Here is a 111,224-nt window from a genome sequence, read left to right on the forward strand (position 1 = left end):
CGCGCAGGCCCAGGTCGCCCGTGCCGAGGAGTCGCGGCTCGCCGACGAGGCCGCCGACCGGGCCGCCGACGCGACGGCCGCGCAGGCCGCCGCCGACACGGCGGTCGCGACGGCCACGACGCAGTCCGACCAGCTGTACGCCCAGCTCGCGACGCTCAACGACACCTCGGCCGAGGTCGAGCGGCAGTACCGACAGGGCGAGGCCGAGAAGGCCGCGATCGCGGAGCAGGCGCGGGCGGCGGAGGCGGCGGCAGCGGCGGAGGCGGCGGCGGCAGCGACGGCCGCCCGGACGGCCGCACCGGCCTCGGGCTCGGCGGCGTCCGGGTCACGCCCGGCGCCAGCTCCTGCCCCTGCTCCTGCGCCCGCCCCTGCCCCGGCCCCGGCGCCCGGGGGCTCGACGGCTCCCCCGTCCGGCGCGGTGAACGACCCGGCCGGCGCGAAGGCCTACGCCGCGAGCCAGGTCGGCACCGGTGCCGAGTACTCCTGCCTCGTCCAGCTCTGGAACAAGGAGTCGGGGTGGCGGACCACCGCCACGAACCCCTCCGGAGGCGCGTACGGGATCCCGCAGGCCCTCCCCGGCTCCAAGATGGCCAGCGCCGGCCTCGACTGGCAGACGAACTACCGCACCCAGGTCGACTGGGGCCTCAGCTACATCCACGGCCGGTACGGCACCATGTGCGCGGCCTGGGCGCACTCCGTCGCGAACAACTGGTACTGACCGCACGGCGAGCGGTCACGAAGCGCTGCTCCCCCGACGGGGACGAAGCAGGTCGTGGCCACTCGCCGCCCACGAACGAGGACGGCCCCCCTCCTGCGTGCAGGAGGGGGGCCGTCGTCGAGACGTGCGGTCGACTAGCGACGGAGACCGAGGCGACCGATCAGCGTGCGGTAGCGCTCGATGTCGACCTTGGACAGGTAGCCCAGGAGACGACGGCGCTGGCCGACGAGGAGGAGGAGGCCACGACGCGAGTGGTGGTCGTGCTTGTGCTCCTTGAGGTGCTCGGTCAGGTCGAGGATGCGCTGCGTCATCACGGCGACCTGGACCTCGGGGGATCCGGTGTCGCCGGGGTGCGTCGCGTACTCTTCGATGATCGCAGTCTTGACTTCGGGTGCAAGGGCCATGTCTGGGATCCCCTTCCTCTTCGTTGCGCGGCGCCCGTCACAGGATGTGCAGGCTCTCTTGATCCGCGGCCGTTCTGACGGCAACCTGAGGAGCCTACCAGGCCGGGCTCTGCCGCGGCGACCGGCCGCGGCGACGCGACCGGCGACTCCTCGGCAGGACGAGGCCGACGAAGGCCGCGCCGATCGCGGCGCCGAGGGTGTTCATCACGAGGTCCTGCGGGTCGGCGAAGCGCGTCGCCGACAGCACCGTCGCCTGGTACGACTCGATGGCCACGGTCGCGACGAGGCCGACCACGACGCCGACCCACCACGCCCACTTCGGCAGCAGCAGCGCCGGGAACATGCCCATCGGCACGAACATGGCGACGTTCGCGGCCGCCTCGACCCGGGCGAAGGTGATCCAGTCGGTCTCCTCGTGCCGGGCGGCGAGGTCGAGCACCCGCCAGAGCAGCTCGGAGGTGCCGTCGCCGTAGACGGTGGGTCGGAGGGTCATCCAGGCGACCCCGGCGAGGTACGCGAGGGTGGCGAGGAGGAGGACGGCGCGGCGCATCCCTCCATGGTGGGGCACGGCCGGCCGCGACAGCTGCCGGGCGGCCCAGGTTCATCCCTCGGACGGAGCCCGGGAGGCGCCTCCTAGGCTGGCCGGATGACCACCGCACCCGAGACCGTCGCCGACCTGTGGGCCCGGCTCGCCGAGCGCGCCGCGCCCCTGCCGCCGGAGTGGACGGCCGCGGCGGTCGCCGTCGGGGCCCTGCTCGTGCTCGTCCCGACGACCTGGCGCCTCGTCCGCCACGCGGTCACCGTCGTCCACGAGGGCGGGCACGGCCTGGCCGCGGTGCTCAGCGGGCGACGCCTCTCGGGCATCCGCCTGCACGGCGACACCTCGGGCCTCACGGTGTCGAGCGGGCCGCCGACCGGCCTCGGCATGGTCGTCACGCTGCTGGCCGGCTACCCGGCGCCGGCGCTCGCCGCTCTCGGGGCCTCGTGGCTGCTCGCCACGGGGTTCGCAGCGGGGCTGCTCTGGGCGCTGGTGCTGCTGCTGGCGCTGATGCTCGTGCAGATCCGCAACTGGTTCGGGCTCTGGGTCGTGCTGGTCGGCGCCGCCGTCGTCGGCGGCGTGACGTGGCTCGCCCCCGTGGTGTGGCAGCAGTCGTTCGGCCTGGCGCTCGTCAGCGTGCTCGGCCTCGGGGCCGTCCGCGCCTCGCTCGAGCTGCAGTCCAGCCGCCGCCGCAGCGCCCGGCGCGGCGGGTCGACGCAGTCGGACGCCGACCAGCTCGCCCGCCTGACGCACGTGCCGGGAGTGCTGTGGGTCGGCGTCTTCGTCGCGGTGACGGCGGCCTGCGTCGTGGGCTGCGGCCTGCTGCTCTTCCCCGGCTGGCCCGCGCCGTAGGGCCCCGGCCTAGGCCGGGGCGCTCGAGAGGGCGTGGACGGGCAGGCGGGAGGCGAGGCGGTCGCGCCCGGGCAGGCCGTCGAGCTCGAGCAGCACGGCGATGCCGACGACCTCGTAGCCCGCGCGCTCGAGGAGGGTGACGGTCGCCTCGGCGGTGCCGCCGGTGGCGAGCACGTCGTCGACGACGAGCACCCGCGTGCCGGCGGGCAGCTGGCTCGGGCGCAGCTCGAGGGTCGCCTCGCCGTACTCGAGCGCGTAGCTCTCGCTGAGCACCTCGCCGGGGAGCTTGCCCGCCTTGCGGACGGTGAGCACGCCGACGCCCTGCTCGATCGCGATGCCGCCGGCCAGCGCGAAGCCCCGGGCCTCGATGCCGGCCACGGCCTGGAAGGCGCCGTCGAAGGGCTCGCTCAGCGCGGCCGTGACCGTCGCGAAGGCGTCGGCGTCGGAGAACAGCGGCGTCACGTCGCGGAAGAGGATGCCCGGCACGGGGAAGTCGGGGACGACGGCGATCATGCGGTCGACCAGGGCGGAGGCGTCGGAGGCGGTCATCCGCACAACGCTACCGGGGCGGCGGGGCGGCCCCGTGCGCCGGGTCGCCGAGCGGGCGTGCAGACCGGCCGGTCGGAGGCGCGGTGCAGGCCCGCGGGAGGCGCGGTGCGGGCCCCCGGAGCGCCTCCCGTGACGATCGTGTGAACTGTCGGGCCGATGTCGGGGGCCGGTGCGAGAGTGCAGCCATGACCCGCTTCATCGTGCCGCCCTACCTGCTCGACCACCTCGCCCGGGCCGACTCGCCGCGCCTCTCACGGGCCCCCGAGGCCGCCCGTCAGGGCCTGAGGCAGATGGAGGAGGTGCGGGCGCTCCGCGCGGCCGTGCCGCCGTCCCGACAGGGCGCCGTGGCCGTCGACGGCCCGCTCGAGCGCACGATCTCGGACGCCGGGGGCACCGAGGAGCTGCCCGGCCGCGTGGTGCGCCGCGAGGGCGAGCCGCCGACGGACGACGTCGCCGTCACCGAGGCCCACGACGCCCTCGGGGCCACGCACGCGCTCTTCCTCGAGGCGTACGGCCGGTCGTCGATCGACGGCTCGGGCCTGCCGCTCGACGCGACCGTGCACTACGGGCTCGACTACGACAACGCATTCTGGGACGGCCGGCGGATGGTCTTCGGCGACGGCGACGGCGAGGTGTTCCGCCGCTTCACGGCGTCGGTGAGCGTCGTCGGCCACGAGCTCGCGCACGGGGTGACGCAGTACACGACGGCGCTCGAGTACGAGGGGCAGTCCGGGGCGCTGAACGAGTCGGTCAGCGACGTCTTCGGCGCGCTCGTCGAGCAGCACCTGCTCGGGCAGACGGCCGACGAGGCCAGCTGGCTGATCGGCGAGGGCCTGTTCACCGACGAGGTGCAGGGGCGGGCGCTGCGCTCGATGGCCGCGCCGGGAACGGCCTACGACGACGACGTGCTCGGGAAGGACCCGCAGCCGGCCCACATGGACGACTACGTCGAGACGACGGAGGACGCCGGGGGCGTGCACCTCAACTCGGGGATCCCCAACAAGGCCTTCCACCTCGTGGCCACGGCCCTCGGCGGCCGCGCGTGGGAGCGCGCCGGGCAGGTCTGGTACGACGCGATCACGAGCGGCGACGTGTCGCCGACCTCGACGTTCGCCGAGTTCGCCTCCGTCACGGTCGCCGCCGCGGAGGCGCGGTGGGGCGCCGGGTCGAGCAAGGCCCGCGCGACGACCGAGGGGTGGCGCGGGGTCGGGGTGCTGCCCGCGGCCTGAGGCGGGGCGGCGGGGCGGCGGGGCGGCGGGCACGCTCCCGGCGCCCGGCGGGCGCCCTGCCGTCGTCCTGCCCTCGCCCTGCTGGCCCCGGGGCACCCGGGGTAGCATCGCGGCCATGATCGTCACCGTGCAGCGCACCGGCGGCTTCGCGGGCCTCACGCGGTCGTGGCAGGTCGACGTCGAGGCCGAGCCCGACACCGACTCCTGGCTCGTGCTCATCGACGGCCTCCCCTGGTCGTCGGCGCCGTCGACCGCCGACGGCGCGCAGCCCGACCGCTTCGTCTGGGTGATCGTCGTCGAGGCCCAGCCCGTGCGCGAGGCGACGCTGCCCGAGCAGCAGCTCACCGGGCCGTGGCGCGAGCTCGTCGACCGGGTGCGCACGGTCGGGTCGGCCGTCGCGCCGCACGCCGATGCGGCCTCCGACACCGGCGCCGGCGCCGCCTCCGGCACGGGCGCAGACGCAGGCGCACGATGAGCCCCTCCCGGCGGGCCCTCCTCCCCCTCGTCGCGAGCGCGCTCGTCGTCGTCGGCGGCGGGGTCGGCGTCGCGGTTGCCCAGTCGTCGAACCCCGCCCGCGTCGTCGGGGCCGAGACCGCCCCGCCGTGGCCGGTGCCCGGCGTCGACGACCGGCCCGCGCGGGCTGGGCTCGCCGGCCTCGAGAACGTCTGGGGCCAGGACCTCGCCATGCACGTGCACAGCCACCTGTCGATCACGGTCGACGGCGAGCCGGTGACCGTGCCCGGCGACATCGGGCACGACTCGGGCACGAAGTTCGCGGCGCCGATCCACACGCACGACACGTCGGGCATCGTCCACGTCGAGTCGCCCCGCCGCGAGTCGTTCGTGCTCGGCCAGCTCTTCACGGAGTGGGGCGTGCACCTCGACCAGTCCGGCGTGGGCGACCTCGGGGGCGACGACGGGCGGTCGCTCACCGTGTTCGTCGACGGGAGCCGGTACGGCGGCGACCCCGCGGGCATCCGGCTCAGCAACTTCGAGGACGTGGCGCTGGTGCTCGCGCCGGCGGGCGAGGCCGTCACCGCGCCTCCCGCGTTCACCTGGCCCGCCGACTACAACTGAGCCGGGCCGACGCCGGCGGGGGCGACGGGGACTGGTGCCGGGAGCCGCGACGCGGCACCCTGGGGGCCATGGACCAGAAGGAGACGCTGCAGCGCTACCTCTCACGCCAGCGGGGCGACCTGCTCGGCAAGCTCGAGGGCCTCGGCGAGCACGACGCCCGTCGACCGCTCGTGCCGAGCGGGACGAACCTGCTCGGCCTCGTCAAGCACACGGCCCTCGTGCAGCTCGGCTACCTCGGCGACGTCTTCGGCCGGCCGTCTCCGCTCTCGCCCGCGTGGTCGGACGACGAGGTCGACCCCGACGCCGACCTGTGGGCGACCGCGGACGAGAGCCGCGCCTCGATCGTCGACCTGGCCCGGCACTCCGCCGAGCACGCCGACGCGACGGTGCGCGAGCTCGACCTCGACTCCCCCGGCCTCGTGCCGTGGTGGTCGGCGGGCCGACAGGAGGTCACGCTGCACACGGTGCTCGTGCACCTCTGCGTCGAGACCGCCCGGCACGCGGGGCACGCCGACCTCGCCCGCGAGCTCGTGGACGGCCGCCTCGGCTCCGGGCCGGGCGACCCGAACGTGCCCGACCGCGACGCGGCGGGCTGGCACACCCACCACGACCGGGTCGCCGAGGCCGCCCTCCGGGCGGCGGGGCTCGCGCAGCCCCCGCGCTAGCCGACGACGGTGAGGCGCTGCGTCGGGCGGGTCATCGCGACGTAGAGGCTGGCGGCGCCGCGGGCCGACGAGGCCCGCACGCCCTCGGGGTCGACGATCACGACGGCGTCGAACTCGAGGCCCTTCGACGTCGCGGGGCTGAGCACCGAGATCGGCTTGGTCAGCGACGCCGTGCCGGGGGCGACCTGCCCCGGGAACAGCTCGACGAGCCGGTCGACGAGCGGGCCCACGAGGCCCTGCGGGGCGATGACGGCCAGCGTCCCGGAGTCGTCGACGGCCCGGTCGGCGGCGACCGCCTCGACGCCGGCGGCGACGAGGGCGTCGCGACCCACGACTCCCCCTGCTCCGCCGGCCCCGACGGCGACCTCGCGCACGGGCCACTCGCTCGACCGGACGGAGCGGCTGGGCGTGATGCGCAGCCCCGCCTCGATCGCCAGCCGCTCGGCGTGGTCGACGATCTGGCTCGGCGTCCGGTAGTTGACGGTCAGCTCCTCCAGGCGCCAGGGCGCCGAGGTGCCGGCGACCGACGAGCCCCGACGGCGACCGAGCAGGCTCTGCAGCGCGACGTCCCACGAGGAGGCCGCGGCGGGGCTCGACGCCTGGGCGATGTCGCCCACGACGGTGAACGAGCGCAGCGGGCAGCGCCGCGAGAGCAGGCGCCACTGCATCGGCGAGAGCTCCTGCGCCTCGTCGACGACGACGTGGCCGAAGGCCCAGGTGCGGTCGCCGGCGGCGCGCTCGGCGGTGGTCATCGACGCGGCGCGCTCGGCGAAGCCGCCCGCGATCTGCTCGGCCGAGACCATGCCCTCCACGCCCATGTTCTCGATGGCGCGCTCGGCGTTCTCGATGTCGCGCTTGCGCTGCTGCTTGCGGGCCAGCCTCTCGGGGTCGACGCCGGCCTGGAACTCGCCCAGCAGCTCGGCGGCCTCGTCGAGCAGCGGCACGTCGGAGATCGTGAACTCGGAGCCGCGGGGCCGCTGCAGCAGGGCACGCTGCCGCGGGCTCCAGCGCTGGGTGATCGTCGCGAGCCACTGCGGGCGCGCGTACAGGTCTTCGATCAGCTTCTCGGCCGACAGGGGCAGCCACGCGGTGTTCAGCAGCACCTTGACGTCGTGGGTCTGGCGGATGTCCTCGCGCAGCACGGCCTCGTCGGACTCGTCGACGGTGGTGCCGTGGTCGCGCATCTGCGCCACGAGCTGGCGGGTCAGCGCCGAGAGGGCCGCCTTGTTGAAGGTCACGCGACCGACGTTGTGCTGCTTGCCGCGCTCCTGCGCCTTGCGCATCGCCTCGGCGACCAGGTCGGGCTGCACGACGAGCCGCTCGCCGTTGACGTCGATCGTGGTCGGCTGCGTCGGTCGCACCTGCCGCGACCGCACCGCCCGGCGGATCAGGTCGGCCATCTCGGCCGAGCCCTTGAGCGCCGCGACCTCGGGCGCGTCGTCGGTCTGCGCCTCGACGCCCGGGTAGAGCCCGCCGAGGCTCGAGAGCACGACGCCGGTCTCGCCGAGCGAGGGCAGCACCTGCTCGATGTAGCGGAGGAACGACCGCGACGGGCCGACGACGAGCACGCCCGAGCCGCGCAGGCGGTCGCGGTGCGAGTAGAGCAGGTACGCGGCGCGGTGGAGAGCCACCGCCGTCTTGCCGGTGCCGGGCCCGCCCTGGACGACGAGCACGCCGTCGAGGGGCGAGCGGATGATGACGTCCTGCTCGGCCTGGATGGTCGCGACGATGTCGGTCATGCGGCCGGTGCGCTGCGCGGTCAGCGCCGCCATCAGGGCGCCCTCGCCCTGCAGCTGCACGTCGTCGCGGTCGAGCAGCTCGGGGTCGAAGACCTCGTCCTCCAGGCGCGTGACGCGACGACCGTCGAGGGTCAGGTGACGACGGGCCCGGGCGCCCATCGGCGTCGCCGCCGTCGCCTGGTAGAACGCGCTGGCCCCGGGCACGCGCCAGTCGAGCAGGATCGGGTGGTGCTGCTCGTCGCGGAGGCCGATGCGGCCGATGTAGCGGTAGCGGCCACCCGTGCCGGGCATCGCCACGGCGTCGCCCTGGCCCAGCTCGTCGGGCTGCTCGAGCTCGAGGCGGCCGAAGGCGAGGCGCTCGTCGACGGCGCCGAGCTGCGCGATCGTGTCTTCGTAGAGGCGCGCGTAGGCGTCGCGCTCGCTGCGGCTCTGGTGGTTGCCGCCCACGGACTCGGCCCGGACGCGCTCGAGGCGCACGCGGGCGTCCTCCTTGAGCTCGTCGAGACGGGCGTAGAGCGTGCCCACGTAGGAGCGTTCGCGGTCGAGCTCGGATGATGTCACTGGCGGTCGCACCCCTCGGGAAAGTCGGCGCGTCAGTCTACCGTCCACGCGACTCCCCCCGGCTCCACCCCCGGTGCACCCGGGCCCGCGGGCAGCACGACGAGACCGCACCGGCCCGGTGCGGGTCGGTGCGGTCTCGGGGTTGTGCCGGAGGCGCGGCGGAGGCCTAGAACTCCTCGTGCGTCTCCGGGTCGCCGTCCCACAGCCGGCCGCGCTCGAGGCCGCTGATCGCGACGACCTCGGCCTCGGTGAGCTCGAAGTCGAAGACGTCGAGGTTCTCGCGCTGCCGGCCGGGGTCGGCCGACTTCGGCACCGGCACGGCGCCCAGCTGGACGTGCCAGCGGAGGACGACCTGCGTCGGCGTCTTCCCGTGGGCACGGGCGATGTCGGTGACCACCGTCTCGGTGAGGAGCTCGCTCTGCTTCGCGAGCGGGCTCCAGCTCTCGGTGACGATGCCCATCCGCTCGTGCACCGCGCGGAGCTCGGCCTGCGGGAAGTACGGGTGCAGCTCGACCTGGTTGATGACGGGCACGACGCCCGTCTCGTCGGCGAGGCGCTGCAGGTGGGCCTCGGTGAAGTTCGAGACGCCGACGGAGCGGACGAGGCCGTCCTCCTGCAGCTTCACGAAGGCGCGGAACGCGTCGACGTACTTGTCGACCCGGGGCAGCGGCCAGTGGATCAGGTAGAGGTCGACGACGTCGACGCCGAGCGCCGCCCGGCTCTCCTCGAAGCTGGCCAGGGCCTCCTCGTAGCCGTGGTGGCGACCGGGCAGCTTGGTCGTGACGACGAGCTCGTCACGGGGCACGTCGACGCGGCGGATCGCCTCGCCGACGGCGCCCTCGTTGCCGTAGTTGAGAGCGGTGTCGAGGAGGCGGTAACCCGACTCGATCGCGCCGACGACCTGCGCCGCGCCCTCGTCGCCGTCCATGCCGTAGGTGCCGAGCCCCAGCGCGGGGATCGTGTGCCCGTCGGCCAGGCCGACCGACGGGGCGGGACGCAGGGCCATCAGCTGACGCCGAGGAGGTCGATGACGAAGATCAGGGTCTTGCCCGAGAGCGGGTGGCCGCTGCCGGCGGGGCCGTAGGCCAGCTGCGGCGGGACGACGAGCTGGCGGCGGCCGCCGACCTTCATGCCGGGGATGCCCTCCTGCCAGCCCTGGACGAGCGCGGCGAGGGGGAAGTTCACGGACTCGCCGCGGCTCCAGGAGGAGTCGAACTCCTCGCCGGAGTCGAACTCGACGCCGAGGTAGTGGACGTCGACGGTCGAGCCGCGCTGGGCCTCGGCGCCGTCGCCGACGGTGATGTCGCTGATCTCGAGGTCGGCGGGGGCCGGGCCGGTGGGGGCGTCGATCTCGGGCTTGGTCTGGGGGTCGTGTGTCATGCCTCCCATCCAAGCACCCGACCCCGGCACCACGGTGCGCGCGCGTGGACGATGATGGAGGCTTGTCCACTCCAGACCCCGCCCCCGAGACCGCGCCGTCCGAGGGCGCCCCGAAGGCCGCCGAGGCGCGCCGGCCGCTCTTCGTCGACACGACCCCGCTCCGGGCGAGCCCGGCCTTCGCGCGCCTGTTCGTCGGCAACACGATCAGCGGCATCGGCACGCAGCTCACCCTCGTGGCCGTCGGCCTCGAGGTCTACGAGATCACGCGCTCGACGTTCTCCGTCGCCCTCGTGGGCGTGGTCTCGCTGGTGCCGATGATCCTCGCCGGCCTCTACGGCGGCATGCTCGCGGACGCCTTCGACCGCCGCAAGGTCGCGCTCGTCGCGGCCGTCTTCGCCTGGCTCTCGACCGGGGCGATCGCCCTGCACGCCTGGCTGGGCCTCCGCGAGGTGGTGCTGCTCTACGCGCTGACCTGCGTGAACGCAGTCGCGGGCACCATGATCGCGACCTCCCGGGCCTCGATCATCCCGCGCCTTCTGCCGGCCTCCCTGCTGCCCGCCGCCTCCGCCCTCAGCGGCATCGGCACGGGCCTGATGCTGACGGTGGGCCCGGCTCTCGCGGGCGTCCTCGTCGCCGGCGTGGGCTTCCCGCTGACGTACACGGTCGACGTCGTCCTGTTCAGCACCGCCTTCCTCGGCATCGTCACCCTGCCGCCCATCCGGCCCGAGGGCGAGACGCAGCGGCCGGGGCTCTCGTCGCTGATGGTGGGCCTGCGCTTCCTCCGCCGCTCCCCCAACATCCGCACGACGTTCGTGCTCGACATCGTCGCGATGACCTTCGGCCAGCCGCGCGTGCTCTTCCCCGTCGTCGGGGCCGTGGTGATCGGAGGAGGCGCGGTGACGGTCGGCGTCCTCACCGCCTCGTACGCCGTCGGGGCGCTGCTGAGCAGCGTGTTCAGCGGCCGCCTCGGCCACGTGCGCCTCCAGGGGCGCGCCGTGCAGCGGGCCATCGCGGTCTACGGCGGGTTCGTGCTCGCCTTCGGCCTCGTGCTGCTGCTCGCCCCCGGCCACGGGTCGGGCGGCCTGACCGAGGGCCTGGCCGAGGCCGACCTCCTGCCGCTCGCGGCGGCGGCGCTGGCGCTGGCCGGCGCGGGGGCGGCCGACAACGTCAGCTCGATCTTCCGCTCGACCATCCTGCAGGCCGCGGCGCCCGACTCCATGCGGGGGCGCCTGCAGGGCATCTTCATCGTCGTGGTGACCGGCGGGCCCCGGGTCGGCGACCTCTTCGTCGGGCTCGTCGCCGTGGCCGGCGTCGCCTGGCCGCCGCTGCTCGGCGGCTCACTGATCGTGGTGCTGATGGTCGTCGCGGCCCGGCTCACGCCCTCGTTCGGCCGCTACGACGCCGCGCACCCGACGCCCTAGCACCCGACGCCGTGGCGGCCACCACCGTGACCGCCCCGCCCCTCACCAGTGCGGCGGCGGGACCGGCCGACCCCAGGGGTCGGTCTGCGGCGCCGGGCCCCCGGGCTGCCCGCCCTGCCAGTACGAGCCCTGCCCGTCGCCGACGGGCGGAGCGCCCCAGCCGGCCTGCTTCGGCGGCAGCTCGGGCCGCGGGGCGTGGCCCACGAAGGCGGCGGTCGGCGCCTGGAGCGCCGCCCGGCTGCGGGCGAGGGCCGTCAGCAGCTCGCCCTCGTCGCGCTGGGCCGACGGGTCGCCGCCGCGGCTGCCCTTGACCATCCGCTGACGGGTGAAGGCGAGACGGGTGGCGTCGGAGACGAAGCGCTTCATGGCCGGCCCCACCCCCGCCGCCGCCGCCCAGCGCCGGGCCCGGCGACGACCGGCCGAGGTCGAGAGCATCGCGACCTCGTCGGCGCTGAACCAGCCCACGGCCGCGTACTCCGCGAGACGGGCGTGCGTCACGCGCCGCTCGTTGCGGCGCAGGAAGACCACGAGGCCGATCATCGCCAGGAAGATCGGCACCTGCACGAGCAGGTAGTACACGAAGAAGGAGTCGCCCACCACGACGAGCGCGCCGTTCCAGAGCGCGTGCAGCAGCACCGCGGGCACGAGCCCGAGGAAGTAGAAGCCGATCGCGCCGTAGGGGCCCGTCCTCCGGGCCGCGTAGCCGAGCGCGATGCCCGTGCACGCCGTGTACATGACGTGGGCGAACGGCGACATCAGGGCCCGCACGACGAAGACGAAGACCAGCCCCTGGCTGCCGCTGAACAGGTCGTCGGTCACCTGGACCGCGAAGTACTGGATGTTCTCGACGAAGGCGAAGCCGGCCGCCACGGTCGCCGCGTAGACGATGCCGTCGACCGGCCCGTCGAAGTGACGACGGAAGATCCACAGCACGAGCAGCACGCCGAAGCCCTTGGCGGCCTCCTCGACGATCGGCGCCTGGACGACCGCGCCGAGCACCTCGGAGCCGCTCGAGGCGCCGATGCCGACGAGCGACTGGACGGAGCCGACCACGAGGTCGACGATCAGGGCCGTGCCCACCGACACCGCGCCTCCCCACAGGAAGGCGAAGAGGAGGGCCACACGGGGCTCGGGCTCCCAGCGGTCGACGAGCCAGATGCCGGTCAGCACGATCGCGAGCGGCACGAACGCGAGCACGCTCGCCGCGACGATGACGGCCGGCTGCAGGAAGAGCAGGAAGTAGACGACCACGGCGAGCGCGAAGACGCCGATGACGGTGAAGCCGACCGCGAGCGAGACGGTGCTCGCCACGCGGCGTCGCGGGGGCGCCTGGGTGAAGACGGGCTGCACGGGGTACCAGACCGGGTCGGGGTTCGAGACCACGGGGCGCTGGGGGTCGTGGGGCCAGGGCTGCTGCCCGCGAGGGTCGGTCCAGGTCATGGCACGACCCTACGCACCCGGCACGGGGAGGGCGCGCCGCGACGGTACCCTCGGGGGATGCCGTCGACGAGGTCCCTGCCGGAGAACCCGTCGCTCACCCGCTACGTCGTCATGCGGGTCTGGCACGACTTCCTGCGGCACCGCACGATCGACGCCGCCGCGGCCCTCACGTTCTTCTCGACGCTGTCGATCCTGCCGACCGCCCTGGCGCTCGTCTCCGGCGTCGCGCTCTTCCAGGAGGGCGAGGAGGCGGTGGACGAGATCCTGGGGGTCGCCCGCTACGTGCTCACCCCGTCGGCCGTCGACACCCTCCGGGGCCCGCTGGAGCAGATGCTCAGCCTGTCGAACCCCGGCGTCGCCTTCGGCATCGGGCTGTGGCTGACCCTGTGGTCGCTCTCGTCGTACACGACCGCGTTCGGCCGGGCGATGAACACCGCCTACGACGTCGAGGAGGGGCGCCGGATCTGGAAGTTCCGGGGCCACATGATGATCGTCACGCTCGTGCTGATGGTGTCGTTCGCCGTCATCGCGACCATCCTGCTCGTCACGCCGACGCTCGCCCGCGGCATCGGCGACGCCGTCGGGTTCGGGGAGCCGTTCCTCACCCTCTGGAACGTGCTGAAGTGGCCGGTGCTCGTCGCGCTGGCGGTCTTCGCGGTGGCGATGCTCTACTACTTCACCCCCAACGTGCGCCCTCCCCGCCTCCGCTGGGTGTCGTACGGCGCCATGTTCGCCCTCGGCATCTGGGCGGTCTGCACCGTCGGGTTCGCCCTCTACGTGACGACCTTCTCGAACTACGACCGCTTCTACGGCTGGCTCGGCATGGTCATCGTCGTGCTGCTCTACTCGTACATCAGCAACTTCGTGCTCGTCATCGGCGGCGAGCTCGACAGCGAGGTGCTGCGGCTGCGGCAGCTGCGCCGCGGCCTGCAGGCCGAGGAGGTCATCCCCCTGCCGATGCGCGACACCGCCCGCAACCACATCCTCGCCCGCAACTCGGCGTGGGACGTCAGGGTCGGGCGCGCCATCCGCGAGCGGTCGCTCCGCGAGAACGGCGGCGTGCTCGACGCGGACGAGCTGCGGCACCTGCAGCTGCGCGGCGGGCGCCTGATCGGCGAGGGGACCCTCCGCCGCGCCTTCGGGCACGAGGACGAGCCCGAGGTCGAGACGGACTGAGGCCGGCGCCCCCGCGTCAGCCCGCGGTCTCGTCGCCGGGGTTCCGCGCACCCGACTCGGCGGCGGCGCGCGTGACGGCCTCGACCGGGTCGGCGTCGACGTCGATGACCGGGATGGCGCTCGTGACCGCCTCGAGCCCCGACAGCCGCGCCGGCGAGAGCACCTTGCGGACCTGCTCCTCGCTCATGAGCCCGGCCGCGACGACGAGCGTCGAGATCGAGGCGTTCGTCGTGAGCGCCGTGTGCGCGATCGAGGCCGCCGCCGAGTAGCCGATGTAGGGCGTCAGCGCCGTCACGCTGCCCACGTTGGTGTCGACCTGCTGGCTGAGGCGGGCGCGGTTCGCCTCGATGCCGTCGACGCAGTTGACCCGGAGGGTGCGGCAGGCCGCGGTCATCCACTGGAGGCTCTGCATCACGGAGTGCGCGATGACCGGCTCGAAGGCGTTGAGCTGGAGCTGCCCCGCCTCGGCGGCCATCGTGACGGTGACGTCGGCCCCGGCCACGGAGAAGGCCACCTGGTTGACGACCTCGGGGATGACGGGGTTGACCTTGCCCGGCATGATCGACGACCCGGCCTGGCGCGGCGGCAGCGTGATCTCGCCGATGCCGGCCTGCGGGCCCGACGAGAGGAGGCGGAGGTCGTTGCAGATCTTCGAGAGCTTGATCGCGCTGCGCTTGAGCGCCCCGCTGAGGGTCATGAACACGCCGGTGTCGCTCGTCGCCTCGATGAGGTCGGGCGCCGTGACGAGCTCCATGCCGCTGAGCTCGCCGAGGTGGCGGCGCACGGCCTCGGCGTAGAGCGGGTCGGCGGTGATGCCCGTGCCGATCGCGGTGGCGCCGAGGTTGATCTCGCCGAGCAGCGGCACGACGTCGCGCAGCCGCTGCACGTCCTCGCCGAGGGTGTGCGCGAAGCCGACGAACTCCTGCCCGAGCGTCATCGGCACGGCGTCCTGCAGCTGGGTGCGGCCCACCTTGAGCACGTCGTGGAACTCGGCGCCCTTCGTGGCGAAGGCCGTCGCGAGCAGGTCGAGCTCGTCGAGCAGGCGGCGCAGCGTGAGCACCATGCCGATCTTGACCGAGGTCGGGTACGTGTCGTTCGTGCTCTGGCTGCGGTTGACGTCGTCGATCGGGTGCAGGTGCTCGTACTCGCCCTTGCCGTGGCCGAGGAGCTCGAGGGCGCGGTTCGCGATCACCTCGTTGCTGTTCATGTTCGTGCTCGTGCCCGCGCCTCCCTGGATGACCCCGACCGCGAACTGGTCGTGGAGCGCCCCGCCGCGGATCTCGACGCAGGCCCGCTCGATCGCCTCGGCCTTGCTCGGGTCGAGCACGCCGATCTCGACGTTCGCCCGGGCGGCCGCCTGCTTGACGAGCGCGAGGGCGACGACGAGGTCGGGGTAGACCGAGATCGGCCGCATGCTGATCGGGAAGTTCTCGAGCGCCCGGGCCGTGTGGATGCCCCAGTAGGCGTCGGCGGGGACCTCGCGGCTGCCGAGCGAGTCGCTCTCGACCCGGGTGGCGGCCCGGGCCGCGCGGCGCGTGCGCCCGGCGGCCGCGGCGCCGGTCGCGGGCCCGGCCTCGTGCTCGGGCCCGGGCTGGGGCGCGCCCTGGAGCAGCGGCGGAGCCGCGTCGGGAGCGTCGAGGGGGGTCAGGTCGTCAGTCGTCACGGTCGTCGTGCCTCCGTCGTCGTGCGCCCCGCGGCCTCGTGAGCTGCGGTGGTCGGCCCTGCCGAGCCTAGCGAGACGAGGAGGCGCGGGTCGGGACTCCGGGCGATGATCGACAGCTGTCGGTCACCTGCCGAACTCGTGGGAAGCTTCTCGGGCCGGCGAACGTTGCAGTGCCTGCACCTCGACCCGCTCCACCGCCGCCTCCGGGCCCCTGCCGAGAAGACAGATGACGCTGACCCACGACGACGCCCAGCCGGGCGACCCCACCCCCGCAGCCCCCTCCCGCTCGGCCTCGCAGGTCGACGCGACCGCCGCCTCCCCCGGGCCCTCCGCGGAGCCGGGCGACCGGCGCCGCGCCCGGGAGCGCGCCCGGCTGACGCGAACCCGCGACCCCCGCGTCGTGATCGCCGTGCTCGCCTTCTCGGGCATGGTGGCGGCGCTCATGCAGATGCTCGTCATCCCGATCGTGCCGTCGTTCCCGGAGCTGCTCGACGCCGACCCGGCCGACACCACCTGGATCATCACGGCCACCCTGCTCGCAGGGGCCGTCGTCACGCCGATCGCGGGTCGCCTCGGCGACCTCTACGGCAAGCGCCGCATCGTGCTCGTGCTCGTCGTCGTCATGGTGATCGGCTCCGTCGTCGCCGCCACCACCTCCGAGCTCGTGCCGCTGATCGTCGGCCGTGCCCTGCAGGGCACGGCGCTCGGCATCATCCCGCTCGCCATCAGCATCCTCCGAGACACGCTGCCCGCCGAGCGCCTCGGCGGCGCCGTCGCGCTCGTCAGCGCCACGCTCGGCTTCGGCGGCGCGATCGGCCTGCCGCTCAGCGCGTACATCTCGGTCACCTTCGACTGGCACGTGCTGTTCTGGACGGCCGCCGCGCTCGGCGTCGTGGTCTTCGCCCTCGTGGCGACGCTCGTGCCCGTCAGCACCCTCAAGACCCCCGGGCGGTTCGACCTCCCCGGGGCGATCGGCCTCGCCGTGGGCCTCACGGGCCTGCTGCTCGCCGTCTCTAAGGGCAACGACTGGGGCTGGGCGAGCACCTCCACGCTCGTCTCCGGCCTCGCCGGCCTCGTCGTGCTCGTCGCGTGGGGCGCCTACCAGCTGCGCGTCGCGAGCCCCCTCGTCGACCTCCGCGTCGCCGTCCGGCCCGCGGTGCTGCTCACCAACCTGGCGTCGGTCGCCCTCGGCTTCGCGCTCTTCGGCAGCAACGTCTCGCTGCCGCAGCTGCTCGAGCTGCCCGCGGAGACCGGGGTCGGCCTCGGCCAGACCGTCATGGTCGCCTCGCTCTGCCTCGCCCCCTCCGGCGTCGTGATGATGTTCATGGCCCCGGTCGCCGCCCGGGCCACCGCCCGCTTCGGCGCCCGGCTCTGCCTCGTCGTCGGCGGCGCGATCATCGTCGTCAGCTACGCGGTCGCGGCGCTCGCCTTCCGCGAGGTGTGGCAGATCGTGCTCGTCTCGGTGCTGATCGGCTTCGGCATCGGGCTCGCCTACGCGGCGATGCCGACGCTCATCATGCACGCGGTGCCCGCGACCGAGACCGCCGCGGCGAACGGCCTCAACACCCTCATGCGGTCGCTCGGCACCACGAGCGCCTCGGCCGTCGTCGGCCTGCTGCTCACCGCGAACTCCGTGCCGTTCGGCGACGCGTCCGTGCCGACCGAGGCGGGCTTCCGCCTCACCTTCGTGCTCGGCGGGGCGGTCGCCCTGGTCAGCGTGCTGCTCGCCCTGGCCATCCCGCGGCGCGAGCCGGAGTACGAGCGCGTGGCGCTGCCGACCGGGCCGGTGCGCACGAGCTGACCCGCGCCTCCCTCACCACTGAGAGGGCCCCGACGTCGTCGACGTCGGGGCCCTCTCGCGCTGCCGCCGTCGCGGGAGGCGGAGCGGCGGATCAGCGGGGCGGCGTCAGCCGTGCAGGCCGGGCACGATCAGGTAGATGCCGTAGAGCACGCCGAGGGCGCAGACCACGAAGCAGGCGTACCCGGCCGCGGCGCGGGCCGTGCTGCGGCCCTCGAGCGTCACGAGCCGCAGGCCCAGCGAGTACAGGCTGACGAGCGCGGCCGCCGAGAACAGCGAGACGAGCGCGACGACGACGAACGCTGACCAGTCGATCATCGGTTCTCCTCCTTGTCGGGGCGGGGGCCGCCCGAGAGCGTGCCGCGCGGGGCGACGGTCGGGGCCGCCTCGTCGAGGCGCACGAACGGGGCCTCGACGCCGGAGGCCGGCGTGTCGACGCGGCCCTTCTTCTCGAGCCGGCGGGCCCGGCGGCGCGAGAGCACGCTGGTCGCGGCGACGTCGACCTCCATCGCGGCGCCCTGCTCGTGCGGGCGTCGGCGGGAGAGCAGGAAGATGCCGCCGATCACGACGACGCCCACCACGGCGTCGACGACGAGGCCGGCCGTGCCGAGGCTCGCGATCAGGGCGGCGACGGCCCCGACGGCGGCCGAGGCGGGGAGCGTGATGAACCAGGCGGCGACGATCTTGCCGGCGGTGCTCCACTGGATCTTCGAGCCGCGGCGCCCGAGGCCCGCGCCGATGATCGAGCCGCTGGCGACCTGCGTCGTCGACAGCGCGAAGCCGAGGTGGCTCGAGGCGAGCACCGTGGCCGTCGTCGACGCCTCGGCCGCGAAGCCCTGCGTCGGCTTGACCTCGGTGAGCCCGCCGCCCATGGTCTGGATGATGCGCCAGCCGCCGGTGTAGGTGCCGAGCGCGATCGCGAAGGCGCAGACCACGACGACCCAGAGCGGCGGGCCGGATCCGGCGCCGAGGGCGCCCGAGGCGATCAGCGTCAGGGTGATGACGCCCATCGTCTTCTGGGCGTCGTTGGTGCCGTGGGCGAGGGCGACGAGCGACGAGGTGAAGATCTGGCCGTAGCGGAAGCCCCCGCGCTCGCTCTTGTCGTCGCGGCGGCGCGTGATCGTGTAGGCCAGGCGGGTCGCGGTGTAGCCGACGAGGCCGGCGATCAGCGGCGCGAGGAGCGCCGGCAGCACGACCTTCGAGAGCACGACGGAGAAGTCGACCGAGCTGACGCCGGCCCCGACGACAGCGGCGCCGATGAGCCCGCCGAAGAGCGCGTGCGACGAGCTGGAGGGCAGGCCGCGCAGCCAGGTGATCATGTTCCAGACCACGGCGCCGATGAGGCCCGCGAAGATCATCTCGGGAGAGATCTGCACGCCCCCGTCGCCCTCGCGGATGATGCCGCCCGACACGGTCTTGGCGACCTCGGTGCTGAGGAAGGCGCCGACGAGGTTGAGCACCGCCGCCACCGTGACCGCGACCTTGGGCTTCATCGCCCCGGTCGCGATCGGGGTCGCCATGGCGTTCGCCGTGTCGTGGAAGCCGTTGGTGAAGTCGAAGAACAGGGCCAGGGCGATGACCAGGACGACGATGAGCGTGAGATCCACCGGGGAACTCTCGCAGCATGGTGAACGCCGGTCAACTCGGAGGTGGACGGCGGGGTACAGGCAGGTGGACGACAGGTGTCCGCACGTCGTCCGCAGCGCGGCCCGGGCCGCCCTCCCGCTCAGATGTGCGGCACGAACGCCTGCCAGGCCCGACGGCGCTCGCCCCGGGGGTCGTGCTCGACGCGGTCGCGCACGTCGATGATGAGGGTGCGCCGCCGGAAGGGGTCGTACGGGGGCCAGCCGTCGACCTCGCCCGTCCGGACGAACTCGATCCACCGGGCGCGCATCCGCGCCGCCGTCCGCAGGAAGGCCCGGCGGCCGCCGAGGGCGCTCATCGCCCAGCCGAACGCCGAGCCCATCCGGTCGTGCAGGGCCATCAGCTCCAGGCCGTGGAAGGCGTCGACGCCCGCGACGGCGAGCATGCGCGGGGCGGCGTCGAACCGGTAGAAGTAGACGCGCTGGTGCACGGCGTGCCGCTCGGCGACCTTGACGGTCGGGAACCAGAACGCGAAGTCGCCGCCGAAGTCGAGGGCGGCCCGGCGGTCGGCGGGCAGGCCGGGGTACTGCCTCTTGATCGCCTTCCGGCTCTTCTTCTCGGTGGCGGCGAAGATCGCGCGGATGCGCGGCTTGGTGGTCGCGAGGATGTCGCGACGCCCCGTGAAGACCGAGCCCTCGCGGTCGTTGGTGCCGATGATCAGCGGAACGGGGTGCGCGCGGCCCGCCTTGAAGGCGTCGAGCGGTCGCTCGGGCAGGAAGTCGCCGTCGATGACGGGGCTGAGGCTGATGGTGCCGGGCTGCTCGTCGGGAGTCCGCAGCTGCAGCTCGGCCGAGGCCCGCACGACCGCCGCGACGGGCGCCTCAGCCAGCATCCGCCCGGCGTCCTCGACGGAGGTCGACTCGAGGTCGTCGTCGCTGACCTGGTGGGTCAGCAGCTCGAGGAACTCCCCCGCCCAGCGCCGCGTGACGTCGGGCGGGTAGAGCGCGTTCGTCGGCGAGCTCTGGGCGATCGCGCGGTGGAACAGCCCCCGCGCGGCCGGGACGGTCATCAGGGTGGTCACCGCGTTGCCGCCCGAGCTCTCGCCGGAGAGAGTCACCGCGCCCGGGTCGCCGCCGAAGGAGCGGACCTCGTCGCGGACCCACTCGAGCGCGGCCACCTGGTCGCGGAGGCCGAGGTTCGACTCCAGCGGCCGCTCGGGCGTCGACCAGGCCGTGAAGTCGAGGTAGCCGAAGGCGCCCAGACGGTAGTTGAAGCTCACGTAGACGATGCCGCCCTCGCGGACGAGCGCCTCCCCGTGCCGCGGGTGCTCCCGCGAGGAGCCGACGCTGTAGGCGCCTCCGTGCACGTAGACCAGCACGGGCAGGTCGTCGCCCGGGCGGGAGCCCTCGGGGGCGACGACGTTGATCGTCAGGCAGTCCTCGTCGGTCGGCGTCGTCGCGTCGACGCCGACGAACTGGCCGCGGTCCTGCGGGGCGGCCGGCCCGAAGTGCGCGGCGTCGCGGACGCCCCGCCAGGGCTGCGCGGGCTCGGGCGCCCGGAAGCGCCGCGGGCCGGTGGGAGGCGCGGCGAAGGGCATCCCCCGCCACGCGACGACGCCGCGCTCGTGCACGCCGCGCACCCGGCCGTGCGTCGTGTCGCGCAGCAGGTCGGCGGCCTCGACGGCGGAGGCGGGTCGGGCGGCACGGGTCATCCCCCGACCCTACGACCCGCGGGGGCGGACGCCGGGGCGCTGCCTCCCGGGCGACGCCCGTCGTTCATCCGGCCGCCTCCCGCCGGTCGCCTGCGAGACTGGGTGCAGACCCTGCACCGAGCCGTGTCGAGCTGGTCGGCCGGCGCCGCCGCCGTCTCCGCCGCACGCACCACCCGCACCGCACCGCACCGCACCGCACCGCACCGCACCGACCCACGACCCCGGAGGACCCGCGCCGCATGGAGCTCGCCGAACTGCTGATCATCCTGAGCGGCTCGCTCCTCGTCACGGCGTTCGCGCGCTGGCGGGGCCTGCCCGCGCCCCTGCTCACGGTCGGCGTCGCGCTGCTGGTCTCGTTCGTGCCCGGGGTGCCCGACATCGAGATCGACTCCGAGGTGATCCTCACCGTCGTGCTGCCGCCCCTGCTCTACTCGGCGTCGCTCGACGTGTCGCTGCTGAACTTCCGCGAGAGCCGCGTGCAGATCCAGCGGCTGGGCATCGGCGCCGTCGTCGTCACGGCGTTCGTCGTCGGCGGCGTCGCGTACCTGCTCATCCCCGACATGACCCTGCCGGCCGCCATCCTCGTCGGTGCCGTGGTCGCCCCGCCCGACGCGGTGTCGGCGGCGGCGATCGGCCGCAAGCTCGGCCTGCCGCGCAAGGTGATGACCGTGCTCTCGGGCGAGAGCCTGATCAACGACGCGGCCTCGCTGACGCTGGTGAAGGTGTTCCTCGCGATCGTGGGGGGCGCCTCCCTCACCCTCTGGCAGGACCTCGGCATCTTCGGCCTCGCGATCGGCGTGGGGGTCGCGGTCGGCCTCGTGCTCGGCGTCGTGGCCCACCGGGTGCGGGTGCGGATCGACGACCCGGTCATCGAGAACGTCATCGGGCTGCTGCTGCCGTTCGTCGCGTACATCCTCGCCGAGGAGCTCAGCGGGTCGGGCGTGCTCGCGGTCGTCGCCGCCGGCCTCTACGTCGGCTTCAACTCGCCCCGCACGGGCTACGCGACGCGGCTGCAGGAGCGCCCGTTCTGGGCCGCCGCCGACGTGCTGCTCGAGGGCTTCGTCTTCGCGCTGATCGGGCTGCAGCTGAAGACCGTCGTGCTCGACGTCGCCGAGAGCGACCGCGGGCTCGCGCAGAGCGTCGGGGTGGCGTTCGTCGTGCTCGCCGTCGTGGTGCTCGTGCGGCCGGCGTTCGTCTTCGCGACCTACTACGCGGCCCGCGTGCTGCGGTACCTGCTGCTCGGCCGCCTGCTCCGTGGCCTGCGACGGGTGCCGGCCCTGCGCCGCCTGCGGTACCGCCCCCAGCCTCGCCTCGACCGGCGGCAGCTCACCGTGATCTCGTGGACGGGCATGCGCGGCGTGGTGACGCTCGCGGCGGTCGTGTCGATCCCGGCCGTGACCGACAGCGGCGTGCCCGTGCCCGCCCGCGACACGATGTTCCTCATCGCGTTCGTCGTCACGGTGGGGACGCTGCTGCTGCAGGGGCTGACGCTGCCGGCCGTGATCCGCTGGCTCGGGGTGCAGGACACCACACAGCGTGACCGCGACCTCGCGGCGCAGCTGGCGCTCCTCACGACGAGCACCGACGAGACCCTCGCGTACGTCCAGAGCCGCCGCCCCGCGTGGGAGGAGCTCTACGGGCCCGAGCTCACCGAGCGCGCGGTCCAGGCGACGACCGTGCGGCTCGTGCGCCAGTCGGAGGCGCTGCGGCGCGGAGCCCTCGAGGACGCCGAGGACCGCGAGCCGTCGAGCGCCGAGCGCGACCGACGGCGTGCGGTGCCCCGGGCGATCGGCCAGATCCGGCGCGAGCTGCTCGCGAAGCGCCGCGAGGTCGTGCTGCGCGAGCGCGACGCCGGGAAGCTCGACGAGGAGGTCATGCGGCAGGTGCTGCTCGGCCTCGACGCCGAGGAGCTCGCGATGGACACGAACGCGGTGTCGAGCACGCGCTCGTGAGGCGTAGCGTGGCGGCGTGATCGTCGGCCGCGGGTCGGCGGCGCCGGAGGAGGACGAGGACACGTGACGCGAGGCCGGGCAGACGACGGGGCCACGACCACGGGAGCGGGCGACACCGCCGGGGCCGCAGGGACGCCCAAGCCGCCGGTCGGTGCGTTCCGCCGCTGGTACTCCACCCTCCACCCGTCGCTGCAGCTCATCGGCCTCCAGCTCTGGCTGCCGCTCTTCTTCATCGTCGGCTTCTGCCTCTGCTACATCGCGGCCTTCCACGCCCCGCACCCGCACGACGTGCCGATCGCCGTCGTCGGCTCGTCGTCCGCCGCGTCGACCCTGCAGGCCGACCTCGACGACGCGCAGCCCGGCGTCTTCGACGTGCGCCCCTTCGACGACCTCGACAGGGCGCAGGAGGCGGTGCTCCGCGGGCAGGTGGCGGTCGCCGTCGACCCCGGCGACGCGCAGCTCTACAAGGCGAGCGCCCACCAGTACCAGGTCTCCGCCCTGATCCCCGCGATGCTGACGCCGGTGCTCACCGCCGAGGGCGACGCCCCGGCCGTCGTCGACCTCGCCCCGCTGCCGTCGTACGACGAGTACGGCACGGTCTCGCTCTACCTGATGCTCGCCTGGTGCATCGGCGGCTACATGGTCGCCATGTTCATCGGGCTCATGGGCGCGCCCCTGCGGCACCGCACGCGCGTCACCGTGATCCTCGTCGGGGCCGCCGTCATCTCGCTCGTGACGAACCTGCTCGCGGGGCCCGTGGTGGGCGCCGTGCAGGGCCACTTCGCCGAGCTCGCCCTGCTCGGCTGGGCCTGGATCGTCGCCATCGGGCTCGCGGTCAACGGCATCAGCTACTTCGTCGGCCGGTTCGTCGCGCTGCCCGCGATGATCGTCTTCGTCTTCCTGTCGATGCCCGCCTCGGGCGGCGCGTACCCGGCGTGGTTCATGCCCCAGCCGTTCGCCGCCCTGAACGCCGTCGTCGTGGGCAGCGGCATCACCGAGATGCTCAAGCGCGTGCTCTACGACGTGGGGCCGGGGTACTCGCGCGGCCTCACGATGATGGCCTCGTACGCGGTGGCCGGCGTCGTGCTCATGCTCGTCGGCAAGCGGTGGTGGGAGGCCCGGCGCGTGCGGCGGATCGTGGAGGGGCGGACGACCATGTTCGCGGACGCGCAGACCGCCAACCGCGAGTTCCTCACCGCGGAGCGGGACGAGGTCCTCGCCCGCCACGGGCTCGTCGCGACCGACACGGGCACGATCCGCACCGTGCCCGGCGACGAGCGGGCACAGCTCGACGAGGGCGGCGACATGATGTTCGGCGCCGCGGGCGGCCTCGAGGCCGAGGAGCTGCCGACCCGCCCCGTCCGCGTGGTCGACGAGCGGGACGCCCGCCGGGGCTGAGCGAGGCCCGCTAGAGGTCGACGCCGCCGCGGTGCGCGCCGTCGAGGTGGACGCCCTGCCACGACGCGCCGTCGAGCTGCTCGGCGAGCGTGCGGGCGGCGGTGCGGTCGGCGCTCGCCGAGGCGAGGGCGGTGACCCCGAACCCGACCAGCAGGGCGAGGAGGCCGAGCGTCGAGACGAGCATGCCCGGGCCGCCGACGACGGCCCCGACGACGAACAGGCCAGCCGCGGCGGTCCAGGCGACCACGACGGCCGCGGTGCGGACGGCGGAGAGGAGACGCGAGGGGGCGGTGGCCCGGCGGCGGATCCGGGGGGCGTCGAGGGCCAGGCCGTCGTAGCTGCTCACAGGGGTCCTCCGCAGGGGGTCGTGGGGGCGTTCTGTCACCCGGTGTGACGTCTCCCCTCGACACTACGGAGGGCCGCGGGGGCCGTCTGCCCCCTCTCCCGGTGACACCCGAGAGGGGGAGGGACAGGCCCGTGTCCCCCTTGTGGCCGACGGGTCAGCGGGGGCCGGAGGAGCCTGCGGCGGCCTCCGAGACGACCGTCGCGAGGTCGGCCCCGAAGGTGTACGTCGCCGCGACGTGTCCCCCGGCGAGCACGCCGGGCAGCCAGCGCCGGGCGTCGTCCCACATGGCGTCGAGGGGCAGGGCGTCGACGTCGTGCCACGCGGGGTCGAGCTCGTCGGTCTCGACCGGCTCGCCCCGCCAGCGGCGCGCGACGAAGACGGACGACCGCTGGCTCCAGGCGGGCCGGTGCGGGAAGAGGTAGAGCAGCTCGCCGCGCGCCTCGAGGTCGGCCGGGCGCACCTCGACCCGCGCCTCCTCGGCGATCTCGCGGACGGCCGCCTCGACGGGCGTCTCGGAGCCCTCGAGCTTGCCGCCGAGGCCGACGTGGTAGCCGACGCCGAGCCCGGTCTTCTTGCGGCCGAGCAGCACCTGCCGGCGCCCGTCGAGCTCGCGTAGGAGGTAGGTGACGCACACGTCGTAGGCCATGTCGGCAGGCTAGCGGTCGACCGCGTCGTCAGCGTGCCCGGCGTAGGCTCGATCGCATGCCCGAGACGCCCGACGCCCTCCGCGGCGGCGTGCCCGAGTTCCGCGGGGCGGGTCGCAGCCTCGAGGTGCTGCGCGCCGAGGCCCACGACGAGCTGGCGGCCCTGATCGAGCTCCGCTGCCGGGGCGGCGAGGACCCGTGGGACGTCATCCCGGGCCTGCCCACCGTCGACGAGCAGGTGGTCATCTCGCTGCGGGCCGACGCCCGCGGGGTCGACGGCGTGCCCTACGGGGGCGGCGGGGGCGCCGACGACGAGCTGCGGTTCCTCCGCGGCGTGGCCCTCTGGCACCCCGAGCTCTCCCGCGCCGTCTGGTCGCTGATGGGCCGCATCGACGCCGCCTCGCGCTGAGGCCCCCTGTCGGTGGGCGGCCGTAGCCTGGCCGCATGCTCTGGACCGACGTCGTCACCGTCACGCTGGGCGCCTTCGTGGGCGCCGGCGCCGCCTTCGGCGCCAACCTGCTCGTGCGTTGGCTCGAGTCGCGGCGGGCCGAGGCCTCCGCGCTGAACGAGCTCGTCACCGAGATCCACTTCCGGCGCGTGCTGCACCGCATCGTGCCGACGCGGAGCCCCGACGCCGAGACCGCCGACCCCGACTGGGCGACCGCGCGGCGCTCGATCGGCGGCCTGCGCGGCGTCGTCCGCTCGGCCCGGCGGCGGACCCGCCCGCGGTCGTCGGCGCTGCCCGTGCTCAACGAGATGACCCTCGCCTGCAACACCTTCCTCGACGACAGCGAAGACGCGCCCGACCTCTACCGTCTGCACCTCATGCAGCTGCACGCCCGGCTCAACGCCGGCGTGCGGCGGCTGCGCTCGCAGCGCCGCGCGATCGCCGACCTCGAGCCGGGCCAGGCGCGGCTCGGCCCGACCGTCGCGGGGCTCCGGGCGCCGACCGCGGTGGCCGACGGGCCGGCCGACACCGAGGCGGGGAGGCGCGGGTAGCGTCGGCCGCATGAGCGACGCACCCGAGACCCCCGCCCCCGCCGACGCCACCGCGACCGACCCCGTCGAGGCGGCCGACGAGCAGGCCCAGTTCGACGCCGCCCGCCTCGCCGCCGGCGAGGACGTCGACGGCACGGCCACGCTCTCCACCGCCTCCTCGGCCGCCGCGCCGGAGAAGGCCGGCACGCAGGACGCCCTCGACGACGCGGCCCGCGAGGCGGCCGCGCCCGACCCCGCCGACGTCCACGTCGCCTCCGACGAGTACCCCGAGCGCCCGCGCCTGGGCGGGATCACCGCGAGCGACACGCAGATCTGACTCGCGCCTCCCCGGGGGGGGCCCTCGAGCCTCCTCGGGGCTCCGTGGCCCGTGCCCGCCCGGGTCGCGCCGACGGGGTCGCTGGCTAGGCTGGGCAGATGGCCTCGTCCCCCGCGCCCCGCGCCCCCCGGAAGCCCGTCACCCGCCGCCACCACGGTCACGAGTTCGTCGACGACTACGAGTGGCTGCGCGCCAAGGAGGACCCGGAGGTCATCGCCCACCTCGAGGCCGAGAACGCCCACACCGAGGCCGAGACGGCGCACCTGGCCGCCCTGCGCGAGACGATCTTCGAGGAGATCAAGGGCCGCGTGCAGGAGACCGACCTCGGCGTCCCCGTGCGGGAGGGCGAGTGGTGGTACTACTCGCGCACCGCCGAGGGGGCCCAGTACGGCATCCACTGCCGGGTGCCCGTCGCCGACGCCGACGACTGGACCCCGCCGACGATCAGCCCCGACTCCGCCCCGGCGGGCGAGCAGGTGCTGCTCGACGGCAACGTCGAGGCCGAGGGCCACGACTTCTTCTCGCTCGGCAGCTTCGACGTCTCGGCCGAGGGCGGCCTGCTCGCGTGGGCGATCGACACCACCGGCGACGAGCGCTACGAGCTGCGCGTCCGCGACCTGACGACGGGCGTCGACCTGCCCGACCGGGTCGCCGACACCGCCCCCGGCGCCGTCTTCGACGCCACCGGACGATTCGTCTTCTACCCGACGGTCGACGAGTCGTGGCGCCCCGACACCATCTGGCGCCACGAGGTCGGCGGCGGGGGCGACGACGTCACCGTCTTCACCGAGCCCGACGACCGGTACTGGATCGGCGTGGGCCTCACGCGGAGCCGCCAGTACCTCGTCGTCGACGTGGGGTCGAAGATCACGAGCGAGACCTGGCTGCTCGACTCGGCCGACCCGACCGGGGAGTTCCGTGTGGTGTGGCCGCGACGCGAGGGCGTCGAGTACGACGTCGAGCACGCCGTCGTCGCCGGCAGCGACCGCCTGCTCGTCGTGCACAACGACGGCGCCGAGAACTTCGAGCTCGTCGACGTGCCCGCCGACGACCCGACCTCGGCCACCGACCGCCGTGTCGTCGTCGCCCACCGCGACGACGTGCGGCTCGAGTCCGTCGACGCCTTCGCCGGCCACCTCGTCGTCGAGCACCGCCGCGAGGCGCTGCCCCGGCTCTCCGTGCTGCCGCTCGGCCCCGACGGCTACGGCGACCTCGTCGAGGTCGAGTTCGACGAGCCCCTCTTCGCGGCGGGCGCGGGCGGAAACCCCGAGTTCGCGCAGCCCACCGTGCGCTTCGGCTACGCCTCGTTCGTCACGCCGTCGACGGTCTGGGACCTCGACGTGCGCACGGGCGAGCGCCGGCTGCTGAAGCGCCAGGTCGTGCTCGGCGGGTACGACCCCGCCGACTACGAGCAAGCCCGCGAGTGGGCGACGGCGGCCGACGGCACACGCGTGCCGATCTCGCTCGTCTGGCGGCGCGACGCCGTGACGCCCGGCGAGCCCGCGCCGCTGCACCTCTACGGCTACGGCTCGTACGAGCACAGCATCGACCCGGGCTTCAGCGTGGCGCGCCTCTCGCTGCTCGACCGGGGCGTCGTCTTCGCGGTCGCCCACGTGCGGGGCGGCGGCGAGATGGGCCGCGCCTGGTACGAGCAGGGCAAGACCCTGACCAAGACGAACACCTTCACCGACTTCGTCGACGTCGCCCGCCACCTCGTCGCCGAGGGGCGCACCACGCCCGCGCAGCTCGTCGCCGAGGGCGGCAGCGCCGGGGGCCTGCTCATGGGCGCGGTCGCCAACATCGCGCCCGAGCTGTTCGCCGGCATCGTCGCGGCCGTGCCGTTCGTCGACGCCCTGACGAGCATCCTCGACCCCGATCTGCCGCTGACCGTCATCGAGTGGGACGAGTGGGGCGACCCCCTGCACGACGCCGAGGTCTACGAGTACATGCGCGGCTACTCGCCCTACGAGAACGTGCGGGAGGGCGTGCGCTACCCGCGCATCCTCGCGGTCACGTCGCTCAACGACACCCGCGTGCTCTACGTCGAGCCCGCCAAGTGGGCGGCCCGGCTGCGCGACGTCGGCGCGCCGGTGCTGCTCAAGACCGAGATGTCGGCCGGCCACGGCGGCGTCAGCGGCCGGTACGAGTCGTGGCGCGAGCGGGCCTTCGAGCTCGCCTGGCTGCTCGACGTGCTCGGGCGGGCCTGAGGCGCGGGGCGAGGGGGCCGAGGTCGTGGGCGAGGGCCCGGTGACGGTCGGTCGGTGGGCTGACGCGCCCGCCCCGGCAGCGGGTGCCGTCGACCACGTCGCCCTCTGGCGCGGCATCAACGTCGGCACGGCGAAGCGGGTCGGCATGGCCGACCTGCGGGCCGTCGCGTCGGGGCTCGGCCTCGTCGCGCCGGCCACCGTGCTCGCCAGCGGGAACCTCGTCGTCGGCGTGCCGACCGACCGGGCCGGCGACGTCGCCGCCGAGCTGAGGGCCGCCGTCGCGGCGGCCACCGGGGTCGACGCGGCCGTGCTCGTGCTCACGGGCGACGCCTTCCGCGCCCTCGCCGCGGCGAACCCGCTCCGGCGCGACGACCGCCCACCGGCGAGGGTCTCGGTGGCGGTCGCGGAGGTGCCCGGTGCGCTCGCCGGCACCGCGCCTCCCGCCGTCGACCTCGGCGACGAGGAGATGGTCGTCGCTCCGGACGCCGTCTACCAGTGGCTGCCCGCCGGGGTGACGGGGTCGCCCGTGCCCGCCGCGTGGTGGCGGGGGCTGCCCACGACGGTCACGGCCCGGAACGACGCGACGGTGCAGAAGATCGTCGCCCTGCTCGACGCCCGGGCCGCGTCGCGGGGCTGATCAGGCCCGCCGCCGGACCGTCGCCGGGTCAGTCGCCGAGCCCGAGGGCGAGCTTGGAGCGGTGCGCCGAGGGCCGGGCCCCGGCGGCGTGCAGCCGCGGCGCGACCGCGTCGAGCAGGGCGTCGCCCTCGGGGCCGTCGACGCCTCGGCCGAGCTCGGCCTCCCACTCGCGCCAGGCACGGACCCGCCCGTCGGCCGCGCGCGTCGCGCGCACCACGTCGTCGGCGACCTCGACGAGCTCGCGCCCCTCGTGGTCGAGCAGGTGGTGCGCCGTCCGCCGCGTCTCGAGCAGGAGGACGGGCCGCAGCGCGGGCGCCCCGTCGCCGACACCGTCGCCGCCGCCCCCGGTCCCGAGCAGCGCCGCGACCCGGTCGAGCAGCTCGGCGGGCACCGGCTCGTCGTCCGCGCCCAGCGGGTGGTGCACCTCGCGTCGCCCGCCGCCCGCGACCTCCGGCGGCAGCTTGAGGTGCCAGCCCGCGTCGTGCCCGCCGGTGCGACGTCGGAGCGTCACCCGGGCCCCGAGGAGGCGGTGGTCGGGCGTGTCGTGGTAGGTCGCCGAGAGCGAGGCGGCCGGGTCGAGCTCGACGCGCGCGACCTCGAGGGCGCGACCCGCGCCTCCCCCGGCCCCGGCTCCGGCCCCGACGCCGACGCCGACCAGGTCGGGCACCGCGGCCTCGTCGTCGACGTCGTACTTGCGCTCGATCTCGATCTGCTCCGTGCCGGTCATCACCCCGTTGTAGTCGATCGGCCGGGCCCGCGTCGACGCGGACCGGGCCCGCGTCGACGCCGACCGGGCCGTCACCCCGCCGGTCGGCGTACTGTCGGGGCCATGAGCGATGTCGCCCCGAGTCTGGCTGGTTGGATGGCGCGACAGCGCTGGTACGCGACGAAGGGGCGCACGCCTGCGATCCGGGTGATCGGGTCGTTCGAGGCCGACCTCGACGGCGTGCTCGCCATCACGCTCCTCGTCATCGACGAGGCCCCCGACGTGCCCGTGCTCTACCAGGTGCCCGTCGTGGCCCGCCGCAGCCCCCTGCCGGGCGGCGACGCGGCCTTCATCGGCTCGGCCGACGACCTCTACCTCTACGACGCCCCCCACGACCCGGCGTACGCGCGGCACCTCTTCGAGCTGCTGTCGTCGACGAGCCACGTCGACGGGTCGGACGTCGCGGTCGACGGCACGCTGCACGTCGCCGCCGGCACCGTGACCCGCTCGCGCGTGCTCTCGGGCGAGCAGTCGAACACGTCGATCATCTACGACGTCACGGGCGGCCCCGTCGAGCACGCCATCGCCAAGGTGTTCCGCGTGCTGCACCACGGCGACAACCCCGACGTGACGACGCAGGCGGCGCTCACCGAGGGCGGCAGCACCCGCGTGCCCACGACCTTCGGCTCGCTGCACGCCACGTGGCCCGACCCGGGCCGCGACGGCGGCGTCGCGAGCGGCCACCTCGCCTTCTCGCAGGAGTTCCTGGCCGGCTCGGAGGACGCCTGGCGCGTGGCCCTCGACGCGGCCTCCGCCGGCCGGGGCTTCACGACCGAGGCCCACGACCTCGGCGTCGCCGTCGCCGAGGTGCACGCCACGCTCGCGCGCCAGCTCGGCACCGTCGAGGCCGACCAGGACGCCGTCGACGGGGCCCTCGTCAGCATGCGGCGCCGCATCACGACGGCCGCCCGCGAGGTGCCCGAGATCGCCCCGCACGCCGACGCCATCCTGCGGGTCTACGACGCGGCCGGTGCGCTCACCTGGCCGCGACTCCAGCGGATCCACGGCGACCTCCACCTCGGCCAGGCGCTCCAGTCGCCGACGCGGGGCTGGACGCTGCTCGACTTCGAGGGCGAGCCCCTTCGGCCGATGCCCGAGCGCTCGCGCCCCGACCTGGCCCTGCGCGACGTCGCCGGCATGCTGCGGTCGTTCGACTACGTCGCGGGGTCGCTCGCGCAGCAGACGCCGCCGGTCGACGTCGGCACCTGGGCGCACGACGCCCGCGCCGCGTTCGTCGACGGCTACGTGGCGTCGTCGGGCGTCGACGTGCGGGCCCAGCGGGCCCTGCTCGACGCGTTCGAGATCGACAAGGCCGTCTACGAGGCGATCTACGAGAGCCGCAACCGGCCCGACTGGATCGGCATCCCCATCGCCGCGGTCGAGCGCCTCGTGGCGCGCTCCGCCCCCGCCGCCGGCCAGTAGGCCACCGGAGGCCGCGCTAGCCGCCCGAGTGGCCACGACCTGCTGCTCCCGTCACCGGGAGGAGCAGGTCGTGACCACTCGGCGCGCCCCGCCGGAGGCCCGGGTCAGGGGCGCGGGACGTTGCGGAGGTTCGAGCGGGCCATCGCCACGACCTCGCCCGCGCCTCCGTTCACGACGATCTTCGACATCGCCAGCGAGAAGCCCTTCACCTGGGAGCCCGTGATCGCCGGCGGCAGCGAGAGCGCCTGCGGGTCGGTGGCGATGTCGATCAGCGCCGGGCCGTCGTGCTCGAAGACCGCCTCGAAGCCGTCGCGGAGGTCGCCCGGCTGGTCGACGTGCACGGCGTGGATGCCGATCGACCGGGCCACGGCCGCGTAGTCGACGTAGGGCACGTCGACGCCGAAGTCGGGGTAGCCGTCGACGAGCATCTCGAGCTTGACGAGGCCGAGCGTCGAGTTGTTGAACACGACGATCTTCACCGGCAGTTCGTACATCTTCGCCGTGATCAGCTCGCCCATGAGCATCGAGAGGCCGCCGTCGCCCGACATCGACACGACCTGGCGGCCCGGGTGGGCGAACTGCGCGCCGAGCGCGTGCGGCAGGGCGTTCGCCATCGAGCCGTGCAGGTACGAGCCGAAGACGCGGCGCCCGGCCGTCGGGGTGACGTAGCGCGCCGCCCAGACGTTCGACATGCCCGTGTCGGCGGTGAAGATCGCGTCGTCGGCCGCGACCTCGTCGAGGATGGAGGCCGCGTACTCGGGGTGGATCGGCACGAGGGCGTCGGCCTTCTTCGTGTACGCCCCGACGACGCCGTTCATCAGCTTGTCGTGCTTCTTGAGCGTCTTGTCGAGGAACCTGCGGCTCTTCTTGTCGCGCACGAGCGGGGCGAGCGCCCGCAGGGTCGGGAGCACGGCCCCGTGCACGGGCACGTGGACCGTCGCGCGCCGCCCGATCACGGCGGCCTCGACGTCGACCTGGGCGATGCGCACCTGGTCGCCGTCGGGGAGGAACTGGGGGTACGGGAAGTCCGTGCCGAGCAGCACCAGGAGGTCGGCGTCGTGGATGCCCGCGTGCGCCGCCCCGTAGCCGAGCAGGCCGGTCATGCCGACGTCGTAGGGGTTGTCGTGCTGGATGACGTCCTTGCCGCGCAGGCTGTGCCCGATCGGCGCCCCCACCCGCCCGGCGAGCTCGATGATCTCGTCGTGCGCGCCGCGGCCGCCCTCCCCCACGAAGAACGCCACGGTGCCGGCCTCGTTGATCGCGTCGGCGAGGGCCTGCACGTCCTCCTGCGCGGGCACCAGCTCGGGCGCCCGGGTCGTGAGGTGCGGGGGCGTCGCGCCCTCGGCGTCGAGCTCGGCGACGTCGCCCGGCAGCGTGACGACGCTGACGCCGTGCCCGGCGAGCGTGTGGCGGATCGCCGCGGCGACCACCGACGGCGACTGCACCGAGGTCGAGATCATCTCGCTGTAGCCCGAGCACTCGACGAACAGCCGGTCGGGGTGCGTCTCCTGGAAGTAGTCCGAGCCGATCATGGCGCTCGGGATGTGGCTGGCGATCGCGAGCACCTTGGCACGGCTGCGGTGCGCGTCGTAGAGGCCGTTGATGAGGTGCAGGTTGCCGGGGCCGCACGAACCCGCGCAGACGGCGAGCTCGCCGCTCATCTGGGCGTCGCCCGACGCCATGAACGCCGCGGCCTCCTCGTTGCGGACGTGGATCCAGTCGATCCCGCCCGCCTCCGAGCCGCCCGTGCGGCGCACCGCGTCGACGATCGGGTTGAGGCTGTCGCCCACGATGCCGTAGATGCGGCGGACGCCCGCCTGGACGAGCTGCGCGATGATCTGGTCGGCGACCGTGTCTGCCATGGGGTGTCTCCTTCGTCGAGGTCGTGGGGCGATCGACGGCGGGCCCGCGGGGGCGCTCGTCGCGACCTGCTCCCAGCCAACTCCCCCGCGCCTCCCCGGCTCCTGGGCTTAGCCTTGGACGATGACCGACACCGCCACCTCCTACGTGCCCGACGCGGGCACCATCACCATGTTCAGCACCTCGTGGTGCGGCTACTGCGCGCGCCTCAAGCAGCAGCTCGGCAAGCAGGGCATCGGCTTCACCGAGGTCAACATCGAGGAGGTGCCGGGCACCGCCGAGATCGTCGAGAGCGTCAACGGCGGCAACCAGACCGTGCCGACCGTCATCTTCCCCGACGGCTCCACCGCCACGAACCCCTCGCTCGCCGACGTGCAGGCCAAGCTCGGCCTCTAGCGGGCCGACCGCGTCGCGCCCGAGAGGGCAGGCGCCGAGACGACACGACGCCCCGTGCCTCCCGAGGGAGGCGCGGGGCGTCGTCGCGTGCGGGTCGCGTCAGCCCTGCGGCGCGGCCGCGAAGAACTCGATCTGGTTGCCGTCCGGGTCCTTGACCATCAGCGTGGTGCCGAACTCCGGGTCCTCGAGGTGGGAGTCGATGCCGACCGAGCGGGCGTGCTCCTGCCAGGCGACGACGCCGTCGCGGTCGGCGACGGCGAGGCCGATGTGGTCGAGACCGGGCACGGTCGGGTCGAACGGGACGGCCTTGCCCTCGGTGTAGGCGGTGACCCCGAGGATCTGCCCGCCGCCGACGGAGAACAGCCGGCGGTCGAGGCCGTCGAGCTCGATGCGGCCGACCGGCGGGGCGCCGAGCAGCGACTCGTAGAACGCGAGGCTGCGGTCGAGGTCGGACACGGTGATGGCGACGTGGGCGTAGCCCTGGACTTCCGGCACGGGGTGCTCCTTCATTCGGGGTGGTCACCCCACCGAACGCGCCGCCGCTGGGAGCCGCACGGGCACCGGGCCCGGAGAGGGCCCGCGGCGCGCCGGGCGGACGGCCCGGCGCGCTGCGCGGCTAGCCGCCGAGCGCCTCGGTGAGCAGCGCGACGAGGGCGCTGTGCTGGATGTCGGCCGAGTCCACGACCTCGCTGTCGTCGCCGTCGAGGGCCCGGGCGGCGAGGCCGGCCTTGCTGTCGATGAGCTCGGCGATCTTCGTGTCGATCGTCTGGGCCGCGATGACGCGCCACGCGGTGACGGGCTCCTCCTGGCCGATGCGGTGCACGCGGTCGATCGCCTGGGTCTGCTCGGCGTCCGTCCACGACAGCTCGGCGAGCACGACGTTGGAGGCGACCTGCAGGTTGAGGCCGACGCCCGCCGCGGTGAGCGAGCAGACGACGATCTCGACCTCGGGGTCGTCGACGAACGCGTCGATCTGGCGCTGGCGCACGGCGGGCGTCTGGTCGCCGCGGATCGAGGCGTACTTGATGCCGCGCTTCGCGAACGTCTGCTCGGCGGTGTCCATCACGTCGATGTGCTTCGCGAAGAAGACGACCTTGCCGACGTTGCGGGCCAGCTGCGCGGTGTAGTCGGCCGCGAGGCCGGCCTTCGCCTGGCCGATGCGGCGCACCATGCTGAAGACGTTCTCGCCGCTGCTCGAGCTGCTGGCGTCCTCCAGCTCCCACTTCGCCACCTGGCGCACGAGGTCGTGGTCGATGCCCTCGACCCGGACGCCGGAGGCGCGGGCCGCGAGGGCGGAGCGGTAGCGGCTGACGAGACGGCGGGCCAGCTCGCGCTCGGCCTCCCGGATCGACCGGCCGGCCTCGTCGTCGAGCTCGACCGGCAGGTCGGCGACGCGACGGGCGGGGATGTCGGCGGCGACGTCGACCTTGCGGCGACGGACGATGCCGAGGTCGATGACGATCTCGCGGGCGGACGGGAAGAAGCCCGGGTCTGCGGGGGTGAGCCCCGCCTCCTCCAGCTGCTCCATGAGCTCGGCGGCCGGCTTCTTGTCGCCGATCCAGCCGAGGAACTGCCAGATCGCCCGGAAGTCCTCGGTGTCGTTGATCAGCGGCGTGCCCGTGAGGGCCATCAGCAGGGGGTGCGCGGTGCGGGCGCGGATGCGCTCGGAGAGCTGCAGCACGTGTCGCGACCGCTGCGACTCCTTGTTCTTGATGAAGTGGGCCTCGTCGACGATCATGCCCTTGAAGCCGAGGTCGCCGAGCCAGCCGACGTGCCGGTCGAGCACCTCGTAGTTGACGATCACGACGTCGGCGAACGCGTCGAGGGTGTCGCCGTCGCCGTGGATGACCGTGGCGGTGCGCGTCGGGGTCCAGAGCTGGACCTCGCGGGCCCAGTTGGTCTTGACCACGTTCGGCACGACGACGAGCAGGGGGTAGGCCCCGGCGGCCTGCGCGGCGAGGAGCGACTGGGCGGTCTTGCCGAGGCCCGGCTCGTCGGCGAGCAGGTAGGTGCGGTGGCCCTGGCGGGCGGACTCGACGAGCTGCGCCTGGTGGTGCATGAGCGTCGCGCCGGCGGGGGCGTCGACCGTGCTGGGCTCGGGCAGGGGCATGCACGCCGAGCCGCCGCCGGCGCCGTACTCGAACGCCTTGAACAGGGGCCCGAAGAGCTCCCAGTTGGCGAGGCGCACGGGGTGCACCTCGCGCGAGACCTCGGCGAGCGAGAAGTCGGGCGGCAGGAACGGGTTCGCCAGCTGGCGCGAGACGACCGACTGCGGCACGACCTGGCGCTCGGAGACGGGGGCGACGGGCGCGGCCTCGCGCACGACGACCTGCTCCTCCGGGGCGAGCTCCATGCCCGCGGAGAGCTGCATGTCGCGCTTCAGCGCCTTGGCGCTCTCGGAGACGACGGCGTCCTCGCCGAGGAGGGCGATCAGCGACGTGTCGCGAGCAGCCGTCTTCGCGAGGATCTGCGCGACGCCGTCGAGGCGCTTCATCTGCTCGGCGCGCTCGCCGTCGGTGATGGCCTTGTCGACCTTCACCCGGGCGCGCTCCTCGCGCATGAGCAGGGCGATGACCTGGAACTTCGTGCGGCTGGAGGGCTTGACCTGCCCCCGCTGGGCCGCGGCCTCGACCTCGCGCACGGCGCGGGCGAGGACGGGGATCAGCCCGTCGTTGTCGACCTCGCGGCGACGGTGCGGACGCTGGGCGGTGCGGGTGCCGCCGGATCGGTTCTGGCCTGGTCGAGCCAAGGCTCCTCCTCGTGGTCGACGGTCACGTCGACGGTGCTGTGTCGTCGATGCGACGACGGGTGCTGCACCGGCCGACCCGCGGTGTGCGGGGGCCGGGACCGCGCACCGCGGCGATCGGGGCTGATCGCGGTCGATCTGGTGCGGCACGGGCGTACGACTGGGACGTGCGGGAGCGGACGGCCCGGAGGCCAGGCCCTCGCCCGGGGCACCGTCGCGCGAGGCGGGCCTCGAGGGCCGGCACGACGCTCAGATCTGCGCCTGTCGATCGGTCGGGGCACCGTGTCGGAGCCGACACGGACGGTGCTGCGCGCCACTTTACGCGGTCGACGGGGCCGGGCGCCACCTGCGCCGGGGCGTGTCCGCCGCTCAGACGGCGGCGACGGGGCGCGGCCACAGGGTGCCGGAGGCGGCGCCCAGCAGCTGCACGGCCTTGCGGCGGCCGCTGTCGGTGCCGAGCGTCGCCTGCCCGCCCGCGTGCGCTAGCAGCTGCGACGCGACGGCGGGGGCGAGGCGGTCGGCGATCGCGGGCGCCTCGCCGACCCAGGTGCGGCTCACCTCGTCGGCCAGGCGCTCGCAGGCGCGTGCCTCGGCCTCGTCGCCGTTGCCGCGGTGCCACTGGCCGGTGACGACGAGGTGGGCGACGAGCGCGCCCGCGTCGCGCGCCGGGTGCCCCTGCCCGGCGGTGTCGATGTCGAGCAGGCCCGTGACGCGCCACGGCTCGGCCGGGTGCACGAAGAGCTGCTCGAGGTGCAGGTCGCCGTGGATCACGCGCCGCGGGTCGCCGGCCCAGGAGGCGCGGCGCCGGTCGATCTCGTCGTAGAGGCCGTCGATCTCGGCGGCGCGCTCGGGGAGGGCGCTGCGGAGCGTCGCGCGGTGCCACGCGCCGTGGTCGAGGGCGTCCGACTGCGCGCTCGACGTCACGTCGACCCGGGCGGTGCGGACGCCGAGCTCGACCACCTGCGCGACGAACCGCGGGTCGTCGGCCAGCTCGAGGACCTTCTGCCCGGCCGGCACGCCCGGCACGCGCTCGAGCACGAGGAGGCCGTCGGCCCGGGAGGCGAGCACCCGTGGCACCGGCAGACCCTGCGCCCGGAAGGCGGCGTGCAGCGCGACGATCGGCGCGACCCGGTCGGGCCGGATCACCTTGAGGAAGAGAGTGGTCTCGGCGCTGTCGAGGCGGATGACGGCGCGCTTGCCGGGCCGGTACGCGGCGACGGCGAGCGTCGGCGCGGTGACCGCGATGCCCAGGGCGGCGAGCGACTCCTCGACGCGGTCGGGGTAGGTCACCCCGGCGAGCGCCGGCAGCAGCGGATCGGCCGGGTAGGCCCACACGGCGAGGGGCTGGCCCGTGCCGGGGTCGGTGGTCAGCACGCTCGAGGCGTCGGCACCCGTGACGTCGGTGTCGATGAAGGTCAGGACGGTCGCGGTGACGCCCGCCGCGTCGACGGTGTCGACCTCGTAGCCGTAGAGGAACCCGTGGCCCGACGGCTCGACCGAGTGGGGGCGGAAGGCCACGACGGTGACCCCGGAGCCCTCGAAGGCCGCGGGGAGCACCTCAGCGGAGTTCGGCCACACGCGTCCATCAAAGCGCGTCGGAGGCGCGGTGGGCGCCAGGCGGGCCCGTCACGTCGCCACGGTGACCTGATCGTGATGTGCCGGGGCCTGGCTACGCTGGCCGCATGGAGATCGTCTCGCGGGTGCGCCAGACGAAGCGCACTCCCCTGCTGCAGGTGGTGAAGACCAGCGTCGCCGTCGTCGTGGCCTGGTTCGCCTCGATCGCCCTGGTGCAGCAGCCCCTGCCGATCTTCGCGGCCATCGCGGCCCTGCTCGTCGTGCTGCCGAGCGTCAACCAGTCGTTCGTGCGCGGGCTGGAGCGCAGCGTCGGCGTGATCGCGGGCGTCGTGATCGCGTACGGCGCGGGCCAGCTGCTCGGTGACGGCAGCGGCGTGGTGCTCGGCATCGTCGTGGTGAGCCTGCTCGTCTCCTGGGCGCTCCGCCTGACCCCGAGCTCGGCGAACCAGGTGCCCATCTCGGCCATGCTCGTGCTCGCCATCGGGGCGCAGACCCCCGACTACGCGCTCGACCGCATCGTCGAGACGATCATCGGCGCCGTCGTGGCGCTCTCCGTCAACGCGCTCATCGTGCCGCCGGTGCTGCTCGCGCCGGCACACCTGGCCGTGGGCCGCCTGGCGCGCGGCCTCGCCGGCGTGCTCGACGACCTCGCGGGCGTGCTCGAGGCGCCGACGGCACCCGACCGCGTGACGGCGGTGCTCACCCGGGCCCGCGACCTGCGCGACCTGCAGGCGCGAGCGGTCGCGGCCGTCGCCGCCGGCGAGGAGAGCCTCATGCTCAACCCGCGGGCCAGCCGGCAGCGCACGGTGCTGCAGGCCGACGCCGCCCTGCTCGTGCGGCTCACCGTGCTCGTCAACCGCGTCGTCGGAATGACCCGGTCGGTGCGCGACAACTACGAGCCCGAGCTGGCCGACGACCCGGTGGTCGAGGAGATCTCGGTCGAGCTGCGACGCGCCGCCCACGACGTGCGGCTGCTCGCCCGCGACGTCGAGGGCGCTCGGGGGGCGCCGGCGGCGGGCACCGCCCCCGTGCCCGGGGCCGCCGACGAGTCGCCCGCCCTCACCGCCCCGGTGCAGGTGCTGCGCCCCGACCCCGTGCACTGGGTGCTCGTGGGCTCCTTGCTCGAGGACATCCGCCGGGTGCGCGAGGAGATCATCGGTGCCTGACGCCGGCAGCGGGCCCTCCCTGTACGCGCCCTTCGGGCTCGACGACGACCCCGGGGCGCTCGGGCTCGCCCGGCTGGTCGCCCCCACCCCCGACGGCGCGGTGCTCGTGCACCACCGGCGAGCAGATCCCGCCGACCCGGCCGACCCGGCCGCCCCCGTGACGATCCTGCTGCACGGCGCGGCGGGCTCGTGGACGACCTGGACCCCGTACCTCCGCGCCGCCGCCGAGGCCGGCCGCCCGGTCGCGGCCCCCGTGCTCGTCGACCTGCCGGGGTGGGGCGGGTCGCCCGCGCCGACGCCCGCCCTCGACGTCGACGCCGCCGCCCGGGTCGTCCTCGCGGTCGCGGACGCCCTCGGGCACCCGCGGTTCGAGCTCGTCGGGCACTCCCTCGGCGCCCTCGTCGCCCTGCACGTCGCGGCGACGAGCCCGGGGAGGGTCACGCGGCTGGGGCTGGTCTCGCCGACGACCTTCTCGGCGCTCGAGGCCGCCGCCCGCCCGTGGAGCGGGGTGCGGCGGCTGCCGGCCCTGGTGCTGCTGCGGGGCGTGTTCGCGGTGCTGCCCCGCGCCTCCTCGGTGCTCCTCCGGGCCGCGGCCCGCGTCGGGCTGCTCACGGCGCTGGCGTCGCCGGTGTTCCGGCACGCCCGGCGGGTGCCGCGGTCGGTGCGGGAGGCGTTCGTCGCGGAGGTGCGGCCGGTCGCCTTCGTCGTCGCCACGCGGTCGGCCCCGGGGTACGACACGTCCGCCTGGTCGGCCTACCGCGGGCCGGCCTCCGCCGCGGCGGGCGCCGACGACGCCTTCGCGGAGCTCGACGACCTCGTGCGCCTGCGGGCGGTGCTGCCGCAGTGCCGCACCACGCTGCTGCCCGAGTGCGGTCACTTCGCGCACGTCGAGTGGCCCGCCGCGACGGTCGACGCGCTCGCCTGACCGCGGGGCGGCCCGGACGACGCCCAGCCCTGGGCCGCGGTCAGCCCGCGTCGTGAGTCACAGCGTCGGGCCCGTGCTCGACCGCGGCGACCACCATGTCGATGCACTCGGGGTTCCCGAGCGGCCGGAAGTGGCCGTCGACGGGGAACGTCACGTTCGTCGCCCCGGGCAGGACGCTGCCCTCGGTCACGTGCGCGTCGAAGCCGGACGCCATCGAGGTGATGCGCGAGTTGGCCTCGAGCTGGTCGGCCAGCCGCAGCAGGTCGGCGTCGCGGGGCGAGAACGCCTTGAGCGTCCGGTTCGGCAGGTACAGCGACCAGCGCGTGCCCGAGAACGGGCTGTTGACCGTGACCATGCGCGCGAGGCGGCCGTCGCGGTCGGTCGAGACCATCATCGTCTTCCCGATCAGGCCGCCCTTGCTGTGAGCGAGCACGACCACGTCGCGCAGGTCGTGCGCGTCGACGATGCGCTGGGCGACGGTCGCGGTGGCGGCGACGGGGCGCCGGTTGTGGCCCATGCCCGGCACGACGACGATCGGGTGCCCGAGCTCGTGGAGGCGCTCGGCGATCGGGCGGAGGAAGCGCCAGGTCTCGTAGACGCCCGGCAGGAGCAGCACGGGGGCGCGGTCGCCGCGGCGCCAGTCGGCCGGGACGCGTCGGGCGGACCGGGGCACGAGGTGCACGCGGACGACGTAGGGGTAGTCGAAGAGCAGCGTGCGGACGAAGCGCCGGAGGCCGACCCGACGGTGCCCCTCGCCGCGGGTGGGAGTGGAGCTCATGGGGTCGACGGTAGGCGCAGGGAGTCGCCCCCGCCCGGCGTGCCGCCCCCTACGCCACGCGGGAGGACAGGCCCTGGTCGCCCGCCGCCCCGGAGGCGCCGACCAGCGGCCAGCCCTCGGGCCAGGCGACGCACTCCACCGCCTCGATCGAGACGCGGAGCGCGTGCTCCCACTTCGTGCAGATGCCCGCCCACGGCGGCGGGAAGGCGAGCGCGTCGTGCAGGAGCGACAGCGCGGCCTCGCCCCAGCCGGCCCGCGCCGCCGCGTTGGCCGCGTCGGGCAGGGCGCCGACGACGTAGCGGACGACGAGCACGCGGTGCTCCCACGTCATCTCGTCGATCGCGTCGAACGCGCCCCAGGCGCTGTCGATCTCGCGTCGCAGGCGAGTGATCTCGTCGGAGTCGAACCCCGATGTGCCGCTGATCATGCTGAGCCCCCCTCAGAGCAGATCGTCCGCCCCTCGGGGCGGCCGAGCGACGTCGCGGTCGCTCCCCGGAACATACCACCCAGACGGTACCCACCGGTATCCAGACGCGCCTCCACGCACGCCCGGTCTGTCCCCCGCTGCCTGGACCCGGGCCGAGGGCGACGGTCTACCGTGCACGACGCACCCACCGGTGCGACGACTCCGCACTGACCCACGACGAACGGGAGAACCATGTTCCAGGGATCCGACACTCTCCGCGAGAACCTCCAGAAGGTCCTCGTCGACCTCATCGAGCTGCACATCCAGGGCAAGCAGGCCCACTGGAACCTCCTCGGCTCGAACTTCCGCGACCTGCACCTCCAGCTCGACGAGATCGTCGACGCGGCCCGCGAGTTCTCCGACGAGGTCGCCGAGCGCATGCGCGCCGTCTACCTCATCCCGGACGGCCGCTCGAACGTCGTCTCCGGCGGCACGAGCCTCCCGCAGTTCCCCGAGGGGCCGGTCGAGACGACCGCCGTCGTCGACCTGATCGTCGACCGCATGTACGCCGCGACCGACACCATCCGCACCGTGCACGACGACATCGACGACGAGGACCCGACGACGGCCGACGTGCTGCACGGCATCCTCGAGCGCCTCGAGCAGCTGGCCTGGATGACCGGCGCCGAGAACCGCCACCCGCAGCGCGACGCCGCGGACGCCGGCACCCGTCAGCGCGACGAGGAGGCGGCCGAGGAGGGCCTCGACCGCGTCGGCGCCATCGCCAACTAGCACCGCCACCGCCCGTGGCACCACGGGCGCACACCGACTGGGCACCGCCCCGGAGATCCCCTACGCGACCTCCGGTGCGGTGCCCTCGCCACGACCAGGAGACGACCTTGACCGACACCACCACCCCCGACGGCGACGTCACCGCAGCCGCTCCCGTCACCGAGGCCTTCGACCACGTCGTCGTCGGCGGGGGCATGACCGCCGACGCCGCCGCGACGGCGATCCACGAGGCCGACCCCGAGGCGACCGTCCTCGTGGTCAGCGACGACGTCGACGAGCCCTACACCCGCCCCGCGTTGTCGAAGAAGCTCTGGATCGACCCCGACTACACCGAGGCCGACAACGACCTGGGCACCCGCGAGGCCTCGGGGGCCGAGATCCGCCTCCGTACCTCGGTGACCGCCGTCGACCGCGAGCGCCGCACCGTGACGACCAGCGACGGGCGGACGGTGTCGTGGGGGCGCCTCCTCCTGGCCACGGGCGGCTCACCGACGCGTCTGGACCTGCCCGAGGACGACCGCGTGGTCCACTTCCGCACGGCCGCCGACTACCGCCGCCTGCGGGCGCTCTCCGGCGACGGTCGCCGGGTCGTCGTCGTCGGCGGCAGCTACATCGGCACCGAGCTCGCCGCGGCGCTCGTGCAGAACGACACGCGCGTGACCCTCGTCACGCCGGACGACGTGCTCGGCGGCTCGGTGTTCCCCGCCGCCGTCGCCGCGCGCTTCCAGGCCGCCTTCGAGGAGGCGGGCGTCACCCTGGTGACCGGGCGTCGCGTCGAGGGCGGCACGGCCTCCGAGGCCGGGCTCGTGGTCAGGCTCGACGACGGCTCGACGCTCGACGCGGACGCCGTCGCGGTGGGCCTCGGCATCACGCCGTCCACGGAGCTGGCCGAGGCCGCGGGCCTGGAGGTCGAGGACGGCGTCGTCGTCGACGCCTCGCTGCGCACCTCCGACCCGGACGTCTTCGCCGCCGGTGACGTCGCCTCCTACCCCGACCGCATCCTGGGCCGCCGCCGCGTCGAGCACGTCGACAACGCCAAGGAGCAGGGCGCGCTCGTCGGCCGCGTCATGGCGGGCTCGGCCGAGGAGTACGACCACACGCCGTACTACTACTCGAAGGTCCTCGACATCTCGTACGAGGCCGTCGGCACGCTCGACGCGTCGCTCGAGACCGTCGTCGACGACGAGGGCGACGGGTCGACCGTCGTGTACTACCTCACGGACGGCGCGGTGGCCGGCGTGCTGCTCTGGAACGTCGAGGACGCCCGCGACGCCGCCCGGGCCGTGCTCGCCGAGGGCACGGCCGTCGACCGGGACGGGCTCGTGGGCCGGATCTGACCCGGATCGGCCTCAGCCGCGCGGGCCGAAGAGGAACGGCGCCCGCCCGGCCCGGTCGAGGTCGAGAGCGAACACCCCGCCGCTCACGGGGTGCTCGGCGAGCTGCGCCTCGTCGAGCCCCTCGCGGGCGGAGAGCACGAAGAGGGTCCGCAGGTCGGCGCCCCCGAAGCCGATGCCCGTGAGCAGCGGGACGGGGAACTCGACGCGCTCGAGCACCTCCCCGTCGCGGTCGAGGTGTACGACGACGCTCTCGCCGTGCACGGCGCCCCAGAACTCGCCCCGCTCGTCGCGGGCGAGCCCGTCGTGCGAGCCGCCCGTCGAGAACGGCTCCAGCTCGCCGAGGGCGCCGTCGGCGCCCCACGAGGCCCGGTAGATGGTCTCGCGGTCGGTGTCGGTGAGGAAGATCTCGGAGCCGTCGTCGTTCCACTCGAAGCCGTTGGTGGTCGTGAAGTCGTCGCGCAGCATCGTGACGCCGCCGTCGGGGCCGACGCGCCAGAGGCCCGCGACGGGCTCGCCGTCCGGGTCCATGGCGCCGACCACGAAGGCGCCGAACGGGTCGCACTTGCCCTCGTTGAGCCGCATGCCCTCCTTGGCGAGCTCGATCGTCGCGAGCACCTGGAGGGAGCCGCCGTCGTCGTCGGTGAGGACGACCTGGTCCTCGAGGGCCGCGACGAGCCCACCGCCGCGTCGTCGCTGGAAGCTCGGGAGGGGCGGGTCGACCGGCAGGGAGCGGTCTCGCAGGCCGTCGGCGGAGGTACGGTGCAGCAGCCCGGGGGTGATGTCGGTCCAGACGAGCTCCTGCGCGTCGACGTCCCACACGGGGCTCTCGCCGAGCGTCGCCCGGGCGTCGAGGAAGAGTCGGGGGCGAGGCGTGGCGCTGTCGGTCATCACTCCCGTGTACGCGCCCGACCTGGTCACCCGCTCCTCCCCAGGGGTACGCGAGGGCCCCCAGCACACAGCCTCCTGCGAGCGCCGAGCGCGAGGAGGCACGGGAGAGCACCGTAGGAGGGGTGACCGACACCCTCGAGAGCGTCCACGAGACGACCGACTCCTTCCGCGACGAGCCCGACGCCTGGCAGGCGCCCGACCCCCGGGAGGACGGCTACGTCGCCCTGCGCTCCTACGGCGCGATCGGCGACGGCCGCACCGTCGCCCTCGTCGCCGGCGACGGGCAGATCGACTGGCTGCCGATGCCGTCCCTCTTCACCGACCCCGTCTTCAGCGGCATCGTCGACTCCCGCACCGGCGGGCGGGTCGAGCTGCGCCCGGTCGATGACGACTTCACCGTGCAGCGGGCCTACGTGCCCGGCACCAACGTGCTGCGCACGCGCTTCCGCACCTCCACGGGCATCGTCGAGGTGACCGACGCCCTCATCACCGGCGTGGCCGGCCGGCTGCCCTGGAGCGAGCTGGCCCGCCGGGTCGACGGCCTGCGGGGCCGCGTCGAGATGCGCTGGGCCGTCGTGCCGGGCAACTCGTTCGGCACGCACCCGATCCGCCGCGTCGACACCCCGCACGGGCCGGTGCTGCGCGCCGCCGACATCAACCTCGCCCTGGTCGGCTTCGAGCACGGCCGCACCGACCCGACCGAGCCCGGCCACGGCGAGGAGGCCGACGGCCCGCTCGAGTTCCGCGGGTCGTTCACCACGTCGCCCGGCTCGCGCTCGCTGCTCTGCCTCTGCGGCGTCGACGACGAGCCCCTGCACCTGCCCGACCCGCGAGTGGTGGACCAGGGCATCGACCGCACGATCGAGAACTGGGAGACCTGGTCGACCGAGTTCAGCTGGGACGGCCCCTGGGCCAAGGCGGTGCACCGCAGCGCGCTCGCGCTCAAGCTGCTGATCTTCAGCCCCACCGGCGCGATCGCCGCCGCGGCGACGACGGCCCTGCCCGAGAACTTCACCGGCGACAAGAACTGGGACTACCGCTTCGCGTGGGTGCGCGACCTCGCCTACACGGTCAACGCGCTGCTGCGGTTCGGCCTCCGCGAGGAGACCCACGGCGCGGTGTCGTGGATGCTCAAGGCGCTCAAGGCCAACGGGCGCGAGATGCACATCTTCCTGCGCCTCGACGGCTCGGTGCCCGACGGCACCCACGGGACGGGCTCCGAGGGCTGGCGCGGCATCGGCCCGGTGTACAAGGGCAACCCCGCCGGCGAGCAGCTGCAGCTGGGCGTCTTCGCCGACATCCTCGCCGTGATGAGCCAGTACGCGGAGGGCGGCAACATCCTCGACGAGTCGACCGCCGACCTGCTGGCCGGCTTCGCCGACGACGCGTGCCGTCGCTGGCAGGAGAAGGACAGCGGCATGTGGGAGCTGCCGGAGGAGCAGCACTACGTGAGCAGCAAGATGGGCTGCTGGCAGGCCATCACCTCCGCCCTCGAGCTCGCGGAGCAGGGGCAGATGCACCCCGACCCCGACGACCTGGAGCACTGGAAGGCGAACCGCGACCTCATCGTCGAGTGGATCGACGAGCACGGCTGGTCGGAGGAGCGCGGCGCGTACCTGATGTACCCGGGCAGCGACGCGATCGACGCCTCGGTGCTGCTGCACGCGCCCAGCGGCTTCGACCGCGGCGAGCGCATGTCGCGCACCATCGACGCCCTGCGCGACGAGCTCGGCGCCGGCCCGCTGCTCTTCCGCTACAGCGACGTCGCGGAGGAGGAGGGCACGTTCGTGGCCTGCGCCTTCTGGCTCGCGGGCGCCCTCGCCTGCGTCGGCCGCGTCGACGAGGCCGTCGAGCTCATGGACCAGCTCGTCGAGCAGTCGAACGACCTGGGGCTCTTCACCGAGATGATCAGCGCCGACGACGGGCAGTTCCTCGGCAACATGCCGCAGGGCCTGAGCCACCTCGCCCTGGTCAACGCCGCCATCACCATCGACGAGATGCGCCGTGCGCGCGGCGAGGACGTCGACGACGCCTCCGACGACCGGGCCGACGAGGCCAGCCGCGAGCAGTAGCGGCACCGACACCGGCAGCACCGCCACCAGCAGCACCGACCCACCGCCAGGAGGAGAACCGATGAGCGACCACAGCGCGTCCCCCGCCGCCCCCGCGAGCCCCGCCACGCCCGACGAGCTCGAGCTCGTCGACGCGTGGTGGCGGGCGGCCAACTACCTCACGGTGGGCCAGATCTACCTCCGGGAGAACGCGCTGCTGACGCGCCCGATCGCGCGCGACGACATCAAGCCACGCCTGCTCGGGCACTGGGGCACCTCCCCCGCGCTGAGCCTCGTCTACGCACACCTCAACCGGGTCATCCGCCGCGACGACCGCGACCTGCTCTACGTCTGCGGCCCCGGCCACGGCGGGCCCGCGATGGTCGCGAACACCTGGCTCGAGGGCACCTACAGCGAGCTCTTCCCGGACGTCAGCCTCGACGCGACGGGCATGGAGCGGCTCTTCCGGCAGTTCAGCTCCCCCGGCGGCATCCCCTCCCACGCCGCGCCGGAGACGCCGGGCTCGATCAACGAGGGCGGCGAGCTCGGCTACTCGCTGAGCCACGCCTACGGCGCCGTGCTCGACGACCCCGACCTCGTCGCCGTGTGCGTCATCGGCGACGGCGAGGCCGAGACGGGCCCGCTGGCGACCAGCTGGCACGCGAACAAGCTCCTCGACGCCGTCCACGACGGCGCCGTGCTGCCGATCCTCAACCTCAACGGCTACAAGATCGCCAACCCGACGATCCTCGCGCGCATCCCCGAGGGCGAGCTGCTCGAGCTGTTCCACGGCTACGGCTACCAGCCCATCGTCGTCTCGGGCGGCTTCGACGGCGAGGACCCGATGGTGGTGCACCGCCAGATGGCGGCGGCGCTCGACGAGTCCTTCCGGCGCATCGACGAGATCCAGCGGGAGGCGCGCTCCGGCGACGGCGTCGAGCGCCCGCGCTGGCCCATGATCGTCCTGCGCAGCCCCAAGGGCTGGACGGGCCCGAGGGAGGTCGACGGGAAGAAGGTCGAGGGCACCTGGCGTGCCCACCAGGTGCCGCTGAGCGGGGTCCGCGAGAACGACGAGCACCGGGAGCAGCTCGACGCCTGGATGCGCTCGTACGGCGCGGAGGGGCTCTTCGACGAGTCGGGGGCGCCGGCCGCGTTCCTCGACGCGCTGCGCCCCCGGGGCGAGAAGCGGATGAGCGCGATCCCGGTCTCGAACGGCGGCCTCGTGCGCCGTGACCTGTCGCTCACCGACTACCGCGCGCACGCCGTGGAGACGAGCGACGACCGCCGCACCACCGCCGAGGCGACCCGCGTGCTCGGCCGCTGGCTGGCCGACGTCGTCCGTGACAACCCCGAGACCTTCCGGCTCTTCGGGCCCGACGAGACGGTGTCGAACCGCCTCGACCCGGTGTTCGACGTCACCGACCGGGTCTGGGCCGCCGACATCGAGGCGGACGACGAGCACGTCGCGCGGAGCGGCCGTGTGATGGAGGTGCTCAGCGAGCACCTCCTGCACGGCCTGATGGAGGGCTACCTGCTCACGGGGCGCCACGGCCTGCTCAACACCTACGAGGCGTTCGTGCACATCGTCGACTCGATGTTCAACCAGCACGCCAAGTGGCTCGAGAGCGCCGCCGAGATCGAGTGGCGCGCCCCGATCTCGGGCTTCACCTACCTGCTCTCGTCGCACGTCTGGCGACAGGACCACAACGGCTTCTCGCACCAGGACCCGGGCTTCCTCGACGTGGTCGTCAACAAGCAGGCGCACCTCGTGCGGATCTACCTCGCGCCCGACGCGAACACGCTGCTGGCCGTGGCCGACCACGCCCTCCGCACCACCGACGTCGTGAACGTCATCGTGGCGGGCAAGCAGGAGGCGCCCGCGTGGCTCTCCCTGGAGGAGGCGGAGGCGCACGTCGCCGCCGGGGCCGGCATCTGGGAGTGGGCGGGCACGGAGGGCACGCCGGTCGAGGGGGTCGACCCCGACGTCGTGCTCGCGTGCGCCGGCGACGTGCCCACGCTGGAGACCGTCGCCGCCGCCGACATCCTGAAGAAGCGACTCCCCCAGCTCGTCACGCGGGTCGTGAACGTCGTGGACCTCATGCGCCTGCAGGACGTGCGGGAGCACTCGCACGGGCTCACGAGCGACGACTTCGACGCCTTGTTCACGACGTCGGCGCCGGTCGTCTTCGACTTCCACGGCTACCCGTCGCTCGTGCACCAGCTGACCTACCGGCGCACGAACCACGACTCGCTGCACGTGCGCGGGTTCCAGGAGAAGGGCACGACCACGACGCCCTTCGACATGGCGATGCTCAACGACATCGACAGGTTCCGGCTCGTGCTCGACGTGCTGCACCGCGTGCCGGGCCTCGCCGACGAGCACCCCGAGCTCGTCGCCGAGTTCGAGGCGAAGCGCGAGGAGGCGCGGGCGTACGCCTACGAGCACGGCGAGGACCTGCCCGAGGTCGTCGAGTGGGAGTTCGGCCGCTAGCGGCCCGGGGCGCCCGGGTCGCGGGCGCCCCTGACCCAGGCTCTGCTCAGAGCTGACGCACCAGTGCCGGGATCCGTTCGCGGAACGGGAAGAAGCCGCGGGCGGCGTGGGGCCAGGCGGTGCCGTCCCACCGGCGGCGGACCGTCACGAGGGCGATGCCCTCGGCGTCGAGCACGGGGCGCAGCGCCTCCAGTCGCTCAGCGACGGGCCCGACCGGGGCGAACGGCACGACGACCGTGTCGAGGCCCTCGGCCCGCGCCCAGCTCAGCACCGTCGCGGGCGCCGCGTCGGCGAGGACCCGGGCCCGGCGCCCGCTCGCGTCCGGCGTGCGCGCCGCGGCGTCGGCCACGGCCCCGGCCGTGAAGGCGGCGACGACGGGTGAGACCCCCGAGGGGGACCGCGCACCGGCGTCGGCGCTCACGGCCGTGGCCAGGAGCGTGTGGACGAGGTCGGGCCGCTCGGCGAGCAGGCTGCCGGCCTCGAGGTCCTCCTCGTGCAGCAGCAGTCCGACCCGGTCGCCGACCCGCCCCACGACGTCGTCCAAGTCGATGGGGGTCCGGGCTGGCAGCGCCTCCTCGTCGAGGGCGCGGGCCGTCGTGGCCAGGCCGGCCGGCGAGAAGCGGCCGTCGGTGAACCGCGAGATGTTCGAGGCCGTCGCGAGGTAGGTCTTGCCCCGCGTCTGCAGCCCGGCGACCCAGCGCCACGAGAGCGTGTTCGAGGCGGCGTCGCCGTCGAGCAGGTGCCGGTGGAAGAAGTCGGCGCCGAGCTGCCAGGGCAGGCCGAGCGTGAACACCCAGATGCTGGCGAACCACATGCGCGTGTGGTTGTGGAGGTAGCCGGTGTCGACCAGCTCGCGCACCCAGGCGTCCATCGCCTCGATGCCCGACCGCCCCTCGACGGCGTCGTGGTGGCCCGGGGGGAGGTCGCCCGCCGTGAGCTCGGCGACGTCGTGACGGTACCGCCGCCAGACCTCGGGGTTCTGCTCCAGCCACCCCTTCCAGTACGTGCGCCAGAACACCTCCTGGACGAACTTCTCGGCGGCCCCGAGGCTGGTGTGGGCCAGGACGGCCTCGACGACCTCCTGCTCGGTCACGAGGCGGTGGCGCAGGTACGGCGACAGCCCGGAGACGTTGCTCCGGGAGGGCCCGTCGTCGTGGTTGCGGTCTCGGGCGTAGGCGGCGCCGGCGCGGGGGACGAAGTCCTCCAGCGCGTCGAGGCCGGCGGCTCTGGTGGGGGTGGGCACCGGCCCATCATGCGCCCCACGGGGTGGGCGACGCCGGGGCGGCGGGACAGCGCGGTCGACGCGGCGTACGGTCACGGGCATGCCGAAGGACGAGACGCCCCCGCAGCTGAAGAACCCCGAGATGTACGAGGCCCTGCGTGAGGAGGGCGCCTCGAAGGAGAAGTCGGCGCGCATCTCCAACGCCGCTGCTCAGAAGGGCAACAGCGAGGAGGAGGTCGCGGCGAAGGGCGGGCGGTCGGGGTCGTACGACGACTGGACCGTCGACGACCTCCGCGGCCGCGCGAAGGAACTGGGGCTCAGCGGGTACAGCGACCGGAAGAAGGACGAGCTGATCGAGATGCTGCGCGACCACTGAGGTCGGGGCGACGGCCCCGACGGGTCAGCTGGCCTCCTTCGTCGCCGCGGTCTTCTTCGCGGGATCCTTCTTCGCCGGAGCCTTCTTCGCTGGCTCCTTCTTCGCCGGCTCCTTCTTCGCGGGCGCCTTCTTCGCGGGCGCCTTCTTCGCGGCCGCCTTCTCGGCCGGGGCCTTCCCGCTCGCCGACCCCGCGCCTCCGGTGCGCTTCTTCGCGGGGGCGCGTGACGACCCGGCCGACCGGCTGCGCTCGACCGACTGGCGCAGCGCCTCCATGAGGTCGATGACCTCGCCGTCCGACCCGCCGTCGCCCTCGTCGTCGTCGTCCTCGCTGCGGCCGAAGGTCGCGTCGGTGTCGAGCGACTCGCCCTCCTCGAGCTTGGCGTCGATGAGCTTGCGCAGCTCCTCCTGGTAGTCGTCCTCGAACTGCGACGGGTCGAAGTCGTCGCCGAGCGACTCCACCAACGAGCCCGACATGTCGAGCTCCTTCGAGCTGATCCGCACCGTCTGGTCGAGCACCGGGAAGCGCGCCTCGCGCACCTCGTCGTCCCAGAGCAGCGTCTGCAGCATCAGCACGTCGCCGCGCACCCGCAGGGCGGCGAGGCGGGTCTTCTGGCGCAGCGAGAAGTGCACGATCGCGGTGCGCTCGGTCTCCTCCAGCGTGCGCCGCAGCAGCACGTACGCCTTGGGCGACGACGAGTCCGGCTCGAGGAAGTAGCTGCGGTCGAACATGATCGGGTCGAGCTGGTCGCTCGGCACGAACTCGAGCACGTCGATCTCGCGCGAGCGCTCCTCGGGCAGCGACTTCAGGTCGTCCTCCGTCAGCACGACCGTGCGGTCGCCGTCGTCGAAGGCCTTGTCGATGTGCTCGTAGTCGACGACCTTGCCGCAGATCTCGCAGCGTCGCTGGTAGCGGATCCGCCCGCCGTCGGCGTCGTGCACCTGGTGCAGCGAGACGTCGTGGTCCTCCGTGGCGCTGTAGAGCTTCACGGGCACGTTGACGAGCCCGAACGTGATCGCGCCCTTCCAGATCGATCGCATGGGGTCATCATGCCTCCGAACGCACCCCGAACGACCGGGTTCGGGGTACAACGGCCGAGCACGGGGAGGCGCGCGGGAGCACGGTGGACCGCATGAGCCAGTACGACAAGAAGGACCCCGTCGACCTCTACCCCGTCCCGCCCTTCCCCGAGCAGGAGCAGTCGCTGCCGGGCGAGGCGCGGCGGATGGACCCGAAGCCCGACCACGGCGAGACCAGCTACGTCGGCAAGGAGCGCCTCACCGGCTACCGCGGCGTCGTCACCGGCGCCGACTCGGGCATCGGCCGCGCCGCCGCCATCGCGCTCAGCCGCGAGGGCGCCGACCTCGTGCTCAGCTACCTGCCCGACGAGCAGGCCGACGCCGAGGAGGTGCGCGACCTGCTCGAGGGCGAGGGCCGGAAGGCCGTGCTCTTCCCCGGCGACATCAGCGACGAGCAGTACTGCCACGACCTCGTGTCGAAGGCCGTCGAGGAGCTCGGCGGCCTCGACACGCTCGTGATGGTGGCCGGCCACCAGGAGAGCCACGAAGACATCCTCGAGATGACGACCGAGGGCATCGACCAGACGATCAAGACCAACGTCTACTCGCTCTTCTGGCTGACGCAGGCGGCGCTGCCGCACCTCGAGCCCGGCTCGGCGATCGTCACCACCGGGTCGATCCAGGGCACGCAGCCCTCCCCCGACAAGCTCGACTACGCCCTGACCAAGGGCGCCATCGGCGTGTTCACGGCGGGCCTCGCCCAGCAGCTCGCGCCGAAGGGCATCCGCGTCAACCAGGTCTCGCCCGGCCCGATCTGGACCCCGCTGCAGCCCGCCTCGCAGGACGGCGAGACCGTCTCCGAGTTCGGCATGCAGGCCCCGTACGGCCGCCCCGGCCAGCCCGCCGAGCTCGGTGCGGCGTACGTGCACCTCGTCAGCCCCGAGTCGAGCTACACGAGCGGCGCCACGATCACGATCGCGGGCGGCACCCCGGCCGTCTGACCGGCACCGCGCCTCCTGCCGGCCCGCCGTCCGCCCGTCGGACGGCGGGCCGCTCCGTGCCCGACGCGGCGCGGAACGGGTAGAACGAGACCACCAGCCACGGACGACACGAGGAGGCGCGCCATGGGCCCGAAGGGACGCGGCGAGCGCGTGCAGGTCGGCGGCCACACGCTGCAGCTCACCAACCTCGACAAGGTCCTGTACCCGGCCACGGGCACGACCAAGGGAGACGTGCTCGGCTACTACGCCGCCGTCGCCGAGTGGATGCTGCCGCACGTCGAGGGCCGCCCGGCCACCCGCAAGCGCTGGGTGAACGGCGTCGACGGCCAGGTGTTCTTCGAGAAGAACCTGCCCGACTCGGCGCCGGAGTGGGTGGCGCGCCACGAGATCCAGCACAGCGACCACGCCAACACGTACCCGCTCGTCAACGACCTCGCGACGCTGACCTGGCTCGGCCAGGTCGCCGCGCTCGAGGTGCACGTGCCGCAGTGGCGCTTCGGCCCGCGCGGCGCGCAGCGGAACCCCGACCGGCTCGTGCTCGACCTCGACCCGGGCGAGGGCGTCGGCCTCGCCGAGTGCGTCGAGGTCGCGCAGCTGCTGCGGCCGCTCCTCGAGGGCATGGGCCTCGAGCTCGTGCCGGTCACGAGCGGCAGCAAGGGCGTCCACCTCTACGCGCGGCTCGACGGCGGGCAGACGAGCGCCCAGGTCAGCGACGTCGCCCACGAGCTCGCCCGGGCCGTCGAGGCCGACCACCCCGACCTCGTGATCAGCACGATGGGCAAGGCCGACCGCCGCGGCAAGGTGCTGCTCGACTGGTCGCAGAACAACGGGAACAAGACCACCGTCGCGCCGTACTCGCTGCGCGGGCGCGAGCGGCCGACGGTCGCGACGCCGCGCACCTGGCGCGAGCTGGCGTCGAGGCAGCTGGGGCAGCTGGAGTACCCCGAGGTGCTGGCGCGCCTGCGGCGACGCGGCGACCCGTTGGCCGACGTGTCGAGCGGCACGCCCGTGCCGCCGGGTGAGCTCGGCGACGACATGCGCAACACCGAGTCGCCGGAGCACGATCCGTCGGGCGACGGCGAGACCCGCCAGCGCCGCGACAGGCTCGCGACGTACCGCTCCATGCGCGACCCCGCCAAGACGCGCGAGCCCGTGCCCGCCGAGGCGCCGCCGACGAGCGACGGCCGCAGCTTCGTCATCCAGGAGCACCACGCGAGCCGCCTGCACTGGGACTTCCGCCTCGAGCACGACGGCGTGCTGGTCAGCTGGGCGCTGCCGAAGGGCGAGCCCGACGACCCCGGCCAGAACCACCTCGCCGTCCAGACCGAGGACCACCCGCTCGAGTACGGCACCTTCGAGGGCACGATCGCGAAGGGCGAGTACGGCGCGGGCGAGGTCACCATCTGGGACTCCGGCACGTACGAGCTCGAGAAGTGGCGGGAGGGCGAGGAGGTCATCGCGGTGCTGCACGGCGAGCAGCGCGGCAGCCGGCGGGTCGCCCTCATCCACACCGGGCACGGCGGCGGGTCGTCGGAGAAGAACTGGCTGATCCACCGCATGGCCGACGACGCGGGACGCGCGGGCGCCGACGGGCACGGCGGTCACGGCGGCCACGGCGGCCACGGCTCGACGGGGGCCGCCGCAGGGAAGAAGAAGAAGGGCCGGACGGTGATCGGCTCGGGGGCCGGCAGCGGGGCCGCCCGCTCGACCCGCGACTCCTCGGGGTCGTCGCCGTCGTCGAGCGGCCGCGGCGACGCGGGCGACCTCGAGCCCGTCTCCCCCATGCTCGCCGTCGCCGGCACCGCGGCCGACGTCGACGACGACTGGGCCTACGAGATGAAGTGGGACGGCATCCGCGCGGTCGCCGTCGTCCAGGGCGACCGCGTCACCCTGACCAGCCGCAACGGCCACGACCTGACGCCCGCCTACCCCGAGCTGCAGGCGCTCGCAGGCCTCGTCGACAGCGAGGGAGGCGCGGTGCTCGACGGCGAGGTCGTGGCCGTCGACGAGACCGGTCGCCCCGACTTCGGCCTGCTGCAGACGCGGATGGGCCTGACGAAGCCCCGCGAGGTGGAGGCCGCGGCGAAGGGCGCGCCCGTGCGGTACCTGCTCTTCGACGTGCTGCACGCCGAGGGCAGGTCGCTCGTGCGACGCACGTACGACGAGCGCCGCGAGGTGCTCGAGCGCGTGGTGCGGCCGGAGGGCGCGGTCGACGTGCCGGTCGTCTTCGACGGCGACCTGGAGGCGGCGATGCGGACGTCGCAGCGCCTCCGGCTGGAGGGGGTCGTGGCGAAGCGCCGCGACGCGGCCTACAGCCCCGGCCGGCGCTCGCGGGCCTGGATCAAGATGAAGCACCACGCGACCCAGGAGGTGGTGATCGCCGGGTGGCGGCCCGGCAACGGTCGCCGCGCCTCCGGGGTGGGCTCGCTGCTGATGGGCGTGCCGGGCGACGACGGGCTGACGTACGTCGGGCGCGTCGGCACCGGGTTCCGCGACCGCGACCTCGACGAGCTGCTCACCGAGTTCCGCCGCGTCGAGAGGAAGACCAGCCCGCTCGTCGACGTGCCGGCGGCCGACGCCCGCGACGCGCACTGGATCACGCCGTCGCGCGTCGGCGAGGTGTCGTTCGCGGAGTGGACCTCGACCGGGCGGCTGCGGCAGCCGTCGTGGCGCGGCTGGCGACCCGACAAGTCGCCGGGCGACGTGGTGCGCGAGAGCTGAGCCGCGCCTCCCCGCCGCATGGAGGAGACTCGGGGCATGACAGACGCCCGCGGCCAGCGCATCGTGCTCGTGGTCGCGGTGCTCGCGTCGTTCGTGGCGTTCCTCGACGGATCGATCGTGACGGTCGCCCTGCCGGCCATCGCCGGCGAACTCGGCGGCGACCTCACGCTGCAGCAGTGGGTCGTCGACGCGTACCTGCTGACGCTCGGCTCGCTGATGCTCGTGGCCGGCTCGCTCAGCGACACCTTCGGGCGCGTCCGGGTGCTGCGCGCCGGGCTCGTCGCCTTCGCCGCCACGAGCGCGCTCGCGGCCCTCGCCCCCGACCCCGGCCTGCTCATCACGGCCCGCGCGCTGCAGGGCGTGGCCGCGGCCCTCCTCGTGCCGAGCAGCCTGGCCCTCATCACCTCGACCTACAGCGGCCCCGAGCAGGGCCGCGCCATCGGCCGCTGGACCGCCTGGACCGGGGTCGCCTTCCTCGTCGGCCCGCTCACCGGCGGCGCCCTCGTCGACACGATCGGCTGGCGCTGGGTCTTCGGGGTGGTGGTGCTGCCGGTGGCGGTGACGCTGGTGCTCATGACGCGCCTCCCCGGCGACGCCCACCGCGGCACGCCCGACGCCCCCGCCCGCGTCGACGTGGTGGGCGCCGTGCTCGCCGCGGTGGGCCTCGCCGGGCCCGTGTTCGCGCTGATCGAGGGGCAGCGCGTCGGCTTCGGCACCTGGTTCGTCCTCGTGCCGCTCGTCGTCGGCCTCGTGGCCCTCGTGGCGTTCGTGACCTGGGAGCGGCGCACGCCGCACCCGATGATGCCGCTCGACCTCTTCCGCACCCGCGAGTTCACCGTCGGCAATCTGGCGACGGTGGGCCTCTACGCGGCGCTCAACCTCGGCACGCTGACCATCCCGCTCGTCGTGCAGGAGCTCGCTGGCCTGTCGGCCACCGTCGCCGGGCTCGTCACGCTGCCGACGACGATCGTGTCGCTGCTCTTCTCCACCCTGTTCGGCACGCTCGCCGCGACGCACGGCCCCCGTCTGTTCATGACGGTCGGGCCGCTGATCACGGCGAGCGGGTTCGTCTGGATGCTGCTCGTCCGCGACCCGATCGACGTCTGGTGGCAGGTCGTGCCCGGCGTCGTGCTCTTCGGGTTCGGCCTCGCGGTGACGGTGGCGCCGCTGACCTCGGCCGTGCTGTCGCAGGTCTCGCCGGCCCGGTCGGGCATCGCCTCGGCGGTCAACAACGCGATCTCGCGCGTCGCCGGGCTCGTCGCCGTCGCGTTCCTCGGCGTGATCGCCGGAGGCGCGCTGACCGTCGACGGGTTCCACCGCGTCGTCGTCGTGGTCGCGGTGCTGCTCGTGGGGAGCGCCGCCGTGTCGTTCGTCGGTCTGCGGGGGTCGGGCCGCGCCTCCTCGTGACCACTCGCGGCGGCGCGCTAGCGTCGTCGGGTGCTCACCACCGACCGTCTCCTGCTGCGCCGCTGGCGCGACGCCGACCGTGCCCCGTTCGCGGCGATGAACGCCGACCCCGTCGTGATGGAGTTCTTCCCCTCGACGCGCACGCCCGCCGAGTCCGACGCGCTGGTGGACCGCATCGAGGCAGGCTTCGAGCGCGACGGCTTCGGCCTCTGGGCGGTGGAACAGCGGGCTGACGGCGAGTTCGTCGGCTTCGTCGGCCTGTCGCGTCCGTCGTTCGAGGTCGTCGCCGGGGGCCGGGCCCTCGTCGACCCCGTCGAGATCGGCTGGCGCCTCCGTCGCGACTCGTGGGGCCGGGGGCTCGCGACCGAGGCCGCGCGCGAGGTGCTGCGGCACGCGCTCGACCCTGCCGGTGCCGACCTGCCCGGCGTCGTGAGCTTCACGGCGGCGCTCAACCTGCGCTCCCGGGCGCTGATGGAGCGGATCGGCCTGCGGCGCGACCCGGCCGACGACTTCGCGCACCCGGCCCTGCCGCCGGGCCACCGCCTCCGGCCCCACGTCCTCTACCGGGCGGATCGCGCCTCGTCGGCCTAGCCCCCCGTCGCCCGGGTCAGGGTCGAGTGGTCACGAACTGCGCCTCGACCGGGGTCGGAGCGACAGTTCGTGACCACTCGGCGGGGACGGGGAGGACGCGAGGGCGGGGCTGATCGCCAGGCGGCGGGGCGATGGTCGAACCGCAGCCGCGCGACACGGCGCCCGCTCACCGGCCGGCGACGCCGCCTGACCCGGCACGCGGTCACCGCCCGCCGGCTCGCCCCGGCCGCACCCCGACCCGCACCGGCGCCCCCGGCGCGCTCGCGAGCCGCAGCGCGTCGTCGAGCTGCTCGAGCGGCACGACGTGCTCGACGAGCTCGGCGAACGGGTAGCGGTGCCGCTGCTCGGAGACGAACGCGACCGCGGCGACGAGGCTCGCGGGCGCGTAGTCGTGCACCCCGGTGAGGGTGAGCAGCCCCCGCTCCACCCTCTCGGGCAGCACCGGCACGGCCGCTCCCGGCGCGACCGGCCCGGCGAGCACGACCACCCCGCCCACGCCGACCGTGTCGACGAGCAGCGCCACGGCGGCGGAGCTGCCCGAGGTCTCGAGGGCGACGGTGCGGTGGCGGCCCGAGCGGTCCACCTGCGCGAGCGCCCGGGCGAGGCTCAGCGGGCCCCGCGACTCCCCCGGGTCCGCGACCGCGGCCGCTCCGAAGCGGCACGCGAGCAGCCGCCGGCACTCCGAGGCCTCGACGACCACGACCCGGGCCCCCGCCTGCGTCGCCATCGCCGTCGCCGCGAGCCCGCGCGCCCCGGCCCCCGAGACGACGACCACCTGCCCGCGGAGCGCCTCCGCGACCGCGCCCCCGGCCGCCAGGGCCAGCAGCGAGGAGGCGCGGTGCACGGCCTCCGCGGCGGTCGCGACCGCGCACGACGCGGGGGCGAGCACCTCGTCGGGCACCGCGTCGTCGTCGACGACGACGACCGCGGCCCCCCGGCGCACGTGGACGTGGCTGGCGAACCCGCCGCCGAGCTCCCACGAGCGACGGACGGCCGCGTGCCCGTGCCGTTCGAGGCTCGCGCAGGCCTGCGGCAGCCCGCGGTGGCACTCCACGCACCGGCCGCACGCCACGACCACCGACCAGACGACGCGCATGCCCGGCAGCAGCCGGCGCCCGTCGACCGACCGCGCGTGCGCGTCGGCGTCGACGACGCGCCCCACCTGCTCGTGGCCGAGCACGCACGGGGTCGCGCCCGGCCGACGCCCGGCGACGGTGTGCACGTCGGAGTCGCAGATCGTGGCGAGGTCGACCCGCACGAGCGCGTCGCCGCGCTGCAGCCGCACCCCGGGCACGGCGACGGCCTGCAGCGGGCGGCCCGGGCCCTGCCAGGTCATCGCGACCGCCGCCTCCGGCAGCACCAGGTCACGCCCCGGCGGCAGCGTCACGGGCCCCGTCGCGGTGCCGCCCGCGCCCCGCGCCCCCGCGCGGGTCGTCGCCCTGTTCGTCATGCCGTGCCGCCCCCGTCGCGCGCCGCGGCTCCGGTGCCCGCGTCGTGCCCCCGACGCTACGGAGCGCCGGTGATCGGCCGGCGTCCGGCAGGTGAACGAGAGGAGGCGCGGTGCCGGTCAGCGGGTCGGCGAGAGCCCCAGCAGCCGGATGACGTCGTCGGCCTCCTGCTCGGGCGTCTGCGTCGCGTCGACGACGATGTGGCGCTCGTCGGCCTGCGGCGGCTCGAGGGTCGCGAGCTGCGAGTCGAGCAGCGAAGCCGGCATGAAGTGGCCGGGGCGCGCCGCCATCCGGCCGCCGATGAGGTCGTTGCTGCCGCGGAGGTAGACGAAGACGACGTCGAGCTCGCGCAGCACGTCGCGGTAGCTGCGCTTGAGCGCCGAGCAGGTGATGACGCCGGGCACGCCCTGCATCGCGTGCTCGATGATCCACGACGAGACGGTGTCGAGCCACGGCGCCCGGTCGTCGTCGTCGAGCGGCACGCCGGCCGCCATCTTCGCCACGTTCTCGTCGGGGTGGAGGTCGTCGCCCTCGGCGTGGTCCCAGCCGAGGCGCTCGGCGACCAGCGCCGCCACGGTCGACTTGCCCGAGCCCGAGACGCCCATCACGACGAGCACGGGGGCGCCCGACCAGCGGCGCGCGGTCTCGGGCACCTGCGCCGCGCCTCCGGTCGGCACGTCGCGGGAGGCGTCACGCAGCAGGGGGCCGGAGGCGGGAGTCGGGGAGGGAGAGGTCATGGTGTCGCGTCCTTCCGAGGACGCTTCTCTGCGACCTCGTCGTCTGGGGAGGGCCCGCGCGCACCGCCCGGCGGGGCGGCGTCGGTCGGCCGGTCGTGGAGGCCGGGGCTGCCGGTCTGCCATCCTGGGAGGACGCGCGGATCTGAATAATCAGATTAATCAGACCCCAGGAGTGTGCCACACGGCGACTTCCCCCGGCAAGACGCCCGCGAGGGCTCAGGAAGACCACGATGACGACCGGACTCCCCTCCGCCTCCCGCGACCGCGGGCTCCACGCCCGCGTCGTCGACGCACTCGGCCAGGACATCGTCGACGGGCGCCTCGCCCCCGGCGCCATCCTCAACGTCGAGGCGATGAGCGAGCGGTTCTCGGTGTCACGGTCGGTTCTGCGCGAGGTGCTCCGCGTGCTCCAGTCGCTCGGGATGGTGGAGCCCCGGCAGCGCACCGGGACCCAGGTGCTGCCCCGCGCCTCCTGGGACCTGATGAGCCCGCAGGTGATCCTCTGGCGCGGCCGCGGCCCCGAGTACTTCACCCAGATGCGCGAGCTGCTCGAGCTGCGGCTCGGGCTCGAGCCGATGGCCGCCCGCCTCGGCGCGCTGACGCCAGACCCGCTGCAGGCCGCCGTCGTGCTGGAGGCCGCCCGCACGATGGTCGATGCCGACGCCGCGGGCGACGGGCCCCGCTACCTCGAGGCCGACGTCGCCTTCCACACCGCGCTGCTGCGCGGCTCGGGCAACCAGGTGATCGGGCACTTCGCCACCCAGGTCGAGGCCCTGCTGCGCACCCGCGTCGAGGAGGCCCGCGCGACGATCACCGACTGGACGCCCGCCGCCGCCGCCGCGCACCTCGCCCTCGCGGAGGCGCTCGCGGCCGGCGACGCCGACGTGGCGTTCCGCGCCGCGTGGGAACTGATCTCGGGCACGGTCGACGAGTTCGTCCGTGAGTCGGACGAGGAACTGCACTGACCGCAAGCGTTCACGCGCCGTTCATCGCGGGCGGCCCGGCTCCGGCCTAGCGTCGGCCGGGCAGGGGGCGCGGCGCCGCCGTCGCGACGCACCGGCCGCCCCTCGGAGGGACGACGACGATGGACGTGCTCGTCACGGTCATGCTGGTGATCGTCGTGGCGCTCGTGTTCGACTTCACGAACGGGTTCCACGACACCGCGAACGCCATGGCGACCTCGGTCGCCACCGGGGCGCTGCGACCCAAGGTCGCGGTGCTCATCTCCGCCGTGCTCAACCTCGTCGGGGCGTTCCTCTCGACCGAGGTCGCGAGCACGGTCTCGAACGGGCTCATCCGCGAGGGCGAGGGCGGGGTGCAGGTCACGCCCGTCATGATCTTCGCCGGGCTGGTCGGCGCCGTGCTCTGGAACCTCGCCACCTGGTACCTCGGCCTGCCCTCGAGCTCGTCGCACGCGCTGTTCGGCGGCCTGATCGGCGCGGCGGTGATCGGTGCCGGCATCGGCTCGGTCGACTTCGCGGTCGTGCTGTCGAAGGTCGTGCTGCCCGCGATCATCTCGCCGGTCGTCGCGGGGGTGGTCGCGCTCGTCGCGACCTACGTCGCCTACCGCATCACCCGTCAGGCGACCCTCCGCGGGTCGACCGCCGCCTTCCGTCACGGCCAGACCGTGAGCGCCTCGCTGGTGTCGCTCGCGCACGGCACGAACGACGCCCAGAAGACGATGGGCGTGATCACGCTCACCCTCATCGCGGCGGGCTACCAGGGCGCGGGCACCGGCCCGCAGCTCTGGGTGATCGTCGCCTGCGGGCTCGCGATCGCGCTCGGCACCTACCTCGGCGGCTGGCGGATCATGCGGACGGTCGGCAAGCGCATCACCGACGTCAAGGCGCCGCAGGGCTTCGCCGCCGAGACCAGCTCGGCGGCCACCATCCTGATCTCGTCGCACCTCGGCTTCGCCCTGTCGACGACGCAGGTGACCTCGGGCTCGATCGTCGGGGCCGGCCTCGGCGCGAAGCTCGCGACCGTGCACTGGGGCGTCGTCGGCAAGATCGCCTCGGCGTGGGTCTTCACGCTGCCCGCCGCCGCGCTGGTCGGCGGGGTCTCCGCCTGGCTGGCCAGCACGAGCACGGCGGGCCTCGTCGTCGTCGCCCTGCTCGCCCTCGGCGGGGGCCTGGCCTTCGCCTTCCTCGCGCGGCGGCACCCCGTCACGCACGAGACCGTCAACGACGGCGACGAGGCTCCCGCGGCTGCCCAGCCGGCCGGCGCCTCCCGCCAGCAGGGAGAGTGACCGTGTTCCTCGGAGTGGACTGGGGCGCCTTCGTGGTCGTCTTCCTCGTCGCCCTCGCGGCGACGGCCGTGATCGTCACGTCGTTCGCGCTGGGCATCCGCGCGTTCGCGGCCGGGGCGGAGGAGCCGGCGGGTGCCGGTGCCGGTGCCGGTGCTGGTGCCGGTGCTGGTGCCGGCTCCGACGGGGCGACGGCGGCCGTGGCCGCGGGCCCGGGCCCGGTCAGCCGCCCGGCCGGGGCCACCGCCGCGGGGCTCGCCTGCTTCGCCGTGGGCGTGGCCGCGGTGCTCTACGGGCTGTGGATGATCGTGCCGCAGTTCCACTGACGACGTCGAGGCGCCCCGTCCTGGGTCCTGCCGCACGGTGGGGGCCCAGGGCGGGGCATCTCGGTGCCCGGGCGGCGCCGAGGAGTCGCGGGTCGGGTCGACGACGAGTCGTCACGTCGCGTTCACGCGCGCGTCGCATCGGCGGCGCACCATCGACGCATGATCGCCATGAGCGCCCTCGTCCGGCCCACCGCCGGCATCCGCCCCGTCCGCCAGCTCGAGCAGAGCCTGCGACGGGACTACGAGAGCGTCCCGGTCACGCCCCACCGCTTCCTGGTGCGGTTCGCGGACGGGCCCGTGCTGATCACCGACGAGCTCGGCTCGCTGCGCGTCGACGTGGTCGTCTCGGACGAGCGAGCGGCACGGCACTTCGAGGACTCCTTCCGCACCGAGATCGCGGTGCGGCTCGAGGAGGGCTCGCTCGACGTGAGCTGGTCGCGCCCCGCGACCGTGCCCCAGCCGCTCCGCTGACGGCCGCCGCCGCTGCGCGCGACGATGCGCTCGACCCGTGCGATGATCTGGGCGACATGACAGCGACAGGCACACCGGCACCGGCACCGGGATCGGCACCGGCGCACCGCGACTCGACGACCGACGCGGCTCCGCAGGAGGTGACCCGCGCCTCCCTGGTGGCCGTGTGGGCGGGGCGGGTGCTGGTGCCGCTCACGGCGGCTCTGGTGGTCGCCACCCGGCTGACCCGCCCGTGGTGGGAGCGACAGGGCCTGGACGAGACCGGGTACCCCGCGCACTGGCTGCCGAACGTCACGTTCGCCCTCCTCCTCGCGGTGGGGATCCTGGCCCCGTGGCTCTGCGGCCTGGTGGCGTCGCCCTGGGCTTCTCGGCGGGACGGAGCGGAGATGGTCGTCACGTCGGTGACGGGTCGCCGCCGCTTCAGCGTCGCGTCGTGCCGCGTCGTCGACTTCCGCATCCTCAGCACCCCGTCGACCTCGCACGGCGCCGTCGTCGTGGGGCCGCGCGGGGGGGTCGTCGTCCTGCTGGCCGGGCTCCCCCACGGAGGCAGGCGACGCATCACCGCACTGCTCGGCGATCAGCCGCGCGACGGCCTCGGCCGCGCCGTCCGCGAGCACCTGCTCGGCCTGGCCCTGCTCCTCCTCACCGTCGCGGTGGTGTTCGGGGTCCTCGGCCTCGGCTCCTGGGCCGCCGGCGGCGTCCTCTGAGGCGCGGTCACCGCCGCTGCCCCGCGACCGGCGTCGCGCTCTGCGAAGATCGCGTCATGGACCCCTCCGCGCCGGGCGCGCACGCCCGCGCGTCGAGCGGTCCGGGGCCCCTGCGGGAGCGCGTGCACCGCGACGCGAGCGACCTCGACGCCCGGGCGGAGCTGGCCGGCCTGCACAGGGCCGCCGGGCACGCCGACCAGGCGGGCCGGTGGGCGCTGCTCGTCCCGGGCATGACGACCGCAGCAGAGAAGCAGGCGTTCATCGACTGGATCGTGCGGAGCGGCGAGGCGGACCGCGACCGGCTGCTGCGGTTGCTCTTCGTCCCGAGGACGTTCTCGGCCGCCGAGGTCGACCCCGCGGGCGTGCTCCCCGGGTTCGTGGACCAGCTGCGCCGCGACGCGTCCACGTACGCCCGGGCGTCGTCGACGAGCATCCGGGGGTGGATCGCCGACACGGTCGTCGGCGTCGCGGCCGTCGTCGTGCTCGGGGCCGTCGTCGGAGGCGCCGCCTCGGCCACGCACGCCGTCGCGCTGGCCACGGGGTCGCCCGTGCTGGAGTGGGGCATCTGGCCCGACGGCTGGGCCGAGCTGTGGATCGCCACGGGCGTGCTCACCCTGGGCGTGGCGGCGATCGTCGCCCTGTGGTCCGCGGCGGCCCTGGCCGCCCGGCTGCCCGAGGTGATCGCGGACCGGCGCCGGCGAGCGCGCCGCTCGCCTCGCCGCGACGGCAGCCGCAGCGCCGGCGGCCGCGGCTAGGGTCGGCAGGGTGACCGAGCACACGCAGGACGGTGCGATCATCGTCCGCCTCTTCCCTGGCCACGCCGGCACCGTGATCTGGTCCGGCGGGCCCGTGCCGTACGACGAGGCTGGCCTGTCGCCGCTGCTGGAGGCCGACCTCCGAGCCTGGGAGGCGTTCCACCGCGCCCGGCTCGACCCTGACCTGGCCCCCCACGCCCCGGACGACGAGGACGAGTTCGCCACCACCGGCGCGGCCGTGGCCGCTCGACTGGCGGACGAGCTCGGGAGCCGGTTCGAGGTGCACCACATCCACCGCGGCCGCGAGGTGCTCAGGTCGACCGAGCCGCCGACGAACCCAGGCGCTGCGCGCGCACTGCGCACGCGCGCCCGACGCCAGGCGTCGGAGGCACGGGCGGTCGTCGAGGAGCTGGGCGGCGGCGCGTGGTTCGCGTACTCGCCGGCCTCGGGCAACCGCTTCTACCCCGGGCGCGGGGCGGTGGACGCGGCAGACGTCGGCCCTGACGACGTCGAGGTGCGCGACGCCGACCTGCGCGACCTCGACCGCGGCGGCCACGACGACGACGTCGCCGGCGGGTGACACCGTGACCCACCCCCGCTAGAGGAACCCACCCGCCCACTCCGTCTCGAGGTCCGGGTAGACGCGCAGCGCCGCGGCCGGCACGACCTCCCAGGTGCGACGGTCCTCCTCCGAGAACCGCATCTCGGCCATGGCGGGGTACTCGCCGGCCAGGCCTCGGGGCCACTGGTCGAACGGGTGGTCGTGGTCGCGCTGAGCCGTCCCCGACGCGCACAGGGCGTCGCGCTGCTCCGACGACAGGGGCCGGAGGACGCCCGCGCCCTCGAGCCACTCGACGACGAGCCCGAGGCTCTCCTCGGCCCGGGCCTGGTCGGCGCCCGTGACCGCCCGCCAGCGGAGCTCGGCCTGGAGGGCCGTCTCCGCCGCGCCCACCGACGCCAGCCACGGCATGGTGAGGGCCGGGGCGAACGGGTCCCGGCCGTTGACGGTCGCGGCCGTGAGCGGGGCGTCGGTGATCTCGACCAGCAGCCGGGCCTCGGCCGCCGAGAACCACTCGGCGACGTCGTCGGCGAGCGCCGGGTACGCGATGGTCGCCCTCCCCGCGGCCACGCTCGCCCGCTGCCGGGGGATCGTGCGGTCGCGGAGCGCGAGCGACGGCCGGTCGAGCCCCAGGTCGGCGGCGAGCTGCTCGACGCGCCCCTTCAGGTCGTCCCGGATCGTCAGGACGGCGAGCAGGTCGGCCCCGATCGGGTCGGGCACGTCCCAGTCGAGCACCGGGGTGCCGCGGGGCACGGGGAACGAGCCGGGGCAGCCGATCCGCACGACGAGGTCGGCCGCCCGCACCGGTGCCGCCATCACCTTCGCCGGCACCTGCTCCGTCTCGACGGGGGCCTTGTCCATCCCCATCACGACCACCACGTCCCCCTGCACGAGCGGGCTCACGCGCCCCTCCTGCGGCGAGACGCCCCGGGCCTCGACCAGGAACACCGCCCCGTCGAGCGCCCGCAGGTACGCGGCCGCCATGACGCTCCGCCCGATGCCCCGAGGGCTCACGACCATCACACGCGGGATGCGGTCGCCGTCGAGGAGGGCCGCGAAGGAGGCGCGTTGCGCGGCGCTGAGGCGAGGTCGCCCCGGTGCGGCGGCGCCCCGGGCCGCGGCGGCGGCGCGCCGACGGACGGCCCCGATGAAGCGGATCTCACGGGCGTACAGCACCCCGAACGCGACGGAGAACCCGAGGCACAGGAGGGCGCCGACGTACCCGAGGACGACGCGGAACCAGAGCGCCCCCGCGACCGGCCAGCCCGCCGCGAGCTGCGCCCGCTGCTCGACGTCGGGGAAGAGCCAGGCGTCGGTGCTGATCACGGCCACGACGACGGCCATGACGGGGAAGACGGGGAGGCACCACAGCATCGCGCGCTGCGCCTCGGTCACGACGGCTGCCCTGGTGACGTCACGACGACCTGCCCTCCCCCTGCGGCAGGACCCGCGCCTCCCCCCGGACGATCCTGGCGGAGGCGCCCGCCCCGGTCGATCCCGCGTCAGGGGGCCATCCACCGGCGCCACCGGGACGACGCGCTCCGACGAGACCACCGGAGCGGAGGGTCAGCCCCAGATGCGGTCGACGATCGCGCCGAGCAGGTCGTCCGTCGGGTAGTTCGACTGGCGCACCGTGACGACGACGCCGTCGCGCACGAGGACGGTCTCGGCGAAGTCCGTGTCGTACTGCTGGTCCTTCGTCGTGTACTGGCACACGGTGCCGCCGAGGCGCTCCGAGCAGTCGTAGACGACGTCCGCGCCCCGCCGTTCGGTGTCGACCGTGGGGTCGGCGAGCCAGTCCAGGTAGGAGGCGGCGGCCGCGTCGTCCACCGTGGCCACGTCGACGAACAGGCCGGTGACGTCCGCCCGCGGGTCGCGCCAGCCGCAGGTCAGCTGCGTGGCGGCCACGACCGTCTCGTAGGGGTCGGCGCCCGCGGGTGCCGGGCTCGGCTGGAGCTGACCCGTCGGGCCCGTGAAGAAGTCAGGGTCGTTGAGCGGCGTCTCGCCCATCGTCGCGGCGTAGGTGGCCGGGTCGACGATGTCGGTGCAGTCCGTCGGGATCGACGCGACGGCGGGCTCCGCGGGCGTGGCCGACGGCGTGGGGGCAGGGGTCGCCGAGGCCGTGCTCGCCACGTCGGTCGCGGTCGGCGTCTCGTCCGGCGAGCCGTCCGCCCCCGTGCCGCACCCGGTCAGGGCGAGCGTGAGCGCCACGAGGGCGCCCGTCGTCGTGGCGGTCCAGGTCGCGCGTGCGTGCCTCATGGTGTCCCCCTCCGGACCGACCGCGCCGGGCGTGCCCCGTCCGTGGTCGTGCGTCGACCTTACCGAGGCTCGGTCACCGCGTCCTCGTCGGCAGCGACGTCCACCTGCACGGCGAACTGCGTCCGGTGCAGCTCCTCGTAGCGGCCGGCGGCGGCCAGCAGCTCCTCGTGCGTGCCGCGCTCGACGATCGAGCCGTCCTCGACCACCAGGATGAGGTCGGCGCTGCGGATCGTGGAGAGGCGGTGGGCGATGACCATCGCCGTCCGCCCCTCGAGCGCCTCGCTGAGCGCGGCCTGCACCGCCGCCTCCGACGTGCTGTCCAGCGCCGCCGTCGCCTCGTCGAGGATGACGACCTGCGGCCGGGCGAGCAGCAGCCTCGCGATGGTCATGCGCTGGCGCTCGCCGCCGGAGAGCCGGTAACCCCGCTCCCCCACCATCGTGTCGAGCTGGTCGGGCAGCGAGCGGACGAGCGGCTCGAGCCGCGCCCGACGGACGGCGTCCCACACCTCGTCCTCGGTCGCCTCCGGCCTCGCGAGCCGCAGGTTCGACAGGATCGTCTCGTGGAACAGGTGGCCGTCCTGGGTCACCATCCCCAGGGTGTGCCTCAGGGAGGCGAAGGTCACGTCGCGGACGTCGGCCCCGGCCAGGCGCACGGCACCGCCGTCGACGTCGTAGAGGCGCGAGAGCAGCTGGGCGATCGTCGACTTGCCCGCCCCGGAGGTGCCGACGAGCGCGACGGTCTGGCCCGGCTCGATGCGGAACGACACCCCGTGCAGCACCTCGTCGCCGCCCCTCGTGTCGAGCGTGGAGACCTCCTCGAGGGAGGCGAGCGACACCTTGTCGGCGGACGGGTACGCGAAGCGGACGTCGTCGAACTCGACGCTCACCGGGCCCTCGGGCACGGTGGCGGCGTCGGCCTTCTCCCGGATGAGCGGTTCGAGGTCGAGCACCTCGAAGACGCGCTCGAAGCTGACCACCGCGCTCATGATCTCCACCCGCGCGTTCGCGAGGCCGGTCAGCGGCACGTAGAGGCGGGTGAGGAGCAGCGCCAGGGTGACGACCTCGCCGGTGTCGAGTTGGCCGGCGAGCGCGAGGGCGCCGCCGAGCCCGTACACGAGCGCGAGGGCCAGGGCGGAGACGAGCGTCAGGGCGGTGACGAAGACGAACTGCAGCAGCGCGGTCCGCACCCCGATGTCGCGGACGCGGGCGGCGCGGACACGGAACTCCGCCGACTCCTCGTCCGGGCGGCCGAACAGCTTGACGAGGGTGGCGCCGGGCGCGGAGAAGCGCTCGGTCATCTGCGTGCTCATCGCGGAGTTGTGGTCGGCGGCCTCGCGTCGGAGCGCGGCGAGGCGACTGCCCATGCGTCGCGCGGGGACCAGGAAGATCGGCAGCATGACCACCGCGAGGACGGTCACGAGCCACGACGTGCTCAGCATCACGATCAGGGTCAGGACGAGTGCCACGACGTTCGTGACGACGCCGGACAGCGTGCCGCTGAAGGCCTGCTGGGCGCCGATCACGTCGTTGTTGAGACGGCTGACGAGGGCGCCCGTCCGGGTGCGGGTGAAGAACGCGATCGGCATCTTCTGCACGTGGTCGAAGACGGCGGTGCGGAGGTCGAGGATCACGCCCTCCCCGATCCGGGCCGAGTACCACCGCGTGACGAGCGAGACGCCGGCGTCGGCGACCGCCACGACCCCGATGAGGACGGCGAGCCGCACGATCGTGGAGACGTCGCCCCGCGCGACGATGACGTCGACCACGCGGCCGGCCAGCACCGGCGTCGCGACCGCGAGGAAGGCCCCGACCACCGAGAGGCTGATGAAGAGCACCAGCTTCGACCGGTAGGGCACCGCGAACGTCATGATGCGCCGGACGGACGCCCGCGAGATGCCGTGCGCGCCGTCGCGAGCGGACGAGATCTTGTAGAGCGAGCTCCAGGCCGCGCCTTCCATGCTCATGGCTGTTCCTTCCGTCGGTACCAGGCTCAACCTAGACGTCGGGCGACGCTCGACTCGCAGCCGACCGAGCCAGGAGGAGTCGCGGCCTGACCGAGGCGGGGTTGCACCTGCCGCAGCGTCATGTGGTCTGCTCGGAGCACGTCCCGTCCCGCCCGCCCCGAGAGGTCCGCCGTGCACTCCCTCCCGACTCCGCCCCGTCAGGTCATGATCGGCGACGCCGCAGCGTTCGTCGGCACCACTCCCCGGGCCATCCGCCACTGGCACGAGGTCGGCCTCCTCCCGGAGCGCGAGCGGGGCAGCGACGGCCGACGCCGGTACGGCTACGCCGAGATCATCCGGCTGCTCTGGATCCGACGGATGGCCGACGCCGGGATCGCCCTCGACGACGTCCGCGACGCGTTCACCGACGCCGCACCGGGCGGGGTCGAGGGCGAGGTCGCGAGCGTCCTCGCCCGGCTGGAGGACAGCCTGGCGGCGCAGGAGGCCGAGCTGCGGCGGAAGCGGGCCGCGGTGCAGCGCATGCGCGCCCGCGGCGACCGCCTGGGGCTGCTCGACGACATCGTCTCCGACCGCCTCCAGGCCGCACCCGAGGGCTCGCTGCGCCAGGACGACCTCGACACGCTGCTCGTCACCGAGCGCATCTTCGGTCCGCTCGGAGCGGTCGCGCAGGCTGGCCGGTTCCTCACGCTGGCCCTCCACCCCGAGCTGCGCGCCGAGTCCGACCGCGTCGACGCCGCGGAGGAGTCCCTCGACGACACGGTCGCCGTCGACGACCCGCGGGTGGCCCGCGTGGCGGCCGAGCGGCACGCCTTCGAGACCACGCTCATGCGGGTCATCGAGGAGTCCGGTCAGCTGGAGGAGGACGACGCCATCTTCGACGCCTGGGAGGAACTGCACCCACAGGGGGACGCGGACGTGGCGCCCGACCGGGTCGGGAGCTCGCAGGGCAGGAGCGCGGCGGAGATAATCCGGAGCCTGCCCTCCGACTTCTCTCCGGCCCGCCTGCGCTGCAGCGAGCTGGCGGTGCAGCTGGGGGCGTCGGCGGCGGCCTCGGCGCCCTGAGCCAGGCATGCGTCGGGGTCTGCTGAGGCCAGACCGGCCGTGACGACCCGTCAGGGGGACCACGCCAGGGCCTCCCTCACACGGCGGGTCCGGTGTTCCGTGGACGACAGGACCCCGACGAGCGGCCCTCGCACGACACGACGGACAGGAGCACCACCATGGCCGACCAGCCGACGCAGATCGGGGGCGGGCGCCGCACGTTCGGGGACTTCGCCCCGAAGCTCGCCGCCCTCACCGACGACGTCCTCTTCGAGGACGTCTGGAACCGCCCCGAGCTCTCCGCCCGAGACCGGAGCCTCGTCACCGTCGCCGTCCTCGCCGCCGGCGGGCACACGGGGCAGCTCGACTTCCACCTGGGCCGCGCCGTCGAGAACGGCCTCACCCGGGAGGAGCTGATCGAGGCGATCACCCACGTGACCCTCTACGCCGGCTGGCCGAACGGCATGGCAGCGATGGGCGTCGCGAAGGAGCACTTCACCGACGAACAGGAGTCAGCATGAACATCGAACCCGCCGCCCCCACGACCAAGAACCCCCCCGAGCAGTTCGCCGGCGACGTCTGGCTCGACCCGATCGCGATGCCGCACGAGGACGGCCAGCACATGGTCGTCGCCACCGTGAGGTTCGCACCCGGCGCCCGCACCGCCTGGCACTCGCACGAGAAGGGCCAGTACCTCCGCGTCACCGCCGGCGTCGGCCGCTTCGGCACCCGCGACGGGCAGGTCGTCGACGTCCACCCCGGGCAGACGATCTACACCCCGCCCGGCCAGGAGCACTTCCACGCCGCCGCCCCCGGGGTGTTCATGGAGCACCTCGCGATGCTCGAGAACGGCGACGACCCCTCCGCCACCACCACGTGGCTCGAGCACGTCACCGACGCCCAGTTCACCGGTCAGCGCGGCGAGGGCGGCTCGAACTAGCCTCGCGGCCACGCGTCGGATCGCACCCCGGGGCGGTCGCGCAGGACCTCCCGGTCGTCGAGGAGCAGAGCGCGCCAGCTACGGTGGCGATCAGCACGAGAGGACGACCATGAGCTGGACCATCACGCGGACACGCTTCGACCACCCGGACGCCGACGGCCTCCGCCGAGCCCAGCGGGTCGAGCTCGACGCCCGCTACGGCAGCGACGACCACGAGCCCGGCACGCCGCCGTCGGCGACCGACGTCCCGGTGTTCCTCGTCGCGCGGGCGGACGACGGTCGACCGATCGCGTGCGGAGGGCTGCGGCCCTTGGCCGACACGGTGGTGGGACCGGCCACCGTCGAGGTGAAACGGATGTACGTCGTGCCCGACGCGCGGGGGTCGGGGGTGGCGTCCGGGCTCCTGAGGGCCCTCGAGGACGCCGCGCGCGAGCTGGGCACGCGACAGGTCGCCCTCGAGACGGGCACGCTCCAGCCGGACGCGATCCGCTTCTACGAGCGAGAGGGCTACACGCGCATCCCCCTGTTCGGCCCCTACGTCGGGTCACCCGAGTCCGTCTGCTTCGCGCGGGCCCTCTGAGCCTCCCCGCCGACCGACTCGCACCCAGGTCAGGCCGGGGTCGACCTCAGCAGTCGGGTCACCGCGATCATCGCTCCGCCCACCACGGCGGGGATGCCGCCGCCGGGGTGCACCGACGCGCCGACCCGCCACAGCCAGGGCCGCCACGGGTCGTTGTACGACGGGCGGTGGAACGGGCCGCTCAGCCACGGCGGACGCGCGGCTCCGTACAGGGCGCCGTGCGGCTCGCCGCCCGTGCCGTAGTACTGCGGATCGAGCACCAGCTGCTCGTCGAGGAGGTCGGTGAGGGGCCCGTCGAGCCCCATCGCCGCTGAGACCCGGTCGACCTCGCGTCGCACGAAGGGGTGCTCCGCGGTGTAGCGACCGCCGTCGGCGGGCGCGGTGAGCAGGATGCCGACGGTGCTGCGCTGGTTGGGGTAGACCTCACCGGCGCGGTACTGGTTGACGAACACCATGGTGTCGGCGGGCTCGTCGCCCGCTTCGAGGCTGCGGTGGAGCGCCGCGGGCTTCGTCGGCAGCACCACGCCGTGCGTCGGGAAGTCCGCCGGCAGCTCCTCCCGCAGCACGCCGTACACGGCGACGGCGGAGCAGGAGAGGGCACGGGGGCGCAGACGGGGCAGCGTCGGCAGGCGGGACGGGCCGGTCAGCGTCGCGAGCCGGTCGGCGTCCAGGGCACTGACGACGAGGTCGGCGGCGTGGTGCCCGAGCTCGGTGGTGACGGATCCGCGCTCGATGCGGGTGACGGCCTCGCCGGTGCGCACCTCGACCCCGGCCGCCTCCGCCAGCCGACCCAGCGCGAGCACGACCTCGTACACGCCGCCGCGCGGCACCCAGGCCCCGGTCTCGGCCATGATCGCCGGCATGCTGGCGTACAGGGCGGGGGTGCGCGAGGGCGAGACGCCCGCGTTGAGGGTGTGGATCGCGATGATCTCGCGCAGACCGTCCGGCAGCCACGGCAGGCCGTCGAGGTAGGCGCGGGTGGTGAGGCGCGAGCCGTAGACAGCCAGCAGCCGGCGCAGGGCCGGCAGGGCAGCGCGGTCGAGCGGGTCGGAGAGCAGCAGCTCGGTCACGTCGTCGGCGAGGGGCGCGTGCAGGTCGGAGAAGCGTCGCCAGGCGGGGTACCAGGGGTGCCCGGGCGCGACCGGCAGCGAGGTCTCCTCGCCGTCGTGGTAGTAGCGCCCCACCTCGGGCATGCGCACGAGGTCGAGGTGGCCGTCGTCACGGGCGCGGTCGGGAGCACGCCCGCCGTCGCCGAGCCGCCGCAGCAGCTCGTCCCACACGGCGGGGAAGGTCACCAGCGACGGACCGGTGTCGATGCGGTCCTCCCCCAGCTGGATGCGACGGCTCTTGCCGCCGAGCTCGGCCGAGGCCTCGAGCAGGGTGACGCGGTGCCCCGCGTGGGCGAGCAGCGCGGCGGCGGTGAGCCCGCCGATCCCGCCGCCGACGACGACCACGCGGCTCACGGCCGGCCCACCAGCACGATGGAGACCAGCAGCAGCACCCCGGCGAACGACCCCGCGATGTACGGGAACGCGACCGACAGTCGGTACAGGCGGTGGCCGGTCTCCGGCGACGGGTCGCGCAGCAGGCGCCCGACGAGGACGCCGGCGATCAGGAGGTTCAGGGCAGCCACCGGCACGCTCACCACGGCGAAGAGCGCCGTGGAGACGACCCACCAGGCCCCGCTCCACAGCGCCGTCCCGCGGGCGCCCAGCCGCACGGCGGTCGTGGTGATGCCGGCGTCGCGGTCCTCCACGATGTCCTGGACAGCGTCGAAGGCGTGCTTGGCCACGCTCCAGGCCATCAGGCCGAGGGCGGCGGGCCAGACCGGCGTCACCGAGAGGGCCGCGGGCACGATGACGAGCGGCAGCGCGTAGGCCGCGTTGCTCAGCGAGTCGACGAAGGGCCGCGCCTTGAAGCGCAGCGGCGGTGCGGAGTAGAAGACGAAGACGCCGACGTAGAGCAGGATCGCGGCGATCGCGAGCGGCGGCAACGTGACGGCGAACCAGACGAGGAAGGGCACGTTGGTGACCGCGACGGCCCAGGCGATGAGCCGGACCTCGGACTGCTCGATCCTCGCGCCCTCGATCGAGCCCTTGCGGGGGTTGGCCGCGTCGGTGTCCTGGTCGTAGATGTCGTTGACGCCGTAGATGAGCAGGTTGAACGGCAGGGTGAGCCACAGGATGACCGGCAGCGCCCGCAGGTCGAAGAGCGCACCGGTGAGCCACACGGCGACGAGACCCGACCCGATGGTGTTGATCCACAGCACCGAACGTGAGATCAGCACGAGGCGGCGCACGGTCGCAGCCCTCTCCGACGGCGCGACGCGCGACATCCGCTCAGCACCGTCAGTCACGAGACCGACCGTACGCCGCCCGCCGCGCCGCGGGCCCACGGCTCGCGGGCCCAGACTGGGCGGATGCGCATCATGCTGCTCACCGCCGGCACCCGGGGCGACGTCGAGCCCTTCGTCGCGCTGGCCCGACACGCCACGAGTCGCGGCCACGACGTCCGGCTGGCCCTGCCCGACGACGCGGGCGCGCCCGAGGGAGTGGGCACCGTGCCCCTCGGCCTGGACGCGCGGCGCGTGCTCTCCCCCGCCGGTCGTGCCCCGTGGGCCCTCGCGCGTCACGCCCTCGCCGAGGTGCGGCCCGCGATGCGGCGCATGCTCGCGGCCGCGGTGCGCGAGACGGTCGCGTTCGACCCCGACGTGGTGGTGCACCACCCGCTCGTCCTGACCGCGCCGATGGTGGCGGACGCGCTGGGCGTGCCGCGTGTGCTCGTGGAGTTCGCGCCGGTGGCCACCCCCAGCGCGCGTTTCCCCGCCGCCGGCGGACCCACCGCCACCCGCGACCTCGGCGCCCACAACCGGTCCACCTACGCCGTGCCGCGCGCCGCCGCCCGCCTCTTCGACGGCGACGTGGCGCGCGCCGCCGCCGAGCTGCCGGGCGGGCGGCGCCCGTCCTGGCGCTCCCCGTCGCGCGCGACGCTGATGGCCGTGAGCCCGGTGCTGCTCCCGCGGCCGGACGACTGGCCGGAGCAGGTGCACCAGACGGGGGCCTGGCACGAGGAGGCGCCGGCCGCGTCGTGCGGACCGGTCGTCACCGACTTCCTGGCCGCCGGGCCCGTCGTCGTCGCCTCGTTCGGCTCCATGGCGACGGGCGACGCCTCGGCCCGCGGCGCGGCGGTCGTCGCGGCCGCCCGTTCCCACGGCCTCCGGGTGCTGCTCGTCACCGGGTGGGGCGGGCTCGCGCTGCCGCCGGAGCACCGCGGCCCCGACGTGCTGGCGGTGCCGTCGGTGCCCTTCGACGCCGTGCTGCCGCACGCCGTGCTGGCAGTGCACCACGGCGGGGCCGGCACCTCCCACGCCGTCGCGCGGGCCGGCGTGCCCGCCGTGGTCGTGCCGGTCACGGCCGACCAGCCGTTCTGGGCAGCCCAGCTGCACCGACAGGGGGTGGCGGCCGCGGCCGTTCCGCTGCGCCGCCTGACGGCCGGTGCCCTCGCGCCCGCGATGAGCGACGCCCTGACCCGTCGCGGGCGGGCCGCCGAGGTGGGCCGCCTCATGCGTCGAGAGCACGGCGTGCAGCGGGCGCTCGACGTGCTCGAGTCCCTCTGACGCGAAGATCATCCGCCAGGAGGAATCGCCGTCCCCTCGTCGCTGGGAGAGTTCAGGCGGACTCCCGGGTCCGCTGCCGAGAGGAGGCGTCGTCGTGACGACACTGAGACGAACGCCGGCCCCACGGTCGTGGGCACTGACGCTCAGCGGGCTGAGCGTCTCCGGCCCGCTCGTGGTGGCCGCAGGCAACGCCCCGGCCTTGATCGGCGCACCGCTGCTGCCCTGGGTGAGCATCCTCCTGGATCTCTGGGCCGTCGCGTCGGTCGCTCTCGGCGTCGCCGCGATCGTCGTCGCGCGCGACGACCTGGCGTCGCCCCGCGACCTCCGGCCGCGCTCCGCCGCTGTCGGCCTCACGCTCGGCGTCCTCGGACTCGTGCTCAGCGGGTGCCTGTTCGTCCTCTGGCTGCTGACTCCCCTGCCCTTCTGACACAGCGCCTCCCTGGACAGCGTCGCGGGACGCTCTCGCTGCGACCTCTGCGACCATGACGGTGTGAAGACCGCTGCTCCGATGACCGTCCGCGTCGCGTCACTGTGGGTGGTGGTCGTCGGGCTGACGAGCCTCTCCGGGTGCTCGACGAGCGACACCGACACGCAGCGGACGACTCAGGGCATGGTGGCGACCGCGGAGGTGCTGGACCGCTTCGACGGCTACCTCAGCGTCGGGCTCAGGGTCGAGAACACGAGCGACGAGCCGCTGCTGTTCGAGGCAGATGACGACCTGGTCATCGGTGGTGCCGGCGGGCCGGACTGGTCGCTCCCCTTCGGCCCGCGTCCCGAGAACGGCATGGTGGACGGCTACGCGCTCGAGGCGGACTGGCCGTCGGAGCTCTCTCCTGGTGCTGTCGCGACGACAGCGTTCCTCATGGACGCGAACAGCGACGAGGCCGTCCTCACGGTCACCTCGATCAACGGCGGCTCGGTCACCTTCTCGACGAGGTGAGGCCCGTGGCGTCGATCAACGGATCCGCCGACGTGCGGTCATGCGCGGAGGCTCAGAGAACTCGCCCGCACTCGCTCGGCCGAGCACGGCTGGCCGTGACGGCGGGCCCCGCGGCGGCGATCGCTGCCACCATCGCGAGCAGACTCGTCAGGTACAGCGGGCGAGCCCACGGTGAGTGGTCGTAGCCGCTGATGCCGAAGCCGTCGGCGAGCTGCATGCCCGGCGCGAAGGAGACGAGAAGCAGCGACGGCGCTCCCCCGACCAGGACGAGCGCCTGTGCCAGGACGACCTGACCGAGGGTGAGGCGCGAGCGGCGGATCGTCGACACCGCCACGACGACCGCGGCGCCCACGCCGAGCACGGCCCAGGCGATCACCGGTGCGGGTGAGAACGACTGGCCCACGCGGTCGAGCTCGCTGTGGATCTCCGGCAGCGACAGGCGCGGGACCGCGGCCAGCGGGTTCCAGACGAGGACCTGGAGGGCACCCACCACGGCGTACGCCACGACGAGACCTGTTCCGACCGAGGCGGCGAGGGCAGGAGGATCCGGACGGCTCATGCCGTCACCGTAGGAGAGGCCCGCCCGCGGGTCGTCCGCCCCGAGGAGGATCTCCAGCCGACCAGGACCCCCCTGCCGGTCACACATCGTGGTGCAGGACGCTGGTGAGCCGTGCCACGCTGCTCCCGTGGACGTGATCGATGACGTGGAGCGTGGCGAGTGGCTCGCCGGACGAGTGCACGGCCGGACGAGCGTGGGCTCCGTCGCGGGGCACGGTGCCGACGCCTACGTCCGGATCCTGCACCCGCGGGAGAGCGGGCACGTCGACGACCGTCGGGCGTGGGGCGTGCCGCCGTCCGACGACTGGACGACTCGGCGCTGGTCCGACGTCGCAGCCGCCTCCGGGCGGATCATGCACTCCCTCGTGCAGTGGGGCCGCCTCCTCGACGATCAGAACCCGCACGCACCGGGGACGTCGCTCGGTTCCCTGGACCCCGTCGTCCTCGCGGCGCTCGTCCCCTTCCTCGCCAGTGCGACGAGCACGCCGGACGACGTCGTCGCCGGCTTCTGGACCGGGCACGGAGGGATCGAGCTCACCAGCCGGAGACAGCTGGACTTGCCGGGCCGAGAGTACGTCCTGGCCAGCACGGCCCTCGACGAGCTCGCCGACCCCGACTGGGGGTTCTCCCTCGGACTCGGGTGGTTCTCCCACGTCAGGTCTCCGTCCCTCCAGCTGCTGTGGCCCGACGACCACGCCTGGGTCCTGGCGACCGAGATCGACTGGGACTCGACGATCGTCGGCGGCACTCGGGCCCTCGTCGACAGCATCGTTCTCGACGGCCGCTTCGAGGCGTTCGACGTCGGCCCCGACGACGACCTCTCCTGGGACGGGGACACCCTCAACGGCCCGGGCGGAGAGTCGACCGCGTGACGGCGTTCTGGCTGCTGCTCGGCACGGCCGAACTGGGCTCAGCCGTCGGCGTCGGTCGATCAGCGAGCGCGACCAGCTCGACGACCCACCAGGACGAGGACGAGAGCGCCGAGGCCCAGGACGACGGTGCCCGCTGTGGCGATCCTGCCGACCAGCTGGGTGACGAGCACCGACTCGTACTGCTCCTTCGTCGTGACGATCTCCGTGCCCTCCGGCACGGACCAGAAGAAGACCGGGGCGAGCGCACCGGCACTGACCGTGCTGACCACGCAGACGACGAGGGCCACGACGGCCAGGCCGCAGAGGACGAACGTCCATCGGTCCATGAGCGATCGATCGGTCATGGGGTAACGGTAGCGGTGCCGGCGGGCCTCGCCCGTCGTCAGCGCGTCTCGACCGAGCGATCCCTGAAGCTCGGCGCCCAGAGCCTTCGACGTGGCTACGAGATTAGGGACATCCAGGACCGGAGCAACGAGCCCCCATCGTGCAGCTCCTGGGTCACTACGGTGAGTCAGTGCTCTCAACTCTCCTGGTGCAGGTGCCGTGGCTCCCCGTCGCCGTCCTGCTCCTCGCAGTCCTGACCGGCCCGTTCATCGCGGCCGCGATCGTGCCGCGGCCGCGACTGCTCCGGACACTCTTCATCGCATCCCTCGTGGTCCTCGCCGGCCTGACCCTCTACCCGGAGGGCGGGGCCGACCGAGACGTGACCTGCACCGTCGGGCTTCCCTACTTCGGGCTCCGAGCCGTCGAGACGGTGGCGAACGTGCTGCTGTTCATCCCCCCGGTCCTGCTCGCGGGCCTGCTCGTCCGGCGCCCCGTCCTGGCCGTCATGGGCGGCACTGCCACGTCAGCACTCATCGAGCTCGTCCAGGCGATCGTCCCGGCCCTCGGACGCGCCTGCGACACCGGCGACTGGATCACGAACACCATCGGCGCTGTCCTCGGCGGACTCATCGCCCTCGCTGCGCTGAGCCTCGGCCGTCGAGCCACAGCAGCACCGTAGGCCGATCGGCTAGCGGGCTGAGCTCGAGGCGACGGCCCGCCGGAAGTAGGCGTCGGTCGTGGCCCTGACCTCATCGGGGTGCTTCACGGCGGGATCCGTCTCGAAGTGGATGGCACGCTGCAGCTCCACCTCGACGAACCGCGCGAGCTGCGGCGGCGGAGCCTGCGTGCCCATCTCCCGCGTTCGAGCCTTCGTGGCGATCAGCGTGTCAGCCGCGAGACGGACGTCGTTCGACACCTCGGCCTCGGCGAGCAACGTCGGCAGGTCCATCGGGGGAACGGTCTCGTTCGGGTGGACGTGCAGCCACCGCAACGCAGTCGTCGTCCGGAGGACGTAGAAGAAGCGCTTGAGGGTGGGCTTGCCCGCCTGCTGTTTGTGAGCGACGTGGAGGTAGTGCCGCCCGACGGCCGCCCGCTCGACGACCTCGTCGGCGAGGGCGAGGAGCTCGTCCCGGAAGGACTCGTCGCCCGTGTAGACGATGGGCGAGCGCAGCCACTCGATCACGACGGCGTTGCCCTTGACGAGGAGGCGAACGGCTTTGGCGAGGTCCCACCCGTTCACGTCGAGGACGCTGTCGAGGGGAGTCTCGATGACGTCTCGCCACGGCCACAGCGACAGGTAGGCCTCCGGCGCACGAACGTAGATGAACCGGCAGTCGTAGTCGCTGTCCGGCGACGGGAAACCCCACGCTCGACTGCCGCTCTCGATCGCCCAGGGCACGCGGACGTCGTAGTCAGCCGCGACGCCCGCCAGACGCCTGTCGATCTGTGTCACGACCGACGGATCGAGGTCCTCCGGGACTGCGCGCATGTCCAGACCCTACCCAGCCACTTGGACATGCCCCAGGCGAGACACCCGGTCAGCCCCGTCGATCCCTCAGCGGGAAGGCTGTTCGGTTCTTCCCCCGCAGCGAATCAGTGCAATTCGATCCAGCTGAACGATGCGTTGCTCCACCACGGCACCGCGGCGGGCACCTCGCCCCTGTCCCATCCCAGGACATGCGCCTGCACGGGCAGGGACGCGAACGCTCCACCCGCAAGAGCGACCACCACCAGAGCGACCCGCCCGAGAACGGAAAGGCGCCGCAACCTCGAGGCGGGACCCCGAGCCCCAGCCACGACAGCGGCGGAGAGTCCCACCCCGAGCACCACGAGGGCCCAGCCGAGGACCACCGGCGCGTGCGTCTCGATGATGACGGTGACCGAATCGTCGGCGCTGACGAACGGGACGCCTCCCCCGTCAGTGAAGGAACTCGCCGGCGCCTCCTCCCTCGAGGACGGCCACAACGCGACCAGCGCGAGCAACGGCAAGACCGTGAGCCAGATCTGCGCCAGTGCCGTCTTCGGCGACCGTCGGCTACGCACTTCTTCCATGACCTGTGTCTAGTGTTCCGCCCTGGCTTGCACGACCACCTCTGGAGTGAGATCGTCCGGCGCACCGGTGACAGATCCCGTGATGGACGGCCTCGACGGAACCGGTGCCTCCTCGCCTCATCGGTACGGCATCCCTGGCATGGCAAGGTGACGACCATGCACATCACCGACGATGTGGAACGCGCGGCCTGGCTGGGGCGACGGATGTACCGGCAGGGCGGCTGGGCACGGGTCGGCTCGATCGCCGGGTACGACTTCGAGGCCTACGCGCGCATCCTGCATCCCCGCCCCACCGGCAGCGGCGCCTGGGAACACCGACGCTGGGCCGATGTCGCGGCCACAGCCGAGAAGGTCATGCACCCCCTCGTGCAGTGGGAGCGACTCCTCGACCATGACGAGCCACATGGAGGAACGAGCGATGTCGGGCACCTCGACCCCCAGGTGCTCGCTGCCCTCGCACCACTGCTCGGCGACGCGACCACGACACCCGACGACGCTCTCGCGGCGTACTGGGTCGGCGGCAGCGGCCAGGACCTCATCGGCCGCTCCGCGACGATCGATCGATACGACTACGTGCTCGCCCGGACCAGGATCATGGAACTCGCCGAGCCAGGCTGGGGCGTCGACATCGGCTTCCGGACGGACGAGTCACCCCAGCTGCTCTGGCCCGAGGACCACGCCTGGGTGCTCGCCACCGAGATCGACTGGGACTCCACGATCGTCGCCGGCTCACAGGCGTTCGTCCACGCGATCCTCACCGACGGCCGCTTCGAGGCCTTCCCCGTCGACGAGGACTCCGACCTCTCCTGGGACGGCGACACGATCAATCGATCCACGACCTGACAGCTTGGAGAGCGATCCCCTCCCGGGACGTGATCACTCTGCTGCGTCGAGCTCGGCGCACCTGCCCGCGTGTCGGGCCGCCAGGACGTAGCCGCCGAGAGGCACCGGCCCCTCGGGCTTGGTCCCGTCCCGAGGAAGGACACCGGCTGAGCGACGGGCCGCGGCCACCGCACGGTCTCGGTCGACACGCAACGCACGGCCCTCGGGCGAACGGACCGGCATCAGTTCTGTGAGGCGGTACACGGCACGTTCATGCTCGACCTCGAGTCCGGACCGTGCCGCGGCGACCCGAGCCGTCGCACCCCCGGTCACCGCGAAGCGGCGCCGGTCTGCCCTCACCCACACGGCGAGCGCCACACCAGCGAGCACGAGGAGCAGCAGCGACCACGCCCCGAGCCACGGCGCGACACGCTCGTTGACGGCCGTCGACTCGTCGAACACCGCGAGGACCGCTGCTGGCGTCGAGGACACGGCGGCCATGCCGAGGAGGTGAGGCGGCCGAGCCCCACCCGCGCACACGACCCCGACGACAGCGGCGAGCAACGCCACCGCGGCCCACACGACAGCGACGACGTCGAGCCGATCCGGCACGGCAGCCGTGATGTTGGACATCGGGACACCCCGCGGAATGCCCTTGCCACCGGCCATGTTCTGAAACACCAGGAACGAGGCGAGGAAGGAAAGCACCCCAGGAAGCCCCCGGACGCTCATGCGGCGCCTAGGACGCACCTCGCTGGCTCTCGTCACGTCCCCCGATCTGCGTCGCTGATCTACGAGCCGCGACGCTGAGGTCTCGTACTCAGCGAGCACTCCCCCGACGCGACGGAGGAGCTCAGGGTGCTTCTCGAGAACGAGCCGCTCTGCATCCGCGGAGGCGGTGAGCACGCCGGCCGTCCTCGATCTCCGAGGCGGCGGCGACTCCATGGGCACGGTCATGCGCCCATCATCCGGCACCGACGCCGACCCTCACGACGTCGCCGCCGGTCCTTCGCCCAGCCTCGCGGCAGAGGATCGCCTATCGGGCCGGGGACCTGCGGAACCACACGGTCGGGACCTGCCGCTCACCGTCCACGACCTCGCGAAGCGCCTCAGCCACCAGAGACGGCCACTTGGTTTCCTGGTCCGCCGATACCGCCAGGGTCTGGCCTGCGATCATCATCACCCTCACCCCTCCATCCTGCTCTCGGCTCCGGCCCCGTCCGATCTCGGTTGAAGAGACGCCCCTCAGGGTGTGGCCTTCAATCAGAACTCCGCGGAGAAACCGCCGTCGGCACGCAGGAGCTGCCCGCTGATCCAACGTCCTTCGTCCGACAGCAGGAACGCGGTGATGCCGGCGATGTCGCGGGGTGTCCCTGGCCGTCCCAATGGGTGGCACGCCGTCATCGCGTCCCGTGCTTCGTCATCCATCCATCCCGTGTCGATCGGTCCTGGGTTCACGACGTTCGCGGAGATGCCCTTCGGGCCGAGCTCGCGGGCGGCAGAGATGACGATGCGGTCGAGAGCGCCCTTGGAGGCGCCGTAGGCCAGGTTGCCGGTGGTGTGGTCGCTCGTGAACGCGACGACAGCTCCACCGCCGGCGTCGACGTGACGGGCGAACGCGGCGATCAGGAGCAGCGATGCGCGGGCGTTGACCGCGACGTGCTGGTCGAAGGCCTCCGCGGTGGTGTCCAGCACGCCGGACTCGACGCCGTGCGCATGGCTGAGAACGAGTCCGCCGATCGTTCCGCGCTCGCTCGTAACTTGCTCTATGAGAGCGATCGGGGCGGTCGGGCTCGAGAGGTCGCAGGGGTAATCACCCGTGTCGAGGTCGCTGGTGACGACCTCCCACCCATCGGCTTCGAGCCGAGGGACGATGCCCGCAGCGATGCTGTTCGAACGCGCGGCTCCGGTGACGAGAGCAAGAGGCATGCCCCGACCCTAGGGCAGCGGTCGATTCGTTGAGCAAAAGCCAGTCTGGGTAGGACCCTCGACTCGCGTAGGCGTGTCCGACAGATGATCGGTCACCGATCAACGGTGGAGGCCAGCCACCCTCCCGCAGCTACGGGGCGCCAGCTGTCCCGATGGGTCAGTCCGAAACTGATCTCGGTGAACGATCCCCTAGTGGGCAGGCTGCGGAAGCGGGTTAGCATCGCCCCTTGCCCGCAGATGGGCAGGGAACAGCCGACACCGTTATCGCCTCAACAGACCACCGTCTGAGTAAGGCTGAGGGGCGCATAAGCTCAACGCATGTCGGGGACCGATCCAATTCTTCTTGCTCTCGTTGCAGGGGCTGTGATCGGTCTCCTCCTCGGCGTGGTGGGGCTTGTGAAGACCGTCCGTCACCATGGATGGGGCAAGCAGACGTGGGCACCTCCCGCGAAGCCTTGGCTCGGCGCAAGTGCAGTCGTGCTCATCATGACCTTGGGCTGCGGCGTCCTCTGGGCTGCGTCGAGCTAGCTCATCGAGGTTGCTCTGTCACCCACGGTGCGAGTACCGACTGTGGCGTCCAGTTGTCGATCGTCTATCGGGCAGGAAGCGGGCGTGCAAGTCGGCTGCCGCCGTCAGAGACCCCGTGTCATCGTGAGCTCATCCCCGGAGCTGGCTGCGACGGCGAATCCGTTCCTCTCGTAGGTGCGCCGGGCGGGCTCGTTCTGGGCCATGACCGACAGCTTGAGGCCCGGTGCCCCCGCGGCTGCTGCCCACGTTGCGACGGCGTCGATGAGCAAGGTCGCCACTCCTCTTCCTCGTGCGGCGGGGTCCACCCACATGGAGATGAGTTCTGCGCCAGCACCGGGCCGTGCTGACGGCGTTCCGGTCACCATGCCGATCGGACTGCCCATTCCTCCATCAAGGGCTACGAGGTCGATCGCCCCTGGGATAGAGAGGCGCTCGCGCCATCGGCTCTCATCAGCATCGATCCAGTCGGCCAACCGAGAGCCGAAAGCATCCGGGGCCTCAGTCAGCGCCGCGAGCCTCAAGGAGCGCCAGACTCTCCAGTCGTCGGACGACAGGGGGATCAGCGTGACTGTCATTCGTTCACGGTAGCGATCGGGCACGATCGTCTAGCGGGCATGTATCAGTAAGCGTCGCCCACGCCCGGTGATTTCTCCGCGCCCTCGATGACAGCGAGCAGCAGTGCGTTGAGCTGCGCGCTCCGTGACGCGTCCAGCCCGAACATGCTGAGGTCGTTCGTCGCCAAGGCCACCTGCTGCACCGCGCCCAGCACGGCCTGGCCGGCCGGCGTGATCGCGGCTGGGTTCCTCCGGCCGCGGGCGCGAACGCCCACCCGGCGGACGAGACCGCGACGCTCCATCCCGTCGAGCACATCCGACATGCTCTGCGGGCGAACGAAGACGGCCCGAGCGATCTCCGCCGACGTGAGCTCAGCACCGTCCGCCAGGCACGACAGCACACCGAACTGCACGAGGCTGACGTCGTGCTCCGCCATCCCCGCCGTGATCTGGGATCCGATGATGCGCGCGACCTTCACCGCGTTCCAGCCCAGCACGGGCTCGAGCCCGCGACCTCCATCGTCACTCATATGTGCCTCCTCGTCGCCCACCTAGATAAACAGGATCCTGTTTTAAGGCTATGGTGCAGGAACCTGCTTCTCATGGCCTCCTTGCAGTTTGCACCACCCATCCGCGCGACACCGAACCGACATGACAGGACAGGCACCATGACGACACCCGCACTCCCCGACGACCGAGGCCGCTGGGGCGCCGATGACGAACTCGGCACGCTGAACCTGATCGACGACGCCGCGAGGGCCCGCGCCGCTGAAGAGGTGCGGGTCGGCCGGAGCGTGTCGCTCGCGCACCCGGTCGAACCCGCCTCGATGCTCGGCGGACCGTTCGCTCCCCCGGCACCGCCGTCGCCCCCCGTGCAGCAGGCGCTGCTCTACACGGGCACGCCGCCCATGGGGATGTCCGAAGTCCTCGTCGTGACGCCGCATCACCCGGCGCTGACGCACATCGATGCTTTCGCCCACATGCCGATCGACGGCACCGTGTACCCGGGTCGCCCCCTCGAGGAGACCGTCACGGCCGGAGGCGTCGTGCACGGTTCCACGACCGCCTTCGCCGCGGGGATCACGACGCGGGGAGTCCTGCTCGACCTGGCACCGGGGGGGCGGCTGCCATCTGCGCACCCCGTCACCGCGGCAGATCTCGACGCGGCCGAGGCGAGGGCCGGGGTCGAGGTGCTGCCCGGTGACGCCGTGGTGGTCCGGAGCGGCTGGGGCTTCAGCTGGGACGCCGAGACCCAGGCGCCGGGCATGACCGTCGACGCAGTGACGTGGATGCACCACCGTGGCGTCTCGCTCTACGCCGGCGACGTCAGCGACTCGTTCCCGCCGAGCGACCCGGACATGCCCATGCCGATGCACATGGTCGGACTGGCCCGCCTGGGCATGCACCTGGTCGACAGCGTCGCCACCGACGACCTCGCCGCGACCTGCGCCGAGCTCGGCCGACACGCTTTCCTGCTCAGCATCGCCCCGCCACGCCTCCACGGCCTCACCGGCGTGCCCGTGAACCCCCAAGCCATCTTCTAGACCGACACCACGGCCGTGCGGATCGCAATGATCGATCCCCTATCGGACGCCGCGTCGCTGGTGGACATGGAGTTCTCCTACGTGGGGTGATCGTTGCTCAGCGCCCGAGCAGCATGTTGTTGCGGGACCGGATCTGTTCGTCGGTAGCGGGGAAGTAGCTGCTGACGCCGAAGTGTTCGGCGTTGTGCTGGATCTCCTCGACTGTCGGTTGGAGTGCGCGTTCGTACTCGACGAACGCCTGCTTGACGTCGCCGTAAGCGGCTCGGAAGGCGTCGTAGAGGGCGGTGGCGCCGATGATGGCGAGCGATCCGCCCATGCCCGCGGCAGGTGATGCGCAGTAGCCGGCGTCACCGACGAGCGCGATGCGTCCGGACGTCCACGCCGGCATCTTGATCTGACTGAGCTTGTCGAAGTAGAAGGTGTCGACGTTGACCGCCTCGTCGACGTGGTCCGAGAACGGTGCGCCAGCCTGCAGCAGGTGCTCGCGGAGGATGCGCTTCTGCTGGTCGACGTCGTGGTGGTCGTACGGGATTTCCTGCTCGGATCGGAAGCCGAGCACGAGGTCGGTCGTGGTGTCGTAGGAGTTCACCAGCATCGTTACGCCGGGCGCGTTAGTGATCTGGGTCGTCTGCTGGTCGATGATGAGGTGGTCGAGGGTGGCGACGGAGAAGTACGTCTGCAGGAAGTGGGTGTGGAGTGCTTCCTGACCGAAGCGCAGTCGCCGCACCGTGGAGTGGTTGCCGTCGCACCCGAACACCATCGAGAAGTCCCGCTCTGTGCCATCGCGGAAGACCACGTGAACACTGTCCTCGTCGGGCTCGGTCAACGACTCGATGGAGTTGCCCCACAGCATCTCGACCTCCCCCTCCGTCGCGGCGGCGAGGATGTCCAGCAGATCGTCTCGGTGGATCTCGTAGCCGTCGCCGACCGAGTCGTCCGTGGGCGGTTCTGGGTCCATCCGCGCGATGAGCTCTCCCTCCGGCGTCGTGAACTCGGTCACGCGGGGAGCAAGCGCCTTCGCTTGGATCTCCTCAAGCACGCCCATCCGTTCGACGATCGCGATGGTGTCCTCGCGGATGTCGACGGGGGTGCCGCCGCGCTTCAGTCCGGATCCGATCTCGACGATCGTGACCTCGTAGCCGAGCCGACGCATCCACAGTGCTGTCGCGAGACCCGCGAAGCTCGCTCCCGAGATCAACACCTGTTCCTGCGTGCGCGTGTTCATCGATCATCCTCGTTTCCCGGCTCCCACCGAACTTATAGTGACCCAAACATCCTGGTGAGGCCGACCGTAGCAGAAACTTTGGGTCACTTTATTTTTCGTGGCAGACTCGTGGGATGGAGCAAGCAAGCGCGGGTGCCAGATCAGGGCTCCGAGAACGTAAGAAGCGAGAGACCCGCGAGCGTCTGGGCGATGTGGCGGCTCGGCTCTTCGCGCAGCACGGGTACGACGAGGTGTCCATCGCGGACATCGCGGACGCCGCGGGCGTATCGGAGCCGACGGTCTACAACTACTTCCCGACCAAGCCCGACCTCGTCTTCGACCGAGCAGACGAAGTGCTCGAGAAGATCAGGGGTGCGATCTCCCGGCGAGACCCCCAGCAGTCACCAGCCGATGCGATGCGCTCCCTCGTCCTCGAGGACATCGATCGGTACGTCGATGACGACGAGGGATTAGCCAAGGGCGAGTTCCCCGCGCAGTGTCGGCTCAGTGCGCTACTCCGACGCCGGGCCCTGGTGTTCTACGACGACGTCACGACCGCGGTGGCAGCGGAACTTGCCGGCACGGGACCGAACGCGATGTCCGAGCGGGCATACGCGGCCGCACTTGTCTCGGTGGTGCAGCAGACCACCGCGAGCATCGGCGACGCGGTCTTGTCGGATGCTCATCGGGGAGACACTCGCGAGCGTCTAGACGGCGCAGCCACGGCGACCCTTGACCACTTGTCGACCTGGTGGCACAGGGAGTACGCCACCTGAACGCATCTCGATAGACCATCCCCTCACGGGTCAGCCGGGTCAGGGGAACAACGCATGAGCGCCACGCTGTTCGCGCGCAGGTTGGCCGAGTTATTCTCACGCGTGCGAACACGTCGACGGTTATCCCTTTTGGCTCTTCTCTTGGCTACCTGCGCAGCCGTGGCTGGGTGCACCTCATCGTCGGGAATCGAACAGCAGTGGGGTGACGACAAGGGATACATCTCAGCCGACCAGGTCGTGACCGAAATTGCCCCTGAAGACCGCGGCAACCCAATCGAATTCGACTCCGAACTCAGCGACGGCACGAAGATCACGGCGGCTGACTATCAAGGCAAGGTCGCCGTTCTCGCCGAATGGAAGCGGCGGATCTTCAAGCGGTGAGCGAGGACGTCGCCGATGATGCCGCGTTCCTTGGGGTCAACGTCAGGGACCAGCCCACCACCGCGGACGCATTCACCCAACGATTCGACGTCACCTACCCCACCGCCACCGACGTGAACACTGGAAGCGTCCAGCTCGCCTTCGCTGGCAAGACGGCCCCCAACGCGACCCCTGCGACATTCGTCCTCGACGCCAAGGGACGCGTGAGCGCTCGAGTCCTCGGGTCCGTCGATCCTTCAATCCTCCGAGCACTCGTCACGACCGCGGCCGCAACACCCGAGTGAACTAGGTGGCACCGGCCGACTCTGCCTTGCCGAGTGATAGGCCGAAAGGAAACCCCATAGCCGATCCCCTGACGGGACGGGCTGGACAAGGTTGAGGTGGGAAGTCAGCTCGGCTCGGTGTCTCTCAGGGCGGCTTGCAGAGCGTGGATCGTGCTGCCAAGGGCACCAGCAGCCAGGAGCCCCGGACCAAGAGGGCCCGACGAGTCCTCTCCGAGAAGCGGCAGGGTTCGAAGCGCGGCCCGTACTGAGCGGCTCATATGCTGCACCTGCCACAGGACCTCGGTCTCGCCTCGCTTCGGCGTCGCCAGCTCGGCCGCTTTCACCGCATAGGCGGCCGCGCCGAGAGCATGAGCGCCCATGTGCGCTACGCCAGCAGCCTGGCCCGCGGACCATGCAGCAGCCTTCCCCGCCGGGGAAGTCGCTGACTGCGCGGCCCGACCCGCGACGAAACGGCGCCGGATCTCTCCCGCCGCATCCAGCTCACCTCGCGAAAACGCTCGCGCTCGAGCAATCCCGTCCCGTGGTCGGTCGTCATCTGGAGCCTCAGCCTCGAAGAGAGGCAGGACCCTCTCAGCGCAGTCAGCAGCCCACGCTGCGACGAGACGGCGATCATCTTCGGACAGCGACTGCGGCGAGAGCATGCCAGCACTCTCGCAGACGGTTCGGTCGACGATCCCCTATCGGGACAGCGATCGCCGCTCTGCAGTTGACTGCCCTAATGACGACCTTCATGGCGATGGGCATTCCAGTGAAGCCGTTCGGTGATCCGGGTCTTGTGGGCTGGACCGTCTTTGGCGCATGGGTCCTACTCATCATTGCTTTCTGGGTTCGTCACGTCCGCAACTCCAACCGGGACAAGTAACAGCACCACGTCGACAACTGCCCGGTTCTTGATGCCGCTAGCGTGCGTCTGTGCGGACCGACCTGATCGATCTCGGGCTCTCCCTGGCTCAGTGGTTCGCTGATCCTCGTCGCGCGTGGCGCCGCCGTCCCTGATCCATGGAGCTGCGCCAGGCGAACGGTCGTCAATCCGGCGCGATCACCGCCCCGAGAGAGCATGGGACGCTCATGTGATGACTGCTGGACTTGGTTCTGTCACGGCGACTGTGATCGTGTTCCTGGTCATGGCGGTGCGCCGCAACCGGCACGCGCGACAGCTCATCGAGCAGGGAGACCTAGACCCTGCTGGGGCTCGAGAATCGCGTCTCCAGATCCGCGTCTTCTCGGCTGTGCTGGTAATCGCACTTGCCTCGACGCTTGCGTCTATTTTCATCGACTGACTGGACACGCGGGCCCTGTCCCCGTCGGGGATCATCCACCGGAAAACCGGCTGTGTTCGAAGGGGGCGGCTCGTTCGCTGCGCGCTTACTTTTCGAGACGGGCTTGCCGGATTCCAAGAACAAGATGAAGCCACTAATGACCACGAGTGCAGCTCCGAGACCCCATGTAGGTATGCCAAGTGCTGCAGACCAGGTGCCCCCCTCAGTACTCCCGCTGCCCGGCGCCAAAATGAGGATCAGGCCGAAAGCTAGACCGACAGAGCCGTGTGCAATCCCATGCTTCGCACTCTTGAAGTGCCTTCCCTTTTCCGCCATCAGACGCGTTCCGTTTCGCGAGTCGTAGCGGTATGACAAACCCGGACGGCCGCCTGTGGATGCGAGAGATGAACGAGTCAGTCAGTGTTTACCAACAGTTGCAGCAACCCATCGTCTGATGGGCATCGGGGCATCGGGGCTGCGGTGGCGCGAATGACATGCTTATGGGATGAGCCGGATACGTCGCACGAGCGTCTGCTTCTCGGCTCTGTGCATGATCGTGCTCGTCGCTGGCCTCGTCTACGCGGCTCTCGCATCTCCTCCGGCTCATGACACCGGGTGGCTTTTCCTCGGAACAGGAATCGTCCTTCTAGTCGTTGCCTCCGTTCTCTGGGCCCTCGACCTCGTCGTGAACCGAGTGCACCGACGCCGGTAACCGGTTCGCTTGCGTGGGCCAGTGAACGACCGGCCATCGGGCACCACCGGCTCGCGACTAGGAAAGAGAGGGCGGCATGTCAGTCGCTGCTGAAATGAACGCGAACCGTGGCTCGTCAGGTCCGGTCCTCTTCGCGATCCCCGGACCGACTGACCTCTGGGGCTGGCGACCAGGTGTCGGTCTGGTCAAGATCCGCAGCCCCTTCCGGGCGCCCAGAGAGGTCTTTGAGTTTGACTTGTCGGTCGATGGGAGCATGCTCTACTACTCCTGCGTGCTGGCACTGCGAGGCTCACCCCGGGCACGGTTCTCCCTCGATCTCCTCTCGGGGCACGAAGAGGAACTGGAGCTGCTACCCGCCTCGGTGAAACACTTTTACGGCCGTCGAGGTCAGGAGTTCCGTCTCGAGTACATCGACTGGGTCGAATCTCGAGCAACCAAGTCGGTGTTGCTCATTCATCAAGGCGAGCGCGACCTCACGCACCCTTTGCCGGAGAGCGAGTGGGTACGAGTGCCCTTCGACGACCTTCCCGGCAGCATTCGCCAACAGCGGCCAGTGCAGCTCTCCCCCGACGGGCAACGGACCGCAATCAGCTTCGACCACGGCATGGGCGAAGCCGGCAGCCTGGTCGTCGTGGACCTGTCCAAGGGGCACATGATCCGGAACGACGGATTCGTGTCATCTGGATCCAACGCGTGGAGCCCGGACAGTCGATGCCTCATCGGTGAACCACGCAACCCCCGGGCGAGGAGCGAGAGCCGCCTGGTCCTCTATGACGTGGACGCAGGCCAGGTGACACCACTTCCGCTCGACCCGTCCTTGGCCGGGGCCACGGTTCGGGGTTGGTCCGATTCTCGGCACGTACTGCTCTCGTCGAGAAAGCAGCGAGTCATCACCGTGCACGCTGCTGACATCAAGTCAGGTGTCGCGCGCGAGCAAGTCAGCTTTCGACTTCCCCTTCCCGCGGGCGGTGCACATCCATGGCTCTGGGCGCCGCAGGCCGTGGCGGAACATCCCAGTGGTCTCCAGCTTCGCTGAGCGGAAGTCAGCCTCGCGCCTTAGAGGTGCACGAACACCTCATCAGAGGCAATTACGCAGAGACCGAGAGCCAGGATGACATGGTGACTGGCGAACGAGCGGTGGCAGGTGGCCCACGCGCCTCGAGGAGCCGAGCTGGCCGGCCCAGCAGTCGCATTCCGTGGATGATCTGGGGTGCGGGCCGGGCTTGGGCTTGGGGCTCACACGGTGGCCTGCTCGAGTTGACCGACATCGGCGACAGGACGATCGTTCGCTTGTCGTCTTCCTCGCTCGATCCGAGCGGCACGCGCCTCCGGTTCGAGCGTCGAGTCCGTGGCCTAGCGCCTCAAGCCGACGAGCACGTCGAACAAGACCTCCTGACGGGGCGACAGACGATCGAGGCGCCAAGGTCTCGTCCGCGAGCCTATGGACCGAACGGCGTAGTCCTCGACGTCACGATGACGGCAAGCGGACCGGATCACTCGACGCACTGGAAGTACGTCCTCACCCAGGAGTGCTCGGTCATCGAGCTTCCCGTCGACGACCGGTTCGGCCACAACCAGACGGGGCCTGCTGCGCAGTTCACCTCGGACGGACGGCACCTCGCTCTTAGCCATCAGACGCCTGATCGGCAGATCAGCGGGGTAACCACCGTCGACTTGTTAGACGACCAAGTGGAGCGGTTCGACGGCGTCGAACTGGTCGGCTCCGGGTGCTGGAGCCCGGACGGCTCACGGCTTCTCGTGGCTTCAAGTCCAGGCGGCTACCCCGAGGTGCTCGACACGCGACTCGGTTCTCTCACGCGCCTCGACACCGTCATCGAGAACCCCCGCGACACCCCCTGGTTGACACTCGTCGGGTGGATCGACGACGCCAGTCTCCTTGCCTACCGCGACGTGGGAGCACGCATGCACTTCATTGCCGTGGATGTGGCATCGGGGAGGCGTCGAGACCTCTTCAGCGTCGCACGGCCGGCACCGAAGAGCGAGATCAGTGGCGTGATCATGGCGCAATACGTCGCCCAAAGCTCTCCAGCGTCCTGCGCCTTGCCGCCGGATCGCAACTAGCGCGCCGGTGCACCGGATTGCAGCGGCCAAACCGTCACCCCTGCACCAAAACCCAACCCCGACCGATGGCCGATCCCCTATCGGGCAGCGGTATCCGATCTGACGAGCTTGGACGCCTCGCTGAGAAGGCCTTCGTCATACAGCACCCGATGACCGTCACTGAGTACGCGGCGGGTGCCGGCATCGAGGGGAAGGTCAGCCCAGGACACCGGAGCGATACCCAGCTCGACGAACAGCCCCGAGCAGAGCCGATAACGACGCTCCCGGACAGGACCCCATCGCCTCGACCTCACGAGCTCTGCCCCAGGCAGCAGGCGCACGAACCAGGGGGACGCAGCCAGAGCGTCAGGGTCAGCCGCCAGGAGAACCAGATCAACGTCGCTAGCCATCCGTTCCGCTCCTCGGGCATACGAGCCCACCAAAGCGACCGCCTGGATCTCCGACGAGACGTTCGCCTCCCGAGAGACCGCGTCGACCACCCGGGCCGCCTCCCGCCGGCGTCCCTTCAACCTCGTCGTCATGGGTGCATTGTCACCCCACCACCCAATCTCCTCGGCAAAGGACGTACCGACGTGCGATCCCCTCTCGGGACACGCGCCTGACACACTCGAGGTTGGAAGTCGTCTCGCAATTTCTGGCATTGGAGCGAACCATCGACGCTCACGACCTGCCCGCGTCACCCGACTGGTCCTTTACCTTCGGAAGCGAGGGCACTGCTCCTGCTGTCAATGTCGCTGCCGACGACGCCTTGGCACGACTGGCATCCGCAACAGAGGATCTACGCCGCAGGAAGAATCCTGCGGCGAGCTTCCCGCCGAGCTGGGTCGCCCTCATCCGCGAGGCGGCAAACGCGGGAGCCTCGGAAGGAGCCATCGCGATCGCGAGCGGACAAAGCCTGGCGTCTGTTCGGAACATCCTCTCTTAGCTTCTGGGTGAGGAACCCCCTGGGCCCGCCAGACGATCCCCTACCGGGCATGGAGAAACGATCGTTTGTGACTAGCGCCGATGAACACCACGAGCGGGCCCTGGCCGGATCAGAACCGCTCCCCGACTAAAGATGGCCTCGGTCGGGGAGCAGTCCTTGTTGTCGTACAGTGAACGGGTCAGGCCCGGAGGTCCTTGAGCCACTGCTCGACAGTGCGCGGGCTGAGCTCAAGCCGCTGCTGTGCGCTCGTGGCAGGGTCGATGAGCTCGGAGGGCAGGGTGGCCCGCCACCGGTACGAGGCCACGACAGGGTCCGCTCCGGCCGATCCGAAGAGGGGCTCGATGACGCGGCCGAAGTCGTCGACGTCCTGCGCCTCGAACCGCACGCTCGTGCCCCAGGCCGCGGCGAAGCCAGCCGCGAGGTCGGAGCCCACGAGGCCCGGCAGCGCGCCGACCCCGACGACACCGGTCACGGAGCCGTCCTGCAGCAGTCGCGCGACGACGTCGGCCACGTCGAGGTGCGAGCTCCACGACACGGCATAGTCGTCACGGATCGGGTAGCGGAGGACGCCCTCCTGCTCTACGCCCGCGGCGACCGGCGGCAGCAGCAGGTTCTCGAGGAAGAGGCGCGGGGCCGCGACGGCGACGGAGACCCCGGTCGCCCGCAGACCGGCAATGAGGACGCCGACGGGACTCTCAGCCGCACCGTCGCCCTCCGTCGGGTACCCGCTGGTCGAGACGACCACCCGGGCCGGCCGTGCCTGCTCGACGGCTGCGACGACCGTCCGGGCATGCGCGAGCTGCTGGGCGGCGTCGCCGACCGGAAGGTGCACGAAGACGCCGTCGACGCCCTCGTAGGCCGCCGCGAGGGACGCGACCGACATCAGGTCGACGGCGACGGGCGCGCCGCCTCCCTCATAGGCGGACGGGTCGCGGACCGCCGCGGTGACGGCGGCGCCGGAAGCGAGAAGGGACGCGACGACGGGGGAGCCCTGGGCGCCAGTAGCGCCGTGGATGAGATAGGTCATGAAGATATCAATGCATCTGGTGCACCAGTTACGTCAACTGCACCAATGACGTATCGTCCATGTTCATGGCTTTCTGTGGGGAGATCTGGCCCGAGTGCGGCATCGCGAAGTTCCTGACACTGCTCGACGGCCCCTGGGCAACGCTCATCGTGCGAGAGCTCCTCGAGGGCCCGGCTCGTTTCACCGAGCTGAAGGAGGCACTGAACGGCATCAGCGCGCACACCCTCACCAACCGCCTCCGGAAGTTCGAGACGTCGGGCCTCGTCACCAGGACGGCGTACCCCGAGATCCCGCCGCGCGTCGTCTACGAGCTCACACCGACGGGGCAAGGGCTCCGGCCCGTGCTCGAGTCGATGAATGCCTGGGCGCTGTCCGTCCCGCCGACACCCGACGCAGAGGTCGAGGTGGTTCCTCGATAGAGGATCGGCTATCGGGGACGGTGTGTCTACCTGCTCGTCACCTCCTCCGTCGCGGCACGGGAGAGTAGATAGGCGCGGTCAAGGCGCGGGCTAAGGACGACGAGGAACAGGAACATCGACAGCAGCCACCCGGCGACCCAGTAAGCCGGGATCGAGAAGATCGCGACGTTCGGCACGACGTCGGTGGCGACTGCAACGACCACGGCGATCGTGACGAGCACGCCCACCCCCTAGAACAGGGCTCGGAAGCCTTCCTCGACACGGCCCCGCCGTTCCTGCTGGCGAGTCGTCCGTTCGTCGAGGGCGATGACTGAGCGGCCGTAGTCTTCCTCGGAAACGGCGACGAAGAGCTCGCGAACCGGGACACCGAACGCCGTCGCCACTCGCGGGAGAGTGTCGAGGCTCCTGTCGTTGCCTGCCTCGAGTCTCTGGACGGTGCGGACGGTGACGCCGCTCTCGTCTGCGAAGCGTTCCTGGGTCCAACCCATCTGGGTCCGGAGATCGCTGAACCGTGTCTCGTTCATGAACCTCACACTAGGAACGACCGGCGCCGAGGTCCACGACACCGACCCGACACCTCCACGACAGAGCTCCCGCCTCGCGCACGATGGGCCCCGAGCACGCTGCAGCTCACCTCCGGTCGGCGGCGCAGGGACATGCAACGATCCTCAGGCCTACGGCAATCGGTTCGGCCGCCCCTCAGTAGGTGATGTCGGGGAGCAGCAGGCCACCGGTCACGGCGGCGTACCCGAGCCCCGTGAACGCGAGGACCAGGAGCGCCTGACCGGCGACGGCGACGACCTTCCTGAGGCGTGGAGGCGCTCCGCCCCCGGCTGCCGGCTCTGCAGGTGCGCGCCTCACCCTCCCGACGAGGATCGCCGTCGCCGGCAGCGCCCCCGCCACGGCGACGGCAGTCAGGACCTGCGCCGTCCGCAGCACGACCGCGGACGGTGGTCCGGCGTCACTCAGCAGGGCGGACGCGACCGTGGCCCAGAGCACGCCGGCGACCACGAGTGCCAGCAGGGCGACGGCGACCCCGACTCGACCGATCGACTCTGCACGCGACTGGGCGGACCCCGTCACGCGCCTCCCGGACCACACCCTGCGTCCCGCCGCGACGACGGCGCCGACGAGAGCCAGCACCAGCACGGCCAGCGACGCGACGAGGACGAGGGGCAGGACCTGCCGCGTCGCCGGCATCGGCTGCAGGGTGAACGCGGGGTTGAGCCCTACAGCGTGAACGGAACCGTCGACCTGGTCGACGGCGACCCTCCTATCGCCGTCGACCTCCTGCCAGACCCACGGCTCGACCTCCACCAGCTCGACGGGCGCCCCCGACGTGTCCGTGAGGGCCGAGATCAGGACGGAGTCGTCAGGACCACGGGAGACGTCCACCGCCGACAGGGCGTAGAAGAGCCGGACGAAGGTCGACTCCGCACGCCTCGACACCTGGTAGCTGCCCACCAGGGCGTCCGCGTGCTCCCCGGCGGTCTCCGTGGCGGTCACGGCCGCCCCCTCCGCGGCGTCGGACGGGAACCACCGGTCGGCGAAGCCGTCCACCAGGGCTTCGCGCACGGCCGTCGTGGCGTCGCCCCGAGCGCCCGTGCTGTTGAGGGAGACGTAGATGCCTGCGTCGTCGTCGGGCCAGAGGTCCATCTGGGCGTGGAAGGCTGTGAGGTCGCCGCCGTGGCCGAGGACGCGGTGTCCGTTGCGGTCGTCCTCGAAGAGGCCAAGCGTCATGCGAGGCCCGGCAGCGAGCCCGCCAAGGTCGTCACCATCGAGGGCAGGTGCGTGCATCTGCTCGAGGGCCTCCGGCCCGAGCATGCCGTCGGTGTGCCCGAGCTGGGCGAGCATGAACGCGCTCATGTCCGATGCCGTGGCTGAGACCGCGCCGGCAGGCGCCGGAGAGACGATCTCGAAGGGCACCGCCGCTGCCCCAGCAGCGTCCCAGCCCCCGGAGACCACGGCGGCGTCGCCGGAGGACAGGGGCTGGTCGAGCGTCGCGGACACCATGCCTGCGGGGTCGAAGACCCGCTCCTGGACGAGATCAGCCCACGGGCGTCCGGTGGCCCGCTCGGCGACGTACGCCGCGACTCCGTTCGACCAGTTCGAGTACGCGGGGGTCGTGCCGGGCTCGTAGATCTGCTCGGGCGGATCAACGGCCACGGCGTCCCTCAGCGTCGTCGGCCCCTCTCCCGGGCCTGCGATGACGCCAGCCAGCTCGTCCTCGAAGCCCGCGGTGTGGCTCAGCAGGTGACGGAGGGTCACCGGGCGGTCGAACGCGCGGGGCAGCGTGACGTCGAGGCGGTCCTGGACGGGCTCGTCGAGATCGAGGACGCCCTCCTCGACGAGCGACATGACGACGGTCGCGGTGACGACCTTCGAGATCGACCCGATCCGGAAAAGTGTGCTGTCGGGGTCGACGGGACGTCGGTCCGCCCGCTCGTCACCGAGGTCCGACCAGCCCCAGCTCCGTTCGGTGACGACCTCGCCGTCCGCGACGATCGAGACGGTCGCGCCGACGATGCCCTCCCTCTCCAAGGCGGCCGGGATGAATCCGTCGAGCCATGCATCCGCCTCGGCGGTCGTCAGCTCGGAGGCGCCTCCCCCGAGGCCCGGGACGACGGAGGCGCGAGGCGCGGTGGCACAGGATGCCACGAGCAGGCAGGCGACCAGCGTCGACACGACGCCCGCCACGATCTGGGGGCGAGCAGGCGTCACGGGCGTCCTCCTGGGGCGCGAGCGAGGGCGGACCGAGCGTCACACCTCGATGACCATATCGGTCCACGATGAAGTCTCAGACGCATCAAGGTCACCCATTAGACGCCTCGCACGACGCGCATAGTGAGCAACGCGCTCATGCGTCACGTGGTCGTGGCGAAGCGCTTCCGGTAGCTCGACGGTGTGCTGCCGAAAGCTTCAGCGAAGTTCTGCCGCAGCGTCACCGCGTTGCCGAAGCCGCAGTGCGCGGCGACCTGCTCGACCGGGAGTTCCGTGCTCTCGAGGAGGAGCCGGGCCTCGTCGAGCCGGCGACTCCTGACCCAGGCGGCAGGTGTGGATCCGGTCGCCGCACGGAAGGCACGGACGAAGGTCCGTCGGCTGAGATGAGCAGCTGCCGCGAGCCGGTCCACGCTCAGGTCTTCGGCCAAGTGCTCCAGCGCCCATGCTGTCGCCACCCCGACCGGGTCGTCCCCTTCGTTCTGGGGTACCGGGCGTTCGATGAACTGGGCCTGACCTCCCTCTCTGTGCGGGGCGACGACGAGGCTCCGGGCGACCTTGTTGGCCGCCTCCGCGCCCAGGTGGGTCCTGACGACGTGTAGGCACGCGTCGATACCCGATGCGGTGCCCGCCGACGTGATGACGTCGCCGTGGTCGAGATAGAGCACGTCGGCCTCGACGTCCACTGCGGGGTGCTTCCGAGCGAGGTCGTCGACGGCGTGCCAGTGGGTGATGGCGCTCCGCCCGTCGAGGAGACCGAGGTCGGCGACGGCGATGGCTCCGAGGCAGAGCCCGGCGATCGTCGCGCCCCCGCCGTGAGCGGCCAGGAGTGCCTTCCGGAGCGCCGGCCCGGGCTCCCGCCCGTCGGGGATCCAAGAGGGAACGACAACGAGATCAACGTCCTCGACGGCCGTCAGCCCTTGGGCCCCGCCGATGACGTACCCCTCGGCGGTGCGGACGGATCCCGCACGGTCAGCGAAGAGCATCGTTTGCCAGTCGGCCAGCCCCTGGCGGGTGACTTCGTCGAACACCATCTGCGGGACCGCGAGATGGAACATCGTCACACCGTCGAACGCATAGATCGCGATCTTCACGTCGCCTCCTCGTGTTGGCCCGTACTCATCGTAAAGCGGCCTACGTGCCAATGGTGCTTTCTCTGCGCTCGGCCCAGACTCGTGATGTCCATCTCGGCTCAACCGTCAGGAGCACACCATGACCACGCCCGCTCGCGCCCTCGTCCTCGTCGACATCCAGCAGGAGTACTTCACCGGCCCACTGGAGATCCAGTACCCCGCCCCGACGGATTCGCTCCCGCGGATCATCGCCGCCATCGATGCCGCCGAAGCGAACGGCATTCCCGTCGTCGTCGTCCAGCACACAGCAGGCGACGACGCCCCGGTGTTCAACCCCACCCTTCCCGGGTTCGCACTGCACCCCGAGATCGAGCAGCGCCGCACCCCTGCCTGGAAGGCCATCACGAAGCAGTACGGCTCCGTCTTCGCCGGGACCGACCTCGTCGACTGGCTTCAGGAGAACGGCGTCGACACTGTCACCCTCGTCGGCTACATGACCAACAACTGCATCATCGCCTCCGCTGCCCAGGCAGAGACCATCGGCATCGCCGCGGAGGTCCTCTCTGACGCGACCGGAGCCATCAGCATCAGCAACGACGCCGGCCACGTCGACGCGGAGACCGTCCACACGACCCTCATGGCCTTGATGAACTCGAATTTCGCCGCCGTCGAGTCGACGGATGCCTGGATCACCGCACTGGCCGAGGGAGAAACGCTCCCGAAGGACAACCTGCCCTCCTCCGCGATGTCCGGCGCCAAGCGCTTCGCGCGATAACCCGATAGGCGCTGCTCGACCTGGCCGCGTGCCCCGACCGGGCTAAGCAGTGTTCGACCGAATGCGTGTTCCGAACGACGGCCTAGCTTGACAGACTCGTCCGCGAACCGATCCCCTACCGGGCATTCAGGTGCCTGCTGGTGCACGCACAATCAACGTTGTTCTTCCGGCTAGCTTTGCCAGATGCAAAGGGACGAGATCCGCCGCCGGCTTATGGCGGCGATCGGTGTCGGGACACTCGTTCGGGTAGCACGCGATGCAGAGCCAGCTGCCCTGTATACCGGCTTCGTTCTCGCCGTCGGCCGGAAGTGGGTGCTGCTGGCTCGAACAGCAGATGGTGGTCACGCTGAGGGCCACATTGCCTTCAGGCTGCGCGACATCAAAGCAGTGCGCTGGGACACATCATTCGAGTCCCGGGCGGCCAAGATGCTCCCGTCTTGGCCGCGGCTGGCCCCCGTCCCCCTCGAGACACTGGACCTCGATAGAACCCGCGGCATGCTCCAAACTCTTGTGGCGCCGAGCCAACTCGTCGCCATCCAGTTCCGGAATCTGGCCGCAGGATTGTCGGTCGGCGTGATGGAACGCCTTACGCCCCATCACCTTGTGCTGAGAGAGATCGCACCCGATGCATCATGGGACGAAGATTTGACTCACTCTCGAATGGGACGGCTATCAGTCGTCGAGACCGGCAGCCGCTACCTCCAAAGCCTTGAGATGGTGGCTGATTCTCCGTCGCGGGCCTGACCAAGCTGAAAACTAGATCCAGGAACCGGGTCCACTTCGCCCGCTGGCGGATGGACTATCGGGACAGAGGCGGTTCGAACTCGTCGAAAGAGTCTGCAGGACGCCAATCAGGTCGACTGGACGACTCGAACAGGTAGCACGTCGCCGCAGCCACAAGGCCACCGACGATGGCCGCACCTACGGCGTAGGTGACCTCGCCAGGCGTCGTCATGAGGGTCGATGCCACGTGTGCGGGCACCCACGCCAAGGCGCCCGACACAACGCTGCTCCCCGCGCCGACCGTCAGCACACGTTGCGGACGAGTTGCGCGCCGCAGCAGCCGACGGGTCGGAAGCGCGATGGCAGCGGTGAGTGCACCGATTATGAGGCCGAAAATCAAACCGCGACACCCAAGGTCCACGAGGATGATGATCCACAGAAAGCCCGCCATCGATCCTGAACCGAAGTCGATTCTCCCGTAGGAGAGCACGAGGTAGCCAAGATCAATTCCGACATAGAGCAGAACGCCCAACACTCCACCGGCGACGATGCCTCGCAGCATGAAGAAGCCTGCCGCCGACCGAGATCCACGATTACGACCAACGTCCGAACTGTTCCTCACGCTTCCTCCGTTCCTATGTCTCGTCAGTATGACTAGGCCTGCGCCCCGCGCTGAAGGGCGCGGTACACGGTCGAACGGGCAACGCCGAACAGCTCCGCGATCTCGCTCGTCGTGTGTTCGCCGGTGCGATGCAGCTGCACGAGGTGCTTCTCCTGCGAGGGGGTGAGCTTCGGCTTGCGACCGCGGAGCTTGCCGGCAGCCTTGGCGATCGCCATCCCTTCGCGGGTCCGGGCACGGATGAGATCGGCCTCGAATTCAGCCACCATGCCGAGGACGTTGAACAGGAGCCGGCCGACGGGATCGGTGGGGTCGTAGACCGCTCCCCCGAGATTCAGGGCCACGCCCTTCTTCGTCAGCTCATCCGCGATGTCCGTCGCGTCACGCAGCGACCGGGCGAGACGGTCGAGTTTCGTGACGACGAGGACGTCGCCGGCGCGGCACGCAGCCAGCGCTTCACGGAGCCCCGGCCGTGCTCGAGTCGTGCCCGAAAGACCATGGTCAACATGCACATGTTGATCGTCAACACCCAGCGCTGCAAGACCATCACGCTGTGCTGCAAGATCTTGACCAGAGGTCGAGACGCGGGCGTATCCGATGAGCATTCGACGACTGTAGCGTTCAAACCCCCGTCACCGGGCATATTTGCGGGACAGGCATACGCGAATCCGCAGGCCAGGCGCCACTTGGCCTTCGACGACCGAAACGGGTTCGCGTAGGTGTCCCGATGAACGACCGCTCACCGCACACCCCGGCACGCCCCGCCAGCCTGCGATCATGACGACGTGCCCCACTCCGTCCCCGCCGCCACCACGGCGTCGACGTCTGGCTGATGCGCCTCGACGACACGGCGGCGGGGCTCGCCCGGGCGCACGGGCTGACGCTGCCCGCCGGCTCGTCCGCGGCCGCGTGGCTCGACGCAGACGAGCGGGCCCGGGCGGCCCGGCTGCTCGACGCGACCGACCGGCACCGCTGGCTGCTCTCGCACGTCGCCACGCGCCTCCTCGTGGGCCTCGCGCTAGACCGCCACCCGGCAGACGTGACCTGGCGCCGCGAGCCCTGCCGGCGCTGCGGCGGGCCGCACGGGCGCCCCGTCGTCGTCGACGGCGACGACCTGCACGTCAGCCTCAGCCGCTCCGGCGACACCGCCCTGCTGGCGCTGCGCCGCGGCCTCCCCGTCGGCGTCGACGTCGAACAGGTCACGACCGGCCCCGCGGCCACCCCGCACGACGACCTGCACCGCTGGGTCCGGGCGGAGGCGGTGCTCAAGTCCACCGGGGAGGGCCTGACCCGAGACCCCGCCGCGGTCGACGTGGGCGACCCGGCACGGGCGCGGTGGTCCGGCGAGGTCGAGGGGCTCGACCTCGACCTCGCCGCAGCCGCCGGCACGGCCCCCGGCACCGGGGCCGACCCGCGCCTCCTCGCGGCCCTCGCCGGCCCCGCCCTGCACGGTTCGTCGCTCGGCGTTCACCTGCCGGTCACCGCGTCGACCTAGGTTCCGACCGACCCTGCGAGACCCTCGACGCCGAGGCCTCCCCCGCGCGCCCGCCGCGCGCCCGACCCGCGGAGACCCCATGCCCGACGCCGGCACGCCCCTCGACCCCTTCCTCCGCTCCGGCCGCGCCGCCGCCCCGCGCACCCTCGTCGACGTGCTCGAGGCGACCACCGCCGCCCACCCCGAGGCCTCCGCCCTCGAGGACGAGCGGGGCGCCCTCAGCTACCGCGAGCTGTCGGCCCAGGTCGCCGTCGCCGCGAGCGCCCTCGCCGCCGCCGGCGTCGGCCGCGGCGACCGGGTCGGCGTGCGCATGCCCTCGGGCGACCGGCGGCTCTACGTCGCCATCCTCGCCGTGCTGACCGCGGGCGCCGCCTACGTGCCGGTCGACGCCGACGACCCGGAGGAGCGCGCCGACCTCGTCTTCGGCGAGGCGCAGGTCGCGGGCGTCGTCGGCGCCGGCGGGGTGTTCCGCACCGCGGGGCAGGACGAGACCCAGGGCGTGCCGCTCTTCGGCGCCCGGGCCCCGCACGCCAGCACCGCCGACCGCCGCGGCCCCGGCGCCCCGGCCCGGCCGCCGCGCCCCGAGCCCGCCGACGACGCCTGGGTCATCTTCACCTCGGGGTCGACCGGCACCCCGAAGGGAGTCGCGGCGAGCCACCGCGCGGCCGCCGCGTTCGCCGACGCGGAGGCCGCGCTCTTCCTCGCCGACGACCCGCTGGGCCCGCTCGGGCCGGGCGACCGCGTGCTCGCGGGCCTCTCGGTCGCCTTCGACGCCTCCTGCGAGGAGATGTGGTTGGCCTGGCGGAGTGGTGCCTGCCTCGTGCCCGCCCCGCGAAGCCTCGTGCGCACCGGCGCCGACCTCGGCCCCTGGCTCGTCACCCACGGCATCACCGTCGTCTCGACCGTGCCGACGCTCGCCGCCCTCTGGCCGGCCGAGGCGCTCGAGTCGGTGCGCCTGCTCGTCTTCGGCGGCGAGGCCTTCCCGCCCGAGCTCGTCGACCGCGTCTGCGGCGACGGCCGCGAGGTCTGGAACACCTACGGCCCGACCGAGTCGACGGTCGTCGCGACCGGGGCCCTCGTCGTGCCCGGCGAGACCGTCCGCATCGGACTGCCCCTGCTCGGCTGGGACGTCGCCGTCGTCGACCCCACGGGCGACCCGGTCGCCGAGGGCGAGGTCGGCGAGCTCATCATCGGCGGCGTCGGCCTCGCCCGGTACCTCGACCCCGCCAAGGACGCCGAGAAGTACGCCCCGCACCCGCAGCTCGGCTGGTCACGGGCCTACCGCAGCGGCGACCTCGTCGTGCTCGACCGGGAGGGGCTCGTCTTCCGTGGCCGGGCCGACGACCAGGTCAAGGTCGGCGGGCGACGCATCGAGCTCGGCGAGATCGAGTCGGCGCTCCAGGCGCTGCCCGGCGTCGCGGGGGCGGCGGCCGCCGTCCGCGAGACGTCGGCCGGCAACCGGGTCATCGTCGGCTACCTCGCCCTGCACGGCGGTGGCGCGGGCACAGCCGCCGCACCCGCCCCGACGCTCGACCGCGCCGCGGCCCTCGCCCGCCTCCGCGAGGCTCTGCCCGCCGCCCTCGTCCCCCTCCTCACCGTCGTCGACGGCGACCTCCCCACCAAGACCTCCGGCAAGATCGACCGCGACGCCCTCCCCTGGCCCCTCGCCGACCAGGCCCCCGACGACGGCTCGGCGGGCACGGGCACGGGCAGCGGCACGGGCACCCTCGGGCCCGACGAGGCCGAGCTGGCGGCCGACTGGCAGGCCGTCCTGGGCCTCCCGGTCGGCGACGCCTCCGCCGAGTTCTTCGATCTCGGCGGCGGCTCGCTCGCCGCGGCCCAGCTGGTGGCGCGCATCCGCGAGCGCGACCCCGAGTACACCGTCGCCGACGTCTACTCGCACCCGCGCCTCGGCGCGATGGCCGACGACCTCGCCCAGCGACGGGCCGGAGTCGCCGCAGACCCGGCAAGTCCCTCCCGCACCGAGCACCACCGGTCGCTGCCCGTCCCCGCCCGCACCCAGTGGCTGCAGACGCTGCTCGGCCTGCCGCTGCACCTCCTCGCCGGCCTCCGCTGGCTGACGATCGCGCTCACCGCCTCCACCGTCCTGCGAGCAGCGGGCGGCTTCGACGTGCTGCCGCGGGTCGAAGCCTGGCTGCTCGTCGTGGGGATCGTCGTGTTCGTGACGCCGCCGGGGCGGATGGCGATCTCGGTGGCCGCGGCGCGACTCCTGCTGTCCGGGGTCGCCGCGGGCGACCACCCGCGCGGCGGCGGCGTCCACCTGCGGCTGTGGCTCGCCGAGCAGGTGCAGCTGCAGACGGCGGCGACGGGCCTCGCCGGGGCCCCGTGGATCAGCTACTACGCCCGCGCCCTCGGCGCGCGCATCGCCCCCGACGTCGACCTGCACACGCTGCCGCCCGTGACGGGCATGCTGCGCGTCGGCCGCGGCGCGTCGATCGAGCCCGAGGTCGACCTGTCGGGCTGGTGGGTCGACGGCGACGTGCTGCGCCTCGGCGCCGTCCGGATCGGGGCGGGCAGCACCGTCGGCATGCGCAGCACCCTGTTGCCCGGCACCCGCATCGGCAAGCACGCCACGGTCGCTCCGGGCTCCGCCGTCTTCGGCCGGGTGCCGGCGGGCCAGGCCTGGTCGGGCTCCCCCGCCGCCCGGGTCGGCAAGGCGCGCACCTGGTGGCCGGCCGAGCGGCCCGACCGTGCCCGACGGTGGCTGTGGGCCTACGGCGTCTCGTCGCTGCTGATCAGCCTGCTGCCGGTCGCTTCGCTCTCCGCCGGCGGCGCCCTCGTCGCCGCGGGCGTGCGGGGCTCGGCCACGCTCGGCGACGCCTGGTGGCGGGCCGTCGCCGGGGCGGTGCCCGGCACCCTGCTGGCCGGCGTCGTCGCGGCGCTCGTCGTCGTCGGGGCCGTCCGGCTGCTCGCCCTCGGCGTCCGCGAGGGCACCTGGGCCGTGCGCAGCCGCGTCGGCTGGCAGATCTGGAGCACCGAGCGCCTGCTCGACCTCGCCCGCACCTACCTCTTCCCGCTGTACTCGAGCCTCGCGACCCCGGTCTGGCTGCGCCTCCTCGGGGCCCGCGTCGGCCGTGACGTCGAGGCCTCGACCGTGCTGCTGCTGCCGTGCATGACGACGATCCGCGACGGGGCCTTCCTCGCCGACGACACCCTCGTCGCCTCGTACGAGCTCGGCGGCGGCTGGCTGCGAGTCGCCCGGGCCGAGATCGGCCGCCGGGCCTTCCTCGGCAACTCGGGCATGGCCGGCCCCGGTCACAAGGTCCCGAAGGACGGCCTCGTCGCGGTGCTCTCGGCGGCCCCGCGCTCGTCGAAGGCCGGCTCGTCGTGGCTCGGCTCGCCGCCCGTCCGGCTGCGACGCACGGTCGCGGTCGCCGACGAGTCGCGCACCTTCCGCCCGCCGGCCCGGCTCCGCGCCGCCCGCGTCGCCTGGGAGCTCAGCCGGGTCGTGCCCGTCGTCGTCACCGTGCTGATCGGCCTCGGCCTCGTCTTCGGCCTGTGGGCGGTGACCGACGCGCTCGGCCTGCTCGCCGCCTCCCTGCTCAGCGCCGTCCTGCTGCTCGCCGCGGGGGCCGTCGCCGCGGCCGTCAGCACCGCCGCGAAGTGGCTGCTGATCGGACGGGTGCGCGCCTCCGAGCAGCCGCTCTGGTCGTCGTTCGTCTGGCGCAGCGAGACCGCCGACGTGTTCGTCGAGATGTGCGCCGCGCCGTGGTTCGCCCGCGCCGCGAGCGGCACGCCCGCCCTGGTCTGGTGGCTGCGCAGCCTCGGCGCCCGGATCGGCCGCGGCGTCTGGACCGAGAGCTACTGGCTGCCCGAGGCCGACCTCGTCACGCTCGGCGACGGCAGCACCGTCAACCGGGGCTGCGTCGTCCAGACGCACCTGTTCCATGATCGAATCGTGTCCATGGACTCCGTCACGCTCCGCGCCGGGGCGACCCTCGGGCCGCACGGCGTCGTGCTGCCCGCCGCCGTGCTCGGCGAGCACGCGACCGTCGGCCCCGCCTCGCTCGTGATGCGCGGCGAGGGCGTGCCCGCCGGCAGCCGCTGGAGCGGCAACCCGATCGGCCCGTGGCGCGAGGTCACGTTCGCCGACTACCACGCCGTCGCCTCGTGACCTCGTACGCCCCCGGCAGCGGTGACGAGACCTGGTCGGCCGAGTCGTACGACCTCGAGCTGGCCTACCGCGTGGCCACCAACCGGCTCGACGGCACGGCGACCGTGACCGCGGTGGCCGCCACGCGCCTCCGGAGCCTGCAGCTCGACCTCGTCGGCCTCCGCGTCGAGAAGGTCAGGGTCGACGGGGCCCGCGCCCGCTCGCGCCACACGGCCGGCAAGCTCACGGTCACCCTGCCCGAGCCGGTGGAGGCGGGGGCCCGGCTGGTCGTGCGGGTCGACTACTCGGGCACGCCGGCGCCCCGGCAGAGCCCCTGGGGCGAGCTCGGCTGGGAGGAGCTCGACGACGGCGTCATCGTGGCCGCGCAGCCGACGGGCGCGCCGACCTGGTTCCCGTGCAACGACCGCCCGGCCGACAAGGCGAGCTACCGCATCAGCGTCTCGGCCGAGCACGGCTACACGGTCGTCTGCAACGGCGAGCTGACCGACCGCCGCACCACCGCCGGCAAGGTCACCTGGACGTACGTGCAGCCCGAGCCGACCTCGACCTACCTCGCGACCGTGCAGATCGGCCGCTACGAGACCGTCCCCGTCGCCCTCGGCACCGAGGCCGCCCCGGTCGCCGGCCTGATCGTCGCCCCGCCTGAGCTGCACGACCGCGCCGCGCACGACTTCGCGCCCCTCGACCGCATGGTCTCCTGTTTCGTCGACGCCTTCGGCCCCTACCCCTTCCCCGGGTACACCGTCGTCGTCACGGCCGACGAGCTGGAGATCCCGTTGGAGGCGCAGGGGGCCGCGGTCTTCGGCGCCAACCACGTCGACGGGAGGTCGGGCACCGAGCGGCTCATCGCGCACGAGCTCGCGCACCAGTGGTTCGGCAACAGCGTCGGCCTCGCCGACTGGCGCGACATCTGGCTCAACGAGGGCTTCGCCTGCTACGCCGAGTGGCTCTGGTCGGAGCACGACGGCGGCACCACCGCGCACGCGCACGCCCAGCGCACGCGGCTGCGGCTCGCCCTGCCGCCGCACGACATCGTCGTGGGCGACCCGGGGCCCGACGCGATGTTCGACGACCGCGTCTACAAGCGCGGCGCCCTGACGCTGCACGCGCTGCGGCTGACGATCGGCGACGAGGCCTTCTTCACCGTGCTGCGCGAGTGGACGGCCCGCCACCGCCACGGCGTCGTCAGCACCGACGACTTCGTCGAGCTCTGCGACGAGGTCACCGACACGACAGACGACTCGCTGGCGCTGTTGTTCGCGGCCTGGCTCGACGAGACGGCGCTGCCGACGCTGCCGCGGCGGGGCGCCGGGGGCTGACCGCCGCGGGGCTCGGCCTCCCGGGGCTCGGCCTCCCGAAGCTCGGCCTCCCGGGCCGGCCCTAGGGGGGCTCGGGCTCCGGGCGGGGCAGTGCCCGCAGGAGGCACGGGTCGGCTCAGCCCGCGGCGCCCCCGTCGTCGAGCGGGTCGCCCTCGGCCGCGGCGATCAGCCTCGTCATCGTGCGGTGCAGCACGACCAGCTCGTCGCGGGTCACGCCGAGCCGACGCATCATGCGGCCGGGGATCGCCTCGGCCTCGGCCCGGAGCGCCTGCCCCGGCCCGGTCAGCTCGATGGCCAGCGTGCGCTCGTCGTCGACGTGACGGCGCCTCGTGAGCAGGCCCTGCGCCTCCAGCCGCTTCACCAGCGGGGAGAGGGTGCCGGGGTCGAGCCGGAGGAGGCGCGCGAGGTCGCGGATCGACAGCGGGCGGTCGTCCGCGCCGGCCTGGCCTGGGGGGCCCTCACCGCGCCTCCCTCGGTGCTCCCAGAGGGCGAGCATGACGAGGTACTGCGGGTGCGTGAGGCCGAGGGGCTCGAGCACGGGGCGGTAGGCGGCGACGACGCTGCGGGACGCGACCGAGAGGGCGAAGCAGATCTGGCTCTCGAGGGCGAGCGGGTCGACGGCGGCGTTGTCGAGGGTGAGGGTGCCGAGGGCGCTGGTGCCGGGGGCGCTCACGAGCCCGCGCCGGCCCGGGCGGCTCGGGGGGTGCCGGGGCAGTGCACCATCGTGCGGGGGCCGGTGCGGTCGACGACGTGCTCGTCCATGGGCGCGCCGCAGAGCGGGCAGGCCCCGCCGTGCGCCGGCGCCACCGGGGGCGCCTCGTTCTTGAGGCCGAGCTGCGCGCCGCCGATGTAGGGGCGCAGCCGGGCGTTCATCGCCTCGACGAGGTCGCCGAAGCGGCTGCCGTGGGCGTGGGGGTCGTCGTCGCGGGGCGTTCGGGGTGCTCGGGCCATGACGACGAGTGTACAGATCGTTGGGGCGCCAACGGAATCCCCGGACTGGGCAGGGGGCAGCCGTCACGGGCCCTCGAGCTCGACGTCGACCAGCGTCACGAGGTAGCCGCAGAACCACGCGGCACGCCCCCGGTCGTCCCAGTCGGCGGTGCCCAGCACCGAGGTGACGTTCCACGCCGCGGGTGCCGACGCCCGCCCCCCGGGGCGCTGCAGCACGACGGCGACGGGCGCCGACGCCCGTCCGATCGCCGCGACGGTGCCCGTGACCGTGCTGACCCGGTGCGTGGCGCCGTAGTGCTCGACGAGCAGATCCGGGTCGGCAGGGGCGTGCAGCCCGGCCAGCCGGTCGGCGCCGGGGGCGGGCACCGTGACGGGCCAGCTCACCACGTCGGCGACCCGGAAGACGTCGTGCCCCTGCACCAGCTGCCACGCGTCGACCCACACCGTCACGCTCGTCGCCACCCCGCGCCTCCTCGCCGTCGCTCCGCAGGCCTCACCAGGTCGACCCGCCTCGTCGCCTCCACCGTGGTCGCCCACGGCGGCGCGCGGTGCCCCCTTGACAGCCCCCCGGAGCACGTGGTGCGGAGGGGTACGGCACGGCGTCCCGGCAGGTGCGGGGCGTACGACGGAGGCATGACCAGCGACCAGTACACGTTCGACGACCCCCGCCACCGCTACCCCGTGATCAGCCCCGAGGTGCAGCAGCAGCCGGAGCCCGGCCTGCAGTCGGCCATGACCCCGGTGCCCGACCTCGGCGAGGCGACCTACCGCGGCACCGGCCGCCTCACGGGGCGGAAGGCTCTCATCACCGGAGCCGACTCCGGCATCGGCGCCGCGGTCGCGATCGCCTTCGCGCGGGAGGGCGCCGACGTGACCCTGTCGTACCTGCCCGAGGAGGAGGAGGACGCCCGCCACGTCGTGGAGCAGGTGGAGGCGGCGGGCCGGAAGGCCGTGGCCGTCCCCGGAGACCTGACCAGCGCCTCCTTCTGCCGGGAGCTCGTGGCGCGCGCCGTCGAGGGCATGGGCGGGCTCGACGCGATCGTCAACGTGGCGGGCAAGCAGGTCTGGCAGCCGACGATCGAGGAGATCAGCGACGAGCAGTTCGAGGAGACCTTCCGCACGAACGTCTTCGCGCCGTTCTTCATCGTCAAGGCCGCCCTGCCGCACCTCGCGCCCGGCTCGACCATCGTCAACACGGCGTCGCTCGAAGCGTACGTGCCCGCGCCCGACCGCCTCGACTACGCGACCACGAAGGGCGCGATCAACAACTTCTCGAAGGGGCTCGCGCAGCAGCTCATCACGCGCGGCATCCGCGTCAACGTCGTGGCGCCCGGGCCCACCTGGTCGGCCCTGCAGGTCACGCGCGGCGTCGACCCCGAGACGCTGCCCGAGTTCGGCTCGAGCGAGTCGCCGATGGGGCGGGCGGCGCAGCCGGCCGAGCAGGCTCCGGCGTACGTGTTCCTCACCAGCGCCGAATCGAGCTTCGTCGCGGGCGAGACGCTGAACGTCAACGGCGGGATGGTCACGCCGTAGGGGCTGCCGACGCAGACGACGGCGCCCGGCCCCTGGCGGGGTCGGGCGCCGTCGTGTCTGATGCGGGGCCGGTGCCGATGCCGGTCTGGTTACGCGACCTTGCGGCCGGTCGCGAGCACCTGGTGCGCACGGGCGGCGAGCTCGCCGCGCACGAGCACCTCGTAGCGCCCCGCCTCCATCGTCTTCACGGAGGAGAAATCGCGGCGGCCGCGCGTCGCCGCGTGGCCGATGGCGCCCCACAGGGCACCCCAGAGGGCTCCGGCGCCGACGGCCACGAGCAGGACGCCGATCAGGGCCACGTTGCTCGCGAAGAGGCCGAAGAGGAGGCCGAACCACGCGCCGCCGCCGGCGCCGCGCACGGCTGCCTTGCCGGTGGTGAGGCGGCCGGCGACGTTCTCGACGGTGCGGATGTCGTGGCCGACGATGGAGACGCTCTCGACGGGGAAGCCCTCGTCGCTGAGCAGGTCGACGGCAGCCTGCGCGTCTTCGTACTTCGTGAACGTGGCGAGGGTCTGCGGGTGCCCGCCTCCGGCGAAGGCGCCGATGCCGGGGAGGCCCGGCGTCGCCTGGGGCGAGCTGCCGGCCGGGGCCTGGTGGCCCGGCTGCGGGGGCACGACGCCCTGGTGGGCGGCGGCGGGAGCGGGGGCGCCCTGGGGGGCCTGGCCCTGGCCCGCGTCGGGGGCGGCGCCGCCCGCGGGGGTCGGGGCGTACTCGCCGTAGGCGGGGCGCGGTCGCGACTCGGGGGCGGGACCGCCGGAGGCGCGGGTCGCGTCGTCGTCGGGGGTCGGGCTCGGGACGGGCTGCTGGTCGGTCATGCCTGATGTCTACCCCGTCACGTCCCCGCATGGAGCCGATGCACAGCCCTCCCCCAGCAGCCCCCCGGCCCGCGCACGGGCACGCGCGCCCCGCGTCGCGCCGACGGCGAGCAGCGCCGCGCCGCTCACGTCCACGCCACGCCGATATGACCCGTTCTGGGCCCATACCCCCGCACGGGCCGCAGAACGCGTCACCTCGAGGAGCCCCGCGCTCGAGCAGCCTGCACGGGGCTGGCGAACCCGCGCCCGCCCGACGTCGCACGCAGGGCCCCGTCAGGCTCCTGGGGTGGAGAGAGGACGGCGCGCAGCGCCGGGCCGTTCATGGCCACACCACGACGAGGCGACTCGTCCTGGGCCCCCACCTCAGCCCATCCCCCACAACGCGACACCTCGATGAGCGCGGCGCGTGGCCGCGACGACCGCACCGCCACGAGGTGACGCGCGTTGGGACCTCGCGCCCGCCCGGGGCCCAGAACGCGTCGCCTCGAGGGGACCGCGCCCGGCCTCTGCGGCGGGGCACACGCACGCACCAACGAGAAGAGGCCCTCCCAGTGGGAGAGCCTCTTCGTTCGGGTGGATCTGAGGGGACTCGAACCCCTGACCCCCTGCATGCCATGCAGGTGCGCTACCAGCTGCGCCACAGACCCATGTTCTGTTGTCGTTCCGTTGCCCCTTCCGAAGCAACTCGTCAACCTTACTACAGATTTCGAGGCCTCGAGTACACCTCCCCCCGACGGCCTCCCGGACGCACGAAGACCCGGCCGCAGCCGGGTCTCCGTCACGTCGAACACCCCGGAGGGCGAGCCGGGCTAGGCCTCGGCGGGAGCCTCAGCCGGCTCAGCGGCCGCGGCCTCGGTCACGACGTCGAGCGGGATGGTCGGGCAGTCGCTCCACAGCCGCTCGAGCGAGTAGTACTGGCGGTCTTCGTCGTGGAAGACGTGGACGACGAGGTCGCCGAAGTCGAGCAGGACCCAGCGGCCCTCGGCCCGGCCCTCGCGGCGCAGCGTCTTGACGCCGTGCTCGAGCAGCTTGTCTTCGATCTCGCCGGCGATGGCGACGACGTTGCGCTCGCTGCGCCCGGAGGCGAGGAGGAACACGTCGGTGAGGGGCAGCGGCTCGGTGACGTCGAGCGCGACGAGGTCGTCGGCCTGCTTGTCGTCTGCGGCGCGGGCGGCGATCTGCAGGAGCTCGATGGCGCGAGGGGTGGCTGTCAAGGGATCCTCTGGGTAGGGACGGATGTGGTGGAGGCGGCCGTCAGCGACGGCCGGGGTGTTCAGGAGGCGGTGGTCG

114 protein-coding genes and 1 tRNA gene (1 of these 115 only partly in view) are annotated in these 111,224 nt (G+C 72.9%); 61 read left to right on the forward strand and 54 right to left on the reverse strand.

Annotation, left to right across the window (positions count from 1 at the left end):
- Positions 1-718, forward strand: partial view of an aggregation-promoting factor C-terminal-like domain-containing protein gene (locus tag FHR77_RS15595; RefSeq protein WP_208380746.1) — the 3' portion only. 566 nt of this gene lie to the left of the window's left edge; 718 of the gene's 1,284 nt are visible here — the last part of the coding sequence; the start codon falls outside the window, past its left edge; its stop codon occupies positions 716-718.
- Positions 719-852: 134 nt separating this feature from the next.
- On the opposite strand, the gene rpsO is transcribed toward FHR77_RS15595, so the two are convergent.
- Together rpsO and FHR77_RS07595 are read right to left on the reverse strand one after the other, a co-directional pair.
- Positions 853-1,122 (reverse strand): 30S ribosomal protein S15, encoded by a 270-nt coding sequence (gene rpsO / locus FHR77_RS07590; protein ID WP_056056254.1) that lies wholly within the window; start codon positions 1,120-1,122, stop codon positions 853-855.
- 94 nt (positions 1,123-1,216) lie between these two features.
- Positions 1,217-1,672, reverse strand: a complete 456-nt coding sequence (locus tag FHR77_RS07595) for a VanZ family protein (protein ID WP_167259556.1) — start codon at positions 1,670-1,672, stop codon at positions 1,217-1,219.
- Between the two features lie 96 nt (positions 1,673-1,768).
- Here FHR77_RS07595 and FHR77_RS07600 point away from each other — a divergent pair, with 96 nt between their 5' ends.
- Positions 1,769-2,512 carry a M50 family metallopeptidase gene (locus tag FHR77_RS07600; RefSeq protein WP_167259557.1) on the forward strand — a complete coding sequence of 248 codons (744 nt, stop codon included), beginning with the start codon at positions 1,769-1,771 and terminating at the stop codon, positions 2,510-2,512.
- Between the two features lie 9 nt (positions 2,513-2,521).
- On the opposite strand, the gene FHR77_RS07605 is transcribed toward FHR77_RS07600, so the two are convergent.
- Positions 2,522-3,061, reverse strand: a complete 540-nt coding sequence (locus tag FHR77_RS07605; protein WP_056056260.1) for an adenine phosphoribosyltransferase — start codon at positions 3,059-3,061, stop codon at positions 2,522-2,524.
- 185 nt (positions 3,062-3,246) lie between these two features.
- Here FHR77_RS07605 and FHR77_RS07610 point away from each other — a divergent pair, with 185 nt between their 5' ends.
- The 4 genes from FHR77_RS07610 to FHR77_RS07625 all read left to right on the forward strand — a co-directional run bounded on the left by FHR77_RS07610 (position 3,247) and on the right by FHR77_RS07625 (position 6,032).
- A complete protein-coding gene (locus FHR77_RS07610; protein ID WP_167259558.1) occupies positions 3,247-4,290 on the forward strand; it encodes a M4 family metallopeptidase in 1,044 nt (347 codons plus the stop codon).
- 115 nt (positions 4,291-4,405) lie between these two features.
- Positions 4,406-4,765, forward strand: coding sequence for a protealysin inhibitor emfourin (locus FHR77_RS07615; RefSeq protein WP_167259559.1), 360 nt, complete (start codon positions 4,406-4,408; stop codon positions 4,763-4,765).
- Positions 4,762-5,367, forward strand: a complete 606-nt coding sequence (locus tag FHR77_RS07620) for a hypothetical protein (RefSeq protein ID WP_167259560.1) — start codon at positions 4,762-4,764, stop codon at positions 5,365-5,367. The genes FHR77_RS07615 and FHR77_RS07620 overlap by 4 nt, the downstream gene beginning before the upstream one ends.
- Positions 5,368-5,435: 68 nt before the next feature.
- Positions 5,436-6,032 carry a DinB family protein gene (locus FHR77_RS07625; RefSeq protein WP_167259561.1) on the forward strand — a complete coding sequence of 199 codons (597 nt, stop codon included), beginning with the start codon at positions 5,436-5,438 and terminating at the stop codon, positions 6,030-6,032.
- Here FHR77_RS07625 and FHR77_RS07630 read toward each other — a convergent pair.
- From FHR77_RS07630 to FHR77_RS07640, 3 genes are all read right to left on the reverse strand, one after another.
- Positions 6,029-8,332 (reverse strand): UvrD-helicase domain-containing protein, encoded by a 2,304-nt coding sequence (locus tag FHR77_RS07630; protein WP_167259562.1) that lies wholly within the window; start codon positions 8,330-8,332, stop codon positions 6,029-6,031. The genes FHR77_RS07625 and FHR77_RS07630 overlap by 4 nt on opposite strands.
- A 166-nt stretch (positions 8,333-8,498) precedes the next feature.
- Positions 8,499-9,338 carry an aldo/keto reductase gene (locus FHR77_RS07635; protein WP_424955709.1) on the reverse strand — a complete coding sequence of 280 codons (840 nt, stop codon included), beginning with the start codon at positions 9,336-9,338 and terminating at the stop codon, positions 8,499-8,501.
- Positions 9,338-9,712, reverse strand: a complete 375-nt coding sequence (locus FHR77_RS07640; RefSeq protein WP_056056273.1) for an FKBP-type peptidyl-prolyl cis-trans isomerase — start codon at positions 9,710-9,712, stop codon at positions 9,338-9,340. Before FHR77_RS07640 ends, FHR77_RS07635 begins: the two co-directional genes overlap by 1 nt.
- Positions 9,713-9,774: 62 nt before the next feature.
- On the opposite strand from FHR77_RS07640, the gene FHR77_RS07645 reads away from it, so the two are divergent.
- Entirely contained in the window at positions 9,775-11,133 is a 1,359-nt protein-coding gene (locus FHR77_RS07645; RefSeq protein ID WP_167259563.1) for an MFS transporter, read from the forward strand.
- Between the two features lie 42 nt (positions 11,134-11,175).
- On the opposite strand, the gene FHR77_RS07650 is transcribed toward FHR77_RS07645, so the two are convergent.
- Entirely contained in the window at positions 11,176-12,573 is a 1,398-nt protein-coding gene (locus FHR77_RS07650) for a PrsW family intramembrane metalloprotease (RefSeq protein ID WP_167259564.1), read from the reverse strand.
- A 57-nt stretch (positions 12,574-12,630) separates the two neighbouring features.
- Here FHR77_RS07650 and FHR77_RS07655 point away from each other — a divergent pair, with 57 nt between their 5' ends.
- On the forward strand, positions 12,631-13,749 hold the full coding sequence (locus FHR77_RS07655; protein WP_082514497.1) for a YihY/virulence factor BrkB family protein: 1,119 nt from the start codon (positions 12,631-12,633) through the stop codon (positions 13,747-13,749).
- Between the two features lie 16 nt (positions 13,750-13,765).
- On the opposite strand, the gene FHR77_RS07660 is transcribed toward FHR77_RS07655, so the two are convergent.
- Entirely contained in the window at positions 13,766-15,412 is a 1,647-nt protein-coding gene (locus FHR77_RS07660; RefSeq protein WP_341777279.1) for an aspartate ammonia-lyase, read from the reverse strand.
- A gap of 226 nt (positions 15,413-15,638) precedes the next feature.
- On the opposite strand from FHR77_RS07660, the gene FHR77_RS07665 reads away from it, so the two are divergent.
- The gene (locus tag FHR77_RS07665; protein WP_167259565.1) at positions 15,639-17,213 is read left to right on the forward strand and encodes an MFS transporter; all 1,575 of its coding nucleotides are present in this window, start codon (positions 15,639-15,641) and stop codon (positions 17,211-17,213) included.
- 105 nt (positions 17,214-17,318) lie between these two features.
- On the opposite strand, the gene FHR77_RS07670 is transcribed toward FHR77_RS07665, so the two are convergent.
- The 3 genes from FHR77_RS07670 to FHR77_RS07680 form a co-directional block, all read right to left on the reverse strand.
- Positions 17,319-17,528: a hypothetical protein gene (locus FHR77_RS07670; RefSeq protein ID WP_056056277.1), complete on the reverse strand. Its 210-nt coding sequence runs from the start codon at positions 17,526-17,528 to the stop codon at positions 17,319-17,321.
- Positions 17,525-18,817, reverse strand: coding sequence for an inorganic phosphate transporter (locus FHR77_RS07675; RefSeq protein WP_167259566.1), 1,293 nt, complete (start codon positions 18,815-18,817; stop codon positions 17,525-17,527). Before FHR77_RS07675 ends, FHR77_RS07670 begins: the two co-directional genes overlap by 4 nt.
- Before the next feature lie 119 nt (positions 18,818-18,936).
- Positions 18,937-20,505 carry a carboxylesterase/lipase family protein gene (locus FHR77_RS07680; RefSeq protein WP_167259567.1) on the reverse strand — a complete coding sequence of 523 codons (1,569 nt, stop codon included), beginning with the start codon at positions 20,503-20,505 and terminating at the stop codon, positions 18,937-18,939.
- A 239-nt stretch (positions 20,506-20,744) separates the two neighbouring features.
- Between FHR77_RS07680 and FHR77_RS07685 the strand changes: the two genes are divergently transcribed.
- Together FHR77_RS07685 and FHR77_RS07690 are read left to right on the forward strand one after the other, a co-directional pair.
- Entirely contained in the window at positions 20,745-22,457 is a 1,713-nt protein-coding gene (locus FHR77_RS07685; RefSeq protein WP_167259568.1) for a cation:proton antiporter, read from the forward strand.
- 63 nt (positions 22,458-22,520) lie between these two features.
- Positions 22,521-23,855 (forward strand): ABC transporter permease, encoded by a 1,335-nt coding sequence (locus FHR77_RS07690; RefSeq protein ID WP_167259569.1) that lies wholly within the window; start codon positions 22,521-22,523, stop codon positions 23,853-23,855.
- 10 nt (positions 23,856-23,865) lie between these two features.
- Here FHR77_RS07690 and FHR77_RS07695 read toward each other — a convergent pair whose 3' ends face one another.
- Positions 23,866-24,201, reverse strand: a complete 336-nt coding sequence (locus FHR77_RS07695; RefSeq protein ID WP_167259570.1) for a hypothetical protein — start codon at positions 24,199-24,201, stop codon at positions 23,866-23,868.
- Between the two features lie 154 nt (positions 24,202-24,355).
- Complete coding sequence (locus tag FHR77_RS07700; protein WP_167259571.1) at positions 24,356-24,847, reverse strand: 8-oxo-dGTP diphosphatase; 492 nt, start codon at positions 24,845-24,847, stop codon at positions 24,356-24,358.
- 56 nt (positions 24,848-24,903) lie between these two features.
- On the opposite strand from FHR77_RS07700, the gene FHR77_RS07705 reads away from it, so the two are divergent.
- From FHR77_RS07705 to FHR77_RS07725, 5 genes are all read left to right on the forward strand, one after another.
- Positions 24,904-25,254, forward strand: coding sequence for a hypothetical protein (locus tag FHR77_RS07705; RefSeq protein WP_056056289.1), 351 nt, complete (start codon positions 24,904-24,906; stop codon positions 25,252-25,254).
- Between the two features lie 35 nt (positions 25,255-25,289).
- Positions 25,290-25,844 (forward strand): hypothetical protein, encoded by a 555-nt coding sequence (locus FHR77_RS07710; RefSeq protein WP_167259572.1) that lies wholly within the window; start codon positions 25,290-25,292, stop codon positions 25,842-25,844.
- 10 nt (positions 25,845-25,854) lie between these two features.
- Positions 25,855-26,160, forward strand: a complete 306-nt coding sequence (locus FHR77_RS07715; RefSeq protein ID WP_056056292.1) for a hypothetical protein — start codon at positions 25,855-25,857, stop codon at positions 26,158-26,160.
- 98 nt (positions 26,161-26,258) lie between these two features.
- Positions 26,259-28,367: a S9 family peptidase gene (locus tag FHR77_RS07720; protein ID WP_167259573.1), complete on the forward strand. Its 2,109-nt coding sequence runs from the start codon at positions 26,259-26,261 to the stop codon at positions 28,365-28,367.
- A gap of 25 nt (positions 28,368-28,392) precedes the next feature.
- Positions 28,393-29,004, forward strand: a complete 612-nt coding sequence (locus FHR77_RS07725) for a DUF1697 domain-containing protein (RefSeq protein ID WP_167259574.1) — start codon at positions 28,393-28,395, stop codon at positions 29,002-29,004.
- Between the two features lie 28 nt (positions 29,005-29,032).
- Here FHR77_RS07725 and FHR77_RS07730 read toward each other — a convergent pair whose 3' ends face one another.
- Positions 29,033-29,731, reverse strand: a complete 699-nt coding sequence (locus FHR77_RS07730) for a CYTH domain-containing protein (protein WP_167259575.1) — start codon at positions 29,729-29,731, stop codon at positions 29,033-29,035.
- A gap of 102 nt (positions 29,732-29,833) precedes the next feature.
- On the opposite strand from FHR77_RS07730, the gene FHR77_RS07735 reads away from it, so the two are divergent.
- Entirely contained in the window at positions 29,834-31,192 is a 1,359-nt protein-coding gene (locus FHR77_RS07735) for a maltokinase N-terminal cap-like domain-containing protein (RefSeq protein ID WP_167259576.1), read from the forward strand.
- A gap of 104 nt (positions 31,193-31,296) precedes the next feature.
- Here the strand turns inward: FHR77_RS07735 and FHR77_RS07740 are convergent, their stop codons facing one another.
- A complete protein-coding gene (locus tag FHR77_RS07740; RefSeq protein WP_167259577.1) occupies positions 31,297-33,054 on the reverse strand; it encodes a pyruvate dehydrogenase in 1,758 nt (585 codons plus the stop codon).
- A gap of 121 nt (positions 33,055-33,175) precedes the next feature.
- Between FHR77_RS07740 and FHR77_RS07745 the strand changes: the two genes are divergently transcribed.
- On the forward strand, positions 33,176-33,448 hold the full coding sequence (locus tag FHR77_RS07745; RefSeq protein ID WP_056056304.1) for a mycoredoxin: 273 nt from the start codon (positions 33,176-33,178) through the stop codon (positions 33,446-33,448).
- Between the two features lie 99 nt (positions 33,449-33,547).
- On the opposite strand, the gene FHR77_RS07750 is transcribed toward FHR77_RS07745, so the two are convergent.
- The 3 genes from FHR77_RS07750 to FHR77_RS07760 all read right to left on the reverse strand — a co-directional run bounded on the left by FHR77_RS07750 (position 33,548) and on the right by FHR77_RS07760 (position 37,772).
- Entirely contained in the window at positions 33,548-33,943 is a 396-nt protein-coding gene (locus FHR77_RS07750; RefSeq protein ID WP_056056306.1) for a VOC family protein, read from the reverse strand.
- Between the two features lie 121 nt (positions 33,944-34,064).
- Positions 34,065-36,197: a DEAD/DEAH box helicase gene (locus FHR77_RS07755; protein ID WP_167259578.1), complete on the reverse strand. Its 2,133-nt coding sequence runs from the start codon at positions 36,195-36,197 to the stop codon at positions 34,065-34,067.
- A gap of 366 nt (positions 36,198-36,563) precedes the next feature.
- Positions 36,564-37,772 carry a phosphotransferase gene (locus FHR77_RS07760; RefSeq protein WP_167259579.1) on the reverse strand — a complete coding sequence of 403 codons (1,209 nt, stop codon included), beginning with the start codon at positions 37,770-37,772 and terminating at the stop codon, positions 36,564-36,566.
- 104 nt (positions 37,773-37,876) lie between these two features.
- Here FHR77_RS07760 and FHR77_RS07765 point away from each other — a divergent pair, with 104 nt between their 5' ends.
- Positions 37,877-38,935, forward strand: a complete 1,059-nt coding sequence (locus tag FHR77_RS07765; protein ID WP_167259580.1) for an FUSC family protein — start codon at positions 37,877-37,879, stop codon at positions 38,933-38,935.
- Positions 38,928-39,860, forward strand: a complete 933-nt coding sequence (locus FHR77_RS07770; protein ID WP_167259581.1) for an alpha/beta fold hydrolase — start codon at positions 38,928-38,930, stop codon at positions 39,858-39,860. The genes FHR77_RS07765 and FHR77_RS07770 overlap by 8 nt, the downstream gene beginning before the upstream one ends.
- Positions 39,861-39,900: 40 nt before the next feature.
- Here FHR77_RS07770 and FHR77_RS07775 read toward each other — a convergent pair whose 3' ends face one another.
- Entirely contained in the window at positions 39,901-40,638 is a 738-nt protein-coding gene (locus FHR77_RS07775; protein ID WP_167259582.1) for an esterase/lipase family protein, read from the reverse strand.
- A 49-nt stretch (positions 40,639-40,687) separates the two neighbouring features.
- Positions 40,688-41,065 (reverse strand): hypothetical protein, encoded by a 378-nt coding sequence (locus FHR77_RS07780; protein ID WP_167259583.1) that lies wholly within the window; start codon positions 41,063-41,065, stop codon positions 40,688-40,690.
- Positions 41,066-41,296: 231 nt separating this feature from the next.
- On the opposite strand from FHR77_RS07780, the gene FHR77_RS07785 reads away from it, so the two are divergent.
- On the forward strand, positions 41,297-41,836 hold the full coding sequence (locus tag FHR77_RS07785; RefSeq protein ID WP_082514502.1) for a Dps family protein: 540 nt from the start codon (positions 41,297-41,299) through the stop codon (positions 41,834-41,836).
- 107 nt (positions 41,837-41,943) lie between these two features.
- Positions 41,944-43,173 carry an NAD(P)/FAD-dependent oxidoreductase gene (locus FHR77_RS07790; RefSeq protein WP_243861617.1) on the forward strand — a complete coding sequence of 410 codons (1,230 nt, stop codon included), beginning with the start codon at positions 41,944-41,946 and terminating at the stop codon, positions 43,171-43,173.
- A gap of 12 nt (positions 43,174-43,185) precedes the next feature.
- Here the strand turns inward: FHR77_RS07790 and FHR77_RS07795 are convergent, their stop codons facing one another.
- Positions 43,186-44,061, reverse strand: coding sequence for an SMP-30/gluconolactonase/LRE family protein (locus FHR77_RS07795; protein ID WP_167259584.1), 876 nt, complete (start codon positions 44,059-44,061; stop codon positions 43,186-43,188).
- A gap of 122 nt (positions 44,062-44,183) precedes the next feature.
- Between FHR77_RS07795 and FHR77_RS07800 the strand changes: the two genes are divergently transcribed.
- Both FHR77_RS07800 and FHR77_RS07805 read left to right on the forward strand, forming a co-directional pair.
- On the forward strand, positions 44,184-46,133 hold the full coding sequence (locus tag FHR77_RS07800; protein WP_167259585.1) for a glycoside hydrolase family 15 protein: 1,950 nt from the start codon (positions 44,184-44,186) through the stop codon (positions 46,131-46,133).
- Between the two features lie 61 nt (positions 46,134-46,194).
- Entirely contained in the window at positions 46,195-48,603 is a 2,409-nt protein-coding gene (locus FHR77_RS07805; protein ID WP_167259586.1) for a phosphoketolase family protein, read from the forward strand.
- Positions 48,604-48,649: 46 nt separating this feature from the next.
- Here the strand turns inward: FHR77_RS07805 and FHR77_RS07810 are convergent, their stop codons facing one another.
- Positions 48,650-49,846 carry an FAD-binding domain-containing protein gene (locus FHR77_RS07810; RefSeq protein WP_341777280.1) on the reverse strand — a complete coding sequence of 399 codons (1,197 nt, stop codon included), beginning with the start codon at positions 49,844-49,846 and terminating at the stop codon, positions 48,650-48,652.
- Positions 49,847-49,925: 79 nt separating this feature from the next.
- On the opposite strand from FHR77_RS07810, the gene FHR77_RS07815 reads away from it, so the two are divergent.
- Complete coding sequence (locus FHR77_RS07815; protein WP_167259588.1) at positions 49,926-50,201, forward strand: DUF7218 family protein; 276 nt, start codon at positions 49,926-49,928, stop codon at positions 50,199-50,201.
- Positions 50,202-50,225: 24 nt separating this feature from the next.
- Here the strand turns inward: FHR77_RS07815 and ku are convergent, their stop codons facing one another.
- Entirely contained in the window at positions 50,226-51,239 is a 1,014-nt protein-coding gene (gene ku, locus FHR77_RS07820; RefSeq protein WP_167259589.1) for a non-homologous end joining protein Ku, read from the reverse strand.
- Between the two features lie 92 nt (positions 51,240-51,331).
- On the opposite strand from ku, the gene FHR77_RS07825 reads away from it, so the two are divergent.
- The 4 genes from FHR77_RS07825 (at position 51,332) to FHR77_RS07840 (ending at position 56,938) form a co-directional block, all read left to right on the forward strand.
- Positions 51,332-52,219: an SDR family oxidoreductase gene (locus tag FHR77_RS07825; protein ID WP_167259590.1), complete on the forward strand. Its 888-nt coding sequence runs from the start codon at positions 51,332-51,334 to the stop codon at positions 52,217-52,219.
- Between the two features lie 123 nt (positions 52,220-52,342).
- Positions 52,343-54,940, forward strand: a complete 2,598-nt coding sequence (locus tag FHR77_RS07830) for an ATP-dependent DNA ligase (protein WP_167259591.1) — start codon at positions 52,343-52,345, stop codon at positions 54,938-54,940.
- Positions 54,941-54,976: 36 nt separating this feature from the next.
- On the forward strand, positions 54,977-56,347 hold the full coding sequence (locus FHR77_RS07835) for an MFS transporter (protein WP_167259592.1): 1,371 nt from the start codon (positions 54,977-54,979) through the stop codon (positions 56,345-56,347).
- A 30-nt stretch (positions 56,348-56,377) separates the two neighbouring features.
- Entirely contained in the window at positions 56,378-56,938 is a 561-nt protein-coding gene (locus FHR77_RS07840) for a GNAT family N-acetyltransferase (protein WP_167259593.1), read from the forward strand.
- Between the two features lie 202 nt (positions 56,939-57,140).
- Here the strand turns inward: FHR77_RS07840 and FHR77_RS07845 are convergent, their stop codons facing one another.
- Together FHR77_RS07845 and FHR77_RS07850 are read right to left on the reverse strand one after the other, a co-directional pair.
- Positions 57,141-58,388 carry an alcohol dehydrogenase catalytic domain-containing protein gene (locus tag FHR77_RS07845; protein ID WP_243861619.1) on the reverse strand — a complete coding sequence of 416 codons (1,248 nt, stop codon included), beginning with the start codon at positions 58,386-58,388 and terminating at the stop codon, positions 57,141-57,143.
- Between the two features lie 117 nt (positions 58,389-58,505).
- Complete coding sequence (locus FHR77_RS07850; protein ID WP_235491316.1) at positions 58,506-58,991, reverse strand: gluconokinase; 486 nt, start codon at positions 58,989-58,991, stop codon at positions 58,506-58,508.
- A 362-nt stretch (positions 58,992-59,353) separates the two neighbouring features.
- Between FHR77_RS07850 and FHR77_RS07855 the strand changes: the two genes are divergently transcribed.
- From FHR77_RS07855 to FHR77_RS07885, 7 genes are all read left to right on the forward strand, one after another.
- The gene (locus FHR77_RS07855; RefSeq protein ID WP_167259595.1) at positions 59,354-60,088 is read left to right on the forward strand and encodes a FadR/GntR family transcriptional regulator; all 735 of its coding nucleotides are present in this window, start codon (positions 59,354-59,356) and stop codon (positions 60,086-60,088) included.
- 119 nt (positions 60,089-60,207) lie between these two features.
- Positions 60,208-61,371 (forward strand): inorganic phosphate transporter, encoded by a 1,164-nt coding sequence (locus FHR77_RS07860; RefSeq protein ID WP_056056346.1) that lies wholly within the window; start codon positions 60,208-60,210, stop codon positions 61,369-61,371.
- Positions 61,368-61,694: a hypothetical protein gene (locus tag FHR77_RS07865; protein WP_167259596.1), complete on the forward strand. Its 327-nt coding sequence runs from the start codon at positions 61,368-61,370 to the stop codon at positions 61,692-61,694. The genes FHR77_RS07860 and FHR77_RS07865 overlap by 4 nt, the downstream gene beginning before the upstream one ends.
- 159 nt (positions 61,695-61,853) lie before the next feature.
- The gene (locus FHR77_RS07870) at positions 61,854-62,165 is read left to right on the forward strand and encodes a hypothetical protein (protein ID WP_056056350.1); all 312 of its coding nucleotides are present in this window, start codon (positions 61,854-61,856) and stop codon (positions 62,163-62,165) included.
- A gap of 56 nt (positions 62,166-62,221) precedes the next feature.
- Positions 62,222-62,872, forward strand: coding sequence for a hypothetical protein (locus FHR77_RS07875; RefSeq protein ID WP_167259597.1), 651 nt, complete (start codon positions 62,222-62,224; stop codon positions 62,870-62,872).
- Between the two features lie 56 nt (positions 62,873-62,928).
- Positions 62,929-63,627 carry a hypothetical protein gene (locus tag FHR77_RS07880; protein WP_167259598.1) on the forward strand — a complete coding sequence of 233 codons (699 nt, stop codon included), beginning with the start codon at positions 62,929-62,931 and terminating at the stop codon, positions 63,625-63,627.
- Between the two features lie 10 nt (positions 63,628-63,637).
- Positions 63,638-64,207, forward strand: a complete 570-nt coding sequence (locus tag FHR77_RS07885) for a hypothetical protein (protein ID WP_167259599.1) — start codon at positions 63,638-63,640, stop codon at positions 64,205-64,207.
- Positions 64,208-64,225: 18 nt separating this feature from the next.
- Here the strand turns inward: FHR77_RS07885 and FHR77_RS07890 are convergent, their stop codons facing one another.
- The 3 genes from FHR77_RS07890 to FHR77_RS07900 all read right to left on the reverse strand — a co-directional run bounded on the left by FHR77_RS07890 (position 64,226) and on the right by FHR77_RS07900 (position 68,409).
- Complete coding sequence (locus FHR77_RS07890) at positions 64,226-65,581, reverse strand: hypothetical protein (protein ID WP_167259600.1); 1,356 nt, start codon at positions 65,579-65,581, stop codon at positions 64,226-64,228.
- 171 nt (positions 65,582-65,752) lie between these two features.
- Positions 65,753-66,445 carry a hypothetical protein gene (locus FHR77_RS07895; protein ID WP_167259601.1) on the reverse strand — a complete coding sequence of 231 codons (693 nt, stop codon included), beginning with the start codon at positions 66,443-66,445 and terminating at the stop codon, positions 65,753-65,755.
- Between the two features lie 59 nt (positions 66,446-66,504).
- Positions 66,505-68,409 (reverse strand): ABC transporter ATP-binding protein, encoded by a 1,905-nt coding sequence (locus FHR77_RS07900; RefSeq protein ID WP_167259602.1) that lies wholly within the window; start codon positions 68,407-68,409, stop codon positions 66,505-66,507.
- Between the two features lie 171 nt (positions 68,410-68,580).
- Here FHR77_RS07900 and FHR77_RS07905 point away from each other — a divergent pair, with 171 nt between their 5' ends.
- The 4 genes from FHR77_RS07905 (at position 68,581) to FHR77_RS07920 (ending at position 70,970) form a co-directional block, all read left to right on the forward strand.
- A complete protein-coding gene (locus FHR77_RS07905) occupies positions 68,581-69,471 on the forward strand; it encodes a MerR family transcriptional regulator (RefSeq protein WP_167259603.1) in 891 nt (296 codons plus the stop codon).
- Positions 69,472-69,629: 158 nt separating this feature from the next.
- Positions 69,630-69,971 (forward strand): carboxymuconolactone decarboxylase family protein, encoded by a 342-nt coding sequence (locus FHR77_RS07910; RefSeq protein WP_167259604.1) that lies wholly within the window; start codon positions 69,630-69,632, stop codon positions 69,969-69,971.
- Positions 69,968-70,390, forward strand: coding sequence for a (R)-mandelonitrile lyase (locus tag FHR77_RS07915; RefSeq protein WP_167259605.1), 423 nt, complete (start codon positions 69,968-69,970; stop codon positions 70,388-70,390). Before FHR77_RS07910 ends, FHR77_RS07915 begins: the two co-directional genes overlap by 4 nt.
- Before the next feature lie 109 nt (positions 70,391-70,499).
- Positions 70,500-70,970, forward strand: coding sequence for a GNAT family N-acetyltransferase (locus FHR77_RS07920; protein ID WP_167259606.1), 471 nt, complete (start codon positions 70,500-70,502; stop codon positions 70,968-70,970).
- 29 nt (positions 70,971-70,999) lie between these two features.
- On the opposite strand, the gene FHR77_RS07925 is transcribed toward FHR77_RS07920, so the two are convergent.
- Together FHR77_RS07925 and FHR77_RS07930 are read right to left on the reverse strand one after the other, a co-directional pair.
- On the reverse strand, positions 71,000-72,433 hold the full coding sequence (locus FHR77_RS07925) for an FAD-dependent oxidoreductase (RefSeq protein WP_167259607.1): 1,434 nt from the start codon (positions 72,431-72,433) through the stop codon (positions 71,000-71,002).
- Entirely contained in the window at positions 72,430-73,326 is an 897-nt protein-coding gene (locus tag FHR77_RS07930) for a UbiA family prenyltransferase (RefSeq protein WP_341777281.1), read from the reverse strand. The genes FHR77_RS07925 and FHR77_RS07930 overlap by 4 nt, the downstream gene beginning before the upstream one ends.
- 63 nt (positions 73,327-73,389) lie before the next feature.
- On the opposite strand from FHR77_RS07930, the gene FHR77_RS07935 reads away from it, so the two are divergent.
- From FHR77_RS07935 to FHR77_RS07945, 3 genes are all read left to right on the forward strand, one after another.
- Positions 73,390-74,586: a glycosyltransferase gene (locus FHR77_RS07935; RefSeq protein ID WP_167259608.1), complete on the forward strand. Its 1,197-nt coding sequence runs from the start codon at positions 73,390-73,392 to the stop codon at positions 74,584-74,586.
- 94 nt (positions 74,587-74,680) lie between these two features.
- Positions 74,681-75,013 carry a hypothetical protein gene (locus FHR77_RS07940; protein WP_167259609.1) on the forward strand — a complete coding sequence of 111 codons (333 nt, stop codon included), beginning with the start codon at positions 74,681-74,683 and terminating at the stop codon, positions 75,011-75,013.
- Between the two features lie 63 nt (positions 75,014-75,076).
- Entirely contained in the window at positions 75,077-75,526 is a 450-nt protein-coding gene (locus FHR77_RS07945) for a hypothetical protein (protein ID WP_167259610.1), read from the forward strand.
- 52 nt (positions 75,527-75,578) lie between these two features.
- Here FHR77_RS07945 and FHR77_RS07950 read toward each other — a convergent pair whose 3' ends face one another.
- Entirely contained in the window at positions 75,579-76,085 is a 507-nt protein-coding gene (locus FHR77_RS07950) for a hypothetical protein (protein ID WP_167259611.1), read from the reverse strand.
- Positions 76,086-76,212: 127 nt separating this feature from the next.
- Between FHR77_RS07950 and FHR77_RS07955 the strand changes: the two genes are divergently transcribed.
- Positions 76,213-76,956 (forward strand): hypothetical protein, encoded by a 744-nt coding sequence (locus FHR77_RS07955; RefSeq protein ID WP_167259612.1) that lies wholly within the window; start codon positions 76,213-76,215, stop codon positions 76,954-76,956.
- A 59-nt stretch (positions 76,957-77,015) separates the two neighbouring features.
- Here FHR77_RS07955 and FHR77_RS07960 read toward each other — a convergent pair whose 3' ends face one another.
- Positions 77,016-77,300 carry a hypothetical protein gene (locus FHR77_RS07960; protein ID WP_167259613.1) on the reverse strand — a complete coding sequence of 95 codons (285 nt, stop codon included), beginning with the start codon at positions 77,298-77,300 and terminating at the stop codon, positions 77,016-77,018.
- A gap of 170 nt (positions 77,301-77,470) precedes the next feature.
- Here FHR77_RS07960 and FHR77_RS16375 point away from each other — a divergent pair, with 170 nt between their 5' ends.
- Positions 77,471-77,959 carry a VanZ family protein gene (locus tag FHR77_RS16375; protein ID WP_167259614.1) on the forward strand — a complete coding sequence of 163 codons (489 nt, stop codon included), beginning with the start codon at positions 77,471-77,473 and terminating at the stop codon, positions 77,957-77,959.
- 9 nt (positions 77,960-77,968) lie between these two features.
- Here FHR77_RS16375 and FHR77_RS07970 read toward each other — a convergent pair whose 3' ends face one another.
- Together FHR77_RS07970 and FHR77_RS07975 are read right to left on the reverse strand one after the other, a co-directional pair.
- Positions 77,969-78,769: a nucleotidyltransferase domain-containing protein gene (locus FHR77_RS07970; RefSeq protein WP_167259615.1), complete on the reverse strand. Its 801-nt coding sequence runs from the start codon at positions 78,767-78,769 to the stop codon at positions 77,969-77,971.
- Between the two features lie 104 nt (positions 78,770-78,873).
- Complete coding sequence (locus FHR77_RS07975) at positions 78,874-79,332, reverse strand: hypothetical protein (RefSeq protein ID WP_167259616.1); 459 nt, start codon at positions 79,330-79,332, stop codon at positions 78,874-78,876.
- Positions 79,333-79,488: 156 nt separating this feature from the next.
- Between FHR77_RS07975 and FHR77_RS07980 the strand changes: the two genes are divergently transcribed.
- Positions 79,489-80,175, forward strand: a complete 687-nt coding sequence (locus FHR77_RS07980; RefSeq protein ID WP_167259617.1) for a hypothetical protein — start codon at positions 79,489-79,491, stop codon at positions 80,173-80,175.
- 33 nt (positions 80,176-80,208) lie between these two features.
- Here the strand turns inward: FHR77_RS07980 and FHR77_RS07985 are convergent, their stop codons facing one another.
- The 4 genes from FHR77_RS07985 to FHR77_RS08000 all read right to left on the reverse strand — a co-directional run bounded on the left by FHR77_RS07985 (position 80,209) and on the right by FHR77_RS08000 (position 83,695).
- A complete protein-coding gene (locus FHR77_RS07985; RefSeq protein WP_167259618.1) occupies positions 80,209-81,111 on the reverse strand; it encodes a hypothetical protein in 903 nt (300 codons plus the stop codon).
- A gap of 306 nt (positions 81,112-81,417) precedes the next feature.
- Complete coding sequence (locus tag FHR77_RS07990; protein ID WP_167259619.1) at positions 81,418-82,083, reverse strand: SDR family NAD(P)-dependent oxidoreductase; 666 nt, start codon at positions 82,081-82,083, stop codon at positions 81,418-81,420.
- A 632-nt stretch (positions 82,084-82,715) separates the two neighbouring features.
- On the reverse strand, positions 82,716-83,186 hold the full coding sequence (locus FHR77_RS07995; RefSeq protein ID WP_167259620.1) for a GNAT family N-acetyltransferase: 471 nt from the start codon (positions 83,184-83,186) through the stop codon (positions 82,716-82,718).
- Between the two features lie 44 nt (positions 83,187-83,230).
- Positions 83,231-83,695, reverse strand: coding sequence for a MarR family winged helix-turn-helix transcriptional regulator (locus FHR77_RS08000; RefSeq protein ID WP_167259621.1), 465 nt, complete (start codon positions 83,693-83,695; stop codon positions 83,231-83,233).
- A 138-nt stretch (positions 83,696-83,833) separates the two neighbouring features.
- Between FHR77_RS08000 and FHR77_RS08005 the strand changes: the two genes are divergently transcribed.
- Positions 83,834-84,709, forward strand: coding sequence for a cyclase family protein (locus FHR77_RS08005; protein WP_167259622.1), 876 nt, complete (start codon positions 83,834-83,836; stop codon positions 84,707-84,709).
- Between the two features lie 97 nt (positions 84,710-84,806).
- Here FHR77_RS08005 and FHR77_RS08010 read toward each other — a convergent pair whose 3' ends face one another.
- A complete protein-coding gene (locus FHR77_RS08010) occupies positions 84,807-85,934 on the reverse strand; it encodes an FAD-dependent monooxygenase (protein WP_167259623.1) in 1,128 nt (375 codons plus the stop codon).
- A 113-nt stretch (positions 85,935-86,047) separates the two neighbouring features.
- Between FHR77_RS08010 and FHR77_RS08015 the strand changes: the two genes are divergently transcribed.
- The 3 genes from FHR77_RS08015 to FHR77_RS08025 are packed head-to-tail and all read left to right on the forward strand — an operon-like array spanning position 86,048 to position 87,354.
- Positions 86,048-86,689, forward strand: coding sequence for a TetR/AcrR family transcriptional regulator (locus FHR77_RS08015; RefSeq protein WP_167259624.1), 642 nt, complete (start codon positions 86,048-86,050; stop codon positions 86,687-86,689).
- 54 nt (positions 86,690-86,743) lie between these two features.
- Positions 86,744-87,070 carry a hypothetical protein gene (locus FHR77_RS08020; protein WP_167259625.1) on the forward strand — a complete coding sequence of 109 codons (327 nt, stop codon included), beginning with the start codon at positions 86,744-86,746 and terminating at the stop codon, positions 87,068-87,070.
- Positions 87,067-87,354, forward strand: coding sequence for a redoxin family protein (locus FHR77_RS08025; RefSeq protein ID WP_167259626.1), 288 nt, complete (start codon positions 87,067-87,069; stop codon positions 87,352-87,354). The genes FHR77_RS08020 and FHR77_RS08025 overlap by 4 nt, the downstream gene beginning before the upstream one ends.
- A gap of 104 nt (positions 87,355-87,458) precedes the next feature.
- Here the strand turns inward: FHR77_RS08025 and FHR77_RS16000 are convergent, their stop codons facing one another.
- On the reverse strand, positions 87,459-87,995 hold the full coding sequence (locus tag FHR77_RS16000) for a putative immunity protein (protein WP_243861622.1): 537 nt from the start codon (positions 87,993-87,995) through the stop codon (positions 87,459-87,461).
- Between the two features lie 77 nt (positions 87,996-88,072).
- Between FHR77_RS16000 and FHR77_RS08030 the strand changes: the two genes are divergently transcribed.
- The 4 genes from FHR77_RS08030 (at position 88,073) to FHR77_RS08045 (ending at position 91,407) form a co-directional block, all read left to right on the forward strand.
- The gene (locus FHR77_RS08030; RefSeq protein ID WP_167259627.1) at positions 88,073-88,216 is read left to right on the forward strand and encodes a hypothetical protein; all 144 of its coding nucleotides are present in this window, start codon (positions 88,073-88,075) and stop codon (positions 88,214-88,216) included.
- A 211-nt stretch (positions 88,217-88,427) separates the two neighbouring features.
- A complete protein-coding gene (locus FHR77_RS08035) occupies positions 88,428-88,634 on the forward strand; it encodes a hypothetical protein (RefSeq protein WP_167259628.1) in 207 nt (68 codons plus the stop codon).
- Positions 88,635-89,401: 767 nt separating this feature from the next.
- Positions 89,402-90,361, forward strand: coding sequence for a hypothetical protein (locus FHR77_RS08040; protein ID WP_167259629.1), 960 nt, complete (start codon positions 89,402-89,404; stop codon positions 90,359-90,361).
- A 221-nt stretch (positions 90,362-90,582) separates the two neighbouring features.
- The gene (locus tag FHR77_RS08045) at positions 90,583-91,407 is read left to right on the forward strand and encodes a hypothetical protein (RefSeq protein WP_167259630.1); all 825 of its coding nucleotides are present in this window, start codon (positions 90,583-90,585) and stop codon (positions 91,405-91,407) included.
- A 77-nt stretch (positions 91,408-91,484) separates the two neighbouring features.
- On the opposite strand, the gene FHR77_RS16750 is transcribed toward FHR77_RS08045, so the two are convergent.
- Complete coding sequence (locus FHR77_RS16750; RefSeq protein ID WP_424955735.1) at positions 91,485-92,048, reverse strand: nucleotidyltransferase domain-containing protein; 564 nt, start codon at positions 92,046-92,048, stop codon at positions 91,485-91,487.
- A 462-nt stretch (positions 92,049-92,510) separates the two neighbouring features.
- A complete protein-coding gene (locus FHR77_RS08055; protein WP_167259632.1) occupies positions 92,511-93,359 on the reverse strand; it encodes an SDR family oxidoreductase in 849 nt (282 codons plus the stop codon).
- 65 nt (positions 93,360-93,424) lie between these two features.
- Between FHR77_RS08055 and FHR77_RS08060 the strand changes: the two genes are divergently transcribed.
- Positions 93,425-93,778 carry a winged helix-turn-helix transcriptional regulator gene (locus FHR77_RS08060; protein ID WP_167259633.1) on the forward strand — a complete coding sequence of 118 codons (354 nt, stop codon included), beginning with the start codon at positions 93,425-93,427 and terminating at the stop codon, positions 93,776-93,778.
- A gap of 26 nt (positions 93,779-93,804) precedes the next feature.
- Here FHR77_RS08060 and FHR77_RS16005 read toward each other — a convergent pair whose 3' ends face one another.
- The 4 genes from FHR77_RS16005 to FHR77_RS08075 form a co-directional block, all read right to left on the reverse strand.
- Complete coding sequence (locus tag FHR77_RS16005; RefSeq protein ID WP_243861624.1) at positions 93,805-93,999, reverse strand: hypothetical protein; 195 nt, start codon at positions 93,997-93,999, stop codon at positions 93,805-93,807.
- A gap of 9 nt (positions 94,000-94,008) precedes the next feature.
- Positions 94,009-94,302 (reverse strand): helix-turn-helix transcriptional regulator, encoded by a 294-nt coding sequence (locus FHR77_RS16010; protein ID WP_243861626.1) that lies wholly within the window; start codon positions 94,300-94,302, stop codon positions 94,009-94,011.
- A gap of 175 nt (positions 94,303-94,477) precedes the next feature.
- Positions 94,478-96,499, reverse strand: coding sequence for a serine hydrolase (locus FHR77_RS08070; protein WP_167259634.1), 2,022 nt, complete (start codon positions 96,497-96,499; stop codon positions 94,478-94,480).
- Positions 96,500-96,642: 143 nt separating this feature from the next.
- Positions 96,643-97,590, reverse strand: coding sequence for a GlxA family transcriptional regulator (locus FHR77_RS08075; RefSeq protein WP_167259635.1), 948 nt, complete (start codon positions 97,588-97,590; stop codon positions 96,643-96,645).
- Between the two features lie 118 nt (positions 97,591-97,708).
- Between FHR77_RS08075 and FHR77_RS08080 the strand changes: the two genes are divergently transcribed.
- Positions 97,709-98,344: an isochorismatase family protein gene (locus FHR77_RS08080; RefSeq protein WP_167259636.1), complete on the forward strand. Its 636-nt coding sequence runs from the start codon at positions 97,709-97,711 to the stop codon at positions 98,342-98,344.
- A gap of 183 nt (positions 98,345-98,527) precedes the next feature.
- Positions 98,528-99,088: a hypothetical protein gene (locus FHR77_RS08085; RefSeq protein ID WP_167259637.1), complete on the forward strand. Its 561-nt coding sequence runs from the start codon at positions 98,528-98,530 to the stop codon at positions 99,086-99,088.
- A 55-nt stretch (positions 99,089-99,143) separates the two neighbouring features.
- Here the strand turns inward: FHR77_RS08085 and FHR77_RS08090 are convergent, their stop codons facing one another.
- Positions 99,144-99,629, reverse strand: coding sequence for a hypothetical protein (locus tag FHR77_RS08090; protein WP_167259638.1), 486 nt, complete (start codon positions 99,627-99,629; stop codon positions 99,144-99,146).
- A gap of 92 nt (positions 99,630-99,721) precedes the next feature.
- A complete protein-coding gene (locus FHR77_RS08095) occupies positions 99,722-100,291 on the reverse strand; it encodes a recombinase family protein (protein WP_167259639.1) in 570 nt (189 codons plus the stop codon).
- 227 nt (positions 100,292-100,518) lie between these two features.
- Between FHR77_RS08095 and FHR77_RS08100 the strand changes: the two genes are divergently transcribed.
- The 3 genes from FHR77_RS08100 to FHR77_RS08110 all read left to right on the forward strand — a co-directional run bounded on the left by FHR77_RS08100 (position 100,519) and on the right by FHR77_RS08110 (position 106,635).
- Positions 100,519-101,181 (forward strand): 4'-phosphopantetheinyl transferase family protein, encoded by a 663-nt coding sequence (locus tag FHR77_RS08100; protein WP_167259640.1) that lies wholly within the window; start codon positions 100,519-100,521, stop codon positions 101,179-101,181.
- 79 nt (positions 101,182-101,260) lie between these two features.
- Positions 101,261-105,316: a Pls/PosA family non-ribosomal peptide synthetase gene (locus tag FHR77_RS08105; RefSeq protein WP_167259641.1), complete on the forward strand. Its 4,056-nt coding sequence runs from the start codon at positions 101,261-101,263 to the stop codon at positions 105,314-105,316.
- Positions 105,313-106,635 carry a M1 family metallopeptidase gene (locus FHR77_RS08110; RefSeq protein WP_341777282.1) on the forward strand — a complete coding sequence of 441 codons (1,323 nt, stop codon included), beginning with the start codon at positions 105,313-105,315 and terminating at the stop codon, positions 106,633-106,635. The genes FHR77_RS08105 and FHR77_RS08110 overlap by 4 nt, the downstream gene beginning before the upstream one ends.
- Before the next feature lie 115 nt (positions 106,636-106,750).
- Here the strand turns inward: FHR77_RS08110 and FHR77_RS08115 are convergent, their stop codons facing one another.
- The 3 genes from FHR77_RS08115 to FHR77_RS08125 form a co-directional block, all read right to left on the reverse strand.
- Positions 106,751-107,308, reverse strand: coding sequence for a MarR family transcriptional regulator (locus FHR77_RS08115; protein ID WP_167259642.1), 558 nt, complete (start codon positions 107,306-107,308; stop codon positions 106,751-106,753).
- Positions 107,305-107,586 carry a hypothetical protein gene (locus FHR77_RS08120; RefSeq protein ID WP_167259643.1) on the reverse strand — a complete coding sequence of 94 codons (282 nt, stop codon included), beginning with the start codon at positions 107,584-107,586 and terminating at the stop codon, positions 107,305-107,307. The genes FHR77_RS08115 and FHR77_RS08120 overlap by 4 nt, the downstream gene beginning before the upstream one ends.
- A 63-nt stretch (positions 107,587-107,649) precedes the next feature.
- The gene (locus tag FHR77_RS08125; RefSeq protein ID WP_167259644.1) at positions 107,650-108,048 is read right to left on the reverse strand and encodes a DUF6578 domain-containing protein; all 399 of its coding nucleotides are present in this window, start codon (positions 108,046-108,048) and stop codon (positions 107,650-107,652) included.
- Positions 108,049-108,219: 171 nt separating this feature from the next.
- Here FHR77_RS08125 and FHR77_RS08130 point away from each other — a divergent pair, with 171 nt between their 5' ends.
- Entirely contained in the window at positions 108,220-109,119 is a 900-nt protein-coding gene (locus FHR77_RS08130; RefSeq protein WP_167259645.1) for an SDR family oxidoreductase, read from the forward strand.
- Positions 109,120-109,208: 89 nt separating this feature from the next.
- Here FHR77_RS08130 and FHR77_RS15600 read toward each other — a convergent pair whose 3' ends face one another.
- The 3 genes from FHR77_RS15600 to rsfS form a co-directional block, all read right to left on the reverse strand.
- Entirely contained in the window at positions 109,209-109,934 is a 726-nt protein-coding gene (locus FHR77_RS15600) for a YflT domain-containing protein (protein ID WP_208380752.1), read from the reverse strand.
- 574 nt (positions 109,935-110,508) lie between these two features.
- Positions 110,509-110,581 (reverse strand) — tRNA-Ala (locus tag FHR77_RS08140).
- Positions 110,582-110,743: 162 nt separating this feature from the next.
- Positions 110,744-111,148: a ribosome silencing factor gene (gene rsfS / locus FHR77_RS08145; RefSeq protein WP_056056424.1), complete on the reverse strand. Its 405-nt coding sequence runs from the start codon at positions 111,146-111,148 to the stop codon at positions 110,744-110,746.
- Between the last annotated feature and the right edge of the window lie 76 nt (positions 111,149-111,224).

The sequence above is a fragment of the Frigoribacterium endophyticum genome (assembly GCF_011759585.1).
Lineage (GTDB): Bacteria > Actinomycetota > Actinomycetes > Actinomycetales > Microbacteriaceae > Frigoribacterium > Frigoribacterium endophyticum.

Bases quoted from the DNA above. Each gene is read 5' to 3' on its own strand.
- FHR77_RS08120 (WP_167259643.1), bottom strand. From the start codon at position 107,586: ATGGCCCGAGCACCCCGAACGCCCCGCGACGACGACCCCCACGCCCAC.
- FHR77_RS07845 (WP_243861619.1), bottom strand. From the start codon at position 58,388: ATGACGAACAGGGCGACGACCCGCGCGGGGGCGCGGGGCGCGGGCGGC.
- FHR77_RS07720 (WP_167259573.1), top strand. From the start codon at position 26,259: ATGGCCTCGTCCCCCGCGCCCCGCGCCCCCCGGAAGCCCGTCACCCGC.
- FHR77_RS15600 (WP_208380752.1), bottom strand. From the start codon at position 109,934: ATGACCGACCAGCAGCCCGTCCCGAGCCCGACCCCCGACGACGACGCG.
- FHR77_RS07600 (WP_167259557.1), top strand. From the start codon at position 1,769: ATGACCACCGCACCCGAGACCGTCGCCGACCTGTGGGCCCGGCTCGCC.
- FHR77_RS08130 (WP_167259645.1), top strand. From the start codon at position 108,220: ATGACCAGCGACCAGTACACGTTCGACGACCCCCGCCACCGCTACCCC.
- FHR77_RS16010 (WP_243861626.1), bottom strand. From the start codon at position 94,302: ATGAACGAGACACGGTTCAGCGATCTCCGGACCCAGATGGGTTGGACC.
- FHR77_RS07735 (WP_167259576.1), top strand. From the start codon at position 29,834: ATGAGCGATGTCGCCCCGAGTCTGGCTGGTTGGATGGCGCGACAGCGC.
- FHR77_RS07875 (WP_167259597.1), top strand. From the start codon at position 62,222: ATGACAGCGACAGGCACACCGGCACCGGCACCGGGATCGGCACCGGCG.
- FHR77_RS07900 (WP_167259602.1), bottom strand. From the start codon at position 68,409: ATGAGCATGGAAGGCGCGGCCTGGAGCTCGCTCTACAAGATCTCGTCC.
- FHR77_RS07650 (WP_167259564.1), bottom strand. From the start codon at position 12,573: ATGACCTGGACCGACCCTCGCGGGCAGCAGCCCTGGCCCCACGACCCC.
- FHR77_RS08035 (WP_167259628.1), top strand. From the start codon at position 88,428: ATGACTGCTGGACTTGGTTCTGTCACGGCGACTGTGATCGTGTTCCTG.
- FHR77_RS07620 (WP_167259560.1), top strand. From the start codon at position 4,762: ATGAGCCCCTCCCGGCGGGCCCTCCTCCCCCTCGTCGCGAGCGCGCTC.
- FHR77_RS07825 (WP_167259590.1), top strand. From the start codon at position 51,332: ATGAGCCAGTACGACAAGAAGGACCCCGTCGACCTCTACCCCGTCCCG.
- FHR77_RS07830 (WP_167259591.1), top strand. From the start codon at position 52,343: ATGGGCCCGAAGGGACGCGGCGAGCGCGTGCAGGTCGGCGGCCACACG.
- FHR77_RS07715 (WP_056056292.1), top strand. From the start codon at position 25,855: ATGAGCGACGCACCCGAGACCCCCGCCCCCGCCGACGCCACCGCGACC.
- FHR77_RS08040 (WP_167259629.1), top strand. From the start codon at position 89,402: ATGTCAGTCGCTGCTGAAATGAACGCGAACCGTGGCTCGTCAGGTCCG.
- FHR77_RS07960 (WP_167259613.1), bottom strand. From the start codon at position 77,300: ATGACCGATCGATCGCTCATGGACCGATGGACGTTCGTCCTCTGCGGC.
- FHR77_RS07610 (WP_167259558.1), top strand. From the start codon at position 3,247: ATGACCCGCTTCATCGTGCCGCCCTACCTGCTCGACCACCTCGCCCGG.
- FHR77_RS07860 (WP_056056346.1), top strand. From the start codon at position 60,208: ATGGACGTGCTCGTCACGGTCATGCTGGTGATCGTCGTGGCGCTCGTG.
- FHR77_RS07910 (WP_167259604.1), top strand. From the start codon at position 69,630: ATGGCCGACCAGCCGACGCAGATCGGGGGCGGGCGCCGCACGTTCGGG.
- FHR77_RS08000 (WP_167259621.1), bottom strand. From the start codon at position 83,695: ATGAGTGACGATGGAGGTCGCGGGCTCGAGCCCGTGCTGGGCTGGAAC.
- FHR77_RS07670 (WP_056056277.1), bottom strand. From the start codon at position 17,528: ATGATCGACTGGTCAGCGTTCGTCGTCGTCGCGCTCGTCTCGCTGTTC.
- FHR77_RS07775 (WP_167259582.1), bottom strand. From the start codon at position 40,638: ATGAGCTCCACTCCCACCCGCGGCGAGGGGCACCGTCGGGTCGGCCTC.
- rpsO (WP_056056254.1), bottom strand. From the start codon at position 1,122: ATGGCCCTTGCACCCGAAGTCAAGACTGCGATCATCGAAGAGTACGCG.
- FHR77_RS07935 (WP_167259608.1), top strand. From the start codon at position 73,390: ATGCGCATCATGCTGCTCACCGCCGGCACCCGGGGCGACGTCGAGCCC.
- FHR77_RS07710 (WP_167259572.1), top strand. From the start codon at position 25,290: ATGCTCTGGACCGACGTCGTCACCGTCACGCTGGGCGCCTTCGTGGGC.
- FHR77_RS07950 (WP_167259611.1), bottom strand. From the start codon at position 76,085: ATGAGCCGTCCGGATCCTCCTGCCCTCGCCGCCTCGGTCGGAACAGGT.
- FHR77_RS08060 (WP_167259633.1), top strand. From the start codon at position 93,425: ATGGCTTTCTGTGGGGAGATCTGGCCCGAGTGCGGCATCGCGAAGTTC.
- FHR77_RS07785 (WP_082514502.1), top strand. From the start codon at position 41,297: ATGTTCCAGGGATCCGACACTCTCCGCGAGAACCTCCAGAAGGTCCTC.
- FHR77_RS07880 (WP_167259598.1), top strand. From the start codon at position 62,929: ATGGACCCCTCCGCGCCGGGCGCGCACGCCCGCGCGTCGAGCGGTCCG.
- FHR77_RS07740 (WP_167259577.1), bottom strand. From the start codon at position 33,054: ATGGCAGACACGGTCGCCGACCAGATCATCGCGCAGCTCGTCCAGGCG.
- FHR77_RS07780 (WP_167259583.1), bottom strand. From the start codon at position 41,065: ATGATCAGCGGCACATCGGGGTTCGACTCCGACGAGATCACTCGCCTG.
- FHR77_RS08095 (WP_167259639.1), bottom strand. From the start codon at position 100,291: ATGCTCATCGGATACGCCCGCGTCTCGACCTCTGGTCAAGATCTTGCA.
- FHR77_RS07975 (WP_167259616.1), bottom strand. From the start codon at position 79,332: ATGGAAGAAGTGCGTAGCCGACGGTCGCCGAAGACGGCACTGGCGCAG.
- FHR77_RS07920 (WP_167259606.1), top strand. From the start codon at position 70,500: ATGAGCTGGACCATCACGCGGACACGCTTCGACCACCCGGACGCCGAC.
- FHR77_RS08105 (WP_167259641.1), top strand. From the start codon at position 101,261: ATGCCCGACGCCGGCACGCCCCTCGACCCCTTCCTCCGCTCCGGCCGC.
- FHR77_RS07815 (WP_167259588.1), top strand. From the start codon at position 49,926: ATGCCGAAGGACGAGACGCCCCCGCAGCTGAAGAACCCCGAGATGTAC.
- FHR77_RS07850 (WP_235491316.1), bottom strand. From the start codon at position 58,991: ATGGGCGTCTCGGGCTCGGGCAAGTCGACCGTGGCGGCGCTGGTCGCC.
- FHR77_RS07625 (WP_167259561.1), top strand. From the start codon at position 5,436: ATGGACCAGAAGGAGACGCTGCAGCGCTACCTCTCACGCCAGCGGGGC.
- FHR77_RS07605 (WP_056056260.1), bottom strand. From the start codon at position 3,061: ATGACCGCCTCCGACGCCTCCGCCCTGGTCGACCGCATGATCGCCGTC.
- FHR77_RS08100 (WP_167259640.1), top strand. From the start codon at position 100,519: ATGCGCCTCGACGACACGGCGGCGGGGCTCGCCCGGGCGCACGGGCTG.
- FHR77_RS08085 (WP_167259637.1), top strand. From the start codon at position 98,528: ATGCAAAGGGACGAGATCCGCCGCCGGCTTATGGCGGCGATCGGTGTC.
- FHR77_RS08030 (WP_167259627.1), top strand. From the start codon at position 88,073: ATGACGACCTTCATGGCGATGGGCATTCCAGTGAAGCCGTTCGGTGAT.
- FHR77_RS08080 (WP_167259636.1), top strand. From the start codon at position 97,709: ATGACCACGCCCGCTCGCGCCCTCGTCCTCGTCGACATCCAGCAGGAG.
- FHR77_RS07685 (WP_167259568.1), top strand. From the start codon at position 20,745: ATGGAGCTCGCCGAACTGCTGATCATCCTGAGCGGCTCGCTCCTCGTC.
- FHR77_RS07640 (WP_056056273.1), bottom strand. From the start codon at position 9,712: ATGACACACGACCCCCAGACCAAGCCCGAGATCGACGCCCCCACCGGC.
- FHR77_RS07615 (WP_167259559.1), top strand. From the start codon at position 4,406: ATGATCGTCACCGTGCAGCGCACCGGCGGCTTCGCGGGCCTCACGCGG.
- FHR77_RS07990 (WP_167259619.1), bottom strand. From the start codon at position 82,083: ATGCCTCTTGCTCTCGTCACCGGAGCCGCGCGTTCGAACAGCATCGCT.
- FHR77_RS07915 (WP_167259605.1), top strand. From the start codon at position 69,968: ATGAACATCGAACCCGCCGCCCCCACGACCAAGAACCCCCCCGAGCAG.
- FHR77_RS08090 (WP_167259638.1), bottom strand. From the start codon at position 99,629: ATGCTGCGAGGCATCGTCGCCGGTGGAGTGTTGGGCGTTCTGCTCTAT.
- FHR77_RS07635 (WP_424955709.1), bottom strand. From the start codon at position 9,338: ATGGCCCTGCGTCCCGCCCCGTCGGTCGGCCTGGCCGACGGGCACACG.
- FHR77_RS07730 (WP_167259575.1), bottom strand. From the start codon at position 29,731: ATGACCGGCACGGAGCAGATCGAGATCGAGCGCAAGTACGACGTCGAC.
- FHR77_RS07765 (WP_167259580.1), top strand. From the start codon at position 37,877: ATGGAGATCGTCTCGCGGGTGCGCCAGACGAAGCGCACTCCCCTGCTG.
- FHR77_RS07665 (WP_167259565.1), top strand. From the start codon at position 15,639: ATGACGCTGACCCACGACGACGCCCAGCCGGGCGACCCCACCCCCGCA.
- FHR77_RS07995 (WP_167259620.1), bottom strand. From the start codon at position 83,186: ATGACAGTCACGCTGATCCCCCTGTCGTCCGACGACTGGAGAGTCTGG.
- FHR77_RS07985 (WP_167259618.1), bottom strand. From the start codon at position 81,111: ATGACCGTGCCCATGGAGTCGCCGCCGCCTCGGAGATCGAGGACGGCC.
- FHR77_RS08010 (WP_167259623.1), bottom strand. From the start codon at position 85,934: ATGAACACGCGCACGCAGGAACAGGTGTTGATCTCGGGAGCGAGCTTC.
- FHR77_RS08055 (WP_167259632.1), bottom strand. From the start codon at position 93,359: ATGACCTATCTCATCCACGGCGCTACTGGCGCCCAGGGCTCCCCCGTC.
- FHR77_RS07970 (WP_167259615.1), bottom strand. From the start codon at position 78,769: ATGCGCGCAGTCCCGGAGGACCTCGATCCGTCGGTCGTGACACAGATC.
- FHR77_RS07980 (WP_167259617.1), top strand. From the start codon at position 79,489: ATGCACATCACCGACGATGTGGAACGCGCGGCCTGGCTGGGGCGACGG.
- FHR77_RS07595 (WP_167259556.1), bottom strand. From the start codon at position 1,672: ATGCGCCGCGCCGTCCTCCTCCTCGCCACCCTCGCGTACCTCGCCGGG.
- FHR77_RS07895 (WP_167259601.1), bottom strand. From the start codon at position 66,445: ATGAGGCACGCACGCGCGACCTGGACCGCCACGACGACGGGCGCCCTC.
- FHR77_RS07855 (WP_167259595.1), top strand. From the start codon at position 59,354: ATGACGACCGGACTCCCCTCCGCCTCCCGCGACCGCGGGCTCCACGCC.
- ku (WP_167259589.1), bottom strand. From the start codon at position 51,239: ATGCGATCGATCTGGAAGGGCGCGATCACGTTCGGGCTCGTCAACGTG.
- FHR77_RS07745 (WP_056056304.1), top strand. From the start codon at position 33,176: ATGACCGACACCGCCACCTCCTACGTGCCCGACGCGGGCACCATCACC.
- FHR77_RS07705 (WP_056056289.1), top strand. From the start codon at position 24,904: ATGCCCGAGACGCCCGACGCCCTCCGCGGCGGCGTGCCCGAGTTCCGC.
- FHR77_RS07700 (WP_167259571.1), bottom strand. From the start codon at position 24,847: ATGGCCTACGACGTGTGCGTCACCTACCTCCTACGCGAGCTCGACGGG.
- FHR77_RS07835 (WP_167259592.1), top strand. From the start codon at position 54,977: ATGACAGACGCCCGCGGCCAGCGCATCGTGCTCGTGGTCGCGGTGCTC.
- FHR77_RS08020 (WP_167259625.1), top strand. From the start codon at position 86,744: ATGAGCGCCACGCTGTTCGCGCGCAGGTTGGCCGAGTTATTCTCACGC.
- FHR77_RS07680 (WP_167259567.1), bottom strand. From the start codon at position 20,505: ATGACCCGTGCCGCCCGACCCGCCTCCGCCGTCGAGGCCGCCGACCTG.
- FHR77_RS16000 (WP_243861622.1), bottom strand. From the start codon at position 87,995: ATGCTCTCGCCGCAGTCGCTGTCCGAAGATGATCGCCGTCTCGTCGCA.
- FHR77_RS07805 (WP_167259586.1), top strand. From the start codon at position 46,195: ATGAGCGACCACAGCGCGTCCCCCGCCGCCCCCGCGAGCCCCGCCACG.
- FHR77_RS07870 (WP_056056350.1), top strand. From the start codon at position 61,854: ATGATCGCCATGAGCGCCCTCGTCCGGCCCACCGCCGGCATCCGCCCC.
- FHR77_RS08015 (WP_167259624.1), top strand. From the start codon at position 86,048: ATGGAGCAAGCAAGCGCGGGTGCCAGATCAGGGCTCCGAGAACGTAAG.
- FHR77_RS07655 (WP_082514497.1), top strand. From the start codon at position 12,631: ATGCCGTCGACGAGGTCCCTGCCGGAGAACCCGTCGCTCACCCGCTAC.
- FHR77_RS08005 (WP_167259622.1), top strand. From the start codon at position 83,834: ATGACGACACCCGCACTCCCCGACGACCGAGGCCGCTGGGGCGCCGAT.
- FHR77_RS16750 (WP_424955735.1), bottom strand. From the start codon at position 92,048: ATGCCAGAAATTGCGAGACGACTTCCAACCTCGAGTGTGTCAGGCGCG.
- FHR77_RS07795 (WP_167259584.1), bottom strand. From the start codon at position 44,061: ATGACCGACAGCGCCACGCCTCGCCCCCGACTCTTCCTCGACGCCCGG.